The organism is Limosilactobacillus urinaemulieris (assembly GCF_014838745.1).
In the GTDB taxonomy this organism is placed as follows: Bacteria; Bacillota; Bacilli; order Lactobacillales; family Lactobacillaceae; genus Limosilactobacillus; species Limosilactobacillus urinaemulieris.
Map to the genome: position 1 here is coordinate 1 of NZ_JABUXR010000001.1, position 115343 is coordinate 115343.

At 39.2% G+C, this 115343-nt stretch carries 106 protein-coding genes, 2 tRNA genes, 9 pseudogenes, 2 riboswitches and 1 other annotated feature (1 of these 120 running past the window's edge); of the genes and pseudogenes, 56 read left to right on the forward strand and 61 right to left on the reverse strand.

The window, feature by feature from the left end; translation table 11 throughout:
- Positions 1-237: 237 nt before the first annotated feature.
- Positions 238-1003: pseudogene (locus HUK45_RS00005) on the reverse strand (2-keto-4-pentenoate hydratase).
- A gap of 194 nt (positions 1004-1197) precedes the next feature.
- Positions 1198-1424, reverse strand: a binding site (T-box leader).
- A 217-nt stretch (positions 1425-1641) separates the two neighbouring features.
- Here HUK45_RS00005 and HUK45_RS00010 point away from each other — a divergent pair.
- A complete protein-coding gene (locus HUK45_RS00010; RefSeq protein WP_102168852.1) occupies positions 1642-2829 on the forward strand; it encodes an aminotransferase-like domain-containing protein in 1188 nt (395 codons plus the stop codon).
- Between the two features lie 148 nt (positions 2830-2977).
- A complete protein-coding gene (gene tpiA / locus HUK45_RS00015) occupies positions 2978-3751 on the forward strand; it encodes a triose-phosphate isomerase (protein WP_191910529.1) in 774 nt (257 codons plus the stop codon).
- A gap of 59 nt (positions 3752-3810) precedes the next feature.
- Here tpiA and HUK45_RS00020 read toward each other — a convergent pair whose 3' ends face one another.
- Genes HUK45_RS00020 through amaP form a run of 3 tightly spaced genes read right to left on the reverse strand, consistent with a single transcriptional unit; the run spans position 3811 to position 4991 of the window.
- Positions 3811-4218: an Asp23/Gls24 family envelope stress response protein gene (locus tag HUK45_RS00020; RefSeq protein WP_191910530.1), complete on the reverse strand. Its 408-nt coding sequence runs from the start codon at positions 4216-4218 to the stop codon at positions 3811-3813.
- Between the two features lie 20 nt (positions 4219-4238).
- A complete protein-coding gene (locus HUK45_RS00025) occupies positions 4239-4430 on the reverse strand; it encodes a hypothetical protein (RefSeq protein WP_191910531.1) in 192 nt (63 codons plus the stop codon).
- Between the two features lie 15 nt (positions 4431-4445).
- Positions 4446-4991, reverse strand: a complete 546-nt coding sequence (amaP, locus tag HUK45_RS00030) for an alkaline shock response membrane anchor protein AmaP (RefSeq protein ID WP_102168855.1) — start codon at positions 4989-4991, stop codon at positions 4446-4448.
- Between the two features lie 230 nt (positions 4992-5221).
- On the opposite strand from amaP, the gene HUK45_RS00035 reads away from it, so the two are divergent.
- Positions 5222-5761 (forward strand): GNAT family N-acetyltransferase, encoded by a 540-nt coding sequence (locus HUK45_RS00035; protein WP_191910532.1) that lies wholly within the window; start codon positions 5222-5224, stop codon positions 5759-5761.
- A gap of 50 nt (positions 5762-5811) precedes the next feature.
- Here HUK45_RS00035 and HUK45_RS00040 read toward each other — a convergent pair whose 3' ends face one another.
- Positions 5812-6120 (reverse strand): hypothetical protein, encoded by a 309-nt coding sequence (locus HUK45_RS00040; protein ID WP_102168857.1) that lies wholly within the window; start codon positions 6118-6120, stop codon positions 5812-5814.
- A gap of 71 nt (positions 6121-6191) precedes the next feature.
- A complete protein-coding gene (locus HUK45_RS00045) occupies positions 6192-7448 on the reverse strand; it encodes a chloride channel protein (RefSeq protein WP_191910533.1) in 1257 nt (418 codons plus the stop codon).
- Between the two features lie 232 nt (positions 7449-7680).
- Here HUK45_RS00045 and HUK45_RS00050 point away from each other — a divergent pair, with 232 nt between their 5' ends.
- Both HUK45_RS00050 and HUK45_RS00055 read left to right on the forward strand, forming a co-directional pair.
- Complete coding sequence (locus tag HUK45_RS00050) at positions 7681-8493, forward strand: alpha/beta hydrolase family protein (protein WP_191910534.1); 813 nt, start codon at positions 7681-7683, stop codon at positions 8491-8493.
- A 3-nt stretch (positions 8494-8496) separates the two neighbouring features.
- The gene (locus HUK45_RS00055; protein ID WP_191910535.1) at positions 8497-8982 is read left to right on the forward strand and encodes a PAS domain-containing protein; all 486 of its coding nucleotides are present in this window, start codon (positions 8497-8499) and stop codon (positions 8980-8982) included.
- Between the two features lie 59 nt (positions 8983-9041).
- Here HUK45_RS00055 and thiE read toward each other — a convergent pair whose 3' ends face one another.
- The 5 genes from thiE to HUK45_RS00080 form a co-directional block, all read right to left on the reverse strand.
- Positions 9042-9686, reverse strand: coding sequence for a thiamine phosphate synthase (gene thiE / locus HUK45_RS00060; RefSeq protein WP_191910536.1), 645 nt, complete (start codon positions 9684-9686; stop codon positions 9042-9044).
- A complete protein-coding gene (thiD, locus tag HUK45_RS00065; protein ID WP_191910537.1) occupies positions 9676-10497 on the reverse strand; it encodes a bifunctional hydroxymethylpyrimidine kinase/phosphomethylpyrimidine kinase in 822 nt (273 codons plus the stop codon). Before thiD ends, thiE begins: the two co-directional genes overlap by 11 nt.
- Before the next feature lie 21 nt (positions 10498-10518).
- Positions 10519-11298, reverse strand: coding sequence for a hydroxyethylthiazole kinase (gene thiM, locus HUK45_RS00070; RefSeq protein WP_206683737.1), 780 nt, complete (start codon positions 11296-11298; stop codon positions 10519-10521).
- A gap of 60 nt (positions 11299-11358) precedes the next feature.
- A riboswitch (TPP riboswitch) is annotated at positions 11359-11464 on the reverse strand.
- Positions 11465-11499: 35 nt separating this feature from the next.
- Positions 11500-12354 carry a patatin-like phospholipase family protein gene (locus HUK45_RS00075; RefSeq protein WP_191910538.1) on the reverse strand — a complete coding sequence of 285 codons (855 nt, stop codon included), beginning with the start codon at positions 12352-12354 and terminating at the stop codon, positions 11500-11502.
- A 64-nt stretch (positions 12355-12418) separates the two neighbouring features.
- A complete protein-coding gene (locus HUK45_RS00080) occupies positions 12419-13303 on the reverse strand; it encodes a LysR family transcriptional regulator (RefSeq protein WP_191910539.1) in 885 nt (294 codons plus the stop codon).
- A 96-nt stretch (positions 13304-13399) separates the two neighbouring features.
- Here HUK45_RS00080 and HUK45_RS00085 point away from each other — a divergent pair, with 96 nt between their 5' ends.
- Complete coding sequence (locus tag HUK45_RS00085) at positions 13400-13876, forward strand: flavodoxin family protein (protein ID WP_191910540.1); 477 nt, start codon at positions 13400-13402, stop codon at positions 13874-13876.
- Between the two features lie 110 nt (positions 13877-13986).
- Positions 13987-14390 (forward strand): annotated as a pseudogene (locus HUK45_RS00090) (cupin domain-containing protein).
- A 136-nt stretch (positions 14391-14526) separates the two neighbouring features.
- Here HUK45_RS00090 and manA read toward each other — a convergent pair.
- Positions 14527-15492, reverse strand: a complete 966-nt coding sequence (manA, locus tag HUK45_RS00095) for a mannose-6-phosphate isomerase, class I (RefSeq protein ID WP_191910541.1) — start codon at positions 15490-15492, stop codon at positions 14527-14529.
- 219 nt (positions 15493-15711) lie between these two features.
- Between manA and HUK45_RS00100 the strand changes: the two genes are divergently transcribed.
- On the forward strand, positions 15712-16206 hold the full coding sequence (locus HUK45_RS00100; RefSeq protein WP_191910542.1) for a prolyl-tRNA synthetase associated domain-containing protein: 495 nt from the start codon (positions 15712-15714) through the stop codon (positions 16204-16206).
- Between the two features lie 95 nt (positions 16207-16301).
- Here the strand turns inward: HUK45_RS00100 and HUK45_RS09655 are convergent, their stop codons facing one another.
- Positions 16302-16988 (reverse strand): iron-containing alcohol dehydrogenase, encoded by a 687-nt coding sequence (locus tag HUK45_RS09655; RefSeq protein ID WP_268889982.1) that lies wholly within the window; start codon positions 16986-16988, stop codon positions 16302-16304.
- 44 nt (positions 16989-17032) lie between these two features.
- Positions 17033-17497: an iron-containing alcohol dehydrogenase gene (locus tag HUK45_RS09660; protein ID WP_268889983.1), complete on the reverse strand. Its 465-nt coding sequence runs from the start codon at positions 17495-17497 to the stop codon at positions 17033-17035.
- Positions 17498-17639: 142 nt separating this feature from the next.
- Between HUK45_RS09660 and HUK45_RS00110 the strand changes: the two genes are divergently transcribed.
- From HUK45_RS00110 to HUK45_RS00135, 6 genes and pseudogenes are all read left to right on the forward strand, one after another.
- Positions 17640-18536, forward strand: a complete 897-nt coding sequence (locus HUK45_RS00110; RefSeq protein ID WP_191910543.1) for an AraC family transcriptional regulator — start codon at positions 17640-17642, stop codon at positions 18534-18536.
- Positions 18537-18658: 122 nt separating this feature from the next.
- The gene (locus HUK45_RS00115) at positions 18659-18979 is read left to right on the forward strand and encodes an ArsR/SmtB family transcription factor (protein ID WP_191910544.1); all 321 of its coding nucleotides are present in this window, start codon (positions 18659-18661) and stop codon (positions 18977-18979) included.
- Between the two features lie 265 nt (positions 18980-19244).
- On the forward strand, positions 19245-19784 hold the full coding sequence (locus HUK45_RS00120; protein WP_191910545.1) for a flavodoxin family protein: 540 nt from the start codon (positions 19245-19247) through the stop codon (positions 19782-19784).
- A 30-nt stretch (positions 19785-19814) separates the two neighbouring features.
- Positions 19815-20819: pseudogene (locus HUK45_RS00125) on the forward strand (aldo/keto reductase).
- A gap of 45 nt (positions 20820-20864) precedes the next feature.
- Positions 20865-21131 (forward strand): toxin-antitoxin system, encoded by a 267-nt coding sequence (locus tag HUK45_RS00130; RefSeq protein ID WP_191910546.1) that lies wholly within the window; start codon positions 20865-20867, stop codon positions 21129-21131.
- On the forward strand, positions 21121-21429 hold the full coding sequence (locus tag HUK45_RS00135) for a type II toxin-antitoxin system RelE/ParE family toxin (RefSeq protein WP_191910547.1): 309 nt from the start codon (positions 21121-21123) through the stop codon (positions 21427-21429). The genes HUK45_RS00130 and HUK45_RS00135 overlap by 11 nt, the downstream gene beginning before the upstream one ends.
- Before the next feature lie 207 nt (positions 21430-21636).
- Here the strand turns inward: HUK45_RS00135 and HUK45_RS00140 are convergent, their stop codons facing one another.
- Complete coding sequence (locus HUK45_RS00140) at positions 21637-22512, reverse strand: LysR family transcriptional regulator (protein ID WP_191910548.1); 876 nt, start codon at positions 22510-22512, stop codon at positions 21637-21639.
- Between the two features lie 105 nt (positions 22513-22617).
- On the opposite strand from HUK45_RS00140, the gene HUK45_RS09665 reads away from it, so the two are divergent.
- Positions 22618-23094 carry an LbetaH domain-containing protein gene (locus tag HUK45_RS09665; RefSeq protein ID WP_191910549.1) on the forward strand — a complete coding sequence of 159 codons (477 nt, stop codon included), beginning with the start codon at positions 22618-22620 and terminating at the stop codon, positions 23092-23094.
- 2 nt (positions 23095-23096) lie between these two features.
- Positions 23097-24071: an alpha/beta hydrolase gene (locus HUK45_RS00150; RefSeq protein WP_191910550.1), complete on the forward strand. Its 975-nt coding sequence runs from the start codon at positions 23097-23099 to the stop codon at positions 24069-24071.
- Between the two features lie 81 nt (positions 24072-24152).
- On the opposite strand, the gene thrC is transcribed toward HUK45_RS00150, so the two are convergent.
- A complete protein-coding gene (gene thrC, locus HUK45_RS00155; RefSeq protein ID WP_191910551.1) occupies positions 24153-25649 on the reverse strand; it encodes a threonine synthase in 1497 nt (498 codons plus the stop codon).
- A gap of 113 nt (positions 25650-25762) precedes the next feature.
- Between thrC and HUK45_RS00160 the strand changes: the two genes are divergently transcribed.
- The gene (locus HUK45_RS00160) at positions 25763-27037 is read left to right on the forward strand and encodes a homoserine dehydrogenase (protein ID WP_191910552.1); all 1275 of its coding nucleotides are present in this window, start codon (positions 25763-25765) and stop codon (positions 27035-27037) included.
- 14 nt (positions 27038-27051) lie between these two features.
- Positions 27052-27915, forward strand: coding sequence for a homoserine kinase (thrB, locus tag HUK45_RS00165; protein ID WP_191910553.1), 864 nt, complete (start codon positions 27052-27054; stop codon positions 27913-27915).
- A 112-nt stretch (positions 27916-28027) separates the two neighbouring features.
- On the opposite strand, the gene hpt is transcribed toward thrB, so the two are convergent.
- On the reverse strand, positions 28028-28567 hold the full coding sequence (gene hpt, locus HUK45_RS00170; protein ID WP_191910554.1) for a hypoxanthine phosphoribosyltransferase: 540 nt from the start codon (positions 28565-28567) through the stop codon (positions 28028-28030).
- A gap of 238 nt (positions 28568-28805) precedes the next feature.
- Here hpt and HUK45_RS00175 point away from each other — a divergent pair, with 238 nt between their 5' ends.
- A complete protein-coding gene (locus HUK45_RS00175; RefSeq protein WP_235971894.1) occupies positions 28806-29894 on the forward strand; it encodes a low temperature requirement protein A in 1089 nt (362 codons plus the stop codon).
- A gap of 127 nt (positions 29895-30021) precedes the next feature.
- Here HUK45_RS00175 and HUK45_RS00180 read toward each other — a convergent pair whose 3' ends face one another.
- On the reverse strand, positions 30022-31212 hold the full coding sequence (locus HUK45_RS00180) for a diaminopropionate ammonia-lyase (RefSeq protein WP_191910555.1): 1191 nt from the start codon (positions 31210-31212) through the stop codon (positions 30022-30024).
- Between the two features lie 731 nt (positions 31213-31943).
- Here HUK45_RS00180 and brnQ point away from each other — a divergent pair.
- The 3 genes and pseudogenes from brnQ (at position 31944) to HUK45_RS00195 (ending at position 34562) form a co-directional block, all read left to right on the forward strand.
- Complete coding sequence (gene brnQ, locus HUK45_RS00185; protein WP_191910556.1) at positions 31944-33311, forward strand: branched-chain amino acid transport system II carrier protein; 1368 nt, start codon at positions 31944-31946, stop codon at positions 33309-33311.
- Positions 33312-33480: 169 nt separating this feature from the next.
- Positions 33481-33684: pseudogene (locus HUK45_RS00190) on the forward strand (aldo/keto reductase); the annotation flags it as partial.
- Positions 33685-33698: 14 nt separating this feature from the next.
- Positions 33699-34562 carry an aldo/keto reductase gene (locus tag HUK45_RS00195; protein WP_191910557.1) on the forward strand — a complete coding sequence of 288 codons (864 nt, stop codon included), beginning with the start codon at positions 33699-33701 and terminating at the stop codon, positions 34560-34562.
- A gap of 48 nt (positions 34563-34610) precedes the next feature.
- Here the strand turns inward: HUK45_RS00195 and HUK45_RS00200 are convergent, their stop codons facing one another.
- Positions 34611-34994: a winged helix-turn-helix transcriptional regulator gene (locus HUK45_RS00200; RefSeq protein WP_191910558.1), complete on the reverse strand. Its 384-nt coding sequence runs from the start codon at positions 34992-34994 to the stop codon at positions 34611-34613.
- 116 nt (positions 34995-35110) lie between these two features.
- Between HUK45_RS00200 and HUK45_RS00205 the strand changes: the two genes are divergently transcribed.
- A complete protein-coding gene (locus HUK45_RS00205; protein WP_191910559.1) occupies positions 35111-35401 on the forward strand; it encodes a hypothetical protein in 291 nt (96 codons plus the stop codon).
- A gap of 56 nt (positions 35402-35457) precedes the next feature.
- Here the strand turns inward: HUK45_RS00205 and HUK45_RS00210 are convergent, their stop codons facing one another.
- A complete protein-coding gene (locus HUK45_RS00210; protein ID WP_191910560.1) occupies positions 35458-36249 on the reverse strand; it encodes a Cof-type HAD-IIB family hydrolase in 792 nt (263 codons plus the stop codon).
- 233 nt (positions 36250-36482) lie between these two features.
- On the opposite strand from HUK45_RS00210, the gene HUK45_RS00215 reads away from it, so the two are divergent.
- The 4 genes from HUK45_RS00215 to HUK45_RS00230 all read left to right on the forward strand — a co-directional run bounded on the left by HUK45_RS00215 (position 36483) and on the right by HUK45_RS00230 (position 39203).
- Positions 36483-37019: a DapH/DapD/GlmU-related protein gene (locus tag HUK45_RS00215; protein WP_413230810.1), complete on the forward strand. Its 537-nt coding sequence runs from the start codon at positions 36483-36485 to the stop codon at positions 37017-37019.
- Complete coding sequence (locus HUK45_RS00220; RefSeq protein WP_191910562.1) at positions 37020-37877, forward strand: alpha/beta hydrolase; 858 nt, start codon at positions 37020-37022, stop codon at positions 37875-37877. It abuts the gene before it with no gap.
- Positions 37878-38061: 184 nt separating this feature from the next.
- Positions 38062-38346 (forward strand): hypothetical protein, encoded by a 285-nt coding sequence (locus HUK45_RS00225; protein ID WP_191910563.1) that lies wholly within the window; start codon positions 38062-38064, stop codon positions 38344-38346.
- Positions 38343-39203 (forward strand): alpha/beta hydrolase, encoded by an 861-nt coding sequence (locus HUK45_RS00230; RefSeq protein WP_191910564.1) that lies wholly within the window; start codon positions 38343-38345, stop codon positions 39201-39203. The genes HUK45_RS00225 and HUK45_RS00230 overlap by 4 nt, the downstream gene beginning before the upstream one ends.
- Before the next feature lie 275 nt (positions 39204-39478).
- Here the strand turns inward: HUK45_RS00230 and HUK45_RS00235 are convergent, their stop codons facing one another.
- On the reverse strand, positions 39479-39808 hold the full coding sequence (locus HUK45_RS00235; RefSeq protein WP_191910565.1) for a helix-turn-helix domain-containing protein: 330 nt from the start codon (positions 39806-39808) through the stop codon (positions 39479-39481).
- Between the two features lie 170 nt (positions 39809-39978).
- Between HUK45_RS00235 and HUK45_RS09670 the strand changes: the two genes are divergently transcribed.
- On the forward strand, positions 39979-40101 hold the full coding sequence (locus HUK45_RS09670) for a hypothetical protein (RefSeq protein ID WP_268889985.1): 123 nt from the start codon (positions 39979-39981) through the stop codon (positions 40099-40101).
- Positions 40049-42241, forward strand: coding sequence for a coiled-coil domain-containing protein (locus tag HUK45_RS00240; RefSeq protein ID WP_191910566.1), 2193 nt, complete (start codon positions 40049-40051; stop codon positions 42239-42241). The genes HUK45_RS09670 and HUK45_RS00240 overlap by 53 nt, the downstream gene beginning before the upstream one ends.
- Positions 42242-42296: 55 nt before the next feature.
- Here HUK45_RS00240 and HUK45_RS00245 read toward each other — a convergent pair whose 3' ends face one another.
- The 3 genes from HUK45_RS00245 to HUK45_RS00255 all read right to left on the reverse strand — a co-directional run bounded on the left by HUK45_RS00245 (position 42297) and on the right by HUK45_RS00255 (position 44952).
- Positions 42297-43643 carry a hemolysin family protein gene (locus tag HUK45_RS00245; protein ID WP_191910567.1) on the reverse strand — a complete coding sequence of 449 codons (1347 nt, stop codon included), beginning with the start codon at positions 43641-43643 and terminating at the stop codon, positions 42297-42299.
- A gap of 79 nt (positions 43644-43722) precedes the next feature.
- A complete protein-coding gene (gene xerS / locus HUK45_RS00250; protein WP_191910568.1) occupies positions 43723-44793 on the reverse strand; it encodes a tyrosine recombinase XerS in 1071 nt (356 codons plus the stop codon).
- A gap of 85 nt (positions 44794-44878) precedes the next feature.
- Positions 44879-44952 (reverse strand) — tRNA-Pro (locus tag HUK45_RS00255).
- A 130-nt stretch (positions 44953-45082) separates the two neighbouring features.
- Here HUK45_RS00255 and HUK45_RS00260 point away from each other — a divergent pair.
- The 3 genes from HUK45_RS00260 to HUK45_RS00270 all read left to right on the forward strand — a co-directional run bounded on the left by HUK45_RS00260 (position 45083) and on the right by HUK45_RS00270 (position 50131).
- Positions 45083-47293 (forward strand): phospholipase D family protein, encoded by a 2211-nt coding sequence (locus HUK45_RS00260; RefSeq protein WP_191910569.1) that lies wholly within the window; start codon positions 45083-45085, stop codon positions 47291-47293.
- A gap of 88 nt (positions 47294-47381) precedes the next feature.
- Positions 47382-48515 carry a hypothetical protein gene (locus HUK45_RS00265; RefSeq protein WP_191910570.1) on the forward strand — a complete coding sequence of 378 codons (1134 nt, stop codon included), beginning with the start codon at positions 47382-47384 and terminating at the stop codon, positions 48513-48515.
- Positions 48516-49198: 683 nt separating this feature from the next.
- Complete coding sequence (locus HUK45_RS00270) at positions 49199-50131, forward strand: DNA/RNA non-specific endonuclease (RefSeq protein WP_191910571.1); 933 nt, start codon at positions 49199-49201, stop codon at positions 50129-50131.
- A gap of 81 nt (positions 50132-50212) precedes the next feature.
- Here HUK45_RS00270 and HUK45_RS00275 read toward each other — a convergent pair whose 3' ends face one another.
- The 5 genes from HUK45_RS00275 to HUK45_RS00290 all read right to left on the reverse strand — a co-directional run bounded on the left by HUK45_RS00275 (position 50213) and on the right by HUK45_RS00290 (position 52716).
- A complete protein-coding gene (locus HUK45_RS00275; protein WP_148444626.1) occupies positions 50213-50806 on the reverse strand; it encodes a site-specific integrase in 594 nt (197 codons plus the stop codon).
- Between the two features lie 272 nt (positions 50807-51078).
- Complete coding sequence (locus HUK45_RS09470; RefSeq protein WP_328797106.1) at positions 51079-51411, reverse strand: 3-hydroxyacyl-CoA dehydrogenase family protein; 333 nt, start codon at positions 51409-51411, stop codon at positions 51079-51081.
- Positions 51392-52027: a 3-hydroxyacyl-CoA dehydrogenase family protein gene (locus HUK45_RS00280; RefSeq protein ID WP_235971896.1), complete on the reverse strand. Its 636-nt coding sequence runs from the start codon at positions 52025-52027 to the stop codon at positions 51392-51394. Before HUK45_RS00280 ends, HUK45_RS09470 begins: the two co-directional genes overlap by 20 nt.
- A 44-nt stretch (positions 52028-52071) precedes the next feature.
- The gene (gene msrB, locus HUK45_RS00285) at positions 52072-52509 is read right to left on the reverse strand and encodes a peptide-methionine (R)-S-oxide reductase MsrB (RefSeq protein WP_191910572.1); all 438 of its coding nucleotides are present in this window, start codon (positions 52507-52509) and stop codon (positions 52072-52074) included.
- A gap of 135 nt (positions 52510-52644) precedes the next feature.
- Positions 52645-52716: transfer RNA gene (locus tag HUK45_RS00290), tRNA-Arg, on the reverse strand.
- Between the two features lie 92 nt (positions 52717-52808).
- Between HUK45_RS00290 and HUK45_RS00295 the strand changes: the two genes are divergently transcribed.
- The gene (locus tag HUK45_RS00295) at positions 52809-53621 is read left to right on the forward strand and encodes an HAD-IIB family hydrolase (protein WP_191910573.1); all 813 of its coding nucleotides are present in this window, start codon (positions 52809-52811) and stop codon (positions 53619-53621) included.
- Between the two features lie 99 nt (positions 53622-53720).
- Here HUK45_RS00295 and HUK45_RS00300 read toward each other — a convergent pair whose 3' ends face one another.
- On the reverse strand, positions 53721-54245 hold the full coding sequence (locus HUK45_RS00300) for a nucleoside 2-deoxyribosyltransferase (protein ID WP_191910574.1): 525 nt from the start codon (positions 54243-54245) through the stop codon (positions 53721-53723).
- 80 nt (positions 54246-54325) lie between these two features.
- Between HUK45_RS00300 and HUK45_RS00305 the strand changes: the two genes are divergently transcribed.
- Positions 54326-55747: a DHA2 family efflux MFS transporter permease subunit gene (locus tag HUK45_RS00305; RefSeq protein ID WP_191910575.1), complete on the forward strand. Its 1422-nt coding sequence runs from the start codon at positions 54326-54328 to the stop codon at positions 55745-55747.
- Positions 55748-56018: 271 nt separating this feature from the next.
- Here the strand turns inward: HUK45_RS00305 and HUK45_RS00310 are convergent, their stop codons facing one another.
- The 4 genes and pseudogenes from HUK45_RS00310 to HUK45_RS00325 form a co-directional block, all read right to left on the reverse strand.
- Positions 56019-56183, reverse strand: coding sequence for a hypothetical protein (locus HUK45_RS00310; RefSeq protein WP_191910576.1), 165 nt, complete (start codon positions 56181-56183; stop codon positions 56019-56021).
- 18 nt (positions 56184-56201) lie between these two features.
- A complete protein-coding gene (locus HUK45_RS00315) occupies positions 56202-57047 on the reverse strand; it encodes an alpha/beta hydrolase (protein WP_191910577.1) in 846 nt (281 codons plus the stop codon).
- Between the two features lie 21 nt (positions 57048-57068).
- Positions 57069-59372 carry an ATP-binding protein gene (locus HUK45_RS00320; RefSeq protein ID WP_413230811.1) on the reverse strand — a complete coding sequence of 768 codons (2304 nt, stop codon included), beginning with the start codon at positions 59370-59372 and terminating at the stop codon, positions 57069-57071.
- A 120-nt stretch (positions 59373-59492) separates the two neighbouring features.
- Positions 59493-61269, reverse strand: a pseudogene (locus HUK45_RS00325) (oleate hydratase).
- A 181-nt stretch (positions 61270-61450) separates the two neighbouring features.
- On the opposite strand from HUK45_RS00325, the gene HUK45_RS00330 reads away from it, so the two are divergent.
- Positions 61451-62281, forward strand: a complete 831-nt coding sequence (locus HUK45_RS00330; RefSeq protein ID WP_191910579.1) for a DNA/RNA non-specific endonuclease — start codon at positions 61451-61453, stop codon at positions 62279-62281.
- A 58-nt stretch (positions 62282-62339) separates the two neighbouring features.
- Here the strand turns inward: HUK45_RS00330 and HUK45_RS00335 are convergent, their stop codons facing one another.
- From HUK45_RS00335 to HUK45_RS00345, 3 genes and pseudogenes are all read right to left on the reverse strand, one after another.
- Positions 62340-63719 carry an amino acid permease gene (locus HUK45_RS00335; protein WP_191910580.1) on the reverse strand — a complete coding sequence of 460 codons (1380 nt, stop codon included), beginning with the start codon at positions 63717-63719 and terminating at the stop codon, positions 62340-62342.
- Between the two features lie 290 nt (positions 63720-64009).
- The gene (locus tag HUK45_RS00340; protein ID WP_191910581.1) at positions 64010-65512 is read right to left on the reverse strand and encodes an LPXTG cell wall anchor domain-containing protein; all 1503 of its coding nucleotides are present in this window, start codon (positions 65510-65512) and stop codon (positions 64010-64012) included.
- 76 nt (positions 65513-65588) lie between these two features.
- Positions 65589-67231, reverse strand: a pseudogene (locus tag HUK45_RS00345) (1-deoxy-D-xylulose-5-phosphate synthase).
- Positions 67232-67411: 180 nt separating this feature from the next.
- Here HUK45_RS00345 and HUK45_RS00350 point away from each other — a divergent pair.
- Positions 67412-68659, forward strand: a complete 1248-nt coding sequence (locus tag HUK45_RS00350; RefSeq protein ID WP_413230812.1) for a DUF2075 domain-containing protein — start codon at positions 67412-67414, stop codon at positions 68657-68659.
- A 16-nt stretch (positions 68660-68675) separates the two neighbouring features.
- The gene (locus HUK45_RS00355) at positions 68676-69368 is read left to right on the forward strand and encodes a TVP38/TMEM64 family protein (RefSeq protein ID WP_191910582.1); all 693 of its coding nucleotides are present in this window, start codon (positions 68676-68678) and stop codon (positions 69366-69368) included.
- A 179-nt stretch (positions 69369-69547) separates the two neighbouring features.
- Here the strand turns inward: HUK45_RS00355 and HUK45_RS00360 are convergent, their stop codons facing one another.
- Genes HUK45_RS00360 through HUK45_RS00370 form a run of 3 tightly spaced genes read right to left on the reverse strand, consistent with a single transcriptional unit; the run spans position 69548 to position 72804 of the window.
- Positions 69548-72073, reverse strand: coding sequence for an excinuclease ABC subunit UvrA (locus HUK45_RS00360; protein WP_191910583.1), 2526 nt, complete (start codon positions 72071-72073; stop codon positions 69548-69550).
- An 18-nt stretch (positions 72074-72091) separates the two neighbouring features.
- Positions 72092-72430, reverse strand: coding sequence for a FluC/FEX family fluoride channel (locus HUK45_RS00365; RefSeq protein WP_191910584.1), 339 nt, complete (start codon positions 72428-72430; stop codon positions 72092-72094).
- A complete protein-coding gene (locus HUK45_RS00370; protein WP_191910585.1) occupies positions 72427-72804 on the reverse strand; it encodes a fluoride efflux transporter FluC in 378 nt (125 codons plus the stop codon). The genes HUK45_RS00365 and HUK45_RS00370 overlap by 4 nt, the downstream gene beginning before the upstream one ends.
- 103 nt (positions 72805-72907) lie before the next feature.
- Here HUK45_RS00370 and HUK45_RS00375 point away from each other — a divergent pair, with 103 nt between their 5' ends.
- Entirely contained in the window at positions 72908-73300 is a 393-nt protein-coding gene (locus HUK45_RS00375) for a VOC family protein (protein ID WP_102169310.1), read from the forward strand.
- Between the two features lie 98 nt (positions 73301-73398).
- Here HUK45_RS00375 and HUK45_RS00380 read toward each other — a convergent pair whose 3' ends face one another.
- From HUK45_RS00380 to HUK45_RS00390, 3 genes are read right to left on the reverse strand one after another with little or no spacing between them, the layout of a single operon-like run.
- Positions 73399-74349 carry a YdcF family protein gene (locus tag HUK45_RS00380; protein ID WP_191910586.1) on the reverse strand — a complete coding sequence of 317 codons (951 nt, stop codon included), beginning with the start codon at positions 74347-74349 and terminating at the stop codon, positions 73399-73401.
- Complete coding sequence (locus HUK45_RS00385) at positions 74346-76112, reverse strand: ABC1 kinase family protein (RefSeq protein WP_191910587.1); 1767 nt, start codon at positions 76110-76112, stop codon at positions 74346-74348. The genes HUK45_RS00380 and HUK45_RS00385 overlap by 4 nt, the downstream gene beginning before the upstream one ends.
- A gap of 14 nt (positions 76113-76126) precedes the next feature.
- Positions 76127-76558 (reverse strand): CopY/TcrY family copper transport repressor, encoded by a 432-nt coding sequence (locus tag HUK45_RS00390; protein ID WP_191910588.1) that lies wholly within the window; start codon positions 76556-76558, stop codon positions 76127-76129.
- Between the two features lie 147 nt (positions 76559-76705).
- On the opposite strand from HUK45_RS00390, the gene HUK45_RS00395 reads away from it, so the two are divergent.
- Positions 76706-78073: a DHA2 family efflux MFS transporter permease subunit gene (locus HUK45_RS00395; protein WP_191910589.1), complete on the forward strand. Its 1368-nt coding sequence runs from the start codon at positions 76706-76708 to the stop codon at positions 78071-78073.
- Between the two features lie 161 nt (positions 78074-78234).
- On the opposite strand, the gene HUK45_RS00400 is transcribed toward HUK45_RS00395, so the two are convergent.
- The 3 genes from HUK45_RS00400 to HUK45_RS00410 form a co-directional block, all read right to left on the reverse strand.
- Positions 78235-78573, reverse strand: a complete 339-nt coding sequence (locus HUK45_RS00400; RefSeq protein WP_191910590.1) for a branched-chain amino acid transporter permease — start codon at positions 78571-78573, stop codon at positions 78235-78237.
- Between the two features lie 3 nt (positions 78574-78576).
- Entirely contained in the window at positions 78577-79272 is a 696-nt protein-coding gene (locus tag HUK45_RS00405) for an AzlC family ABC transporter permease (protein ID WP_191910591.1), read from the reverse strand.
- Between the two features lie 176 nt (positions 79273-79448).
- Entirely contained in the window at positions 79449-79976 is a 528-nt protein-coding gene (locus tag HUK45_RS00410) for a GNAT family N-acetyltransferase (protein WP_191910592.1), read from the reverse strand.
- Positions 79977-80151: 175 nt separating this feature from the next.
- On the opposite strand from HUK45_RS00410, the gene HUK45_RS00415 reads away from it, so the two are divergent.
- Entirely contained in the window at positions 80152-80793 is a 642-nt protein-coding gene (locus HUK45_RS00415) for an endonuclease III domain-containing protein (protein WP_191910593.1), read from the forward strand.
- Here the strand turns inward: HUK45_RS00415 and HUK45_RS00420 are convergent.
- Positions 80782-81609 carry a glycosyltransferase family 8 protein gene (locus tag HUK45_RS00420; RefSeq protein WP_191910594.1) on the reverse strand — a complete coding sequence of 276 codons (828 nt, stop codon included), beginning with the start codon at positions 81607-81609 and terminating at the stop codon, positions 80782-80784. The two genes, HUK45_RS00415 and HUK45_RS00420, sit on opposite strands and share 12 nt — an antisense overlap.
- 71 nt (positions 81610-81680) lie before the next feature.
- Here HUK45_RS00420 and HUK45_RS00425 point away from each other — a divergent pair, with 71 nt between their 5' ends.
- A complete protein-coding gene (locus HUK45_RS00425; RefSeq protein ID WP_102169346.1) occupies positions 81681-82337 on the forward strand; it encodes an HD domain-containing protein in 657 nt (218 codons plus the stop codon).
- Between the two features lie 45 nt (positions 82338-82382).
- On the opposite strand, the gene HUK45_RS00430 is transcribed toward HUK45_RS00425, so the two are convergent.
- On the reverse strand, positions 82383-83045 hold the full coding sequence (locus tag HUK45_RS00430; protein ID WP_191910595.1) for a hypothetical protein: 663 nt from the start codon (positions 83043-83045) through the stop codon (positions 82383-82385).
- Positions 83009-83887, reverse strand: a complete 879-nt coding sequence (locus HUK45_RS00435; protein WP_191910596.1) for a DegV family protein — start codon at positions 83885-83887, stop codon at positions 83009-83011. The genes HUK45_RS00430 and HUK45_RS00435 overlap by 37 nt, the downstream gene beginning before the upstream one ends.
- Positions 83888-84100: 213 nt before the next feature.
- Between HUK45_RS00435 and HUK45_RS00440 the strand changes: the two genes are divergently transcribed.
- Entirely contained in the window at positions 84101-85789 is a 1689-nt protein-coding gene (locus tag HUK45_RS00440) for an Rqc2 family fibronectin-binding protein (protein WP_191910597.1), read from the forward strand.
- A gap of 82 nt (positions 85790-85871) precedes the next feature.
- Here the strand turns inward: HUK45_RS00440 and HUK45_RS00445 are convergent, their stop codons facing one another.
- The 5 genes from HUK45_RS00445 to HUK45_RS00465 all read right to left on the reverse strand — a co-directional run bounded on the left by HUK45_RS00445 (position 85872) and on the right by HUK45_RS00465 (position 91339).
- Positions 85872-88361, reverse strand: coding sequence for an ATP-binding protein (locus tag HUK45_RS00445; RefSeq protein ID WP_191910598.1), 2490 nt, complete (start codon positions 88359-88361; stop codon positions 85872-85874).
- A complete protein-coding gene (locus HUK45_RS00450; RefSeq protein ID WP_102169341.1) occupies positions 88361-89443 on the reverse strand; it encodes a carbamoyl phosphate synthase small subunit in 1083 nt (360 codons plus the stop codon). Before HUK45_RS00450 ends, HUK45_RS00445 begins: the two co-directional genes overlap by 1 nt.
- A gap of 128 nt (positions 89444-89571) precedes the next feature.
- The gene (locus HUK45_RS00455; RefSeq protein ID WP_191910599.1) at positions 89572-90492 is read right to left on the reverse strand and encodes an RluA family pseudouridine synthase; all 921 of its coding nucleotides are present in this window, start codon (positions 90490-90492) and stop codon (positions 89572-89574) included.
- Positions 90489-90941, reverse strand: coding sequence for a signal peptidase II (lspA, locus tag HUK45_RS00460; RefSeq protein ID WP_191910600.1), 453 nt, complete (start codon positions 90939-90941; stop codon positions 90489-90491). The genes HUK45_RS00455 and lspA overlap by 4 nt, the downstream gene beginning before the upstream one ends.
- A gap of 2 nt (positions 90942-90943) precedes the next feature.
- Positions 90944-91339, reverse strand: coding sequence for an EbsA family protein (locus HUK45_RS00465; RefSeq protein WP_102169338.1), 396 nt, complete (start codon positions 91337-91339; stop codon positions 90944-90946).
- 39 nt (positions 91340-91378) lie between these two features.
- Between HUK45_RS00465 and HUK45_RS00470 the strand changes: the two genes are divergently transcribed.
- Together HUK45_RS00470 and HUK45_RS00475 are read left to right on the forward strand one after the other, a co-directional pair.
- A complete protein-coding gene (locus tag HUK45_RS00470; RefSeq protein WP_191910601.1) occupies positions 91379-91768 on the forward strand; it encodes a ribonuclease HI family protein in 390 nt (129 codons plus the stop codon).
- A gap of 120 nt (positions 91769-91888) precedes the next feature.
- The gene (locus HUK45_RS00475) at positions 91889-94423 is read left to right on the forward strand and encodes a M1 family metallopeptidase (RefSeq protein ID WP_191910602.1); all 2535 of its coding nucleotides are present in this window, start codon (positions 91889-91891) and stop codon (positions 94421-94423) included.
- 70 nt (positions 94424-94493) lie between these two features.
- Here HUK45_RS00475 and asd read toward each other — a convergent pair whose 3' ends face one another.
- Genes asd through lysA form a run of 7 tightly spaced genes read right to left on the reverse strand, consistent with a single transcriptional unit; the run spans position 94494 to position 101751 of the window.
- Entirely contained in the window at positions 94494-95591 is a 1098-nt protein-coding gene (asd, locus tag HUK45_RS00480) for an aspartate-semialdehyde dehydrogenase (protein ID WP_191910668.1), read from the reverse strand.
- An 18-nt stretch (positions 95592-95609) separates the two neighbouring features.
- The gene (locus tag HUK45_RS00485) at positions 95610-96794 is read right to left on the reverse strand and encodes an aminotransferase class I/II-fold pyridoxal phosphate-dependent enzyme (RefSeq protein ID WP_191910603.1); all 1185 of its coding nucleotides are present in this window, start codon (positions 96792-96794) and stop codon (positions 95610-95612) included.
- Positions 96795-96806: 12 nt separating this feature from the next.
- Entirely contained in the window at positions 96807-97586 is a 780-nt protein-coding gene (gene dapB / locus HUK45_RS00490) for a 4-hydroxy-tetrahydrodipicolinate reductase (RefSeq protein ID WP_191910604.1), read from the reverse strand.
- 19 nt (positions 97587-97605) lie between these two features.
- Entirely contained in the window at positions 97606-98523 is a 918-nt protein-coding gene (gene dapA, locus HUK45_RS00495) for a 4-hydroxy-tetrahydrodipicolinate synthase (protein WP_191910605.1), read from the reverse strand.
- Between the two features lie 15 nt (positions 98524-98538).
- The gene (locus HUK45_RS00500) at positions 98539-99684 is read right to left on the reverse strand and encodes an N-acetyldiaminopimelate deacetylase (protein ID WP_191910606.1); all 1146 of its coding nucleotides are present in this window, start codon (positions 99682-99684) and stop codon (positions 98539-98541) included.
- A gap of 9 nt (positions 99685-99693) precedes the next feature.
- A complete protein-coding gene (gene dapD, locus HUK45_RS00505; RefSeq protein ID WP_191910607.1) occupies positions 99694-100404 on the reverse strand; it encodes a 2,3,4,5-tetrahydropyridine-2,6-dicarboxylate N-acetyltransferase in 711 nt (236 codons plus the stop codon).
- Positions 100405-100440: 36 nt separating this feature from the next.
- Positions 100441-101751, reverse strand: coding sequence for a diaminopimelate decarboxylase (lysA, locus tag HUK45_RS00510; RefSeq protein WP_191910608.1), 1311 nt, complete (start codon positions 101749-101751; stop codon positions 100441-100443).
- A gap of 91 nt (positions 101752-101842) precedes the next feature.
- A riboswitch (Lysine riboswitch) is annotated at positions 101843-102022 on the reverse strand.
- 199 nt (positions 102023-102221) lie between these two features.
- Between lysA and HUK45_RS00515 the strand changes: the two are divergent.
- The 12 genes and pseudogenes from HUK45_RS00515 to HUK45_RS00570 all read left to right on the forward strand — a co-directional run.
- Positions 102222-103530, forward strand: a pseudogene (locus HUK45_RS00515) (NCS2 family permease).
- A 510-nt stretch (positions 103531-104040) separates the two neighbouring features.
- The gene (locus tag HUK45_RS00520) at positions 104041-105402 is read left to right on the forward strand and encodes an aspartate kinase (protein ID WP_191910609.1); all 1362 of its coding nucleotides are present in this window, start codon (positions 104041-104043) and stop codon (positions 105400-105402) included.
- 14 nt (positions 105403-105416) lie between these two features.
- The gene (dapF, locus tag HUK45_RS00525) at positions 105417-106406 is read left to right on the forward strand and encodes a diaminopimelate epimerase (RefSeq protein WP_191910610.1); all 990 of its coding nucleotides are present in this window, start codon (positions 105417-105419) and stop codon (positions 106404-106406) included.
- A gap of 198 nt (positions 106407-106604) precedes the next feature.
- Entirely contained in the window at positions 106605-107720 is a 1116-nt protein-coding gene (locus tag HUK45_RS00530; protein ID WP_191910611.1) for a tyrosine-type recombinase/integrase, read from the forward strand.
- Between the two features lie 99 nt (positions 107721-107819).
- Entirely contained in the window at positions 107820-109922 is a 2103-nt protein-coding gene (locus tag HUK45_RS00535) for an LPXTG cell wall anchor domain-containing protein (protein WP_191910669.1), read from the forward strand.
- A gap of 130 nt (positions 109923-110052) precedes the next feature.
- Positions 110053-110718 (forward strand): annotated as a pseudogene (locus HUK45_RS00540) (DUF4422 domain-containing protein); the annotation flags it as partial.
- A gap of 113 nt (positions 110719-110831) precedes the next feature.
- Positions 110832-111728 (forward strand): capsular polysaccharide synthesis protein, encoded by an 897-nt coding sequence (locus HUK45_RS00545; RefSeq protein ID WP_191910612.1) that lies wholly within the window; start codon positions 110832-110834, stop codon positions 111726-111728.
- A gap of 10 nt (positions 111729-111738) precedes the next feature.
- Positions 111739-112416 (forward strand): YveK family protein, encoded by a 678-nt coding sequence (locus tag HUK45_RS00550; protein ID WP_191910613.1) that lies wholly within the window; start codon positions 111739-111741, stop codon positions 112414-112416.
- A 15-nt stretch (positions 112417-112431) separates the two neighbouring features.
- A pseudogene (locus HUK45_RS09475) lies at positions 112432-113052 on the forward strand (sugar transferase).
- A gap of 15 nt (positions 113053-113067) precedes the next feature.
- Positions 113068-114222, forward strand: a complete 1155-nt coding sequence (locus HUK45_RS00560) for a glycosyltransferase (RefSeq protein ID WP_191910614.1) — start codon at positions 113068-113070, stop codon at positions 114220-114222.
- 9 nt (positions 114223-114231) lie between these two features.
- Positions 114232-114729 carry a serine acetyltransferase gene (locus HUK45_RS00565; protein ID WP_191910615.1) on the forward strand — a complete coding sequence of 166 codons (498 nt, stop codon included), beginning with the start codon at positions 114232-114234 and terminating at the stop codon, positions 114727-114729.
- Positions 114730-115343, forward strand: the 5' portion of a protein-coding gene (locus tag HUK45_RS00570; RefSeq protein ID WP_191910616.1) for a hypothetical protein. Its footprint extends 619 nt past the window's final position; only the first 614 of its 1233 coding nucleotides appear in the window; its start codon is at positions 114730-114732; the stop codon falls past the right edge of the window. It begins immediately after the preceding gene.

Consider the following 115343-nt stretch of genomic DNA (forward strand, 5'->3'; position numbering starts at 1 on the left):
GATCGCCGGGAGGCTGTCCATATTTAGTATTAATTTTAAGAAAAGGAAGAACCGCTCAGAATTTCAAATGAAATTCCGAACGGTTCTCTTAATTTAAAGGACTTATGTCACAGCCCCTTTTGTTATCTAGCTGGATAGATAAATTTAACAAGATTATGAGGCTTATTAGTTTTGTTGATTATCACTTAATTTCATTTAGTCATCCTCCTAGTTGACATTTAAATCGACATTACCAAGTTAGTGATCAAAATTGACAGCCCAATGTCCTTCTTTGAGATGAGGCGGTAAAACGAATGTTCCAGAAGAAACCAGTTGGCCTTCTTTAAATTGCTTGCCTTGTTCTTCAAGCTTCTTGACAAGCCATTGAAGAGATTTGAGTGGGTTACCAAGAACCTCTTTTGAATCCCCCTCATCGAGTTTTTGATCATCAAGGAAGAGTTCAGCATGGACCGTTGCAACATCAGCTACATCCTTGAAAACTTTTGTTGAAGGAGCCTCTTTTCCATAAACAACTAATCCGCCAACAGCACAATCTGACATGACATTGTATTTACCGAGACTCGGGAACCAATCCTTAAATCGAGAATCCGGTACTTCTAGTGCACCCGCAACTGTTGTCTTGTTTAAGAGATCTTCTAATGAATCATTACTCGTTAAGTCAGTAGTTGCACGAAAGGCTAATTCAACTTCGACTAATGGCTCCATCAGGTCATTTAAGTTGACGTTTGCTGGAGCAGGGAGAAAACGACGATTAACCTGTTGACCATATAAGGGTGAATCCGCGTCAAACATATCTTGGGTTTGTTTACTTGTAAGTGACACTTTATATCCACCAACGGGGACGCCCTTAAGCCGAACGAATTACCTCATCTTGAACAGCGTATGCAGTATCGTCATCTTCCACAACACCTTTCCAGTCTTTTTCTTCTAATGGCTTGCCAGTTAGGGTTGCATCGTAAAGAGCCATTGCAAATTCTTTTTGGTTAGCGTTTAATGTTGTCATAATTGATTCCTCCAATTTTTAGTTATTTATGATTCTCATCACCATCAAAAATGCCAACACTGATGAGAATCATTATTTTTAATTATTTCTCGAATGTTGCTAATGTCGCTAATGTCACTATCTTTCATGATCCTCACCTCACTTAAAATAAATTTCAAAGTAAACAAAAGCCCTCCAAGCACAATTGAATATGCTTGAAGGGCGACGTTGCCGCGGTACCACCTTCATTTATGGAAAGAGTCCACATCTTGAACCAGACAAATTTATCTAGAGCCAGGATAATGGTCGGCAGCCAGGCAACCTTACTTAGTTCAGGAGCCAATTCACAGGGGATTTAACATTGATTAACGTTGCTTAGTTCACACCAGCCACTAAGTCTCTGAACCAGTTAACCAGGTTACTTCCTGTTCGGTATCTTTAACGTGTTTACATTTGATGCTTCGTATTCTACTCATTAATTTCTAATCTGTCAACCGTAAAATTTAATTTTTTATTATTTTGGGAATTCCTTATATGAAGAAATTAAATTTATAAATCATTTAGAAACGTATGGGGCACAATTAGGGGGTTCACAAGTCGAAGTTTGTATTGTAAACTACTCAACAATTACAAAATGATGAGAAAGAGGAGTGGTAACGATGTTTAAATTTTCAAAAAGAGTTCCTGCTGACGGGACAGATGCTGTTGGTGCAATCTTAAAAGCGGCGGCTGATCCCAAAATTATTTCATTTGCGGGTGGATTACCGGCTCCTGAACTATTTCCAGTTGAAGGGATGAAGAAGGCCACCGATAAGGTTTATGCAGAGCATGGTCAGCAAGCACTCCAGTATGGAGCTGCCAAGGGAGTAACCGAGCTGCGTGAACTGATCCTTAAGCGAGTAAAGGAAAAGGAGAATGTTGATGCCAAATTAGAAAATGTTATGGTAACAACAGGCTCTGAACAAGCAATTGATCTGGTCGGAAAAGCATTTGTAAATCCTGGTGATACAGTTCTTGTAGAGGAACCGACTTACCTTTGTGCTCTCGATGTTTTTCGTTCATATGGCGCTAATTTTGTTAGTGTGCCGATGGATGAGGACGGAATGAAGATGGACGCTCTGGAAGAAGCACTTAAGGCTCATCCAGAAACAGCGCTGGTTTACACAGTACCAAACTTCCAAAACCCAACTGGACGGACCATGCCGGCAGAACGACGCAAGAAGTTTGCGGAATTGGCAGCAAAATACGATGTTCCAGTTCTTGAGGATAACCCGTATGGTGATATTCGCTTTGCAGGAGAGCACGTACCTTCTGTTAAGTCATTTGATCATGCAGGGAAAGTCTTTTACATGAGTACGTTCTCAAAGATTCTCGCTCCGGGATTCCGTCTTGGCTGGTTAGTAGCGGATCCGAAGGTCATTGAAAAGTTAACTGTGCTAAAGCAATCTGCTGATCTTCATACGGATAACCTCGTTCAGTATGTAGTTACTGAATTCTTTAAGGAAAATGATGTTGACGCCCACGTTAAGGAAATTAGTGATCTTTACGGGAAGCGGAAGCAACTGATGATTGATGGAATTAAGAAGTACTTCCCGAAGGATGTTAAGTATACTGATCCAGAAGGTGGAATGTTCCTTTGGGTTGAAGTACCTGGTGTCACTGATACTGTTGAACTCTTTAAACAGTGTCTTGAACACAATGTTGCCTTTGTTCCTGGTGATCCATTCTTTGCTGGCAAGCCACAACCAGGAACATTCCGGTTGAATTACTCTAATATGCAGGAAGACCAAATTGAGGTCGGATTAAAGCGGCTTGGTGAAGCACTTTCACAGGCTCTCGAAGCATAATTATCAAATAGTTCTTAAAGGACGCACGATGATGGTGTTCTTTAAGAACTATTTGCGTTTAAAAACACTATCTTTCTTTGTTTGGTAGATAATTGTAAAATATAAGGTGATTAGCCAAACGGAAGAAATGTTAGAAAGGGTTAAAATTATGCGTAAACCATTTATCGTTGCAAATTGGAAGATGCACAAAAACGTCAAGGAGTCAGTTGATTTTGTTAACCAGATCAAATCAAAGCTTCCTGATCCTAATAAGATGGAGGTTGGCATTGCAGCACAAGCATTTGCCTTGCCAAGCATGGTTGAAGCAGCAGGAAATTCAGGCCTGAGAATTATCGCCCAAAACGCTGCTGCGGAATACTCTGGTCCATATACGGGCGAAGTAAGTCTTCGTGGTTTAGCAGATGCTGGAGTCTCGTATGTCATGTTGGGTCATATCGAGCGACGGCGATTATTTGGTGAAACAAATGCTAGCGTACACAAGAAGGTTCAAGCAGCCCTTCAACGTGGTGTTACCCCAATTATCTGTACAGATGAAACAATGGTGCAGCAGGTGGTCAATGATGAAATTCACTATGTCTTCCACCAACTGATGACCGTTTTGCATGGTGTTTCGTTAGATCAGATCAAGCAGGTTGTCATCTCCTACGAACCTAGTTGGGCAGTTGGTGCAGGGCAACACGCTAATCCGACCTTGGCCGAAGAAGGGTGTCGACTAATCCGCCAGACAATTGCTGAATATTATAGCTATGAGATTGCGGATAAGATTCGAATCCTTTATGGGGGAAGTGTTAATCCTAATAATATTAAGGATATTATTGATAAACCCGATATTGATGGTGCGTTAATTGGCCGGGCAAGTTTGGACCTGGATAATTTCTTAAAAATGATTTCCAATGCTCAGTTAACACTAAAAGAAGAATAATAAAAAGTTCCTAGTACTCAATTTACGAATACTAGGAACTTTTAAGCTAGGGTAAGCTATTAGTTTACTTGCTTATCGTCATCCTTCTTTAATTCTTCACGAGTCTTCACGTCATTAACGTGTAATTCGAACTTAACTAATTTCAAGCCGGTCATCTTATCTAGGGCGCTGTCAATCTCTTTACAGACTGCTTCAAAAATTTCTGGTGCGCTTTTACCATATTCAATTGTGGCATCCATTTTAATTGCAACTTGTTTTTCACCTACGTCAGCATCAATTCCCTTGGTCATATTATTACCGGAGGAAACTTTATCCGCAAATTCAGAGAACATGTTGCCGTCAAGGGAGATGATTCCTGGAACTCGAGTAGCTGTGATCCCAGCAATCTTCTCAATTACACTGTCATCAAAAGTTAGGTGTTGGTCAACATTAGTTTTAGTGGTTTGGTTTGTGTTTGTAGTTGTCATAATTAATTCCTCCTTAGAAATTATTCGGCAAGTTTAGCACTTAATTTATTAACGATTCCCTTAAAAGAGAATCCAATGAGGTCTAAGACGAGACCGATTATGGCGAAGATAGCGGTAGTTAGAAGAATACCAATTGCTGTCCAAAATCCCCAAACGGTCCAACTAATGCTGAGAACTAATCCCGTAATCGCACCAATGAGAGCAAGTTTCATTGTTATCCCTCCTTGTTAGACGACTGTGACTGATTTTTTGTGACTATAAGGTTCGAGGCGAACTCGTAATTTACGAAGTCCGATAGCAAAGTTTGTTTGTAAATTATTTTCAATTGCGTCAGTTAAAGAGTTCTTCAGTAGCTCTGGATCAGATTGTCCAGAAAGCATTCCAGTAACGGTAACGTCTGCTTCTTGACGGTTCTTGAGCATTTTAACCGTCGTTGTGGGGTTGTAGAGACCAAAACTTGATAAGTTAAGTCGAATACTATTTTCCACTGCTGTTTTATCAACTGAGATATGACGAGCACCATCACGAGCAATTATCAATTGTTTACTCGTTGTTGGTCGGAAGATAGAACTTCCGATTACGATTATCGCCATTAGAATGATATAGCTTGCTAAACCAATAATTGTGTATTGTCCGGGGCGGGTTAATAGCCATTGGCTGATTTCTAGTGTCCAGGGCTCATGACGGAAGATCCAGAGAAGGATTACAATCCCACCGATTAATCCCTGAATTAGCATTGCTAATGTGATCCACCATTTTTTCCAATTAGCCATTAAAGAATCACTCCTTTCTATGTCTGCAGGCTGCTGTTTTAATGTCTTAACTTTAACATGGATGAAAAGGCTTTACAGTAGATTACTAATAGACATAAGGCTTTCTTATACGGGTGATCATTAATTCTTCACAGGTGTTTACAAATGGGGTATAAATTGGCAAAAAAGACCATTTTTGATTAATAATCTGCTATGATTATAGTGATTTAATTCTAATTGGGGATGATAAAATGCAAATTAGGAAAGCGACACAAAAGGACTTAGACACAATTTTGGAAATTCTTCGCGATGGACGTAATCAATTGGCTGAACGGGGGGTTGATCAATGGCAGGGCGACTATCCAAATGCTCAGCATATTCAGGAAGATATTGATAATGGCTATTCATATCTCGTTAAATCTGATGATGGAATGACTGTTGGAGCAGTCGCAATTGTCAATTCACCAGATCATGTTTATGATCATATTAATGGTGAATGGCTAATTAATACGACAAACTATGTTACTATTCACCGGGTAGCCATTCACTCAAGTCATGCAGGAAAAGGCTACGCATCAAAGCTATTCATTAGTGTGATTGATTACTTAGAAAAGCATCGGCCTGATGTAGAGTCGATTCGCCTTAGTACGAACGAAAATAATTTGGTAATGCAACACATTGCCGAAAAGAATGGCTTCCAAAAGGTTGGAACGATGCCAGGAGCATACCGTCCTGAAGAACTCTCTTACGTGTATGAGTTATTAACAAACACTCACGCTTTAGCGAGCTAAAATTAAGGAGACTAGTGCGAAATCTTATTTTCGTACTAGTCTCCTTAATTTTATTTATTAATTTGTTGAGCGTAATTTCGAGCGTTGTACAGTTCGTAAACAATAATGGTTTCGATTAAAGTGATAATGCAGATTAAGAGAAATGTATATACCTCAGGAAGAATGAAAAGGAGGATCAGCAGGATCCACGAAAACCAACTCCACTGGGTTTCGATTTTGACTACTCGCTGAACCCGTTTGGTTGGGGTAATCCTTCCTGAACGTTGAAAAATATCACGAATTTGGGCAAACCATTTAACTTCAAAGAAACTCTCAATCATAAAAATGATGATCAAAGTCATTAGGTAAATATGTGCCATGTTTTTAAACTCCTTTAAGCATGATGCAAGGTTAAGTTTAGCCGTTTCATAGTTAATAAGCAAACATCATACTATTTGGCAAGTTTTGTATTAACCCACCGAGAAACGGCAATCGATAATGCGACCCCTAAGGCGAGGGGAATAAAGGCTGTGAAGTTCAAATGGCAGACTTCAAACAACATGAACATTGCCATAAGAGGTGCCTGTTGAGAAGCGGTTAAAAAATAAGCAGCGCCGAGTACAGCACACTGGGTAATTGTTACTCCTGGCATAATTTGGACATAGATCATCCCCAAGAAGACACCAATAACAGCGCCAAGCGAAATTGAAGGCGTCAGGATTCCTCCATAAGCCCCGCTCTTGATACTAAGAAGGGTTACAACTGCTTTAGCAATGAAACCAAAAAGAAGGGCTAAAATAACATTTTTATTGATGGTGGTGGTGCCCATCGCTAATTGAGCCAATCCGCGACCATTTCCCATGATTTGCGGGTAGAAAGCAGCAACAATCCCAGTAATAATTCCCATTAATGGTAGCTGGTAGAGCACGTTTTTGGTAATGGCCCGGTGAGAACTTGCTTTTTTTACTCCCAACTTGAAGTAAGCACCCATGATTCCAAGAAGGGGTGCCAAGACGATCACAATTGGAAGGATCCGTAATGAAGGAAAATTTTTGGAGCCGACCAAGTAGTAGGGCTTATACCCTTTAACAATTGATCCGATTAAAGTCGCAATTACCGACATTGTTAAACTAACAGCGACTACTCGGGCGTTAACTTTCTTGTAAAGTAACTCAATCGCAAAGACAGCACCTGTGATCGGAGCAATATATACTCCTGAGAAACCAGCACCAGCAGCGCACGCAATTAGCATTTTTTGGTCTTCTGGATCGAGCTTCAGGTAACGGTTGTTAGCAAAGTGTCGTTCCCATTTCTGAGCGATTGCAGCACCGGCTTCCCGTGGCGCTAATTCACGACCAATGGAATTCCCTGTTCCTACATAAAAGATCTGTGTAACAACATGAATTAGTGTTTTAACTAGCGGCATTGTCTTACCAGTAATTGCTTTACTGATACCGACTGGGCGGTAGTTCTTTTGAAGAAAATACCAGATGATTGCAGCAATCGCAGAACCAACAAAAACAGAAATAAATCGGTGCCCTGGACCAACAAAAATATCAACTGGGATCCGATTGCTTTCTTCAAAGTTAAGAAAGTATTTTTCTGATAAATCAAGAAGAATACTTAATAGTAAAGAACTAATCCCCACGATCACCCCAAGTACAACCGTAGCAATGACTAAAGGAAAATTTTTTGAAATCGACTTCATTCTTCTCTCTCCCATGAATAATTATACCTCGTTAGTTTATACCACCAGAAAGCAGAAATAAAGTCTCTCAGAAGAATCAAGTAATTTGGGTGTATGATAAAAGAAAAAGATCTAGGTGAGTTGAAATGGACAAACAACCGACTAAAAAAGATGTAATTATGTTAATTATTGTTGCTCTCGCTGTGGTAACCATTCAGGGAATTTGTGCCCAGTTAGGTAAGTAGGTGGCAGGATGACGCATTTGGTTTGGGGAAAGCAGTCATTAACTGATTGGCAGCGAGTCCAATTAGCTCAGCTTGAATATCATAACTGGCAATTAGGAGAAGATGTCTTGCTGCCAGACGGCCAGTTAATTGGTGAAGTGGTCAAGGTGATTTGGACGACTGATGGATTTCGAGCGACAGTAATTCGTTCAGCTGCTGATTCCCAAATAATAGTTCTTTTTCGTGGATCGTCTGGTGTTCGGAAGGGCGATCCAACAACGTGGACTAATGAATGGCTTCGGGTCAACCTGCCAATTGGTAACGCAATTATTAATCAGGTTCCTGACGTCCCTCAAGAGCTATGGACGGCAAGCAAGGAATTTAATCATTTATTAGCTGCTTACCCGCAAATGACCTTTTTCCTTTATGGACACTCGTTAGGTTCAATTAATGCCCAATTTGCATTAGCTAACTGTCATTACCCTGACCGGATTGGTGGGGCATATCTTTATGAAGGACCTAATCTTTACTGGTTACTAGATGAACGGCAACGGCAAACAACGACTCTTCTTCGCTGTCAGGTATTTAACTATATCGATCCGCTTGATGTGGTTGCGTTGGGATATATTGATATGGAGCATACAATTGGGTTACTCCGGGTGGTTGATTCTATGATGACCAGCCCAATTAATCAGCATATGTGGGGTGGGTATCAATTTGATAAACAGCAGAACTTACTACTAGAGAATAATTTTTGGCAAAACAGACGGGCGCAAATTGATCAACAGCTGATTAATGCAGTTCAAAAATTAAACCAAAATAATGATGAATGGGAGCGTTAAAAAATGAATTTACCATTTATGGATGATGCCACGATTAATTTTTTCAGTGGTAAATTAACTTTAGCTGAGGTTGATGCCTTATTTCGAACGATGCCATATGAATTAGATTATATTAATGCAGATGATGAATATGTTTGGTATTCACCAAATAGCTGGCGTGATGAACAACGTCTTCAGCAGCGCCTTAGCCATAATGTTCTTGGCTGCCATCCCCGACGAGTTGTACCAATGGTTAAGCAGGTTTTAAAAATGCTGAAGACTGAGGAAAAGGATATGGTTGAGTCACCGCAGATAATGAACGGTCAACGAACCTTAATTCGGTATTATGCGATTCGTAAGCCTAATGGTCATTATTTAGGAGCATTACAAGTAACAGAAAATGTTGAACATATTTGTCAGCTTTGCGAGCAACATGTTTTCGAACATGGGATTGTAGAGGGACAAGTCGTTGATGGTGTTTCATCGGCGTCAATTAATGAAAATAAATAAAGCATTTGTAAATTTCAGTTAGCGTAATAAAACCTGATGAAATTTACAAATGCTTTTTCTTAGTAAAGACTCTTAATTTTTGTCACCGTTTCTGTAATATCTTCACTATTTAAAACCAGTGAAATCATTGATAATCCGCTAACTCCCGTCTTTAAAACGGCAGGGATATTTTCCAGTGAAAGGCCACCGATTGCGACTAGGGGATGAGTGCTCAGACTATTTAGTTTTTTAAGTTTATCAAGCCCTAAGACAGGATCAGCATCAATTTTTGATGTGGTTTCAAAGACGGGACCACAGCCAATATAATCAATAGCTGTTAGTTGGTTAGCGGCCTTAATTTCAGTAGCGGTATTGCATGAGTAGCCAATAATTAACTTACCAGCTGCTTCTTTAATTACCCGCTCAATCTGTTCATCATCCTGACCAACATGAACTCCATCAGCACCAACACGAAGAGCCATTTGAATATCGTCGTCAATGATAATTGGAACAGAATAGTGTTGACCTAACTCAACCAATCGTCTTGCCATAATTAATCGTGCATCGGCAGTCATAGTTGAGCTGTCTTTTTCTCGGTATTGAAAGGCGGTAATTCCAGCTTGCATTGCTTCTTCTACCTTAGCGAGGAATTCGTAGGAATCGTGATGGGTATCTTGGGTTCCACCGACAAGGTATATTTGTAACATTTTTGGATTAAAGTTCATTATTATCGCTCCTTATTTTTGCCCAATGATTTAGTGGACCATGACCGTGACCAACGTTAATGCCTTGCTTAATCGTTGCTTCAACATAGACCTTTCCAATTTTGAGGGCGTCTTCCATTGATTTGCCCTTAGCGAGTTCAGCAGTGATACAGGAAGAAATAGTATCACCGGTACCATGAGTATTCTGAGTTTGCTTTCGCTTGGCAGTCATCCAAAACGAGTGCCCATTCTCTAATAATACAAAGTCATTTGCTTCATCATCATTTGAAAAATGACCTCCCTTAACCAGGACGTTCTTCGCTCCCATTGATTGAAGACGATGTCCAGAAGCTTCCATTTCAGCTTCTGTTGTGATCTTCATTTGAGCTAATTCTTCAGCTTCTGGAAGGTTAGGGGTAATCAAATCGGCGAGTGGCAATAGTTGTTCACGAACCACACTAATCGCATCCTTACTTAAAAGTTTAGCACCACCTTTAGCAATCATCACGGGATCTACCGTTAGTGGACCGAAATCATATTGCTTGAGGTTGTTGACAACGGTTTTGACACGAAGGGAATCCGCCAGCATTCCAGTTTTGCAGGCACGAATTTTAAAATCCGCGGCTAGAGAAGCAAACTGTTCATCAATTAATTTTGGTGGCATTGCTAAGGCATCTTGAACACCGAGAGTATTTTGTGCCGTGACCGCAACAACGACCATTGTGGCAAAGACACCGCGCATTTGCATTGTCTTAAAGTCGGCAGAAATTCCGGCACCACCGCCAGAATCAGTACCGGCAATTGTTAGAGCTTGGGGGAAGTCATTTGTCATTATTAGGAACTCCTTTATTTTTTATAATACTGAGAGAACTTCGCTGGATTTAATTGATGCTAGCTCATCCCGGAATTTGACTTGCCATTGGCCAAACCCGCTTGACTCTCTAGCAGCTTTGACTCCCGTGGCAGTAAAAACCGTAGTTGCGGTGCAGGCAGCTGTATAATAATCCTTGCTTACACCGAGATAAGCAGCAATGACACTAGAAAGAACATCGCCACTACCCACGTTAGTCACGAAATAACTAGTAGAAAGTTGATTAATAAAAGTATTATTGCCATCCGTTATGATATCAGTTTGACCAGTAAGAACGACAATACAATGGTATTCTCGAGCGACCGTGTTAGCGATCTTGTGAAGATCAGCTTGGCCATTTCCGCTGTCAATTCCACGTGAATGCCAGTTAATATTCGCTAAAGCAGCAATTTCGCCAGCGTTACCGCGAATAACAGTAAATTGATAATTATGTAATAGTTGTTTCGCAAAAGCTAACCGGTAATGACTAGCACCAATTGCAACCGGATCAAGAACTATTGGCTTCTGATTATGATTAGCTTTTAAAACGGCAATAACCTCATCTTTTTGCTTGTCGTCGATCGTTCCCAAATTAATCGTAATAGCGTTGGCTAATTCTACCATTTCTAAAGATTCTTGAGGTGCGATAGACATAATTGGCGAAGCACCAATCGCACTCAACCCATCGGCAACCTTATCTGGCGTTACCATATTGGCGATTGTCAATACTACCGGATTTTGTTGACGAACTTGTTCTACTAGTTTTAGTTGTAATTTAGTCAAAATCTCACGTCCTAAAAAAGGAGCTACTAGTTAATCGTTAACTAACAGCTCCATTATTTATATATTGAGTTAGCATTTTCCTTCGCAAGTACTAGCTTAACAGGTTCAAGGGTCCGTATATCTTAATACATCTCAGTCTGGCAAACAGACACCCCTAATGCTGTTTATTAACATACCATTATAATAACATAGAAACCGCTTTTAAGCATTAAGGTAGTCAATTAAACTTGGTAACAGTTGTTCTGCTTCTTGACGCCCAGTTTCGTATAGCTTCCGGATCTTTTTAACGTTACTTTCAACCCGGCTAACCTTGACTGGGTGCTGAGGAGCGATATTAAAGACTTGGCCTGTTCTTCTGAGATGTTCGATCTGAGCGACTTGTTGATTATAGACCTCTGGACGAAGGATTCCAGCTTCAGCAAACTGGGGATAGTCTTTGAAATAACGGCGGTACAATTGGCAAACTGGTCGACTTGATGGCTTCTTTCGGTAACTAATATCACATGTCCGGACAACGACAATTTTGTCATAGCCTTGTTCTTGAGCAACATCAAAGGGAATTGAATCCGCAATTCCACCATCCAGACAAAGTCCATCTGGAGTGGGTGCCGGATCCATCATAAATGGCATTGAGCAAGAAGCAATTAATACTTGGGTCAGTTTCTCACCTGTTAAGTCTGTAAAAAGTGCTTTTTTTCCATCCTGAAGCCTAGTAGCAACAGCCGTGAAGTGTGAAGCTGACCTGATATAGGCTCGTTCATCAAAGTTATGCCATGAAAGGCCATGATCTTCGAATAGGTAGTTCATGTTGATCACTTGACGTTTGAAAAGGCGCGTCATTGAAATATAGTCGTGATCATGACGGTGATCAATATTAATATTTGCTGCCCGACCATATTGCTTTGCTACGAAGTTGACGCCGTTCAACGAGCCGGCGGAAACGCCAATTACACTACTAAATTCAATGTGATTAGCGAGGAACGTGTCACAGACGCCAGCGGTATACTGTCCTCTAAAAGCGCCACCTTCAAGAACTAGCGCTGCGTTATATAGCATTGATTTCACTCCTTAGAATGTTGATAATTTATTGTAAGTCGTTTATTCCATCAATTTCAATCTTTCAAGAATTTTCAGCTTGATCAGCAAATTCTTGAAGGAATTTTTCCATTACGGGAGTAACGACGGTATTTTTGCGCCATGCAAGAACGTGACCAGTGTCTTTATGTGGCGAAAAGGGGATAAATGTTAGTTCGGGATCGTGGAATGAATTAACGATCCCTTGAATTCCCAGCATATAATAATTTCCGGCTTTTAGCAGTTCATAGGCGTTACTTGGTAAGTTATTTGTCGCCATGATATTTAACTTTGTTTGGTCTAATTTTAAAACATCACTAATTTCATCACGAACAATATTCCGGGTCGGAATAATTAGTGGTAGTTTATAAAGATCACTTTTGGTAATCGAATGTTTTTTTGCTAGTTGATCAGATCTTTTGGTAATTAATCCCCACTGCTCATGAACTGGTAAAACAATAAAGTTATACTTAGCAGCCTCGACTGGTTCAATCAACACAGCAAAATCTTCTAAACCGGAATCCAAGCGCTGACGAAGCAGATCACCGTTACCATCGTAAAGGTTAAAGCTTACCTTTGGATATTTTTTCTGAAAGTTACTAATAATTTTCATTACGAATTTTGAAACCTTTGAAACAACACAACCGATATTAAGAACACCAGTCAATTCTTCCTTGGCGTTTTGAAGTTCCTGTTTTGTTTGGGTAAGTAAAGAAAGGATCGTAGACGCACGCTGTTGGAAAAGAATTCCTTCGCTAGTAAGTTCAATTCGGCGCTGCTTACGATCAAATAAAGTTACGCCGAGTTCTTTTTCAAGATCGATCATTTGTCGGGAAAGCGTTGGCTGAGTAACGTGAAGTTGTTGTGCGGCATGGGTAATATTATTCGTTTGTGCTACAGTTAAGAAGTATTTAATTACTCTCGTATCCATAATGGGAGTTCCTCGATTCAAATAGTGAATAGATAACACTATTTTAAGCTAAAATTTAAATAACACAAATTAATTCTCCTGAAAGGAAGGATAAAGATGGCACGAAATGTCTTAATTCTTTACTATTCACAGTTTGATAACACTGTTAAATTAGCTAGCGCAATTCATCGGCAAACTGGAGCTGATATTCTCCGTCTCCAAGTCCCTCAAGGATACTTTCCTGATGATATGGAAGAAACGGATCAAATTTTTAAAGCCGATAATCGGAATGGTCGACTTCCACAAATTATCACCGAATTACCGGAACTAGACTACTACGATACCATTCTGGTTGGCGGACCAGTTTGGGATGGTAAGGTTTCTTCACCGATTGTTAGCCTTTTGAGAAGGATGAATGATTATCAGGGAAAGGTAGTTCCGTTTAGTACTGGTTGGAGTGATCCGGGTAATTATCAAGCTGATTTTGTTGCCCACGCTGGTAAGCTGAAAATTGCTGATGGCTATCACGTTTTAACTCATGCAACCCCTAAATACAGTCCAAGTTCGTTAGCGTCATGGCTTCGAAAATTATAATTCAATTTTTAAATGATTCATCACTAATAATAAGTATTATACATATCAATTCTTTCCTTGTAAGCTAAAAGTAACCAAAATGAGTTTCAATCTTTAAGGAGGAAAATCTTATGGCAAAAAATGAAGAAGCTGTAAAGAATGATATGTTCGGGTTTGGCGACAAGAACGTTGCCTTTGCAAAATACTTTATCGGGACAAGTTACCTTAATGGCTTAGTTTCGCCTGATGATAATATCGATATTAATATTTCCAACGTTAACTTTGAACCCGGCTGCCGGAACGACTGGCACATCCACCACGACGGTTTCCAAATTCTTCTGGTAACTGCTACCAAGAAGAGAGCAAGCCCGCTCAACTGCTTAAGCCTGGTGACCTGGTTACGATCCACGAAGGCGTTAAGCACTGGCATGGCGCTACTAAGGATTCCTGGTTCTCCCACATTGCGATTACCAAAGGGACTAGTGAATGGCTGGAAAAGGTTGATGACGACTACTATGATCAACTGGCGGATTAGGGAGTATTAGTATAAATTCTGAGTTTGAAATCACGATTCAATAATCTATTACAATAAAAAACATGGACTAACAGAACTGGAGGTTAACTTTCTCGATTCGTGCTAGTTCATGTTTTTTATTAAATATTGGGTAATGCTATTCTACTGATTCCGAAGCGATGATCAGCATCTTACCATCTAATTCCCATTCATCAATCGTGGCGGGCATTAGAAGGTGAACACCTTTCTTTAATGGGTATGTCTTACCATCAGCGGTTAGGGTTCCTTCACCATCAATGACTGACATTAAGGTGTACGGCCCATGTTCATGCTTTCTTGTTAATTTACCATTTACATCCCACTTATAAACACTAAAGAATGGCGAATCAGGTTGGGTAATTAAGGTCGTTACTTTAGAATCACCAATTTTTTCAGAGCTAATATGCAGCTCGGGTTCTTTGAACGGAACAGTAGTAACATCGATTGATTGCTTCAAGTGTAAGTCGCGTTTTTTACCAGTTTTTTTGTCAACCCGATCGTAGTCATAAATCCGATAAGTAGTGTCGGAACTTTGTTGAGTTTCAAGGACAACAATTCCCTTATTAAGAGCATGGATAGTGCCTGACGGAACATAGACAAAGTCATCGGTCTTGACAGGCTTTTTATCAAAGAGCTTTTGCCATTCATGGTTGTTAATCATTTCTTTAAGTTCTTCACGAGTCTTAGCCGTATGACCATAAGTTAGGTAAGCTCCCTTGTCAGCATGAATAACGTACCAACATTCAGTTTTTCCTAGTTCGTGTTCGTGTTCTTCAGCATATGCATTATCTGGGTGAACCTGAACTGATAGGCTGGCTTCGGTATCGAGGATCTTAGTTAGTAGTGGGAAAACCTTTGATTTTGGATTACCAAATACTTCTGGATGCTGTGCGTAGACATCAGGAAGCAGTTGTCCCTTAAATTCACCGTTTTCAATTACATTAGGGCCGTGGGGGTGTCCAGAAATTGCCCAGCACTCACCAATGGTACCGTCTGGAATGTTGTAATTAAAATCTTCCGCTAACCGACGACCGCCCCAAATTTTTTCATGAAAAACTGGTTTTAAAAATAATGGCTCTGTCATAACTATCACTATCCTTATTATTTAACTTAAAACGTTTCGGTAAAGCGCTTTCTAAAAATAATTTTAGCAGTTTTACTAGATGAAAGCCATCTAAATTATAGATTTTAATTAAGGACAAATATATTTTGTGTTTTATTATTGTTGTCGACTATTTGCTAAGGAAAGCGCTTTAAACTGTTTATGATATAATATAATTACTATAAATTGGTGGTGAAAAAGATGACAGAAGGCACATATGAACAAGTAATTACCGAACTTGATCGATTAGGAATTAAGTACGGAATGGTTGATCATCCGGCTGCTGAAACAACTGAGCAGGCAGATAAGTATATTGAAGGTCATGAAGGCGTTCGGACAAAGACAATGTTTCTGAAGGGAAAAAAGAAGCATTTTTACCTGGTAATTATGGATGATCAGAAACCAATGGATTTTAAGGAGTTTCAAGAACTGACCGGCGCTAAGCGAGTATCAATGGCGCGTCCGGATGATTTGCAAGAACAGCTTGGCTCCCATGCTGGGGTGGTTTCACCGTTTGGTTTAATGAATAATGAAGAGCACAATATTAAAGTATATTTTGATCAGGATATGTTGGCAGAAGATCCAATTTTGACATTCCATCCTAATGTAAATACTCATACCATTTTTATTAAAACTACTGATTTGATGAAATTTATCAAAGAACAAGGGTATGACCCAGAAATTATTGATCTATAAATTCTTGCTTACATAAACTAAAAAGCAGGCGTCATGATTCGAATTTACCGAATTACGGTGCCTGTTTTCTGATAAGTAAGTCTTGATAATTTAAGCTAAATCTCCTGGTTAGCCATTTTGAAGATTTGTACCATATCGTCATAATAGAGAACTTTGGCTGATCCCTTATGACCGCCAGTAGTATTAGAGCATGATTGTGCCATTTCCCTAATCTGTGTTTCGCTAGGGTGGATTCCTAACTCGGCAAAATTAGTTGGCATCCCAATTGAATGGTAGAATTCAACCATTTTATCAATTCCCGCTAAAGCAATTTCTTCATCAGTGCCTTGTTCTTGAACCTTCATTACGTTCTTCGCGAATTTAACAAAACGGGTTAAGTCATCCTTATAAACATACCGCGCCCAACTTGGCCAAATTGCGGCAAGCCCGGCACCGTGAGTTACGTTAAACATTCCGCTGACTTCGTGTTCAAGCATATGAGTTGCAAAGTCGCCACCGTCATTTCCACAACCAGTTAAATTGTTATGGGAAAGCGAACCAGCCCACATTACTTCTGCACGGGCATCGTAATTTTGCGGATCGTGATGTAATAAAAGCGCGTTCTCTTTAACGGTTCTTAGAAGCCCTTCCGCAATCGCATCTGTTAATTCCATATTTCCGCCATTAGTGAAATAACGTTCCATTGTGTGCATCATGATGTCGGTTGCCCCGCATTCTGTTTGGAAATCGGGGAGGTTAAGCGTTAATTCTGGGTTCATAATCGCAAATTTTGGTCGCGCCAAGTCGTCATCATAGGCCCGTTTTTCTTCATTCTTTTCGTTTGTAATTACTGCCCCCCCATACTTGTTTCACTACCAGCCGCTGCAATTGTTAATACTGATGCAACTGGTAAACAAGCTTTCGCCTTGCGCTGATGTTCAAAGAGTTCCCAAACGTCATTTTCTGGTTCGGCTAGGCCATAAGCAATTGCTTTAGCGGTATCAATAACAGACCCGCCACCGATAGCGAGAAGAAAATCAATCTTTTCCCGTTTGCCAAGGTCGATTCCTTCGTAAACTTTGCCTAGCTGTGGGTTAGGGACGATGCCGTTTAATAAGTGATAGGTAATGTTTTCATTTTTTAATGAACTGGTAATTTCTTCTAATAACCCGTTCTTAACAATCCGGTCGCTTCCGTAAACAATTAAGATGTTATGGCCGTTGTATTTTTTAACGTATTTTCCAGTCTCTTTTTGAGTTTCCTTGCCAAAAAGAACTTCAGTAGGTGAATAAAAGTCAAAATTGTGAATCATATTATTACCTTCCTTGTATTTAAGAGTATGACTAAAGTTTACAAGGAAAGGTGGGTTGTTCATATAAAAATCTTGCCCTATATTATAAATATAAGGACAGAATTGGCAATTTTCTTATAGTATAGGGAAGAAACATAATAAGATGCAAAAAATACCATTTATTCAAGATACAAATGATGTTGAACATATTGATGGCATTACGAGTGCTTTTCCATATACAATGCACCGTCGTGATTTAACCACTGATGTTATCCCGTGGCACTGGCACGAAGAAGTAGAGTTTAACTATGCCTATCAAGGGTCAATAGAAATTCAAACTTTTGATCATACCTACATAATTAAGCAGGGGGAAGCCTATTTCATTAATACCAATGTGATGGATAAAAAGCAAAAAGCTGCCGGTTCTTCAAAGACAGTTGAACATGCCCACCTTTTCCATCTGATTCTGCTTGGCGGGTATTTCAATAGTGCCTTTTACACCAAATACCTAAACCCTGTTTTAAAAAATCGTTCAGTTGAAGTTTTAGTGATTCGAGAATCTAACCCGACAGGCAAAAAATTCATTACCTTACTCCACCAACTAACAGAATTAGCGGATCGGTCCGATAAGGAATTTGAAATTCGTAATCTCCTTTCACAAGCCTGGTTGACACTGATTGCTGAAATTAAGCTTCAAGAACAACATCAGCAATTGACGGTTAGCCCACGTGAACGCAGCAAAAATATTTTAGCGTATTTACACAAACACTATGCGGAAAAGGTAACAATCAATGATATTGCGACTGCGGTTAATGTTAGTCCCAAAGAATGTATTCGGTCATTTAAGAAAAACATTCACCAAACGCCAATTGAATATTTATTAAATTACCGGATTGAGCAGGCAAAGAAATTATTGCGTCAGTCGGAACCTTCGATCACAGATGTTGCTTTGCAGGCGGGATTCAGTACGAGTGCCTATTTTAGTAAAATATTTAAGGAACGAGTAGGACTGACACCGCGAGAATATCGGCAACAGCAGGATAAGACTATCAATAGTTAGTTTGCTTGACTAGTGATTAAGTAGTAATTAAGGATATGAAGCTAAGGCTTTAATGAAGAGATTAGTTCTGAAGGTTAAAATGATATTATTGACATATCGAAAAATGACGATATAATGAAATCATGAAATTAAATGAAAAACTATTTAAAGCGTTAGCAAATAAAACGCGTCTTGAGATCCTACAGTGGTTGAAAGATCCTGAGAATGAGATTTGTGTACCAACCTGTCTACCAATCAGAGAAGAAATCAAGAACTATGGTGGTGTTTGTGTTGGTGACCTAGTTAATCAGTCTGGGTTAGCTCAATCGACAATTTCATCTTACCTGACTATGCTGGAGGAGGCGGAACTTGTTATTTCTGAGCGTCATGGTAAGTGGACATACTATCGTCGAAATGAGCAAGCAATCCAGAAACTTAGCGATTTGATAAAGGAAGAATTATAGTGGTTCTTCTTTTATTTTTAGAATAATATATCGTTAAATAGCAATATGTAAATCAGAAGTGGAATATTGGAGGAAGAAAAAATGTTAATCAATCAATTAATTGCAATTGGTGTACTATCACTAATTATTTTTACCCTTGCTGGTGGGAGTACTCCAAAGAGAAAATAATTTAAGATAGTTTCTTTGCATAGTCAATCATTCAATTTAAGTCTTTTATTTTTTCTTGGTAACTAATTACAATGAAAATAGAAAAGGAGCGATTCAAATGAAAAAGATTGTCGTTTTAACTGGTAGTCCGCACCATCCAGGAACATCAGAAAGACTAGCAGATGCCTTTGTTAAAGGAGCAACTGAAGCAGGTAACGAAGTATATCGGTTTGATGCTGGACGGCGAATTAATGAATTTTCAATGATTCAGCTGGAAGATAATCACCCAGGACAAGAAATCGAAGTAGAACCGGACGACATCATTAAGCAAGAAGTGATGCCCAAGTTATTAGATGCCGATATTGTGGTCCTTGTGAGTTCGCTTTATTATTACGGTGTTAATGCTGCTCTTAAAGCAGTAATCGATCGCTTTTATAATTACAATCACGAATTGCATGGCGATAAGAAGGCAATTACGCTGGTTTCTGGTTATGGTCAGGAAGATGCCTTTGCTTCACTAAAGCTATACTTTAAGCAATTACTTAATTACATGCGTTGGGAGCAGGTTGGAAGTGTCCTGGCTGCGGATTCTTGGAATGAAAAGAAGTTAGCAAAGCACGTTCAAGAAGCATACGAATTAGGTGAAACAATCAAATAATTGTGAATCAGCTGAAGAGGGGTGCCTTAAATGAAGTACAGTCATATTCCGGGAACAGATATTAAGATTTCAAAGTTAGCAATTGGTGGGATGAGTTTTGGGATTCCAGCGGTTAAAACTTATCGGTGGATTTTAGATGAAGACCAGACCGATAAGATGGTACAATATGCCCTCGATTTAGGGATCAACTTTTTTGATACAGCAAATGTCTATGGTACAGGGACTAGTGAAGAATTTATTGGAAAATCACTAAAGAAGCACCAAATCCCGCGAGATCAAGTAGCAATTGCCAGCAAGGTGTATTTTAATGATGGACGATTGTCAAAGGAAGCAATCAATCGTGAAATTGATGGAACTTTGAAGCGTTTAGGCACTGACTATCTTGACCTATATATCATTCACCGATTTGATTATGATCACCCAATTGAAGAAACAATGGCAGCACTTAATAACCTTATTGAAGAAGGAAAAGTTCGTGCGATTGGGGCGTCCGCAATGTATGGCTACCAGTTCCAGAACATGCAGCACATTGCGGAGAAAAACGGCTGGCACCAATTTGTGGCAATGGAGAACCACTATAACTTACTTTACCGCGAAGATAAACGTGAGCTAATTCCGATTTGTAAACAAGATGGGGTAATGTTAATGCCATATAGTCCACTGGCTGGTGGTCACCTTGCCCGACCAACTTGAGATAGTTCATCAAAACGGAGTCAAGTGGACACTTCTGCCCGTTCTAAATACGATCATGCTAAGCAACAGGATTTACCGATTATCAGACGGGTGGCAGAATTAGCGGAAAAGTATAACGCCAAGATGTCACAAATCGCCCTTGTCTGGCAATGGGCAAAGGGTGTTACCGCACCTATTATTGGTGCAACTAAGGAGCAGAACCTTGACGATGCTGCCCAGGCAGTTAACATCGAATTAACGCCAGAAGAAGTAGCATATTTGGAAGAGCCATACACGGCTCATGAAATCGTCGGTGCTCTTGATCAAAATCCAGCTGGTCTGTTGCCAAAGGATGTAAAGTAAAGTCTCACATATAATTATGCTATAATTATATGTGAGGTGAATGTAATGAAATATAAAACTGTTAAGGCACGAAGGCAGGGGACTTCACTAACTTTAACTGTTCCCGCTCAGTTTAAGGTATGTGAAAATGCATTATTTGAACCACAACTATTAGACGACGGGACAATTCAGTATAGTCCTGTTGCAAGTTCGGCTGATATAGAACATGATCGAAAAATGATTGAACGATCATTTGAGTCTGATAAGCTACTTACTGAAGAAGATATGAAGCAGCGCTTTGGAAAATATGGTTGGGGAAAAGATGAAGATTAAATATACCAGTCACTTTGCAGCTTCATTAGATCAAATTATTTCATATTGGCAAACCCAGCTAAAATTATCACCAGAAAAGATCGATCAATTTACGTTTCATATTGATAAAAAGATTAGATTGTTGAAAAATTTTCCAAAACTTGGTCAAGATGTTACTAATTTGTATGGCTTTACTGAACAGACATATCGCCTTTTAATTGGCAGCAGTTATGGAATCTTTTATCGAATTAATTCAAAGAAAAATATAATTATCGTTGGTGCTATTTTTGGCACATCAGAAATGAAAGTCAAATTTTAATTATTTTCTATATCGAGCAAATAAGGTTCGTAGCAGTTAATGCTACGAACCCTATTTTGTTAGCTTGTTAATAATTTGCTGTTGAACTATCTCAAGATCATTATCAACTGCAAGGATATTAAAGAGCTTTGTCTGGAAAATATAAGCTATCACAGGACCAACAATCGACCTCAGTAGCTGGACCGGAGTATTTATATTGTTATTCTTCTAGTCTAATGATGCCAATAAACGTTGGGTAAATAACTTAGCCACTTTAGACTGGGTGACATTCTTTTTCCAAATAATGTTTGTTGATTCAGAAATAGATGGTGAAAGCGGCCGGAAGGTGAGTTCGCTGTTGTTTGAAGTGTTGAGGAGGTTATCGAAAGTAAGAATGTAGGCACTCCCTTGTTTAACCATTAACTCCGCATTAAAAACTAACGTGTAAGTACCGATAATGTTAATTTCTTTTCCTACGTTACCCCACCAATCCTGGAAGCGGTGTTCATCAAGAGCTTGCTCGGATACCAGAAGCGGAAGACCAATAAGATCAGCGGGTCCAATAACATTTTTTTGAGCAAGGGGATCGTCTTTTTGCATGGCTAATCCCCACCGATCAGTTTCCGGTAATTGAAGATGATGGTAGCTGTCAAGACTACGGTGAGCCATTAAGACCGCAAAATCAATGGTACCGTGTTTTAATGCAGTTTCCATTTCATCAGCATTTCCGCTAACTAGCCGAATTTTAACATCAGGATAGTCCTGAATAATCCCGCTTAGTACTTCCATGATTCGCTGCATTCCAATACTTTCGCCAGCACCAATTGAGAGCGTCCCAGTAACAACTTGTTCCTTTTGGATATTAGTGGCTGTTTGATCCGCAAGTTGAATAATTTCTTTTGCACGAGCTTGGAGATACTCGCCTTCGTCTGTTAAAGTAATTTGCCGATGCCCACGGATAAATAATTTGACACCAAGTTCACTTTCTAAATCTGCTAGTTGCTTTGATAATGTCGGTTGAGATACTAGTAGTTCTCGAGCAGCTTTGGTGATATTTCGTTGTTGGGCAACAGCGAGAAAGTAACGTAAAACCCGAAGTTCCATATGATCCTCTCCCATAACTAAAAGCTATTTTTAATCATATTATATAAGCATTTCACATCATAGCAAAGGGAAAATATAATAAAGACAGTTAATTAAAAGAGGTGAGTGATAATTACAAAGCAGTTAAAAGTGGATCAACGATTATTAAAGCAGAATCAACGGCTGTTACGTCATCTGAATACCTCTTGCTTGAATGACCGCCAAATCAAGCAGTTATTAAATGAGATTTTTGGTTATCAGATAGAAGATAGTAATCAGTTTTTATTACCGTTTTACAGTGACTATGGTCGAAATATTAAGCTTGGCAAAAATATTTCAGTCAGTTGTAATGTCACGATAGCAGATAAGGCCGGAATTAGGATTGGTGATAACGTTGAGATTGGCTCTTCGACCTCATTATTAACCGTTGATGGTAATCAAAGCGGACCGATTGTCATCGATTCAGGTGTGAAAATTGGTGGAAACGTAATTATTTTGCCGAATGTTCATATTGGAACTGATGCAGTAATTAGTGCTGGGTCAATTATTACTCACGATATTCCAGCAAGAGAAAATATTTCATACGTATACGAGGAGAGATAACAATGCAAGAATTACATTTAACTCAAGAATGGGATAAGGTATTTCCTAAAAGCGATAAAGTTGATCACAAAAAAGTAACTTTTACTAACCACTTTGGTATTACTTTAGCAGCAGACCAATACACACCGAAGAACTACGAAGGCAAGTTACCGGCATTGGCAGTGGCTGGACCTTTCGGGGCAGTGAAGGAACAGTCTAGTGGCTTGTATGCTCAAACGATGGCGGAACGGGGCTACTTGACAATTGCCTTTGATCCATCCTTTACTGGCGAAAGTGGTGGCGATGTCCGCGATGTTTTTTCATTGGATATTAATACTGAAGATTACCAAGCTGCAGTGGACTATTTAAGTAACCTAGATAATGTTGAGCCAGAGGAAATCGGCATTATCGGTATCTGTGGTTGGGGCGGAATTTCTCTCAATGCTGCCGCAATTGATCCGCGGATTAAGGCCACCGCTGCTGTAACAATGTACGATATGCCACGGATTGGTGCGAATGGCTATTTTGATCAAGGAACCGCTGATGACCGTTATGAAAGTAAAAAACAAATTGCTGAGCAGCGAACTAAAGAATATGGTCAAAAGAATTTAGCTAAAGCTGGTGGCTGCTACGATTACCCCGCTCCTGATGATCAACCAGACTTTGTCAAGCAGTACAGTGCTTATTACAAGACCAAGCGTGGTTACCACAAGCGTTCAGTTAACTCCAATGAAGGTTGGGTATTGCAGAGTCAGCCAGCTTGGATGAACACTAAGATTTTGGTTCACCCCGAAGACCTTAAGAATGCAGTTTTGATTGTTCATGGTGAGAAGGCCCACTCACGTTATATGGGTGAAGATACCTTTAAGAAATTAAAGGGTGATAATAAGGAATTAGTAATTGTCCCTGGTGCAACGCATACTGACTTGTACGATGGTGGCGACCATGATTATATTCCGTTTGACAAGATTGATAGTTTCTTTAAGAAGAACCTGTAGTAATAATTAGCAAAAACCGAGGCATCCTAGAATTGCGAATATTTCTAGTGTACTTCGGTTAATTTAAAATGATCAAAATTATTAATACGTTGAAGTAAGTAACTTACTAATCGTTTCTTCCATTTTGGTTGGCTGGATTACTTGCTCAGCTCGGATTGACTGATTGAATAAGGCTTGAACATTATTACTGAAAGGCTGCTGGATAATATTTTGCAAATCTTGAACGGCTGCTAAGCCTGAACTTGATACTGATTTTCCGGTAATAGCCTTGTAAACTGTTTCAGGGAACTTATACGGACTAGCCGTTGATACAATAACCGTTGGTGTCTTGTCATTATGGCTGGCTTGGTATTGCTTAGTAACAAATGAAGCAACAGCCGTATGGGGATCAATCAGGTAACCATCTGCTTCATAAATCCGCTGGATCTCTTGGATGACCTGATCCTGAGTAGCAAATCCGGCAGCAAACTGATGATCTAACTGTTCTTTAATGGCAGAATTGATTTGGTAATGACCCTCTTGTGCTAATTGGTTCATATACCTACTAATTAGTTCAGCATTATTACCAGCTAAATCAAATAATAGTCGCTCTAAATTGCTGGATACTAAGATATCCATTGCGGGAGAATTAGTTAAGTAAAACTGACGCTGACGGTTGTATTCTCCGGTTTTGAAAAAGTCAGTCAGAACATTATTTTCATCAGAAGCACAAATCAATTTATTAACTGGCAATCCTAACTTCTTAGCGTAATAGCCAGCTAGGATATCACCAAAATTACCAGTAGGGACGGCAAAGTTCAGGGCATCGCCAACCTTAATTTTACCCTTATCTACCAGTTGAACATAGGCACTAAAGTAGTAAGCAATCTGTAGAATTAAGCGCCCGATATTCATTGAATTAGCTGAGGAGAATTGATAGCCGTTTTGTTGGAGTTGATGATTAAATGTGATATCGTTAAAAATTCGTTTGACTTCAGTCTGGGCATCGTCAAAGTTACCTTCGATTGCAATAGCAGTAAGGTTATTCCCCCGTTGGCCCAACATTTGTTTCAATTGAACGGGACTAACTCCTCCATGGGGATAAAAGACAATTACTTGTGTACCGGACTGATTACTAAATCCCCGCATAGCAGCTGTTCCCGTATCGCCGGAAGTAGCAGTTAAAATAATAATTTTATTACTGATTTGTTCAATAGTAACTGCTGAGGTCATTAGATAGGGAAGAATTTGCAGTGCAACATCTTTAAAGGCTAAAGTCGGTCCATGAAAAAGTTCTAGGTAGTAATTATTTGAATGACTATTAGAAATAGGGGTAATTTGTTGACTATCCCATTGGTCGCCATAAGCCTGCTCGATACTTTTTTGTAGCTGATCAGGGGTAAAATCGTCGAAAAACAGGGTTAGGATCAGGTGTACAATTTGCTGATAAGTCATCTTAGGTAAGTTTTCGATCGGTAAAGATGAAGAAGGAAATTTGGTGGGGACTAGCAAACCACCGTCATCTGCTAGCCCCTTAATAATGGCTTGGGGTGCGTTTAAGTTTTTATCTAGTGGACCGCGTGTACTACGGTATTGCATATCATTACCTCCAATTATGACTAAAATCGTAACTCTTTGTTTGATATTGTACCTGTCTTAACGGTATGTTACAATCGGAAAATGAAAAAATAATGAGAAAATGAGGTGGCATTATGGAAACCGTTCAGATAGGAATGCTAGGTCTTGGAACAGTTGGATCTGGCGTACTACAAATGATTCAGAATAATGAAGATAAGGTGGCTAATGTCACCGGACGACAACTTAATGTTAAAAAAGTATTAGTAAAACATCCCGAGCGTCATCAGAAAGTCCAGGGAGGAATCGAGTTAACGACTGATATTCAGGAAATTATCAATGATCAAGAAATTCAAATTGTGGTAGAGCTGATTGGTGGAATCCACCCTGCAAAAGAATATATTGAAATGGCATTACGCTCCCGAAAAAACGTTGTGACAGCAAATAAGGACTTGATTGCAACATATGGACCAGAATTAAGCCGACTAGCCCATGATAATGATTGCGATCTAATGTATGAAGCAAGTGTCGCTGGGGGAATTCCAATTTTACGGACAATTAATAATAGTTTCTCTGCTGACAAAATAACGGAGGTCAAGGGAATTGTTAACGGAACCACTAACTACATTTTGACACAGATGAGTCAGCAAGGGTGGTCGTACGAAAAAGCATTACGCGAAGCACAAAAATTAGGTTTTGCTGAGGCAGATCCAACGAATGACGTTACTGGAAAAGATGCTGCATTTAAAATGGTAATCCTTAGTCAGTTTGCATTCGGTATTCAATTAACGATTAATGATTTTAACGTAACTGGAATTGACCGATTGAGTGCCTTCGATGTTCAACAAGCGGGGAAATTTGGTTATGTAATTAAACTAGTAGGGATTTCGCGGGTAATTAATGATGGCGTCTTTGTCGAAGTAGCTCCGGTTTTGGTCCCAGTAGATCATCCGTTAGCTACCATCAATAATGAATACAATGCAGTAATGGTCACTGGTCAAGCAGTAGGAGACACCCTGTTTTATGGGCGTGGTGCAGGTGGATTGCCAACCGCAAATAGTGTTTTAAGTGATATCACTTCAGTTACTAAGAATCTTGTGTTAAAAACTAACGGTAACTTCTTTAATAATTATCAGCAGCGTTATATCCCAGCTACTACTGATCAAGTTGCATATCCATACTTTTTATCCATTACGATGCCGGATATAACTGGTCAAATGCTTAAGTTAACGCAAATTATGACAGAGATTAATGCCAGTTTTAGCCAAATTACCCAAACAGAAGCAAATGGAATAGCTCGGATAGTAATTATTACTCATGCAATGAGCGGGTCGCAGTTACATGAATTTAAGGCACAGATTGCTAGTGAGCCAACCATTAATCTTGATGCTGCTTATAAGGTTTTAAAATAATGGGGGATGAGTAAATGAAAATTAAGGTTCCTGCTTCCAGTGCCAATCTTGGCCCGGGTTTTGATTCAATTGGACTTGCGGTTTCACTATATTTAAATGTAACGGTTAAGGGATCCGCTAAAAAATGGCAAGTTGATCACCAGTTAGGAGATTTACCGCATGATGAGGATAATATGATCGTTCAAATCGCTTTCCAAGTTGCGCCTCAACTCTCACCCCAACATCTTGAAGTTAGCAGTGATATTCCGGTTACTCATGGGTTAGGAAGCAGTTCCAGCGCAATTGTTGCTGGGATTGAATTAGCAAACCAACTAGCAAATCTCAAATTAACCAAGGCAGCCAAGGTAGAAATTGCCAGTCAAATAGAGGGCCATCCTGATAATGTTGCTCCAGCGATCCTTGGTGGCTTAGTGGTGGGGACTAACGTTGCTCAACATTTCGATGCAGTGGAAGCTCCTTTACCACCATATGATTTTGTGGCTTATATTCCGACATATTGCTTAGCAACCAAGAAGGCTCGTGCAGTTCTACCACGTCAGTTAGACTATCATGCTGCTACCCATGCCAGTGCGGTTGCTAACACATTAGTAGCAGCATTATTTAAACAGAATTACTCATTAGTAAAAGAGCTTATGGAGGCTGATGACTTTCATGAACAATATCGAGCACAACTGGTACCAGAATTAATGACTATTCGACAATTAGGTCATATTTATGATGCAGCAACCTACTTAAGTGGCGCCGGTCCCACGATTATGACAATGATTACCCCAGAAAAAACGGCAGCATTTATTGAGGCACTTCGTAAAAATGGATTATCTGATCGCATTGAAGTTTTACATCCAGATCGGAATGGTGTGGTCGTCGATGATCAGTAAATTATGGATTCTAAAGCCGTAAAGTGAATGATAAGTGATAAAAAAAGAGCGGACAGTAATTTACCTCAAGGGCATACACCATGAGCTAATTGTTACTGTCTGCTCTCTTTTATTATTTTTCATAAACTGATCGTTTTAACACACCAACATAGGGAAGGTTACGATAGAGTCCATTATAATCAAGACCATAGCCAACGATAAATTCATTAGGTACTGTAAAACCAAGATAATCAATTTTTACGGGTGTTTCGCGGCGTTCAGGTTTATCCAAAAGTGAACAAATTTCAACGCTTTTTGCGCCGCGACTAGCAAATAATTTATTCAAAAATTCTAAAGTATGTCCGGTATCAATGATATCTTCAACCATTAAAACGGGTCTGCCACTAACGTCATGGGAAAGGTCACGTAATAAACGGACTTTACCTGATGATTTAGAACTATCTTCATAGCTGGAAACATCGACATAATCAATGTTTAATTTGAAGTCAAGTCTCTTCATTAATTCGGATGCAAACATCATTGCTCCTGTCATCACTGGGACAACAACTGGAAGTTCATCATGATATTTTGCGGAAAGAATAGTCGCTAGTTCATCGACTCGTTGACTAATTTGTTCCTGAGTGTATAAAACCTTTTCAATGTCGTTATTCATTTTCATTCTCCCTCATAATGTTCGATATTTACGAACAATATAACTGGTTAGTATTTATTAACGTTAGAATTCTATCATAAGTTGTGATGATTTAAAGACTTTTTAAAAGAAAATTATGATAATCTAACCGGGAAACATTTAAATTTCATGATTAGCTCTTGATCGCTTAAATTATTAACTAAAATCTTTTATAATGGCTAAATGAAAACTTACCAAATTATAAAAGGAGGGGAGCGTTTTGCAAAAAATTATCGCTAAACGGGTTTCAATGTTGGAACTATTTTATGACCTGATTTTTGTCTATGCAATTTCTAAAATCACCGCAATGATTCATCATCCCGTTGCCGGTGGGATTCCGCTATTTAATTACATTGAATTTGTTTTTGTTGTTATTATGGTAATGCAGATATGGCTTTATCAGGCATTATATATTAATCGCTTCGGTAAAAGTCGCATCATTGATACAATTGGTTTGCTAATCAGTATGTATGCAATGACGTATCTTGCTAATAACATCAACACTGAATGGTCGGTCACATTTAGAACTTTTAATTCGGCAGTGGTACTAATAGTTGCTGGTTTAATTTGGCAGTACCTCTGTGGTTCAGGAAAACACCCGATGCGCGATCATGATGTCCGGGCCTTTGTAGTAACACTAATATTAGAATTGATTGCTATATTAAGTGGCTTACTAATCGGGTACCACTATGGCATTTTCCTGTGTGTATTAGGTGGTTTAATTGGCTTTTTAATGCCATTAGCTGTATATCAACAATTTGTTCCAAAGAACGTGAACTTTCCGCATTTATTGGAACGACTCGGTTTGATTATTATCATTACTTTTGGTGAATCGTTAGTTAATATTACGCGTTACTTCAATGGTTCGATAATTCAGCCGTTTCCTGCATTAATTTTTATACTACTGGTGACAATGTTTGGTGCATATATTATCCAAGACGAACTGCTTATTAATCACCACCAGCGTTCACGCGGATTCGTCTTAATGTATTCGCACGTATTTATGGTAATTGCCCTTCTCTCGATGACGGTAGGGCTTGATTATCTTGCTGAATCAGGGGTATCACGGATGAATTTATGGCTATTATTGTCGATCAGCATTTTGGGATACTATCTATGTCTTGTGGCAAATGGCGTTTATAACCATCGTGATGTTAAATTACAGTTAAAAGATTATTGTGTGATGTTGATGATCTTCCTAATTGGTACGGGAATTTCATTTTATGGGATGCAAAGTAACTTTGGCTTAATTACCGGTTTTGCTCTTTGTGGCATTAGTGAATTTCTATGGTTATTAAAGATAAGCTGAGTAAGGAAATAGTTAAAGATTGAAGAACGGGATAGAGAATTTGGTAGAAGCAAATTCTCTATCCCGTTTTCGGTAAAAAAGATCTACTTATTTCAAGACATAAATATGAAATTGAAATAACTACTTTTTAGCTAATTGTTTTAATTATTTCTTGATATACCTGCTTGTCTGTATCGCCTTCGGTATTAATGACTAGTACTCGCGCTTTGGCGTCTAATCCTATTTTTTTACGGAGGTGTTGATCCTGGAGAACGGCATTAACATAGGCAAAGGCTGCAACTCCAGATTCACCGGAAATAATTTTTGAATCAGTTCCAACGGGGGTTGATAGGGTGCGCATTCCAATTCGTGCAATGTTATCTGTCAGTGTTCCATAAAAACTGGCAGTATCACGAATTACTGGAAATGAAATTAAACTACTTGGTGTCTGACAATTTAGCCCAGCCATAATCGTGCGAGGTGATCCAGGAACGGTGTGCAAGTTATTATCCGCTACCTGTGCGGATAGATAGTAACAGGCAACAGTTGCTGGTTCAACAATTGTAATTACTGGGCATTTATCTTTTGGCAATAAACTATATAAGACATCGATAATTTCAGATGATAATTGACCAACTCCTGCTTGTAAGAAGATATGTGTAGGATAATTGTCGGTGTCTATTTGTTTAAGAATTTCGGTGACGATAATAGAATATCCTGCAGAAATCGCTTGTGGAATTTCTGTATAGCCTTCCCAAGCCATATCTTGAATTAAAATCCCATTTGGATCTTTGTCAGCAAGCTGTTTAACAAGCTGAACAGTATCGTCGTAGTTTTTATCTGTTATTTCTACATTCACATTATTAAACGCAGCAATATGTTCTGCACGTATCTTAGTTGAACCTGCAGGCATCTTAACTATTGCGTGAGTGCTTAATTTTTCGGCCGCCCAAGCCACACCGCGACCATGATTACCATCAGTAGCAGTATAAAAAGTGATTTGGTCAGCGACTTTTCTTATCAACGGTGTCATTAATTGAGAATATTTCAAATTCTTTGTTGATAATCCGGCTTGTTTAGCAATACAATATGCCATTGCGTATAAACCACCGGTAGCTTTAAAGGCTTTTAGGGCTTTGCTGAATCGTTGAGATTCATCTTTTACATAAAGACTACCGATATTATTCTTTTTAGCATACTGCTTCAAATTAATTAATGGTGTTGGTTGATAAAATGGTACTGATTGATAAAAGTTTGCAACTTGTTTCACAATTTTAGCATCGTTAAAAGGATGATTGCAAATTTTAAATGGTGATTTAATAATTTGGATTTCTGTCATAATTAGTTTCTTCCTTAATATTCAAGCTAACAAAGTCTGATGATCTATGTCAAATACGCTTAAGATACGTAATTGCGTAGTAGCTAAACAAGTGGAATATAATTTCAATATTATGGTTAATTAGTTGCTTGAAGAAAAAATATGCTTACTTAGAAAGTAGTAGCACTACTAATCTTGCTTTTTTACCGAAAGGAATCAAAAAGTAGCTAGTCTAGTTAGACTATCAGCTTTAAATAACAAAGAATAAGGTTCCGTCTACACAAACAGTGTAAATGGAACCTTATTTTTAGCGATCACAATAGTTTAATATCATATTTGACTTAATGAGCACTCAATGAAATATTAAAAATATATTAGAAAAATATTGACATTTTATAATTAATCATGTAAAGTATTTAGCAAATAAACGGTATGAATAACCACTGAGAATAGGAAATTAGCTTTTCTTTAACTAGTCAGCGAACCCAAATTAGTGAGAGTGGGAATAGTAAAGGATAGTGAAAGTAGCCTAGGAGTGGCTCAGGTGAGAGCAATCGTAGCCTTAGCCGGGTGCGCCCGTTATAGCGTCAACGTATCTAGTTTCTTTACTATGTACGGGGTAAGGGAGTAGTAGTGATATTACTCTGAAGATAAGGTGGTAACACGCGTGATAGCGTCCTTGTAAGCAGTTAGCTTATGAGGACGTTTTTTTATACCAGTTTAATTAATTTTTACTGAGAGGGATGTTTAAAATGAAAACAACCAAAGCGAGTATTAGACAGTCGATAATTATTGCATCATTGATTTTTGGAATGTTATTTGGAGCAGGGAATCTAATTTTCCCAGTCCACTTGGGCCAGTTAGCTGGTAGTCACTGGTTAATAGCGAGTAGTGGCTTTCTTATTTCTGGAGTATTAATTCCCTTGATGGCGTTGTTAGCAATTAGCATTACCAAGTCAAACGGAATTTATGACCTTGCACTGCCGAACGGTCGGACTTATGCACTAATCTTTTTAATTCTCGTTCATGCAACACTGGGACCATTATTTGCAACGCCCCGGACGGCCACCGTTCCTTATGAAATCGGGATTGCTCCTTATTTATCTAAGGCAGCTAATTCTTGGGGGTTATTAATCTACTCAGCAATTTTCTTTGGTTTGGTTTACCTTTTTTCAAATCATGAGGGAAAGATCACTACTTTAATCGGGAAGATCCTAAACCCCTTATTCCTAGGATTACTATTTCTGATTTTCTTACTAGCATTCATTAATCCCTTAGGCGCTGGAAGTACTGCTAATATAACCGCAGCCTATACAAATCATGCTTTTTCTAACGGCTTTTTGCAAGGATATAATACTATGGATGGGTTAGCCGCATTAGCCTTTGGAATTACAATTATTACTGCAATTAAAGAATTGGGAATTAAAAAATCGCGACAAATTTCGCTTGCAACGGCTAAAAGTGGCTTCTTGGGAATCAGTGGAGTTGCAATTATCTACTTAGCTTTAATTTGGTTAGGGGCAACTAGTTTACACCAATTTAAACCTGCACTAAATGGTGGGATTACGCTTGCCCAAATTTCTCATTATTACCTAGGAACGGCTGGAGATGCAATCTTAGCAACATTAGCTACCGTTACCTGCATGACTTCTGCAATGGGGCTCGTAATTGCCTTCTCACAAGACTTCCACCGTCGCTTTCCGCAAATTTCATACCGAACATTTTTACGGTTTAACTGTGGGTTGTCATTCTTATTCGCTAATCTAGGTCTTAATCAAATTATCGCATGGTCAACACCAATCCTAATGTTCCTTTACCCGTTAGCAATTACTTTAATTATTTTAGGTTTGCTTTCGCCACTCTTTAAAAAGGATCCGTTAGTTTACCGAATTACAACTGGATTAACTCTGATTCCAGCATTCTTTGATATGTTAAATGCGTTACCTGCTAATTTGCATGAAAGTCAATTATTGCAAACCCTACTTGGATTTGCTCAACGATTCTTCCCATTCTTCGGTTTGGGCTTTGGCTGGCTGAGTTTTGGAATTGTGGGACTAATTTTAGGCCTTGCTAGTTATGCATTAAAAGAAAGGAAGAAAACAGCATTAGCAAATGATTAATTGTTAATTTTAGGTCACAAAAAGGTGAAGGCGTAAATTAGTTGACGCTTTCACCTTACTTTATGATTAATTTTTGTTTGCTCCTGGCTGACCACCGTTGACAATCGTTTTTATTGCTTCAGGATCGTGAGGATCAAAGAACTCACTGTGATTTTGATTAAGTTGCTGAATCATGGTCATTCCTAAGTCTGTTCACCAGAACCAGATGGCTGAAAATATTGATGTCTTTGACTTTGAACTTTCTGATGATGATATGAAGAAGATGGCTAGCCTTGATAAGAACGAAAGTCAATTCTTTGATCGCCGTGATCCAGTGACGATTGAACAAATTTTTGGTTCCAGTTTGAAGCAAGTGCAAGATAGTGAAAAATAAGGAGGAGCTTAATTATGGCTAATATTCCAACATTTAAACTCAATGACGGTAATGAAATCCCTTCATTCGATTTCGGAACTTTTCAAATCCCTGCTGATGGCACAACCTACCAAGCAGTTAAGAATGCTTTAGCTGCTGGCTACCGGCATATTGATACTGCGACAGCCTACTTTAACGAACAGGAAGTCGGTAAGGCGATTAAGGATAGTGTCATTCCTCGTAATCAAATCTGGGTAACTTCTAAGCTGTGGCTCCAAGATTACGCTTACGAAGATGCTAAGAAGGCTATTTATCTTTCATTGCAGAAGCTTGGCTTGGACCACATGGATATGTACTTGATTCACCAACCATACGGCAAGGTCGATGAAGCTTGGAAAGCACTGGAAGAAGCACAAAAGGCTGGTAAGATTCGTTCAATTGGTGTTTCTAACATGACACCAAAATTATGGAAGAAGTTTGTTCCAAACTTTGATGTAATGCCTGCAGTTAACCAAGTTGAATTTAACCCATACTTCCAACAAAAAGAATTACGGCAAATCATGGCTAAAAATGGGGTTGCTCTTGAAGCTTGGGCACCACTAGGTCAAGGTAACGCTGACCTCTTTAAGGAACCAGTCATTACTAAAATGGCGGAAAAGTATGGTAAGGACGCCGGTCAAATTATCCTCCGCTTTGAACATCAAGAAGGGGTAACGGTCTTTCCAAAGTCAGTTCATGAAGCACGGATCAAGAGCAACATGGAAATCTTTGACTTTGAATTGAACTCCGCCGAAATGGATCAAATGCGGGCTTTAGATAAAGGTAAAGGGATGCACGATCCAGATGCACCGGGCGTTGAAGAAATGCTCAGTCAATACGATGTGCACGCTAATGATTAATTGAAATTGCAAAAGATGACGATCCAGCATTAAACTGTACCGTCATTTTTAATTCTCAAATTTTGCTCGATGCACTTTCTCAAAATGTTTTCCTGTATATATTTCCGCATCACTATGTTTGATCGCCCAATTAGAAATTGTATTGAGTACCGGAATTAAACTTTTGCCTTCAGCCGTCAATGAGTATTCAACCCGAATCGGCATTTCATTATATTGTTGACGATCGATAATTCCTGTCTCCTGTAATTCATGGAGACTATCAGCTAAAGCAGCGTCTGAGATATTTTCCATTTGCGCTTTTAGTTCACCGTAGCGCATTGAGTTAACGTGGCTAAGAATACATAGAATTCGCGGCTTCCACTTGCCACCAAAGATATCTAATCCATAGTCTACGGTACAATAATATTCTTTTGGTATTTTACGTTGATACATAACTAACCTTCCTCAAAAATTATTTAGTAGCTCAATCGCCTTTGAATTCGTATTAATTTCGATTGTAAACGACTACTATCAAAATTGTAAATTAATTGATTTGAGGAGGAAATAAAATGGCAGTTAAAGCATATTTACAAGTAACAATGGTAATTCCGGAGAAGAATCGGGCCGCGGCAGCAAAGGTTTATACAGACTACCGTGAACCGTTCCTCAAGACCATCCCCGGTGCAGAAACCAAGGATCTCTTGATTCGGGACGAAGATGTGCAAGTACTTCATGGCTTCGATAGCGTTGAACATGCCAAGGCATACCTCGACAGTGAAATGTTTACCCAACATGTTTTCCCAGGTTTGAAGCCAACATGGTCATCAGACCCCGAAGTACGGATCTATAGTGTAAATTAAATTGAATAGAGTTTCTTAGTGGCATCACATAAATAGTGGTGCCATTTTTTTGTAAGCTAATTAAGCAATCTATTTATCTCGTGTAACACTGCTTGCTCATCATTAGTTCCAATCGTATGAGTAGCTGCTTCCTTAACATTTGTCGGTGCGTTTCCCATGGCATAGCTCGTACCGGCAAGGTCAAACATCTCAAGATCATTTTCACCATCACCAAAAGCTACTAAGTCGGTTGGTGAAATTTGCCAACGATTGAGTAACTTTTTTAGCCCGTATGATTTGTCCATTTCTGGAATGATTAAGTCAATTGCGCCATTACCACTAGCAGTTGCACGGATAATTCCTGCAAATCTAGTGTTAATATTATGTGCGATTGTCCGCATGTTTGCTGGCGGGACGACTAGGGCAAATTTAAAAATCTTATCATTGAGGTTCGTAAAATCTTTAACAACTTTGGTACGCGTATAGAAACGGTGAAGGCCCTGCTTGAATTTTACAGGCATAGTATCTTTAACATAGGCAAATTGGCGACCGCAAACAACGTAGTAAGTATCAGGAATCGCATCAACATAGGCAATAATGTCTTCAACATCATTCATTTTTAACTGACCACAGGCAATTTCTTCTCCTTGATCAACCGTTAAAACACCATTTTCAGCGACAAAGGCAATCTGATTAGCAATGTCTGGGAAAAGTGACCGGAGAAAGTAATATTGGTCACCGCTAGCAACAATAAACTTAACGTTTCGTTGCTGCATTAGCTGAAAGGCAGTATTGAATAGCTGGTGGTCATACGTCCGGTTAGTTGTCAGAAATGTGCCGTCAATATCGGTAGCGATTGCACGAATCATAAAGTATCCTCCATATAAGTATTTTGAGTTTATTTTAAAATTAGCCCTGTAAAAAAAGTAAGGCGGTAAATAGTTGAAACCCGGAATTAGCGCGATAAAAAATCAAAGTTAATTAAGGTGTCATATTTATGGTCTTGCCATTCTTTTTGATTATAGTTAGTTATAAAATATAAGTATTTAACATTCTTACCGCAAGTAGTTATGATGAATATAACAAATCAATAAGGTGAGGGATGTTAATGCAACGCGCAAATCTTAAAGAGATAAAGGAAATTACTAAAACCGCTTTAAAAGACCAAGACCTTCTTCAACAATTGAATAGCAGAGCGGCAAGTCAAAGAGAAATTCGCCAAGTGATCGGTGATATTACTGGTCAACAAATTGATGATTCGGTTGAAATCCGATTACCAATCCGAAGTGACTATGGTGCTAATTTAAGAATTGGAAAAGGCGTCTTTATCAATAGCGGTGTAATGTTTACTGATCTTGGCGGGATTACATTAGCTGATAATGTTTTAGTTGGCCCGAATGCAACGATTATTTCAGTAAATCACCCGCTAGATCCGCAGAGAAGGCATGAGGTTGAGATGAAGCCGGTGCTGATTGATGAAAATGCCTGGTTAGGTGCTAATTCAACGATCTTACCTGGTGTAACAGTTGGCAAGAATGCTGTTGTCGCAGCAGGTGCGGTTGTGACGAAAGATGTTCCAGCTAATACAGTTGTGGCTGGCGTACCAGCAAAAATAATTAAGGAAATTAGAGAGAAATAAATGCAAAAAAGTTTGAAATTACTTTTTACTTTAGTAGTAGCACTGTTAGGGGTAGGAGGATTCACCGCTAGTGTCCATGCAGTCACCCACTATGTTCAATCATCAACCCCAACAATCTTTGTCCATGGCTGGGGTAGTAGTTCCCACGCGGAAGAAAAGATGGCGAATGCTGCTCGTGACGCAGGAGTTACTAAAACAATTGTTCGAGCAAATGTTGACAAGAAAGGAAATGTTACCTTTAATCGCCAAATTCCAGCTAATGCAGTCAACCCGATTGTCGAAGTGAATTTAGAAGACAATAAATTGGCTGGTTACCAGGATGATTATACTCAAGGTTATCATCATGGGGGAACTTATGTAAAAAATGTAGTAGTTGCTTTGCAAAAACAACGTCATTATAAGCAGATTAACTTAGTTGGTCATTCAATGGGAAACTTAGAGATCATTAACTACATTAATGATAATGTGAATAATAAAAAGTTGCCTAAGGTCGCTCACTTAGTCGCAATTGCCGGTCATTATAATGGGTTAGCTGGTGAACATGGTGCTGATGCTAAAGTAGATACGCAAACCGGTGAACCGGAGCACCAAGATTCTGCATATCGTGAATTATTAGGATTGCGCCAAACTTTTCCGAAGAATACTGCGATTCTAAATATTTATGGTGATGTTGGTGATGGCAGTCATTCTGATGAAGATGTGCCAGTCAATTCTGCTAAATCATTGAAATACCTTGTTGCTGGCCGGGCTAAATCTTATCAGGAGATTGAAATCCATGGTAAGAATGCTCAACATAGCAAGCTTCATAATAATAGTCAAGTTAATCGTTTATTAATTAATTTTCTCTGGAAAAAATAGTATTTTTGATTATCAATTAGATTGTCCCGTAGTTAAATACTAGCGGGACAATTTTTAAATTATTGAGAAGTGAAAAATATTTAGTTTACATAATTATCATTCAGTGTTAACGGATCATTTTCTTGTCGCTCTTTGAAACTAAGCATATAATTAAAACGAGAAATAATTGGAGGAGGGGTGCCTAATGAATAAAATCTTCATGAATGGTTATTACCAAGGCGTTATTGAAGTTGCTCCAGCGTCACTTTCAGCAGCTAAGGTAGAAGAACTAGCAATTGCGATGACTATTCAGCATCTTCGTCATGCAGGGATTAAAGTTTCAACAATTCATGATTTCCTAATATTTGATATTCAAGCTAATGAGCGACTTGTTAATAATTACATTAATGATGGTGCGGCCGAACTTGAAGAGGTTCAAGCCAAAATTTTAAGCTTAGCATTTACAAAGAAAGGTAGTATTGACCAATGAAGAAAAGTACAATTGGTACTACAATTGCAATTCTTATCGTTTTAGCGGCAATTATTGGTGGTGCAGTATACCATACCCAGAAGAATAATCGATTTGTTCATTCAACAACGGCAACGCTCTTTTTCCATGGTGGTGGGAGTAGTTATCGTGCAGAAACAGGGATGGTTAATGCAGCGAAAAAAGCTGGAGTAACTAATACAGTTATTAGGGCCGATGTTACCAATAACGGAAAAGTCACCCTCCATGGGAATATGCATCGTGGTGCAATTAATCCAATTGTTGAAGTTAACTACGAAAACAATCGCCAGCTTGACTTTAATAAGCACGGTGAATATGCGACTAATGTGGTTAAGATGATCAAGAAGCGATATGGAATTAATAAAATCAATATGGTTGGTCACTCTCTTGGGAATATTTCGATTATCTACTACATGCTTCGTAACGGCCAAAACAAAGATATGCCAAAATTAGAGAAGCAGGTAGATATTGCAGGGCACTTTGGTGGTTTAACGTTTGATGGTATTCCAGATGACCTTAAGCAACCCGCTGGTATGAAACTATATTCTAACGGGAAGCCTAATTACATGAACGCTACTTATAAGCAAATGACGGCAGCGCGTAAGGCTTATCCTAAGGGTCAGGTAGCTGTCTTAAATATTTATGGTGATATTGGTAACCATACTGACGGACGGGTCGATAATATTTCATCACGTTCACTTCAGTATTTAGTTGCATCACGGGCAAAATCTTATACTGAATTAAAGGTAACCGGAAAGAATGCTCAACACTCAAAACTTCATGATAATAAACAAGTTGATCAAGCATTAATTAAGTTCCTCTGGCAAAGAAAAAAGTAAAAGACGTTTTATAATTTTAATAGCGATTTAAATTGCTGAACTTAGTTACCTATTTGTTAATGATTTTCCTTTTAAATATCTGAAAAATCCGAACTATAATTGCTAAAAGCAAAAATTTGTAGTTCGGATTTTTTGATATTTTAACCTAGAAAATTAATATTTAATTCTCAGTTTCAAGGAAGTCTTTGTCCAGGGATACACAGGGTAATTTAACGATTGTCTTAATCAACAAGAGATCAAGGCCATTACGTATTAGTGCTTAAAATACTAGAGTATTATTTCAATAGTTTTATAAGATGTGTTATCAGCCTACTAACTTTTTCACTTTTCTGCTCATCCATTTCATCTAGGAGATGAATGAGTTCTTTTTGGTTTGGTTTAAACTCTTTAGATTTTACTTCTTTTGTCATGTTATCAGTTAGTTCATTTATTGGAACTCCTAATGTATTTGCAATCCTTACAAGATTTTTAGCACTAAAGTTTTTAGCTAAATCACGTTCGATTTTACTTAGGTAATTCGTTGTTAAACCGCTTTGATCAGCTAATTGTTCTTGCGTCATGCCCCTTGCTCTTCTTAATTTTGATATATTTTGTCCCATACTCATATTAAATGATCTTCCTTTTTAATCTTTTATCAAGCATAGAAAAAAACATCTATCGATATAAGCGTCTAATAGAATTCTTTTAAAACTAATTCAATTGAATTGGAAAATGGTAAAATATATGTATACGGATATATTTGTATAAGCACTATATCGATAGGGAGGATTCTAATATGTTAAACAATAAACAAAAGATTACTAAGATATCATTAGCAACTACTGTAGCGGTTGCCACGGGAGCAATTGCTACTAACGCATTTGCGGGATGCACCTGTACAGTCAACAACGCCAGTTAATCAAGCTATACAACCCTTATCCAATATTGCCACTACTAACTCATTGACTGATCAAATTAACAAGAAACAGTCCCAAGTAAATGTATCGATCCAAAATTTACATCAGGCCCAAACAAATCTTAAAAATGATTCACAAATTGCTACTACTCAACAGCTAAAGTTGAATCAGATACAAAATCAATTTGACCAAGTTAACCGATCTGATCAGGCTATTCAAGCTCAGCTTAGTTTAAATTCGCAAACTCCCGAGCAGATAAAGGAAAAAATTGAGCAAGATAAGGCTAATGTCGAGCAACTTTCTTCTCAAGTAGCTTCAGAAAATTCTTTAGCTGGTGATGCTGGCTCATCATATAGTGAGAGTGTTTGGCAAGTTGAACAAGCAGAAAGAACTAGAAATCAAGCTTCAGCTGCAGTAGCCAAGTCTCAAGACGAACTGAATAAGGCAACCAGTGAGACTGCTCAAACTAACAGTCAACTTAGTAAAGCAAATAGTGATCTTTCTGCGGCCCAAATAACTGCTACAAATGCTCAAAATGAATATACATCAGCACAAGCTGCAGTTGAGGTTCACGATCAAAAACTACATATATTACATCAAAAATTCCTAGATGCACAACAAGCAAATGATATCCAACAAGCAAATCTTGATCAGGCCGTTAAACAGTTAACAGAAGCAACTGTTGCAGGCGATCAGGCAGAGCAAAATTTGCAACATTTATTAGAATGTCGTAATAGATTATCAGCTGATCAAGCCATTTTTAATCAAATACAGCAACAAGTAGTAGAACTTCAAGATCAACTTAATGCAGAACAAAGTAATGAGAATGTCGATCAATCGTTGCAAAATTCTAATAAAACAAACAAAGCCAAAAAATTACAACTTCAACTAGATATAGCAAGAAAGCGGTTGGATGCAATCCAATCACAACTTAATGATGATAACCAGGAAGTTGAAAAATTAACCGAGCATGAAAATGATTCTTATAACACTCAGGAAGCAATTACAAAAGCTAAAGCTCAAATAGAATTTGAACAACAAATTTTGGCGAAGACTAATAATGCATTGTCTCAAGCTCAAAATGACTATAACCAAGCTATTAATAAAAATACAGTTCTAGCTCCTCTGGCAAAGAAAGTAGAAGATGCTGAGGAAACTGTTTCTGAACTTCAAAATAAAATCAATTACTTAGAATCTAAGCAGGTTAATCCAGATACTATTCCATATCTGAATAAAAATTTGAATCACCAGCTAGAAATGTTACAGACTGCCGAAGCAAAGCTTAAACAAATTAAAACCGATTCTCAAAAAGCTCAAGATAAATTCAATGAAGTTTGTAAGAAAAGAGATAATTTAGAAAAAGATCTTAATACTGCTAAAAATCGGTTAAATAATGATCAGGCCTTATTACAAGATCTGAATAATAGACAATCCAATATTTCTGAATTACTGAAAGTTCATCAAGAATATCAGAACCAGCTTACTAACCTGACTAATGTGATCAATAAATTAAAGACTGATCAAGATAATATTCAGAAAAAAGTTACTAATGATCAGTTAGCTCTGAATTCAGCTCAAATAAATCTAGATGAATTGCAGGGTGAGCTAGCAGATTTAAAGCGACAACAATTAGAAATGAAGCCTGATATCCCAGCCTTATCAGATAATCCAGAACATCTTGTTACCCGGAATAGTGAACAATCAACTTCGAACGTCAATGCACATAATAATATAGTCGATACCACTATTAAATCTGATCCAATAAATTCAATTAGCAAATCAAATAGTGATTCAGTGGTATCTAGCGCTAGTCCTGCTACTCATCAATCATCAACAAATAATTTCCTTACCAATCAAAATACATCTTCAAATATAATTAATAACGAATATTTAACTAGTAACGATAAAGTAGTAACTGAACACAATCAGGTATATCATAATGTAAAATTTCCTGAGATCTTATATACAACTACACGTAATTCACATAGTTATGATTTAGAAAATGAGGAACCAATCCGTGCACATTCTAAGTCTTTACCACAAACGGGTAATTATAATCGGCTTACTAGTGCTATCAGCCTTGGCTTAGCCGCAATTGCTATTAGCATGGGAGTATATCCTCATAGTAAACGCCAAATTTGAGAAATAAAAAAATAGTAGAAAGTAATTGATTAGTCAATTGCTTTCTACTATTTTTTTATTTATCTTCTTGTTTAGGTTTATTTTTCTTTGGTTTAATGTAGATTACCTTAAACTTATTTACGTAAGCATTCTGTAAGTCGAGGGGGATGAATGAGAAGCTGTCGACTCTAATTGGCTGACCAACCTTTAAGTCATATTGCCGTTCAAGGAAGAATCCTGTAAGAGTTGTTACTTCAGAGTTTTCGAACTGGTCAATCTTAGTATTAAAGTACCGTTCAAAATCATCGAGCGGCATTTTACCAGAAACTTCGTAAGTAGGGTTCCCCTTGCTATCCGGTTCCTTCTTTTCAATCATATCGGATGTTGCGTGATCAATTTCCTCGCCGACAGTTCCAAAGAGTTCTTCGTAAATATCCTTATCGGTAATAATCCCTGATGTTCCACCATATTCGTCTTGAACAACAACAATTGGGACCTGCTTCTTAATCATTTCTTGGAGAACCTTAGTAATTGGCTCATTTTCATAAACGATTGGAATCTTTCGCATAATTGTCCGAATTGATTGTTGAGGATTAATTTGGTTTTGCCGCATAATATCGTAGGCAAAGATATAACCAAGGATATGATCCTTATCGTTATTAGCAACAACCGGGAATCGGGTGAACTTCTTCTCAAAGTATAACTGTGCTGCATCAGCAATTGAGGCAGTAATATCGATTACCGCTAACTGGGTCCGATCAATCATGATATCTTCAGCGACTTTATCGTTCATTTCGAATGCGCGTTGCATAAAGATAACGTCTTCTTTATCCATTTCACCAGCTTTTTCAGACTGTTGGGAAAGGGTCATAATTTCATTTTGCGAGTAAGTATCTTCTTCAGGTTGGACATTATAACCCAGAAGCTTAGTTACCCATGCAGCAACGACAGCGAATAACCATACAAATGGGTAGAAGATTGTATGGAAGAACTGAATCGGGTGGACAATTGCCAGAAGGATTGGAACTGGTTTATCGATTGCCATATTCTTTGCTACTAAATCAGTAAAGACAGCGTGAAAGAACGTGAAGATTAGAACACCACAGATAGGGGAAATAACTTCTCGCACGTCAGCTGGAACAACCGTGATCTTTAACAGTAAGTTGGTAATAAATTGATCACCAATCCACCCTAAAATCAAGGAAGTCATCGTAACCCCGACCTGTGCTGTCGATAGGTACTCATTAAGGTTATTAACCATGTGTTCGGCACGTTGAACTTTCTTGGTTTGACGCAATTCCTTTAACTCACTTGGTCGAACCTTAACAACAGAATATTCAAGCAAAGTAAACAGTGCTGCTAGCAGCAAAATCAAAATGATAACAATCAGTTGAAACCAATATGAATCCATTAATCCATTCATCTTTTAAATCTCACCTAAGCCTTTAGTTTATTATATTCAAATTCTATTTTAACAGTCTTTTCAAGGAGCGCCAATAACTTCATTCTTTTTCTGGATGATTACTGATCTCATCAAGCGCCTCACGCTGTTTTCGCTGATCAACGTGAGTATAGAGATCGGTTGCGGAAGTTCCTTTCTGGCCTAACTGCTGGGCAACTAACACCTGATCTTTGGTAATGTTATACATTTCAGAAGCAAGGGTGTGACGAAGCTTGTGTGGGGTAAGCGGATGACCAAAGGCAGTTGAATATTTTTTAACCATTTTTTCAATTGCATTAGCTGTCATTCGCCTGGTTTCACCATGATAGACGGTAAGGAATAGGGCAGTATCCTTTTTTAAGGCGTGATATCGTTTAGCGCGAATTTCCAAATATGCTTTGATGTACTGCATCGCCCATGGTGCAATTGGCACAGAATCCTTCTGCCCACCTTTCCGTACAACATCAAGTAAGTTCTGCTTCAAATTTAGGTCAGCCAAGTTAACGTTAGCAGCTTCTGAGACACGAACTCCAGTACCAAGGATCAGCGTGATAATTGCAATATCGCGTTCTTTATTAATTTTATATGCCGGTAACGCGCGCTTATCACACATTTGCGGATACTGGTTACTGATAAAATCAATAAAGTCGAATTTCATTTCTCCACGATACATGTGAGACGCTAAAGTATGTGCACGGTAGTTTAATGTCTTTGTATCATTTAATGAATCGATCTTAAGCATCACATTTCGGTAAAAATATGGTTCACCATCATTAACATCAGCTGTCACCGTTAAATATTTAAACAATGAACGTAAGGCGTTAATTGACCGATTAATAGAAGTAGGAGAGTTTAAATGACCTTGTGCATTAGTGGTGTGACTAAGATGATCAATGTATAGCATAATGTCATTTCGTCGTAGCTTGGCAAGTTCATCAGTTTGGATTCTAGTATTATTATCTGCCCCAGATAGGCCACTAGCTCGAAGCCAGTTAAAGAAACGCCGGATTTCCGTTAAATACTGGTAAGTAGTGGTAACTGCGTGATTAGTCCCCAAATAGTACTCATTTACATAATCAGGAAGCTGTGCAAGCTCCTGTTGAATTAAACTTAGGTATTTATCTGATTCCATTATTTCATTATTCCACCTAATATATACTTTTATCTATTATTATAATAAAAAAAGCCATCCCGGAAAGGAATGACTCTTAGATTAATCGGGAAAACAGGATTCGAACCTGCGACCTCCTGGTCCCAAACCAGGTGCTCTACCAAGCTGAGCTATTTCCCGTTGACGGGTTGTATCGCACAACATGAATTATATTACCAGAAGCATAACTATTTGGCAAGAAAATTAAGAAAGAAAATCAAGAATAAAGATGATAACCTATACTTAAAGACTAGTAGGGAGGGACCAAACTATGCTAACGGTATATGATCTTAAAAATCAACGAATGCTAACTCAGCCGAATTTTTGGAAATTAGTATCAGGCTATGAACGATTTTCTGGAGTTACGTTTGTCGGGAGTTTTCAGATCATTGAAAAGCATCTTCTTCCACAATTTAAGCAGGTTAATTTAATCTTGGGGATGGAAGATCAGCGAACAGGGCAAAATTTGAATCAGTTTTTTTATCTTACGCGTCGGGTAAGAGAAATTACATCGGCTAATGAACAATTCATTTCCCGAGTTGCTGACGAAAGCTTAAAATTACGGTTCACTAAGGAGCAGCTTTTTCATAGCAAGTATTATATTGTTGAAAATGATAATCAATTTAAGATTTTTAACGGATCGATGAATTTAACTCAAAAAGCACTAACCAACAATTTTGAAATGCTGTGGATGTATGCAGGATCAAAGGATAATCCAGCTGATCTAGCTTTTTATCGGACACATCAACAACTTTTCAAGAAGAACTTTACTGAGGATAGTACTAACTATCTTGATCGGAAAGTAATCGATCAGATTAAAGGCAAATCGGCAAAAGAAATTACCGAAATTCTAACAAGCCAAACGGTCGAACAAATCAATGATAATACTGTTCTCTTTCCAGTAGAAGATATTACAAAAATAACTAATTCGCAAAAAGATCAGCGATATGCACTGGTTCCAAAGGATGTTAAACAGGTAATTAACTCGATTTATACCCCTAAAGGAAATAAACGACGGAAAACTGAAGAAATTAAGAATCAGGTTAAAGAAATTGTCTATAATAACCTGGAAGAACCGGCTAATAATGTCGTGGAAGCTAATACACTCTACCCGCAGCCTCTATGGTCATATGCTGACGATAATGTATTAGTTCAGCAACCCAACTCTCATGAATTCATTCCCCTAGAAAATCATGTTAAAAATGTTACTCGGGACGATGTCGAAAACTTTGTTAAAGTAATCAAAAGTTTTAAATATAACAAGGTTCGTGATGAAAGTCAGCAGGCATTATCTGCATTTATGTATCTTATGACGGCTCCACTAATCTGGAAGATCCGGCAAATCTATCGTAAGTCCAATTATGCTAAAAGTGCTGATCAAGTACCACTATCAATGGTCCTAATTGGTAGGGGGACTACAGGGAAGACCCTTTTAGTTCGGGATTACTTTAAACCGTTTATTGGTGATCGGGGGATGAACCTTCAATATTCAGAAATTAATCAGGGAACTGGTGCTCATACAAATAAAGCAGTTAATTTCCTTGGTAATTACCTTAATTCAAAGCGGTTCATTTCACCAATGATCGTGGACGAATTAAACGAGAATTTTCTTCATAGTAAGGTCGCCACGAACGCAATTAAACAATGGTCCAATACCATTACGGATATTCATAACGTTAATATTTTTGCGATGAACCATAATATTGGTGGTCGTGATATTAATAATTTGGAAGAAATTACTAAGCGGGTTTATTATTTATCATTTGAAGCCGGATGGTTACCACCAGAAAAGCAAAAATATAATTACGGTATCCTCCAAAATAATATTAACGATCATATCTATAAAGCAGTTGTTTATGAATTAAATCAACGATTGGTTAACCTGTCAGGATTAGATGAACAGGACTTAGTTGATGATTACTTAAGTCTCACCCGAAAAATCGTCAAAGAATTACTTGCTAAGTTTGGCCTTCAAGACGAATTAAAGGGAATTATTGACCATAACTATGATTATAAGGTTGATCGAAACCGTCTTACCTGGAAAATGTTAATTAAAGACGATGACTTTAAGCATGTGTCATTTAACAGTGAGGGTAAGCAACATTTTACGGTATCAAAAGCAATTTTCAATAATCTTAAGGGGAGTACCTACGAGAATATTAACCAGACTTTGGATAACTATTTCAATATGTTTCCTCGTGAATTGGGAGTTGCAATTGAGCAATACAATAATGGGATGATTCTTGATATTAATAAATTTGACGAGTTCATCGGAGAGCCGTTAATTAGGCAGCATTATAATAGCCTTCATCAAAAAGATAAGCAAACTGATGCAATGCAAGAATATTTAAAAGCTCAGAAGCAACGCGATGAGCAGCAAAACAAGATGATGACAGAAATGATGAAGACGATTGCTAAGCAGCAGGAACAAAACCAACAGTCTAAACCAGGGCTATTGTCACGGTTATTTAAACGGAAATAATTAGTATTTTCCCGAATATTTGTTCGAAAAATGCAGTGATATTTGATAAAATATTGTTATCGAACTAACGTTCAAGGAGGGGAAGCTAATGACTTACGAATTAGTATACCGTTCGAGTAAGGGAAATAATAACTATTGGTCAGTTAATGAACGATTCACCAGGAAAGAAACGGGGCATTTTCAATGGAACTCAGCTATTGAGATCAACCAAATTTTCCCACAATTGAAGGCCAAATATCCGACATTATTTGCAAAAAAGAAGACAGAACGTTTTTATTATTTAGATGTTAAGTCGAGTAAATTAATTAAACTGTCACCTGATCAAGAAGAGATTAAGGCTGCTTTGACTCCTGATAGAATTCCCCAAGACAACTATACTTGTCCGCTAAAAATAACCGATAATAAGTACTACGCAATCGCAATTGATGCACCAGATAGACGATATTACTTTAATACGAGTAAGGGAGTCTTTCTTAAAACCGTTAATAGTGAGGTTCGACGGTGGCGTGAATTCGATAAGGCCGCTGCTACTGCAAATACGATCCGAGTTAATAAGAAAATTTGGAATAAGTATCCAGATTGGAACCCATTGAGTAATTATGTAATTAATCTTAAAACCGGTGCGATTGTGTGGCCTAATAAAGAGTTGAATAGTTCTTTTCCTGCCTCATTTGAAAGTAACTATGGAACCACAAATTCAGCATTTCTTTTAATGATGTTAGAACAATTAGACACCCAACTGCAGGAACATTTCAGTTCAATTAACCAACAACCCATAAATACAATTGAGGATCCAATTGAAATTCCCCAAATTGACTTTGAAAGATATAATGCTAAAGAAACGTTTATAGCACTTAGTTATATAGTAAGAGTGATGGCGCAAAAGCCTCTGATTGACAAAGCATTAAAATGCTACGATAAGGAATTACTTCAAGATTATTTGCATACAATAGAACTAGCAGATCTTAGTCGGTTAAATGCAAATGAATTTGCCAATCAGCTTCAGCAAATGCGATTGAAGCGACGAAAAGTCAAGAATTTAGCTTTGTTCTTAAATATTATTGCCGAAAATATGAATATAGAAAAAATTCTTAAACAATTATGGCAAGAACCGTCACTACGTAATTGCTACCACTATCGTCACCCTGAAACCGGCCAACGAATGTTAGACATCATGAACGATAATCAATCAGGTGAGGGGAGAGCAGGGGAGAATTATTAGTTTAACTTAATTTAAGAGAACCGCTAATTAGTATGGCCCTTTTATGATCTAAGAGGATTTCCAACATAAACATCTGCTAGAATTTCTCTCCTCTGACCCAAATTTTAGGAATAAAAGTGAAGATAAGAGTCTTTAGAAAGTACAAATAGAGCTCCAGATTACTGGTAAAGCAACTCTGGAGTTCGTTTATTCGTGTACTGTGAAAGTAATCGGATTTATGTCACAATTTCCGTTAAAGAATTAGTTTTTTTAACTGAAAACCATTAATTCCATCAAAGGTCACATTAAGCATCTGGCTGGCAGAAATATCCAGAACTAATCATCAAATCCTTGTATTTACTGGAATTGTCAAAAATTATTTAACGTTTAATTGGAATTAAGCGACTCAGACCAGTTAAAACTAAGTTAAATAAGAACATGGGTAAAAAGTGGACAGATTAAGACTAGTTAATTTAAAGAGGGTTAAAGCATTTTGCTTTAGAAACCTGTCATTAAAATTATAGTTTTAATGCTAGAGATACTTAAAAAGTACCCCCAGCACTCATTTCTTGCTTAATTAGCTTTCTATATATAGACTCAACTTTAGTAATTAAATAATTGGTAAATTCGTTTTTAATAACTTGACTCCTCACTATCGACTAACTAAAATACAAATACTTTGAATTACTAAGGAGAAACTTCTTTTGCGGCTAATTAAAGCAATTAAAATTGGCTTATTATTTATCATTGGATTTGGCGTTGGGATTGGCGTTTCATATGGCTATCCATATTATCAGGAACTCCAATCACGACACCATTTTCAACAAAATTACGATCACCGATCATCAAATACTGTTGGCGGAATCACTAGTCAGCAAAAACAGATATTGGCACAATTAAATTATCATTCTGGTCAATATCCTATTATCTATTTAAACAACGGCAAATCAACCTTAAACCCTAAGTCATGGAAAACAAACCATGTTAACTATCAACAACTTGATGCTCAGCAGCGGACATCGGCTAGTAATACCGCATTCCTTCAGCAACGGAATCATGCTAATATTAGTTTACGAGTTCAGCAAACTGTTGAGCCCGCTGGTTGGCATCCTAATCGTAATGGCCTGTTAATTTATAATCGTGGTCACTTAATCGCTTATTCATTAACAGCAGGTCTTAACAAAACAACTGGTAAGTATCAACCAAGTGCTGTTGGTGATCAAGATAATCCACGAAACCTCTTTACAGAAACCGATTTTACTAATCAGATGCTTCAAACAATCTATGAAACGGAAGTTCGTCATGCGATTGAACATGGTAAACATGTTATTTTCCAAGCAACACCAATTTTTCGTAATAACGAAACAATTGCTCGTGGAATTAATCTTCAAGCGCTTTCAACAGATGGAACACTTAATTTCAATGTTTATCTATTTAATGTTGAGCCCGGAATAAGGATTAACTATCAGGACGGGACAACAACGGTTGATAATTCACAAAAAATTCCAGTTCCATTTGCTGCTGACGATGATTATGAGATCGACAAAAGCAATGAAGCAGATGGTCCAATTAAAGCAACTGGCAAATATTCACGACCGATCGCTGATCGACCACGACAATATTATCGTTCGTATTGATAATAGAATATTGAAAAACGGTTCTCGTTGGTTTTTGCTAACGAGAACCGCTATTTTTTAATAGATAAAATATTATGTAAACTAACCAAAATCAATTTTATTTAGCATTTGCTCTCGACTGGTTTGATCAAGGCCTAGATACTTTAGTGTCATGGCTTCACTGGAATGGTTTAGCAGACTCATCACCAAACCAATATTATAGTTACTCTGAACGTAAACTCGGTAAGCCCCCGTTTTACGCATCGTATGTGTTCCAAGATAATTAATATCTAACAACTCGCCAACTTCGTGCATGACATTGTAAAATTGGCGTTCATCAATATGTTTAGTAGGTCGCGTGATTGAAGGAAATAACCATTCGGTAGTTCCCTCAAAATGCATCTTTTTAAGCCATTGCTGATACATTAATAGATCTTGGTTAACCGGTCGTAAATACAAGGTATTTTGTTTACCGGTTTTCTTATCTTTAATAAAGGCATGTTCACGCAATAAGCCATTTTCTTCAAAGACATCTGATTGCTTTAAGCGTAAAACATCACTCACTCGCAATAATGTCGCTTTACCAACTTGAAAGATGGTGTAGTTTCGTCGCCCAGCCTTAAAATTATGAAGGAGTGTGTCTTGAACTTCGGAAAGAATGTTTGAATCCTTAATTGGTAGTACTAATTGTTTCATTTTCCCCACCTAATACTGGTAATGTTATTATTTTGCTATTCACAATAATAACACATCTATTATTTTATTTAAAACGTGATCCTATTATATCACGATTTATGAAGTGTTATTATATACAAATAACACTTTCTTGCTGAGAATAATTTAAATCTAAGTCAAAATTTAGGGGTAATTTCGTTTAAAAACAAAATTAGCTCTCAGACGCAATGAAAATCAGTTAGACATGTAGTTGTCCATTTGATTTATTCTGAGAGCTAATTTTATTTCAATAATTATTTTTGATCGTCCTTAAGCTGATCAAGGAGTGCCTGATCCCGTTGTTTAACGATTTTCTTACCAGCATCCCCTTGCCAATCAAAGAAGCCCTTTCCCGTCTTTAATCCTAATTCATTTTGGGAAACTTTTTTAGCGAGCGCTGGATCAGTTCCGGTTTCGTTAGCTAAATCTGCATATAAGTATGAACTAATATTCTTAAAAACATCCAGCCCGCCTAGATCTGCACTGGCGACTGGCCCAACTAAATTCCAACGACGACCGAGACTATATTTAACAATATCATCAACTGCCTCTGGACTAGCAATGCCTTTATCGATAATAGATAATATGGAAGGCTTCCCGCAAGACTGCTAGCTGAATTCGGTTACCGACAAAACCGAGTGCCTCCTTCTTAAGCGGTACAGCATGTTTACCGATCTTATTCATGAGCTTAACGGTAACATCAACCGTTTCTTGATTCGTCTTTTTACCAGGAACAACTTCAACTAACGGCATTAACTGTGCAGGATTCCAAAAATGGGCAACGACAAACCGTTCTGAATGCTGAAGGACACTTTGTAAAGCTGTTGGGCTTAATCCCGAAGTGTTAGTTGCCAAAATTGCTGACTCTTTAACAATCTTCTCAATTTCCGTCCAAACTGACTTCTTAATTTCCTCATTCTCAATAATTGATTCAATTACAAAATCTGCATTTTGACAAGCAGCAGTAAGATCAGTTGTATAGGTTAGCCGGTTTAAAATTTCTTCTGGCTTTTCAGTGATCATTCCAGCATCCACAAAAGTTTTCAGATCATGACGAATCAGCTCTTCACCACGCTGAAGTCCCGTTTGCTGACGATCATAAACTTTAACATTATAACCATTCATTGCAAATTGGAGGGCGATCGCGTGACCCATTGTTCCAGCACCAATATTAGCAATCTCTTTAATTCCGGTTAATTCCATCGTCATCACACTCCTTAATATTACTATTATAATTATAATAGATATTATTGGAAAAGTGATTGATATTCATCATATCCTTGAGCAGCTAATTGGTCAACCGGGATAAACCGTAACGCGGCAGAATTGATGCAATATCGTAAGCCTCCGCGATCTTGTGGACCATCAGCGAAGACATGTCCTAAATGAGAATCACCATCCTTGCTACGGACTTCAATTCTTTCCATTCCAAATGACTGATCACGTTTTTCTTTAACTGCCCGACTCTTAATTGGCTGTGTGAAAGATGGCCAGCCACATCCTGCATCATATTTATCTAAGGAAGAAAACAAGGGTTCACCGCTGACAACATCTACGTAAATTCCGGGTTGGTCAAAATGATCATACTTTCCCGTAAAAGGCCGTTCCGTTGCCGCTTCTTGAGTAACCGCATATTGTGTTGGCGTTAATTTTGCCAATGCTTCTTTTTTCTGTTCTTGATTCATGAGATTACACCCCCATAAAGCCATGGTTGTCTTATACTTATAAGATAAACATACTTAATAGATTAATGTCGAGAAAAATGCTTATAATAAAAAACACCTGACTGAAAGCCAAGTGTAAATTACCGTAATTAATAATGCGCCCCCCGAGAGTCGAACTCGGATCATGAGGACCGAAATCTCATGTGCTATCCATTACACTAAGGGCGCCTTACATAGTTTATTTTAATCCTTTTCTAGTAAAATAGTAAGTAGTAATTAATAAATTAGAGAATTTAATTTCTAATAAAAGGGAGAACGCCATGCTACCACAAAAATTTATCGCGATTGATATTGATGGAACATTATATGACGACAATGATTATTTTGATCGTCAACGCTTTAACCGTGATTATCAAGAACTCTTCAATAAGGGGATTCTTCTAATTGTTGCGACAGGAAATAGCTATGATGCGGTTCAAGCAATTTTCCAGAGATGCCCAGTAAATACATTCATTGCCGAAAATGGTGGTCGAATAGTTATTAATAATCAAGATGTAATTAGTCATGTTCATCCACAACCACTATTAAAAGATTTAATTAAGTTTCTTATTCAGCAAGATTATCATCCAGATCTCTTTTCGCTTTCAGGAGCTTCAAATACCTTTATTGGCAACAAATTCAAGGATGTTTCCGTCCCATTCTACCCTCATCATCAATATTTCTCGTCACTTGAACAGGTTAACGAACCGATATATAACGTCAACTTAAATTGGTTTAAAAGTCGACCACAATTATCAATAATTGAAAAGGTGATCCAATCCATTAACAACGCTTTTCCTAAGATGGTTCAGGCTACTTATAGCGGTGCTTACGGGATCGATATTTTACCATATGGGGTGAACAAGGCAGCTGGACTAAAGGAACTAATTAGTCACTTTCCTGGTAGAAGTCTTGCTGACGTAACTGCATTTGGTGATACTAGTAATGATCTTGAAATGATCCAAGAAAGTGGTATCGGTTTTGCAATGAAAAACGCTACCCCTGATTTAAAACGAGTTGCTGACCAGATTACCCAACGAGATAATAATCATGATGGTTTACTTTATGAAATTGAAAATCAATTTTTAAGTTAACGATTGAAAATATATTATGTAAACTTAAGTAAAAAAGAACCAATGCCTTACCAATCTTAAACGGTAGACACCGGTTCTTTTTGTCTTTACTCAATTAAATTAGTAAACAGCTCCATCATAGAAGTTAAAGGATGGTTTGTTGAAATCAAAAGACGCTAATTCAGACATCTTAATAAATTGGTCGGCAATTCCCCAACTCATTAAATTAATTGGTTTTCCCCAATCTTCATCCGGAATAACAACCAGAATATGCTTGCCAAGTGCAGAGGCCATCCCTAGTTCGACCCCCATCCCAACATCTTCTTCCTTAGGGATATAAACGGCTAATAATAAGTCACTGGTTGAAACCCCAACGCGATCACCATTATAGGTGGCTGTTGCCCATTCACGATCTTCTAGCAGCTCAGGGTGTTCATCAACCCTTAATCCCTTATATTGATGCTCTAATGGAACGTATGAATTTTCTACATCAACCGTTGGATTTTCCTTAATTGCTTCCATTGCATCCTTGTAAGCCTTGTTTTGATTATCTGTAAACCAACCGGCACAGAAGTAAACAGTCTTTGTCTTTTGACCCACGAAATTTCCTCCTCTAATTAATACAATCAGATCATATTTTAGCATACGAATGAAAAAAGTGCTTACGAAAAAAATTTAAATCTGATAGACTAATCAATCGTTGAGTAAAGGAGTGAAGAAATATAATGGATAATACTCAAAATAGTACTGCAAGAAAGCAGCTTGCGCATCCTAAACTAGCAATGGTAGCAATGTTATTAGGAGCCTTTGTGGGAATGTTAAGTGAAACCTCACTTAACATTGCTCTTCCCAAGCTAATGTTGTCCTTACGTGTCAATATGGCAACTATTCAGTGGCTAGTTACCGGATACATGCTTGTTATTGGAATTATTCTTCCTTTATCGAGCCTAATTTCAAAATGGTTTACTACTCGTCAGATCATTATCTTTGGTTTACTAAGCTTTATTATTGGGGCGGTTATCTCTGCTTGTGCAAGCAGTTTTCCAGGAGTGTTAATCGGTCGAATGGTGCAAGGGATTGGAACCGGGTTGATTCTGCCACTAATGTTCGCCGTCGCAATGCAAATCTTTCCACCCCAAAAACTTGGTGCTGTATTGGGAATCTGTGCACTAGTAATTATGTTTGCACCAGCGATTGGGCCAACACTTACCGGACTAATTCTTGCTAAACTTTCTTGGCGCTGGATCTTCTGGCTATTTATCCCGTTCTTAGTCTTAGCGCTAATTTTTGCAATAACTTCATTAGATAACGTTAATAACGTTAGTAAACCACATGTCGACTGGCTTTCAATTATTGAATCCGCAGTTGGTTTTTCTGGGCTAGTCATTAGTGCTAGTCTCTCTAGTCGTGATGGCTGGCTATCAGTTCCCGTTCTCTCGGCATTAGTGGTTGGAGTAATTGTTTTAGGATTTTATATTCACCGCCAACTCCACTTAACAGAACCAATTCTTAATCTAAGGTTATTTAAAATTCCGGCCTTTAGGACAGGAGCTCTGTTAGTGATGCTCGATTTTGGGATCATCCTTTCCGCAATGTACTTATTACCAAACTACCTACAAAATGGTTTGTTGATTCCGGTTGCTCTTACTGGTATGATTATGCTTCCCGGAGGAGTGATCAATACTATTACATCTGCACTAGCCGGTCGACTTTACGATAATATTGGCGCTAGAAAACCAGTAATGATTGGCTTAGTTATTGCACTAATCGGAACCATTATGTTTGCATGTACTTCAAATCATTCATCGGTTGGTTATATCATTATGGCTCATGTGATCTTAATGATTGGTTGTCCGTTAGCAATGTCCCCCGCGCAGACTAGTTCGCTAAACTCCCTCAATGGTCTTGAATCAGCAGATGGGAGTACAATTCTTAATACTCTCCAGCAAATTGTTGGTGCATTGGCAACTGCATTGGCAACTAGTTTCCTCGAACTTGGGCAAAAGAATGTTACTGGTACTGCAGCTCTTAAATTTACTAATGGGTTCCACTATGGAATTTACTTTACCCTTGTCTTAGTTGTGATTGCCTTAATTCTTTCCTTTAGGCTTCAAGACCGCGCTAAGAAAACGCAAGATATTAATTAGCTATCGGTTGCAATTTCTTGGCAAAATGCTGATAATAAGACCAACCGCCTATTAACTATAAGGAGTTGGTTTTATTGCTACCTTCATTACCTGTTGGTATTGGTGAAGTCCATGCAATGCATGAGCTGTTTAAATTAAACCCGCGTTTGGCGATTATTGTTTTGCTACTATTAATATGCCTAGCATTTTACCTAAAAAATAAGTAGAAATAAAAACAGAGCTTTGTCACTCTGCCCTCTAACTAAGAGGAACGAAGTAGCAATGCTCTGTTTTATTTTGTCATTATATCTTTAAGACCGATTTTTACTAATTCTTTAGCTGCTGCAGAAACGGTTAATGATTGTTTTTCTGCATATTGCTTAACTAGTTGATAAACCGCTAGCTCTTCTGGGCCACGCCAAATAATACCAGTTACCTGCCCATGTTCTTTTTCCATTAAACCACTTCCTTAAATCTAATCCTTATCCCAAAGTATCTTAGCGACTCGCTGTATAATTGCCATTCGATCATGGAGTTGAAAATGATTGGTCTTGGGAACCACTACTTGCCTGTATTGAATCTCTGGATGAATTCTCACAAGTGTTTGAAGCATTTCTGACTGTACACGTGGAACTGATTCATCCCTGCCACCCATGATATTAAAAAATTTGATAGAAGAGTTAGGGTGCCAGCTCCTCATCTGTTGCTCCAACTGGTGAAAATTACGATCCTTTGATTTACGGTTTAAATTAGGAACAAACTTTACTTTAACGCCAAAACTCTCTTCAACCGGGACACCAAGAAAAACTACTTTATGAAGTTGAATGTTTTTTTGTAGTTTTTCAGAACTCATATAAGCATGAATGAACTCGGTTCCCCCATAAGAATGGGCAATAACATTCATTCGTTTAATATGGTAACGATCATGAAGTAATTGAAGCGCTTTGGTTAATTGGTAAACCTGGGGATGATAAGAGGCATTATAGTTCCAATTGTAGAGTATTTGAATAAGCGCATTTTTCTCCTGATGATAACTTCCACTAGTTTTAACCGTTCCTGTTGGTGATATCCATACTGTCATTACCTTTTGCGCATAATGATGACTTTCAAAGTAATGCGTCATTCGATAATAAGTAGTTGTGTTACCGCCCCAGCCAGGAATCATTATAGTTGGCGTTTCATCGTAATGAATATTTGAACGATAGTCACTTGTTTTTAACGAATGGTTAGGCAATGGTAATAGGATAGTAAATTGAATGATTAACATCAGTATTAATAGAATACTAATAGTCGCGGTGAACCCTTTTAATAATCGTCTCATTACTTATCATCTCGGTTCGTCTTAACCAAATAACCGGGCCCAGAAGCCTTTCTTCTTTGGCTTTTCTTCTTCAACTGGAGAAGTTGATTGTTCATCAGTACTCGTAACTGAATTCTCTTCCTCATAAGGATTATGCTCACCAATCCACCGGAAGAATTCTGGAGCCTTAATTTCAACAAACTTCCCTCGTTTACCGTTAATCCCATCTACACAAAGTTCAATTGGCAAAGCATTTCGGTACTTTTCGATACTATCAGCTGTAAAGCCGTTAAAGGTGTTCAACTTTGAAATATCGAATAGTAAACTGTCATCCCCCTGACGATATTGAAAATCATCTTGCTGGGTCAGGTAAAGTTTAGCCCACCGATTTCGCGAGCTTTCCTTAAAGTCATCGCAGATTGTCTCGGAGAAGTAATCAGGCAATGGGAGATTAGCCATTTCATAATAGTTCTTAAATAACTGCCTGGTCATTGCAAGAAAGTCAAGTCGTCCCGTATCAGAATTGAAGTCCCGCCATGGGGTCTCATCGTCTTCAAGAAGGTTCGCCATCCGCATTACAAAGTCCTTAAACAGAGTATTATTCAGTGTCTTTCGAACGTTAAAGATATACTGGTTAGTTGCTCCTTTCTGCGACTCATCAATGACCTTGTCAATTTGTAAGTAGTAAGTCCGCCGAGCGGTTTCCCGAAGCATAGTAAAACCTGAATCATAATTAGTTGTTCCGATTAATGGAGCAATTGGGTGCGGATGGTTTACAAGCTCATTCATAATATCGACGATCAGATGTCGACTGTATTGATCTTGCTGGAAGAAGTACGGTTCAATTTCATCTAACAAAACCGGGTATGAACTACCAAGTTTCATATAATGTTCCATCGCCTCAACAGTCTTTGCTTTCTTTTGGGGAGTTTGCGATGGGTAGATCGTTCCAAAGTCAATCAACGAGCGATCAGTATTCCATGTGAGCTGATTAATAATCCGGAGAAGAGTTGACTTTCCAGAACCAGCCGTTGCCCCTAAGATTAGGAAATTAGGAACGTCATTCCCATCTTCAGGGTTCAGGCTAGCTTTAGAACGAATTTCCCATAAAAACGGTGCAGTAAAACTATACAAAATTGCTTCAAAGAACCGCTTCCCGTAGTCAGCATCATAATCAACGACAAACTGCTGATAGCCTTTCATAACAGCATCAATGCTTTTTAAACCGTCACGAATTTCAGAAATAGTTGCAATTTTGCCAAATGGGATTGGGTGAGTTCCCGTATCATTAGGAACGTATAGGCCACTATTGTTATTCGCAATGTTTCGTTCCATTGGCCGATCGTACAGAAAAGTCGTGTACTTTTTCTCAGCATCCCGTTGCTGTGGTGACATTCCACTGATCAAAGCATCCTGAACCTGCTTGGTAATTTTTTCTCGAGTCTTTAGTTTTGGCTTAGCTGCCCGAGGAGAGACCGCTTCTTTTTGCAAAGTATAAATCGTATCATGTTGCTTAACCTGCTTGGCAATTTTCTCCTTTGCTTGAGAACGATTTATAGTAATATCACGCATTGACTTTGTGATCATTTCAGGAACGAGATTATGGTCAATATCATGCTGAAGGTCATGCTTCAACAGATCCACCATGTCTGTTTCAGCGATCTTATCTGTTGTTTCATTGTCAAGGATAACCGGTCCCTTACCGCTATCCTGATCTTTCTTTCCTTCCTCAACTTGCTTTTGAGCTGCCTTTACTAGGTTTGTAGTAAAGAAAGGCTTCAATACCGGCTTAAAATCCTTTTTAAAGTGGTCAGCAAGGTTTTGGTATAAGCGGACATCATTGTCAAATACCAATACTTCTTCAAATTGATTTCGGTGAGCATCAAATGAAGCTTCGTCTAAATCTACACTTCCAAGAATTACACGGGTATCATGGGTAGTTGAACTGCTTAACAAGTAAAACTTAGAATGAATAACTTGAGTTGGTGCGATTGATACGCGAAAAAGATTATTTAAGACGTTCGTTTGGTTGTCACTGGTTAACGCAGAGAAGAGCTTAGCAGCTTCTTTATTTGCTGAACTAAGGAGAGCATTGGTAAGTGCAACCTTTGTCACCATCTCATCAGCACTTAATTCACTAGTTGATTGGGAGCTTAACGCCACATTAATACTGATAAAATTACTAAGGTATTTATTAATAAAGTCAGCAGTAATCTTCCCAGTTACTGCGATTAACTGATCGTATTTTTGCGAATCAAATAATTGATGAATCTTTAATGGTGGTGTTTCTTGACCATCAAAAACAATATGAATTTTTCTTATATCAGCAGTTTCTGTCATGACCATAATCCTTTACTATCAATAAATATATTAGTTTTATTTTCGACTATTTAATCCCTTTTTGCAAGTGGTTCCCCGATAAGCTATATAAAAAAGGAGCCGGAAATTTTCCAGCTTCTTTCATCTTTATAGTAAGTGCTGTTGTTCCATTAATTCACCAATCCAGGTTCCTTGGAGCTTCTTTAATAACGGCTTTTCAACAATCTTCGGAATTGGTAGATCCATGTCTTTTAACGGTTTCTTATCATTCATGTAATACATTGCCCGCATTAACTCTCGAAGATCATAAATAGAGTTAAAGACTTCTGGAACTCCCCGATCAACATCTAATAGAGTGTAGACGGCTTCCATTGCGGTCCGTACTGAATATTCCGTGGTAAATACGGTATCACGACTTGGAGATTCAGCAAAGTTACCAATAAATGCCAAGTTAGCGGATCCTTCTGGAACAACGTCTGGACGGTCGCCCTTAACTCGTGGCATAAAGTAGCTAGTGATGAATGGCATATATACTGGAACAGTATTAATTGAACTCTCCTTAGCCAAATCGTCAATTAACGCTTCTGGAACTCCCAGATGGTATAGCCATTCCTTGGTAATCTCTTCACCAGTACAATCAACGATCCGTTTCTTAATATAGTTTCCCTTTGTATTAGAGTACAGACCGTAAATCCAAACAATGGTTTCATTTTTCTTTTGCTTCTTGAAGTGTGGTTGACGGTGAATTGTCCAGGAAAGCATCCAATTAGAGTCAGTGACCGTAATGATTCCACCAGTATTAACTTTGCCATCATGGAGATCCCGTTTGGTTAAGCGTTCGATGTATGGTTCAACTTGCGGGTTCTTAACGGTTGCAGTAGCGGAAATGAACCAGCTTCTCCCCGGAAGGTTCTTGCAAAAGACATCAGGATGACCAAAATCAGCTGACTGCCGAGCAAGGTTTTCCCACAGTTTCCAACTACCACCAAGTGCTTGCGTTGGTCGAGCTGCTTGATGGTGACTGCCGTAAGTAGAACTTTCTGTAATTGAACCGTTTGTGACAAAGACAAGGTCATTGTCCGTTAACTCAACAACTTTATCTTTACCGGCTTGAGTTAATAAGATTCGCTTAGCGTGCTTTTGCCGCCCCTGAGTATCAACAATAACATTCTTTACCTGGGTATCGTACTCAATCTTGACATGATGATCTTTCAAGTAGGCCAATAGCGGCTTGGTCATTGATTCATATTGGTTATACTTATTAAACTTCAGTGCAGTGAAATCCGGTAAACCATCAATATGGTGAATAAACCGCATCATATAACGACGCATTTCAGCTAGAGAGTGCCACCGTTCAAACGCAAACATTGTTGACCAATAAATCCAGAAATTGCTTTCAAAGAAATCATCAGAGAAGTATTCACCAATAGTCTCCCTTCCCAACTTTTCTTCAGGGGTCATAATTAGCTTAGTCAGCTCTTTGATTGCCTTTTTACTTAAACCATATTTACCGTCCGATGGAACTTCATTTCCCCGCTTATAGGTTAAACGACAATTAGAACTGTTTGGATCTTCCTTATCTAACCAGTAGTATTCATCAAGGTAGGAAGCACCTGGAATTTCAAGTGATGGAATTGAACGATACATGTCCCACATACACTCGAAATGGTTCTCCATTTCCCGGCCTCCACGAGTAACAAAACCAATTCCCAGGACGATCTTCACCATCAAGAGAACCACCGGCAACCGGTAATTCCTCTAAAATATGGATATTCTCACCCGGCATTTGAGCATCACGAATTAAAAACACGGCGGCCGATAAACCAGCTAAACCACCACCGATGATGTAGGCGTGTTTCTTGTCAACGCCAGCGGGCTTCTTTGGTCGAGCAAAGGCTTCATAATTCCCGTTTGAATAATACATTTTGACGACTCCCTTCTCAGTAAACAAGTGCATCATAACTACCTTAATTTTAGTGAAAGCGGTTGAAAGTGTCAATTTTATTAAACACAATGAACTTATAAATTAATTCTAAATAATTATTCCAAACGTATGTTCAAACTAGTAAAATAGACTTTGGAATTATTAGAAATGGAGTGAATTTATGAAACTTAAGAAACGCCTCTATCACCTTTTATTTGCTCTTGCTGGTTTATTAGTAGTTACTGGAGTTATCCAGCAACCTCAGCTAACAAATGCTTCGTTAAACCATATTAGTAAAATTGCTTATTGGAAGAAAAACAGTCATAACGCTCAAAAAACATTACCGCCAACTCAGGAACAGGCTAATTCAGTCTTAACTCCGGCTGTTCGCCAACAACTTGGCACTTCAATTACCTGGAACAAAGCCGGTGCGTTTATTATCAATAATAACCAAACAAATCTTAACGCTAAGATTGCAAGTACCCCCTATGCTGTAAATCATCTTGACCGTCAAGGAAGGGCGTGGCAAGGTGATGCCTGGTTAAACAGGACAACTCGTCAATATAAAAGCCGAATTGCCACAGGGAATGGTGCTACGGATTGGCGACCAGCTGGCTTCCTTCAGGCGCATAATCTTAAAGGCAGGTACAATCATGCATACGATCGCGGACACCTTCTTGCCTATGCACTAGTTGGTGGTATTCATGGATTTGATGCATCCGAATCAAATCCATCTAATATTGCCACGCAAACTGCCTGGGCAAATGAAGCACGAAGTAAGAACTCAACAGGACAAAATTACTACGAAGGTCTGGTGAGAAAAGCATTAGATCAGAATAAGCAGGTTCGCTACCGAGTTACCAATATTTATGACGGTAATAATATCGTTCCGGCAGGTGCTCATATCGAAGCTAAATCTAGTGATGGTTCTTTAGAGTATAATGTCTTTGTTCCGAATGTCCAAAGAAACATTACCATCAATTATTCAACCGGTGCAGTAAAGCAAAACTAAAAAAGCAGCTTTGTGAGTCCCCTCAAACAGGATTTACAAAGCTGCTTTAGCTATATATTTACTTTTCTTTTCCTTCATGAACACGGATACGGTAAATAATACTCATAATAATCAGAAAGATAACACCAACTGATACTGAAACCCGAGTATCTGGGTTAAAGAACATGAAGAGCAAGATCACAGTCAAAGCGATCAAACTAAAGTAGTTATAGGCCGGGTAAAGCGGCATCTTGAATGGATGATCTTTAAGCTGTTCAGGGTGTTCTTTCCTGAAGTGAAGTTCTGACAAGAGAATGATAAACCATGGTACCATCCCTGGAAGAACACTGGAACTATATACAATGACGAAAATGTTTTGAGCAGCAGAACTAAAAATCGACATTAATTCATTAATTACAAAACCAAGGAAAATCCAGAAGGAAATCGTGAGGATTGCAACATTAGGAACAACGCGCTTGGAAAGCTTACTAAAGAACTTTGGTACTTCCCCATCAACAGAAAGCTTGAACAGCATCCGACTAGCACTGTAAATTCCAGAGTTAGCTCCAGAAAGAGCTGCCGTCAAAACAACAAAGTTAATGATTCCGGCTGCTCCAGTAATTCCAACCTTCGTGAAGGTTTCAACGAATGGTGAGCCAACGGACTTCAATTCGTTCCATGGGTAAATAGAAACAATGACGAAAATTGCACCAATATAGAAGATTAAGATCCGCCAGATAACGGACTTAACTGATTTCACAATCGCATGACGTGGTGATTCAGCTTCACCAGCAGTGATTCCCAATAACTCAATTCCCTGATAAGAACCAGCAATCACAGATAGCGAGAACATAAAGCCCATAAAGCCACCGGTAAAGAATCCGCCATGAGACCACAAATTAGAAATCCCAACTGGATGCCAGTTATTACCTAACCCAAGAACAATAACCAGTAACCCAAGAATAATCATCGCAATAATCGTGACAACCTTAATCATGGCAAACCAGAACTCCAGTCGGCCATATGCTTTTGCTGATGCTAGGTTCGCTAAGGTTAAAATAACGATCATTATTAACCCAGAAATCCAATCCGGAAGGTTCGGCCACCAGTAATTTAGATATTGACTCATTGCGATAATATCAGAAATCCCAACAATGATAAATTGGAAGACGTTACTCCACTTCGTTAAATACCCAGCAACTGGATGAATATACTTCGAACCATAATCCGCAAAGGAACCAGTTCCCGGACTAATATAAATTAACTCTCCAAGAGCTCGCATAACACCATAGAGAACTAAGCCGACAAAGGCATATGCCAGCAGAACGGAAGGACCAGTCCACTTAATAGTGGAAGTAGCCCCCATAAAAAGACCACTACCGATTGTTCCACCGATCGCAATCATTTCCATCTGTCCAGGCGTCATCGTCCGATTTAGTTTTGCTTTATTTTCATTCATGTCTAACTCCTCATTTCCTTCAACTAAAAAAGCTACCCAAAAAGTCCCTCTCAACCAGGTTCAAATCATTTGATAGGCGTTTGAGTAACTTCTGGATAGCTGTTAACTTACAGAATTTATTAAATATTAAAGGTACTCAACCACGGTAGTTGTTGTTGTGGTTGAGGTGGAGGTTAGACGTTGAATAATTGCTTTTCGACTTGACATGATTAATTCCTCCAATTCATTTCTTTCAATGTCATTAGAATACTATTAGAAAATTAAAAATGCAAGTCTTTTTTTATATTTTCTTATTCTTTCTTTCGTCGCTTCCAGAAAAACATTGTAATAATGGTAACTAATCCAGTGATTACTAATCCAACAAATGTTGTTCGATTATCTGTCTGATTTCCGGTTTGCGGCAGCTTTACTCTATGTCGCTGATCTTTATTCTTGTTACTACTTAATTCTTTTAACGAAGCTAAATCTCGATCAAGAATTTTTTGAACATCCGCATTTCCTATTGATGTTTCTTTATTGTCAGATCGCTGGTCTTGAGCTGCCTGAGAATTATTTTGCCGCGATTCTACCACTTGCTGGTTATCATTATTCGTTTCAATTTCTGCTGTTTGAGCTTCTTGCTCTTTCTGTGATACTGAATTAGGACGTAAAACTATTTCTGTTTGGGTTCCTTTAGTTGCCTCATTACTTTCATGGTTATCGTGATTAGGACACTGATCACTCCCCGTCAAAGCATCATGTGGTGCCGGATCGGTTTTCTCCTTAATTCTGTTTTGGCTAGGCTGTTCCTCGTCCAATGAATCTGTCTGAGTATCATGGTCATTCTTTGGCGACTCGTCAGTTTGACTTTCTTCCTGCTTAACAGTAGTTTTTTCAGTTTGAGTATCATTGGTCCTCGTTTCATGATTATCAGTTTGAATTTCAGCGTCTTTTCCCAATTGCTTACTTTGGCTCTCCTCATCCTTACTACTTGGAGGTGGTGTTTGTTGTCCTTGATCTTGCCGTTGGATTTCGGTTGTTTGCGTTTCATTATCATTACTAGGCACTAATTCTGTTTGACTTCCAGTGGCTACCAGCTCTTTTTCTTCTGGCTGGTTAATTAGTTGTTCATTGTTTGCCGATTTCTGTTCTGCTTTCTCTTCTGCTGGATGTTCATTAAGCTTTTGCAACGGCCGAATTAACACTATAAATGGATCCTGTCTGCTCTGATATAACTTAAGCCTTTTTGGTAATGATTCTGGACAACAATATTCAAATCCTTTTGGCGCAGAAGGAACATCATACCATTGACCAACATTAAGTGTTGTACTATTCAAAGCCTTCCCCGTAAATTTAAGATTTTCATCGTAGCAATAAAATGACGGTCGTGCTTCAACTAGCCGTTCTCGATCTGCAATCTTATATTGATGGTATGTTACTGAAATGGTTTGATCAGAATCATTTGCTGACACTAGCTGTGCTCGCACTTGCAAGACATTCGGTTCAAAGTCATCATAGTTTGGTATAAAGAATGATGACCAAATACTTGGTGTTTGCGGTTGCCAGCTATTAGCAATTTTTTTAAAAGTGACTGTCTGCTTAACTGTTTGCATCCCCTTGTATGGATCATCAATTTTTATAGTCCGTGTAATTTGACGAACCTCATCCCGGTTGTCTAATTGCTGGTTAATAGCTGTTGGGTCCAGCTTCTGGGTTGCACTGTGACCAGTACCGACTGAAACAGCCATTGTCATTAGAACAGTCGCGGAAGTAATCCCAACACATTGTTTAATAATTGATTTCTTATTACTCATAAAAAAATTCCTCCCAAATTGGCTTACATAATACCAATACGGAAGGAATCTCTTTTTTCACGAAGAAAATTTAATTTTAAAGGGCGTGAATCACTTCTTCAATGTCATCAACAATCTGTTCCGGTTTTAAATGATACCAATCATAAAGGACTTCTAGCGGAACATTATCAGCAAATTCACGAGGAGCACCAAAGTTCAAAACTTTCATTGCTTTAGGCCCATAATAACGAGAAATGGTTTCACCAAAGCCACCGCTAACGTTGCCATCTTCCAAGGTAACAACAACATCATGGTTTTCAGAAAGATGGTGCAGGTAATTTTGATCAATTCCGGTTAAGGACTTTGGGTTAATTAACGTTGCATTAATGTTTAACTTTTTTTGCAGTTGATCACAAACATCAAGTCCTAATTGCCAAAAATCACCAACAGCCATAATAGCGACTTCACTACCTTCATGGGCCACGTCATAATGAATAACACTGTAATCATCTTGACTAACCTCTCCGTGAAGCAACTTCTTTTCAGGCTCCCGAATTATCACTGGCTGTTCAGTTTGACTAAGAGCCCACTTCAACATTGAAATCAGTTCTTCAACGTTTGTTGGAGCAAGGTATTCAATGTTTGGCAAGTTAGAGATCATTGAAATATCAAATGTTCCTTGGTGAGTAGCAGAATTAGTGGCAATTGTTCCACCCCTAACAATCATTACTACCGGTGCATCATTAAGGGCCATATCATGGATCAATTGATCATATGCTCGCTGAAGGAACGTACTGTTTTGAAAGACAACCGGACGTGCACCAGCAGTTGCCATAGCGACTGCTGTAGTAATGGAGTCTTGTTCAGCAATTCCCACATCAAAATAGTGATCAGGATACTTAGCTTGGAATTTCTTAAGGTTAAAGACACCGGGAATAGCAGCATTTAGAGCAACTACCGGTACACCGTCATCAATTTGGTGGCCTAACTCAGTTAAGATTGCATCACTATAGCTTTCGGTATTTTTATGTTCTTTAAGCTCACCAGTCTTAATGTCAAATGGCGGCTGCCAATGCCAATCCATCTTATCCTCAACGGCCGGTTGATATCCCTTCCCTTTTAAGGTATTAACATGGAGGACAATCGGATGATCAATATTTTTAACTTCCTTAAAGGCATCGATCATTGTTTGAAGGTCATTGCCGTCAGCAACATACTTATAGTCTAAGCCCATGAATTTGAAAATATTATTCTCTGCCTTACCATTAGTATCACGTAATTCTTTCAGTCCTTGATAAAGGCCACCTTGATCCTTATCGATCGCCATTTGGTTATCGTTAACAACAATAATCAAATTAGAATGGAGCTTAGCAGCATTGTTCAATTCTTCAAAGGCTAGACCACCGCTTAGTGAACCATCACCAATTACAGCAACAATATTATCAAATGATCTGGATCCAGAAAACCAATCTTTCTACCGGTTAACATTTTATGCGGATAACATTGGTGGGAAACATCCCAAACAACCTTGTCATGAGGAGAGTTAAAAACGTAATGATATGCAATCGTTGTTTCCATAATTTCAAGGTTTGGGCCAACATGACCCCCAATTGCTGCATCTCGTTCAAGAACTAGCTGACGCATTTCGGTTGCTAACTGCTTTAGTTGTTCAAGAGACATTGATTTAATATCAGCCGGTTCATTAACCCGGTTTAGAAGATAATCTGGATGTCGATTCATCTGTGCCACCCTTTCTAATCATTTATTGCTTATTTAGATTATTTTATATTCTTTTGTAAAGATAATTTAAAACATTTATTTTATTTTAACACTTTAAAGTCCACTACAGAAATTCATCGTTACTAAAATTGACGAATACCGTTTCCTCATTTAAAATTAGGCATGATTATCAAAAGAGGGATGAGTGTGTTGAACCAGCTTACCAATAAAGCTACCGAAAAATTATCGCCATTTAAAACTTTAACGACCGAGCAGGAAAACTTGGTTAATTCCATTACTGAATTTGCGGCAAAGCATTTAAAAAACAACTTTCCTGCAATTTACACAATTTATGGTGACGCTGGAACGGGAAAAAGTGTTGTTTTATCAAACCTCTTCGAACGATTCCAACAATCAGCTCGTCAGAATCCAACCTCACCATTTTTTAAAACTAAAAACTACTTTCTGGTTAACCATCCAGAAATTTTAAAAGTTTATCGCGAGATTGCTGGTCCAATTAAGGGCCTTTATAAAAAAGATTTCACCCGTCCTACTTCACTAATTAACCAGTTAGATAAGAACCAGCAAAACATTGATATTGCTGTAATTGATGAGGCCCACCTTCTATTATCAAAAGCTGATCATTACAATAATTTTTATCACGATAATCAGTTAGTTGAGATTATCAAACGGTCGAAAGTCGTTGTTCTAGTTTTTGATCAATACCAGGTTCTAAGAATGAAGAGTTTGTGGACTCCTAAGCGACTGGAAAAGATTACTCACCGATACCCTCATCAAGAGTACCACCTTCGTCACCAATTCAGGATGACCGCTAGCGATCAATTGATTGATTGGTTTAATCACTTTACAGATCAATACGAACTTGCAGCAATTCCAAAAAATAGTCGCCAGAACTATGACTTTCGGATTTATGATGATGCGGAAAAAATGCGTCAGGCAATTGTTAAACGAAATGATGAAGTTGGTCTTTCACGAATTTTATCGACTTCTGGATATCCATCAACTCTTGATGGCGGTAAGCACTACATTAAAGAAGGACAATTCAAGTTACCCTGGGATCAATATAACTATACTGTCACTCCCTGGGCTGAATTACCTCAAACAATCAATGAAGTTGGCTCAATTTATACTTGTCAGGGATTTGATTTGAACTATACGGGGATTATCATTGGTCCACCAATTAGCCAAGTTCCCGGAACTAAGAAACTACAAATTAACCTCGATAAATATACAGATTCAGAGGCATTTAAGAAACGTGATGATCTAACGGATCCTCAAGAAATCAAAGCTCTTGAAGAACGAATGATTATGAATTCTCTCAATGTTCTTTTTAAGCGGGGTGTGTATGGCACATATATTTACGCCCATGACCCGCTCTTGCGTAATTCACTCGTTCAGCTCTTCAAAAACGCTGGTCTTAGTTATTAAGAAAGTAGAGTATATAATGAAAAAAAAGACCCTTAACAAACAATTGCTAATTGCTCTAGGAATTTTCTTAGCAATTGTTATTGTTATTTTTATTTATCAAAACTATAAACCTGAAATTGATCTTTTGATCCACCCCGTACCACACGAAAAAGAAATTCTCCTGCACATGATTAGGGCCCATGGAATCGCTAATTCTCTACTTCTTCTTGGCTTAATTGCGATCTTAAATTCTATTCCCGGACTTTCAAATTCAGTTATTTGTATCCTCTCGGGACTTTGTTACGGCCCCTTCTTTGGCTTTATTATTAACTGGATGGGAAATGTTCTTGGAAACTGTATTGTAATGAGCTTGATCAGAAAAATTAAGTTTTCAAAAAAGGTTAAGCAGCACAAACTAATTAAATCATTAATGCACCAAAAACATCCCCTTATTGGTCTGACGATCGGTTTTATGATCCCAGTTATTCCTAGCATTCTTGTTAATTACGCTGGGGCTCAGTTAAATGTCAATCGACGACAATATATGGCAATGGTTCTGGTAGGGATGGCGCCAACATCATTCCTCTATGCCTTTGGTGGGGATGCAATTTTCCGCGGTAATCTCAAACGAATCATTAGCGTTATTATCTGCATTTTGGTTCTTATCGGGATCTACCTTGTTGTGAAAAAGATTGATGAAATACACAAAAAACGCTTAGAAACTGAATAACTAAAGGGCTGTGACATAAGTTATATTACCTAGATAAAATACAAACGACACAATACACAAATGGGATTCAGTGCTTGGAAAATCCGAACACTGAATCCCTATTTGTGCTTTCTAAAGACTAGCTACGCATCGACGGGGGTTCAAAAACGAACTAGCGAGCTAGTCCTGTTTCACTCCATTTAATTTTGGAAACGACCAACAAATTCTGCAAGATACTGAGTGGTTAAGCTCTTCGGGTTGCGAATTAAGTCAGCTGGATGGCCTTGAGCAACAATCTGTCCGCCATTCTTACCCCCACGTGGTCCTAAATCAATTAGATAATCAGCATTTACCATTAAATTGACATCATGGGTAATGATAATAATTGTTGCTCCCCGATCAATTAAGCGTTGCATTACCTGAAGCAAGACTTGAACATCAAGGGGATGTAACCCAACTGATGGCTCATCGAAGACAAATAGGGTCGTTTTTTGCTGACGATTCAAATGCTTAACAAGCTTCAACCGTTGAGCTTCCCCACCAGAAAGCGTTGGCGTACTTTCACCAAGATGAAGATAACCAAGACCGACTTCATCAAGAAGTTTTAATTCACGTTGAATTTTCGGCACATCCTTAAAAATCGGAATTGCATGACGAACGTCGAGGTTTAACAAATCAACGATTGAATAATCATGCCACTTAATTTGTTGAATCTCCTTATTATACCGGTCACCGTTACAAACGGGACAAACCTGTTGCATATCTGGTAAGTACTGTATATCAAGGGTTACGATCCCTGTCCCGCCACAGTTTGAACAAGCACCCTGCTTATTATTATAAGAGAAGTAACTCGCAGTCCAGTGTTTTTCCTTTGCTGCTGGTTGAGCTGCAAACAGCCGCCGAAGATTGTCCATAATACTTGTGTACGTTGCGACCGTTGAACGGGTACTCTTCCCCACCGGAACAGCATCAACGCTGACAACGCTTTTGATTGGGGTATTTAATTTATCGATCTGTTTTGGAAGTGATTCACCCTTCTCTTGAGCCTTTAAGGCCGGCACTAGGCTATCAAGGATCAAACTAGTTTTCCCCGCACCCGAAAACCCGGTAACTGCGGTAATCTGGTTTGTTGGGATCATGGCAGTAACGTTTTTAAGGTTAAAGTAGTTACTGACCGTAAAACTGGTCTCAGAAGCTGCCTTTTCGCTTGTCGTTTGGCGAACCTTAATCTGGGCTTTACCGTTCAAAAATGGTCCAATTAAGGAAGCAGTTTTCTTTTTTAATTCTGCAGGAGTTCCCTGGTCAATCACCCTTTCTCCCTCGGCACCAGAGCCAGGACCAATCTCAACCACCCAATCTGCAGCACTAATAATATCAATATTGTGATCAACCACCACTAGTGAATTGCCTTGTTCAACCAATTCATGAAATACATGCAGAAGACCGTTAATATTATCAGGGTGAAGGCCAATTGACGGTTCATCCAGAACATACAAAACTCCTGTTGTCTGCGTCCGTAACGTCCGCGATAATTGAATTCGCTGTAATTCACCGGTTGATAAGGTATTACCGTTCCGTGAAAGGGAGAGGTAATTTAACCCAAGTTCTAATAATGGGCGAAGATTGTCATCAAATTGCTTAAAAATCGCGGTTGCCATTTTATCCATGTTCGCTGGCAATTCGCTTAAAACGCTTTGCTTCCATTGATCAAGTTCACCAAGAGTTAAATCAGTAACCTCTGCAATATTTTTACCACCAGCTAGTTGGGTTAGGAGTTCCGGGCGCAACCGAGTTCCATGACAAACGGGACAAACTGATGAATGAAAGAATTCGTTAATTCGTTGCTGTGCCCGAGCACTTTTACTTGTCTTTGCCGACTCAAGAACTGCCTCATGAGCATTTTCATACAAAGCATTAAAATCGTGGAAGACCCGGCCAGTACCCGAAACAAAATCCATTTTGTACTTCTTACTTGGACCATTTAAGACAAAATTCTTTTCCTTAAGTGAGAGATCCTTATAGGGAACGTTAATCCGGACACCGGCTTGTTCTGCAACTTGAGGCATAAAGTTTCGACCAGGAAGGTGCCATGACGCAACCGCTCCTTCATCCAGCGTCAAATTCTCATCGCCAATTAATTTTTCTTCGTCTAGCTCCCGAACGCGACCAGTCCCCTGGCATCGCTTGCAGGCGCCATCAGAATTAAAGGCAAAGTCTTCAGCAGAAAAGGCATTAAACTTTACTCCACATTCAGGGCAAGTCAAAACACCCATTTCATCTCCAGACTTGCTCATTGCCTGGGCAATTTTAAGATTTGGCTTTAACCTGTGACCGTTTGGGCAAACAGGTGAACCTAAGCGAGAAAAGATTAACCGAATCACATTAAAAATCTCGCTCATTGTTCCAACAGTTGCTCGCTCGGACGGAACTGCTGGACGTTGGTGAAATGCTAACGCTGACGGAATGTGTTTAACGCTATCAACCTGTGCTTGGGCCCCCAACTTGATCCGCCGTCGCGTGTACGTCGATAAAGCCTCCAAGTACCGTCGAGAACCTTCCTCATACAGAATTCCCATTGCTAACGAGCTTTTCCCAGAACCGGATAAGCCCGAAATTGCAACGAATTTATGTAGCGGAATATTAACGTTAATATTTTTTAGATTATGAACACGACCACCCCGCACTTCAATTTCTGCGGGAATTGTTGATTGTACTGCTTTATTCAAAAGATCTTCCTCTTTTCCTTAAAGTTGCATTCCCAGCCAAGCAAGACCAAGTCCACCAAGATAGGATAGAGTGCCATAAATTATTAAATTAAACCACTGATGATCATTATACATTGCAATTAATTCAGTGTTTAAGGTTGAGAAAGTTGTGTACCCACCTAAGAATCCTGTTTCCCAAAAAAGAATCGTAAACTGATTAGCAGGAAAGTGGTGAGTTAATATTCCTAAACAGAATGCACTAGTAAGATTAATCAATAACGTTGCTCCTGGCCAATCAACTCGCAACTGCTTCCATAAATAGGTGAATAGGTAACGAAGAAGGGCACCGCATGATGCGCCAAAGCCAACCAAAATCATTTGTTTTCCTCCATTTTTACCAATAATTGGGCCAAAATAAACCCAATAAGGGCCGCAAAAAAGCCACCTAAAAGGCTAACAAGAAAGTAGCCACCGCCAACCCAAAAATTGCTTTTACTAAGGTTTAAGACACTAGTAGTAAATGACGAAAACGTTGTAAAGGCGCCAATCAGTCCCGTTCCTAATCCTAAGTTCAACCAACCAGCTAAGAGGTCCCGTTCAATTACATAATAGGTAAGAAATGATAACAGGAAGCAACCAACAAGGTTAGCGATCATGATCCCCCATTCACCTAAATTAGAACTGAATAAATAGCGAAAAATACCGCCAAAGAAGGCAAAAGTAGCAACAGCAACTAAGTTTTTTATTTTCATTTTTATCCTCCATTCCCATCAACCGATTTTACGCTTCGATTTCCTGTTTGCCAATCTAAAACGGAACATCGTATAATAATAGCCGAGAAAAGAGGAATCAATTATGAAAATGCGAAGAATCGATCATATTGTATTGACCGTTAGTAATCTTGAAGAGTCCATGCGCTTCTACCATGAAGTCTTTGATATGCCAGTAATTGATCAGCAAAGTAATGATGATGTAATTACCCTTCGATGTGGTCACCAGCTTATTCGGCTTCAAAAGACTGACCGACCATCTAAATTAGTGGCTAGCCACCCAACTATCGGGGCAGCCGATCTTTGTTTAGTTGCTGGAGATAAGGTCGACGATATTCTCCACCACTTTAATAGTTATTACGTCGATGTTGTCGAAGGACCAGTCGAAAAGCAAGGTTCTGAAGGAGCAATGACTTCAATCTACGTCCATGATCCCGACAAGAACCTGATTGAAGTTTCGGTTTATGCAAATAAATAAGAATTAACTTGATTTAGCCAATTAGATGCGATAAATTCGGAAACGTTAACAAATAAGTAGAGACCTGGAAAATTTTGTCTTTCCAGGTCTCTTACTATTTATCTTTCAAGCAACTCAGCAATAGCTAGGAAAACAAACAGAATGGCTAACCAACTACGATAATGATCCCGTATAATTCCTAGATAGTCTCGAACAACGGTTAAGGGTTGCAGCTTCCATGGAGTCTTACTAGGAACAATCGACCAGGATAACTTCAACCTGCGTAAATAATTATAGGTCCTAAAGATGTGGAATGAGCTAGTTATAACGATAATTTTCTGTTTAGATTCGGCCCGCTTTTGCAATAACTTTTGGCAGTTTCGTAAATTATCCCAAGTATTCATCGCCTGCTCTTCCAGGATGATCCGATCTTGAGGAATTCCATGAGTCGTCAGGTATTTTGCCATTGCCCGAGCCTCAGATAATTTCTCGCCATGTAAAATCCCACCAGTAACTATAATTATAGCGTTACGATTTAACTTCCAACAGGTAGCAGCTCGTTGCAACCGTGCTGCCAAAACAGGTGGAACTTTTCCATGTCGCAAGCCAGCACCGAGGACAATCAAACAATCAGCTTTAACAGGTTTTGAGAGCAATTGCAAAGTAACAATTGCTCCCCAGAAAATTACTAATCCAAGAGTGGTTATCCCATTAACTATTAGTGCGGTCAAAATCACCTGGTGGTTAAGCCAGGGAAAATGTTCTTGATATTTAAATAGTAGTGGTAAGCAAACAAACAGGTTTAAAAGCATTAAAGTAAATGTCTTCTGATTGTATTTAACCAGCTGGGCGTCCGTCGAAAAGTGCCGAACCAGAATTGCCTTAATTGATTCCAACCAGATCAAGAGGCTTGCGACCCCTAGACTAAATGCAGTGAATGTCATTGAATAGCCAATTTGTCCGCCAATCAAAATTAACAGCAAGCCGGTCCAGCACAACGCCCACTCATTCTTCTTGGGTAAAGGCCACCATAGGAGAACAATTAGTAAAGAAAGGGTTAAAATAATCATTTCTTCCCGTACTCCTTTTTCTGCCGACGATACTTCCGGTAGCGACGGATCAATTCACTAACCGCCATTGTGATAATTATAATGATTGCTAACGAATAACCAAAGACACCAAGATGGTAAATGTGGGGATGACCAGTACTGCCCTCCACTAGCAACGATGAACCAACAATAATTGCCGCCAAAATAATTGCAATAATTATCCGGTTAACAATTCGGCTAAGCCACTTCATTAGATGTTCCTGGTCAGCATAATGAAAATTAATTTGGGCATTTCCATCACTAATTGCATCAAAAAAGGTGTTCAGCTTCCCTGGCATTTGTGTAATATTCTTCACAGCACGATAGCTTCCCCATAAGCTATTATCTAACTGGGTACGAAAATCAAAATGCCGCTTCAAGTACTGCTTGCCAAATGGTCGAGCAACCTCCAGCATTGAAAGTGAAGGATCAAGCTTAGCAATAATTATCTCTAAGATTCCAAATGCCCGTACTAGCATTGTTACTTGGGAATGAATCTGAAGGTTATTATTTTGACATAGCTGAACAATCTGATAAAGCATTTTAGTAAAATTAATTTCAGCAAGGCCTGCATTTAAGTACGGCCGAAGGAATTTGCCAAGTTCCCGATAAAATTTCTGCTCATCAAACGGTCCCACCTGTTCGCACATTGGAATAATTGATTGACCAATTTCATGAATGTCCTGTGAATTAACGGCTAATACAATTTTGGCAATTCCATCCGCAGTTGCTGGCGAAATTCTTCCCATCATTCCAAAGTCAATCCAGATAACCCGATATGGTGGAAGAACCTTCTCTTGTTGATAGCTGATTTTAGTAGAACCGATCTGCTTTTCTAATTTCTTTTCTAACTCAACCTGGTCCATTTGAGCTTCGTCCTGAGTCAGGTGACGAATTAAGATATTCCCTGGGTGCGGATCAGCCTGGAAAAAGTGATCAACAAAGACTTGCTTAAGGAAGTTCTTAACTAATACTTGAGCAATCTCATGCCGAATCTGTCGTTGAGTTTTTGCTTGTTCAGGTTCCTTACTCAATGGAGCGTTAGCCAGGTACTTAATACTCTTCCCGGACATGTACTCATTAACTAAAATTTTAGGAGCACAGTATTTAAAGTAGACCTTTGGAACCCGGATAATTGACTGACCATTGTTAAGCCGGTAAAACTCAATCCCATTCTTGGCCTCTTGAATTGTGTCAATTTCACTCCTTAGTGAATTACTTAAAGCGTTAAAAATTTTTACGGGATCAACAACGCTAATCCCAGTTGGAACATATTTTAGCAGTTCAACTGCCCGTTTTAACAGCGCCAAATCTGTATCTACTAATTTAGTAACATCAGGATGCTGAATTTTAACAACTACTGGTGTTCCATCTTTCAACTCAGCATGGTGAACCTGCCCAATTGAGGCTGAAGCGAACGGATCTCGATCAAATGTCTTAAAAACTTCACTAATCTTTTTCCCGGTTTCCGTCTCAAAAGTCTTCTTAACACTTGCAAAACTATCAGCCGGAACATCATCCTGAAGCTTTCGTAAGGCCTTTATATATTCTGGGCTTACCAAGTCTGCACGAGTAGAAAGGATTTGCCCCATCTTAATAAAAGTTGGGCCGAGCTCTTCTAGCGCCTGACAAACCTCTTCCGGATTTTTTTGATGATAAAAGTTGCTTAGGAAGTGATACTGGCGCATTACCTGCATAATCCGCCGAAGACGCTTTCTTGGGGATGGTATTGTCTCTTCAGCCATTAATAAGCTCCTCCTTACTTACAATCCATTGCCATTCCCGGAACACAGTTACATTCGACGTTCTCCGGGGCGTTTTTCTTTTTTTCGACTAATAAACTTTGGAGTTGTTCAATATCTTTTCGACTAAGAACGGCACCATCTATCACGTGGCTAAGCGTCGCACCAACATGCATCTCGCAAATACTGTTAAACAACTGATCCGCAGCTTCATTCATGGTAATCTGCTCCCTGATTAATGGGGAGTAGATAAAACCACGGCCTTGACGAGTTGTCTTTAGAGCCCCCTTTTCCACCAAACGCCGGAGCAATGTTTTAATTGTCGCGGGTTTCCACTCAACCTTTTGCTGGAGAATTTCAATTACTTGGGTGCTAGTTGCTTTACTGAGGGTCCAGATGATCCGCATTACTTGCCATTCTGCTGGTGTAATATCTGTTTTTTCTTCCATGTCCTCACCTCAATTTAAAATCTACACCTGTCGATAAAAAGCGTCAAACAATTTCTGGTTTAATCCAAATACTTATTGTGACCTAGATTAAGATCTGCTAAACTACTGCATTAGTTATGCTAATTTTCATAAAAGGAGTCGATGTTCTTGAGCGACCAGCGAATTAGGCGTGCCCTAATTATAATGGTTTTTGGAACTTTCTTTGGAATCCTTTGTTCGACCTTAATGAACATTGCGTTGCCAACATTTATGGACGTTTTTCATATTAGTGAAGCCCACGTTCAATGGGTAACGAACGGCTATATGCTAGTTAACGCGTTAATGATTCCGGTCAGTTCCTACCTAATTAAACGTTTTTCATTTAAATGGCTATTTATCTTCTTTACGGGGATTTTTCTTTGCGGAACCGTAATTGGCGGGTTAGCGAATTCCTTTAACCTCTTAGTAATTGCGCGAATGATCCAAGCAATCGGTGCTGGAATGATGATGCCCCTTGTTAACGTCCTTGCAATCCGCTATGCTCTTCCAGGAAAAAAGGGCCGGATAATGGGAATCATTGGACTGGCATTTAACTGTGCACCAATCCTTGGTCCTGCGGTATCAGGTTTTATGCTTGACTACCTCTCATGGCGATACCTATTTATTTTGATTATCCTCTTTGCAGTAATTACATTACTTTTGTCGCTTTGGATGCTCCCTTATATTCCCCATAACGAGTTTCCCCAATTTAACAGCTTCGGTTTCACGGTAATTACCCTTGGTTTATGGTCATTATTAATGGGGCTTTCGAACGTCTCTAATTATCCGCTATTATCGCTTAATGTTGGTGGGATGGCAATCATTGGGCTAGTATTTATTATTATCTTTTATCTTAACCAGCGACGAAGTACCCACCCATTGATTAACCTCAGTGTGTTTGAACACCGCCAATTTTTTCTAGCAACTGTTATTAATATGCTAATTACCGCAACAATGTACGGCAACGCAATCTTAATTCCATTACTTGTTCAGATTGTTCTTGGCGAAAGTACCGTGATCTCCGCAATTGCTGTTCTTCCAGGGGCAATTCTTACAGGGCTACTATCAACAACTAGTGGCCGGTTCTATGATCGCTACCCAATTCAATGGCTCGTTGGTGCTGGACTCCTAATTGATATTATTGGAACAACCGGACAGGCAATGATTGGTGCCCGAAGCTCAGTGATTATTATCACGGTTTTCCAAACAGTACGGCAATTTGGACTAGTAACTATGTTGATCCCGCTTCAGACACAGGCACTTTCTCTTTTGCCCAACGAAATCGTTCCCGATGCAGTAGCTTGCTTTAATACCCTGCGACAGATTGCAGCAGCATTTGGGACTGCACTGATTGTCTCCGTTGTTGGGATCGTAAACCACCTTGTCCACAGCTCAACCTCCCATTTAGGAATCCAATCAGGATTTGCCTTTTGCTTGGTCCTCCTCTTAATTTCTCTCATTCTCAGCAGAAAACTTTATCACCAAATAAAAAGTTAGAATATCAAAGTAACGCCAGACAATGGATCAAGAATTGATTCATTGTCTGGCGTTTTAACTAGATCAAGAAAGCTGTTGATTGCTTCATCGTCTTGGCTCAATTTACCCACAAGAGTATTAAAATAATTATTCGCTAATCTCCAAATTTTTGCTTGGAATTATTAGAAAACAAAATTCACTAAAATAATGTAGCTAACTGTCCCCACCAATAATGATAAGCACATACTTCGCCTTCGTAAGTGAACGAGAATTGTAATGATACTAGCAATAATTTCTGGTAAGCCAAAATTACCACTAAGGAAGTGAACATTTCTAAAACAATAAACCACAAGCATTCCCATAATTGCGGGCGGAAGAAAATTCCCTAGGCCTTCAATAAAGGGACTCACTTCTTCTTTACCATTTCGCTGTCGGCCAAAAACAAGAAATGGCATGACACGGGTAAAGAAGTTAGCAATTGCAGCGATCGCTATTGAAATTACCTGCTGAACAACTGTCATTTCTTAATCATCCTCCTTTGCTCGCCGTTTTGTTAAATAGTAGTATTCCGCAACCAGTAAAAGCAGGGTAACAACCAAAAAGTACGTCTTGCCAACGGTCAATAAACTAATAATGGTAATTACAACCCCACTAACTGAGCTGACGTGGCTTTCTTCTTGTAAGAACTGATCCAATGCCAGGACGATAAATAAGGCTGTCATAACGAAATCAAGTCCCTTTACCTGAAGTTGTAAGGCACTTCCCAAAAAGCCGCCTAAGAAAGCACCGAGAACCCAGTAACCCCAATCTAAGATCGTGATCCAAGTATTAACCTTCACTTGACTCATTTCTTGAGGAACCTTGGTATAGTGGTTAATAACAAAGGTTTCATCAGTTAGGCCGAAAATTAACAGCCACTTTCGCCACCCAGCATGTTGATACTGCTTAAGCATGGATAAAGCATAAAACGATTGACGAAAGCCGACCACTAAGGTAATTAAAAGGACATTCAAGGGGTTAAAATGTTGGACTAGCATATTGGCAATCACAAATTCAACTGATCCCCCATAAATTGTTAATGCCATCAATGTTGGATACCAAAAAGAAAACCCCAGGTTATGCATGTAAAGGCCATATCCTAAACCAAGAGTCACATAGCCAAACAGGACTGGCATTGACTTCTCCAGCGCAAAGCGGAATTCACCATCCAGCTTTCTCATTACTTACTCCTCCTCAGAATAAAAATCAATTGACTTTTATTTTAGCGAACGACCAGGATGCATACAAGAACTAAATTGTATGTATTACAATGTGACCAAATAATGATTATTCAATTTTCACAATTAAAAAACATGGCACCAATTGACTATCGGTACCATGTCTCAAATTATAATGTTTAATCCTTTTGGGTTACTAGTTCGTAAACGTAGGATTCTTCTTCAGGACGGTATACACCGTGAAGTTCACCAACTTTAGTGAAGCCATTCTTAGTGATCAAGTGTTGCATAATTTCGTTATCTTCATGAGTATCAATCCGAAGGGACTTAATGTCCTTCCGGTTTTCTTTGATATAATCAATCACGCTTTCAAAAAGTCGTGAGGCATAACCGTGACCGGCATGCTTTGAATGAATCGCAACCCGGTGAATAACCTGGTACTTATCAGTATCTAACAACCACTTGCCATCTAATGCATCGTATGAGTGGTCTGGAGCATCCACAATTGCTAAGGCACCTACAGTTTGATCATCGTCTGACTCAACTAAGTATGCCCAACCATGCTGAATATCTTCCTTAATATGTTCTTCGTTCAGGTAATCACCCTGCCATTGATCAATTCCCCGTTCTGCTAATTGATTACGACCATCACGAAGAATATCCATCACTGTATCCAAGTCTTCCATGGTAGCTTTGCGTAATTGCATTCGTATTACCTTCCCTTCTGATCAATTGAAATTTAATTTTCACAAATTAACAACCATACTAACTTACCATATTAATAATGATATGTGCAAGCCAAAAGTTCCTCTTCTCTTAATCCTACCGCAAAGTTCGGTTTAATGATAAATTAAGGGTATCATCGTGAAGAGGAGAAGGAGTATGAAGCTTACCATTACGGAATTATATGAAAAGATGCACCAAAATATGGGAGATTCTGGTTGGTGGCCCGCTGAATCAAAAGCCGAGATCATTGTTGGTGCAATCATGATTCAAAATACCAATTGGCGCAACGCTGATAAGGCTGTTGCCGGTTTTCGAGAGCGAACTAATTTTGATCCTAACCAAATCCGTCAGTTAACTACTGCAGAATTATACGATCTCGTTCGGCCAGCAGGTTTCTACAAGAATAAAAGCCGAGCAGTTGCGGCTGTTTTTACCTGGCTATCGCAATATAATGACGATTACCAACAGGCTAGCCAATCTTTGGGGCCAACATTGCGGAAAGAATTGCTTAAACTTCACGGAATTGGTGATGAAACCGCTGATGTCCTACTCACCTATATCTTTGAACAACCAACATTCATCAGCGATAAATATGCCCGAGTATTATTTACCCAACTTGGTATCCCTAACCTTACTAACTACCAAAGTCTCGCCAGGCAAGTCAAACTGCCTGCTAACTTCACTAGTGCAGCTGCCCAAGATTTTCATGGTTTAATTGATGAGTTCGGTAAGGTCTACTTTCACCCGCTTACAAAGTTTCAAGAAAGTTTTCTCACTGATGATCGGCTAATTCTGTAAACTTGACTGGAGTTTTGCTGTCATGTGGAAATACTGTTTATATAAGGCCGTCAGTCTTCCTGAGTTTTTCGTTGGTAACCATGGCTTTTCACGGCCACAATAATGTAAAATCACTGTATTTTTGATCACCCAATCAAGATCCCATTCACCAAGCGATATTGTTTCATAAATTTTTCCGTTACGGGTATCAAAGTTATATAATTGGTCAGGAATTGTTTTAATCCGTTCACTATAGAGTGCATTTAGGACATCCTGATCGGGTAATAGCAAAATGTGGCGGCGAATGTAATCAAAGATTTGATTCGCGTCAACCTCCTGACGCATCAAATCAAGATTCATTAAGAGCACCCCCGAGTTATAATAACCATCTGCCCCAAAGTTCTGTAAACGAATCTTATTAATTACGTCAGTAGTATTGGTTAAGCTGGCATGGATTGCTGACGCAAAGAGGTTATTGCCCAATGCGGTATTATATAAAGGTGAAAGGTCATTAATACAAAGTATGTCAGCATCCAGATACAGGATTTTATGGAGATCCTGAGGAAGCATTTGGTGAGCTAACAATCGGTAATAAATTGTGGTTGGATAACGATCGGTTACCGGGGCATTTTCAAATAATGATTGTTTGACCATTACTGGATGGTACGTCAGCTTTAACTGCTTACAAAAAGCTGCTAATTCTGCTTCCTTCGCTAGCCGCTTTTTCTGTAAAACATAAATGTTGAATTCTTGAGACTTGGTGTTTAAATGAATCGACAGTAAGACGGTTTCTAATTGTTGAACAAAATTGTCATCAATCGCAAATAATAAGTTCATTATGAATTTCCTCCAAACACTCCTGATTATATCAATTATACTAAATTAAAATACTGGAAAGGATTGATTTGATGAATCAAGAACAACAACTAGCGGCAGTTAAGCAATTTACGGTTAATAAACTCGCCAATGATCGGACTGGTCACGGGATGGACCATATTAATCGAGTTGTAAAAAACGCTGCCCGAATTGCTGCCGGTGAGGATTACGATCCCTTCCTCCCCCAAGTAGCAGCTTATCTTCACGATACTGTAGACGAAAAGATTGTTGATAGTGTTACCGCTGCTCAAAATGAGGTTAAGGAATTTCTTCAAAAAATCGAAATGACAACCGAGTACGTGGATACCGTGATGGAAACAATTGATAACATCTCGTTTGCTCATACACTGGAGGGACATCAGATTCAGCTTAGCAAAACAGCCCAAATTGTCCGGGATGCTGACTGGTTAGATGCAATCGGGGCAATTGGAATCACCCGTGCAATCTATTATGGCGGTGCTCATGGCGAGACTATTTATGACCCGAAAATCAAGCCACGGGAAAAGATGAGTAAACAAGAATATCGCAATCTTGACGACGAGACAATTATTAATCATTTTGATGAAAAGCTTCTTGGATTAAAAGACAAACTTTTTACGCCGACTGCACGCACCATTGCCGAACACCGACAACAAGTAATGCTTGATTTTCTTCATGAATTTCATCAAGAATGGGACGCTAAAGCATAAAAAACATCCCTGTAGTTAACACAATTGTTAATTACAGGGATGTTTTTATTTTTGATTATCCTGATCTTTTTTCTTCTGTTTTTTACCCATGTCAATAATTACCGAATCGTTTGAAGACTCATGGTTTGTTGAACTAGGCAACCATTTCTTCCCGAGACGTAATAATAGAATACTAATTGGTGGAACCAAGAATGCGTAGCAAAGCCCCGTTAGCAAAGAAGTGGGTAATGCTAATCGAGCAATTTCAATCATTCCATTGCTACTGCCAGTTAATCGCCAACCGACAATTAAGTAGGCAAGTTCTAGCAACACCAGAATGATCAATCCACTGCTAATCCCAATAGTAATCATTTGTTGATGACGTAATTCTTGCGAAGTCGCCTGTTGCCACCTAACTACCCAGCCACTAAAAAGAGTAGCTAAAGCAGTGACCACTACAGTTTCCCAATCACTTTGGTTGAATCCTAACAAAATTAATTGGGAAACGACCATTAACAAAGCGGAATTCAACATTCCTAACAATGGGATCGCTGCAATTGCTAGCAAAGAGGTCACCGGAGCAATAATTGTTCCGCTCGGCAATACGCCATGAAGGTTTAGCGGTGACAACAGACAAATCGCTAGTAGGATAACTAGCCAAACGATAACGTGAAATAAACGAACTCTCTTCATCATGGTAAAGGCTTCTTTTCTGTATCTTGTAGCCATGCCAGAGCCAGTGCTCCCTGTCCTAAGTGAACACCAACCACCGGGCCAAAGTAAGATAATTCAAATTTAATATCAGGATGATCTGCCTGCAGCTTAGTAAGCCACTTTTCCCCTGCTTCTTTATCGTTAGCATGGAGAACAATTGCCCGTACAGGATAATCCAGCTTTTCAATCGACTCATTAAAAAGCTGTTCACACCGCGCCTTTGCTTTCTTCATTGACCGAACTTTTTCAAAGGCTTCAATATCATGGTTAGAATTATCAAAAGAAAGCAACGGTTTAATCCTTAAAATCGATCCAACAAAGGCGGATGCGTTTGATAATCGTCCCCCACGCACTAAGTTTTGCAGGTCATCAACAACAAAGACATCATGGAACGTATCCCGTAACTCGGTTAGTTTCTTTATAATTTCGTCAACGTCCGCTCCTTGCTTAGCCAATCGTGAAGCTTCAATCGCAAGGTATCCCATTAGCTTAACCGTGATTCCAGAATCAAAGGGAACAATCTTAATTGTATCTTTCATTTGTTCTGCAAGCTGAGTAATATTGTTGAGAAATCCTGAAATAGTCTTTGTAAGGTGAATACTAATCACAGCATCATAGCCATCGTCAGCAAGTTTCTGGTAAAGTTCCATCATCTCACCAATTGAGGGCTGAGAAGTACTGGGGAAAGTACTAGGCGTCTTTAATTGATCATAAAATTCCTCGGTGGTGATATCAACACCTTCACGGTAAGTCTTACCATTGAGGATGAACGGGATTGGTACCACATGAATATTATTGGCTGCGATCTCTTCTTCAGAAAGATAGCAGGTACTGTCAGTTACAACAGCTATTTTCATTAATACTACCTCCATTGGAATGTTGTTATTAATGATTAAAGAATAATTGCATAATATAGGTATTTTAACAACATCGTAATAGATATAGAATACCACATCACTGTACAGAAACCAATAATCCTAATCCTTTGAATTGTCCATTTAGTAAAACAAACGGTATAATAGTGATTGCTATGAAAAATCGTTTAATTAAAACAAAGGAGGAACTAACTAATGGCATTTGATGGTTTCTTTACCCATGCAGTCGTCCACGAATTAAATCAGACCCTAGCGACTGGACGAGTAGCTAAGGTTAACCAACCTTACCCTGCAGAATTAATTATGACTATCCGCGCACATCGGCATAATTACTCTCTGCTTCTTTCAGCCAACCCGACATATCCACGAATGCAAATTACACAAATTGCCTACCAGAATCCCGCAGTTCCCAGTAATTTTGCAATGACTATGCGTAAATACCTTGAGGGGGCAATTTTAGAATCGATTGAGCAAGTCGATAATGATCGAATTATTAAAATGAATTTTAAAACCCGGGATGAATTGGGAGATCAACAACGACTTATCCTGGTGACCGAAATAATGGCCCGGCACAGTAATGTTTCATTGGTTAACGAAAAGACCAATAAAATCATCGATACAATTAAGCATGTTGGTTCCGATCAAAACCGTGTCCGCCTGCTTCTCCCTGGAGCAACCTTTGTGATGCCACCGAAACAAGATAAGGTCAATCCATACCTTCCTAATCAAATCTATACGGATCTAATTCGTGAAGACCTCGATGAAAGCGAATTGGCTAAGCAACTTCAAGCACGTTACCAAGGATTAGGTCGCCAGTCTGCTCAAGAACTAGCTCGCGAACTTAAGGCAAGTTCCGATTTGCCAACGACTTATCACACTTTTTTGAAGCGGTTTGAAAATCCGGATCCCGTGATTTATGACGACAATAATGGAAAACGGCAATTTGCGGCATTCCCACCTAGTAATATTAAGGAAGAGCAGCTCACCCATTATGATACCCTTTCTGTAATGCTTGATGCTTTCTATGCACAAAAAGCAGAACGGGACCGGTCTAAAGAATTAGCTGGTCAGGTTCTTAAAGTGCTTCATAATGAACTAAAGAAGGACCGCCGTAAAATTAAGAAGCTCAACCAGCAACTTGAGGATGCGGCAAAAGCGGATTACTACCGGATTCGTGGTGAAATTTTGACGACTTATTTAGGAAAACTGACTGCGGGAATGACAGAAATTACCCTGCCGAACTTTTATGATGATAATAAACCACTCAAGATCAAACTTGATCCAGAACTTTCCCCTTCACGAAACGCCCAAAAATACTTCACTAAGTATGACAAGTTAAAGACCTCAGTTGATTACGTTAAGGAACAGCTGAAACTTGCCAATGACGAAATTCGCTACCTTGCAAATATCGAGAGTCAAATTGACCTTGCTTCACCAGCTGATATTCAGGAAATTCGTTTAGAACTTCAGCAACAAGGTTACATTAAACAAAAACGACAGAAAAGTAAGAAACGGCGAAAAGTTAGGGTAAGTAAGCCGGAAGAATTTCATACTAGCAACGGGACAACCGTTCTTGTCGGGAAAAATAACCTGCAAAACGATCGCCTTAGCTTTAAGATTGCCAACAAAAACGATATTTGGCTTCACGTTAAGGATATTCCTGGTTCGCACGTCATTATTCGTGATAGTGATCCGGATGACCAAACACTGCTTGAAGCTGCCCAACTTGCTGCTTACTTCTCAAAGGGACGCGATTCTGATAACGTTCCTGTTGATTATCTGCCCGCTAAACGTCTCCACAAACCAAATGGTGCTAAGCCGGGTTTTGTAACTTTTACCGGCCAGAAAACATTGTATGTTACACCACATAAACTAAAAAATTAATCTAATGTTAGATTGAAAATGAGGATTCAAAGCTCGTTAACCCCGGTCTTTGAATCCTCACTTTTTATAATTATGTAATTTCTTAATCCATAAATTGGATCTCAGCACCGATAATCTTATTCGGACCAAGAATTCCCTGCGGCTTCATCTGGAGCGACTCAACTGGAAAAGTGGCGCGATAGGTCACGGTTCCTGTTGGTTGCGTGATTTCAGTATCAGCAAGATTAAAGCTCTGATCACTAACAACTCTTCCCAGAAGCGCTGGAAGGTTAATCCCTAGTGATTTTGAAAGGAACGCTACTTCCGGAAGGCTAATTGATTGAACTGTTAATGCTTTATATTCCAGTCCATCTTGCTCAAAAATTACCTGATAAAAGCCTGGCTTTGACTGCTGCTCAACTACCTCACAAGCAGTAGCCTGCATTTTCTTTAACTCCTCATCTTTGATTGCAGCCGGTAACTGTAAATTAACCATCTCGTAATCAAAATTAGTGGCAGATTGTAAAGCTGCGGTTGAAGCGAGAAACTTTTCATTTTTCCCGTCCCAGAGGTAATCAAGTGCTACTAACTGGTTAGAGCGTGGTTGCAAATTGCCTAAACGGTCATCTGGCAAGGTAATAACTTTGCTTTGCAAATCATATTGCTTTAACGTCTCTAAGAGATTGGTGTAACTAGTGGGAATGAAAATTAACTGTGGCTGATCGATCTCAACAACCGAAAGAACATTCTCAGCTGATGCGGGTTCAATATACCGCTTGTCGGCAATTAATGTGTTAAGAGTCACAGAACTTGGATTACAATTCATAATAATTGTGTGGAAATTCTGTCGGTGAAGCTGCATCATCATAGAAGCAACAAAAAAGTCCCCAGCATTACTAAGTCCCAATCGTAAGCCACCCGTGCCGATAAATAAAGCACTTGGTTGTGGCAATGTTAATGCTTCATTTTCATCCTCATAGGCCGAATAAAACGTCTGGGTATGTTGATCAAATTCACCAGCAGACGGTTCAACTTCCTTATACTTCACTGTAAGATTATGATCCTGCATCATTTGGTAAATTTGTTTAGGAGTCGTTTCCCAGAGCTTAGCAATTAACTGGTTGCTTAATCCGTTGTGCTTAGCCTTAGCTAAAACCGGCTCTTTTCCTGGATGTTCAATCAATTCGGTTATAAGTTCCTTCATCTTTGCTAGTTGATCAAAATAAAAGGGATCGATCTTAGTCATTTCAACTAGTTCGTAGGCGGTATAGCCACGTTGCATCGCTTCCAAAAGAGAAAATAGTCGTTCAGCATGCGGATGGACTAATCGATCAACTAATTCATCATCAGATAACTTTGCCTGCGATTGGAGGTGAAAGTCAGTTGGCTCATGATACCGCGACTCAATCGCTTTAAATAACGCTTCAGCTGGACTTCGACCAATACCGAAAACCGTCCCGACGGATTTCTTTTCAGTCCCCAATAATTGTTTTTGCGCTTGTTCCGGACTAAATCCCCAAACGGGTACCCGTGCCGCAATATGATCCATTGCTGGTTCAATTAAGGCCGCATGTTTAGCAAATCCCGGACCTAAATCAATCTCCCGCAATGTTTTGCCTAAATATAACTGGGCGCTCACCATCGCTACTGGATAGCCAGTTGACTGAGCGACAAAGGACACCATCCGGTCAAAGTATGGACTACTCTTAATGACATAAAAATTATCATTAACTGGATCTAGGGCAAATTGAACGTGATTAACCCCAACAATCCGTAATTTTCGGGTAATCGCAAATGCAGTATCCCGCATATCCTGGATTTGGCGGTCAAGGAGCGTCTGCACGGGATTAAAGGCAATCGAATCACCAGCATGAATCCCAATCGGATCCATATCCTCAACCATCCCGAGCATCATCATTGTTCCGGATCGATCACGCTGAACAACCACTTCAATTTCCTTATAGCCAGCAAGACTTTGCTGAACGTAAACCTGTTCTGCTCGCGATTGATTTAGACACTTACTGACAGCAGCGGCTAATTCACTTTGGTCGTGAACGATCTGCCGGGTACTTGTAATTTTAGGTAACACGGAGCGAATAATTACCGGATAACCAAGTCGCTGAGCTTCTTCTAATGCATCGGGATAATTATTAACCGTAACGATCTTCTTCATCGGCGCACCCATTTGACGGAGAGTTCGCTCAAGTAACACTGGGTTATTAACTTGACGCACGGTTGCTTCCGGTACTCCAAGAAGTTCAATCTCCTTTTTTCGCAAAATTCCCTTTTCAAGCAACTCCTGCGTAAGAAGAAAAGCTTGCCGATTACCTAATGTCGGCAGGATTGCCCGTGGTTGGTATTTTTCGATCAATTCAATCAAATGGTTAACGGTCAATGGTCCAATTGATGAATGATCGATAACGGAAGAATCATTCAGGCTATAAGAAAATGGGTTATTGTCCGCTAAGATAGTGGTAACACCAGCTCGACGAAGGTAGGTTGCTAGCTGATAAGTTGCGGAATCAACTTCATCCCCATGCTGAATATTGTTCGGACCAGCACCGATAATCAAAATTGATTTTTTATTTGTCACTACCGTCGTTCCTCCTTCCGCTTCATCGTGTCAATAAATTCATCAAATAAGCCATCTGTTTCATCTGGTCCTGGTGCACCATCCGGGAAGAATTGGACGGAGAAAGCTGGAAACTGCCGATGACGCAATCCTTGGACGCTACTGTCAATCATATCAGTATACGTAACGAATAATTTTGACCGATCGACTGTACTCCAATCAACTGTATAACCCTCTGATTGGTTCGCATAAACGATGTGATCAGTAATGATTTCCTTAATTGGGTGATTCATCCCGTGATGCTCAACACCAAGCGGCATTACCTGAGCGCCATTAGCCAACGCAAATAGTTCATGACCAAGGCCAATTCCGAAGAGCGGTACTTGTTCCTGAACTTTTCGGATCATTTCCAGGACCGCTGACTTCACATAATGCGGATCGCCAGGACCACTTGAAAGGACTACCCCGTCAGGATCAAGCCGTAAAATTTCGTCGGCAGTCGCGTTATATGGCAGAACAGTGACATTGCACTTTCGCCGACTCAGCTCCCGAAGGATCCCGTTCTTTAAGCCAAAATCAACCACAACTACACTCATTCCAACTCCAGGATTAGGGTATGGTTTAGGCGTCGAAACCTGAGCGACCTGCTGGTTTGTCAAAACGGTCGCGTGAAGCTGATCAAAGGCATGATCATCGGGGACCGGAACGATACTTCCCTTTAATGGTTTACCAGCATCACGAAGTTTATGGGTGATTGCCCGAGTATCAATATTAGTAATTCCCGGAATATTCATTTGATTTAAATATTGATCCAGAGTTAATCGACGGATATTATCGGTTGCTACATTCGATAACGAGCGAACAATTACCCCCTTAATAGTCGGGACAATTGATTCATAAATATTCCGTTGGATCCCATAACCGCCAATATTCGGTTGGGTAAAGGTTACAATTTGATTATCGTAAATCTGGTTAGTAATAATTTCCTGGTAACCCGTCATGCTTGTATTAAAAACTACTTCACCAAAGGTTACTGCTGGTGAGCCAAATCCATCACCTTTAAAGATGGTTCCGTCTTCAAAAATTAGGTAGCGTGCTGCCACAGTGCTCACTCCTTTTTCACCGCATTTGTTTCCTTAACTATTATATAAATGATCGGAAATGTTTCAAAGAGCTATTAAATAAAAAAGCCTAGCAAATTTTAAAAATGATCTGCTAAGCGTTTAACAATTCACTGTGAAGGTCGATCCGTTTTTTCTAAGTGATCGATCATTTTTTGAAAATACTCTGGTAGTGGTGACGTAAAGGTCATCTGCTTACCCGTCCGAGGGTGTTTAAACCCTAATAACCGTGCATGAAGGTACTGACCGTTACCAGAAAGTGTTTTCCGTGGTCCATATAGTGGATCGCCTGCTAGTGGGTGCCCAATATACTTCATGTGAACACGAATCTGGTGTGTCCGTCCCGTTTCTAATCGGCAGCTGACCAACGTATAGTGCTGAAAACGTTCTAAAACTTTAAAATGAGTTACCGCATGGCGACCATCTTCAACCACTACCTGCTTTTTCCGATCCTTCTTTGATCGACCAAGCGGCGCATCAATCGTTCCACGCTCTTCCTTAATCACACCATGAACTAGGGCGACGTATTCCCGTTCATTAGTCTTTGCTTTTAGCTGAGCAGCTAATGAACGGTGGGCGAGATCATTTTTAGCAATCATTAATAACCCAGAAGTGTCCTTATCAATACGGTGAACAATTCCTGGACGAAACTCGCCGTTAATTGTCGACAATGGCGAATGGTAAAGAAGAGCGTTAACTAGGGTATGGTTGGGATGCCCGGGAGCCGGGTGAACTACCATCCCCTGTGGCTTATTAACGACAATCACATCATCATCCTCATACACAATGTCTAAGGGGATGTTTTCTGGCTCTAAGTCAATTTTCTGTAGCTTTTCGGGTTGAACAACAACTTTATCACCAACCGCGAGCTTATACTTAGGCTTAACTGTCTCACCGTTCACGGTAACGTTACCGTCTTCAATCCACTTTTGTAATTGCGACCGGGAAACAGTCGTTAAATGGTGGGCAAGTTCCTTATCAATTCGTCCAGTCATCGCTGAGTCAATCGTTAGTTTCAACTCATCTGTCACTTTTCATCATCCTCACGAAGCACAATAATAATCAGCATAATTACCCCAATCGTTAGGCACATATCCGCAATATTAAACACCGGGAAATTAACTGGTAAAAATTCAAACATATCAACGACATAGCCTTGAAGCAAGCGGTCAATAAAGTTGCCAATTGCCCCTGCCAAAATTAAACTCAGGCACAGTAAAATCGGGTGACGGTGACGAAACCGCCAAAAGCAATAGCCAATTCCCGCAATCACAACAACCGTTACAATGCTGAAGAATAATTGCTGACCCTGAAACATACTCCAAGCAGCCCCATAGTTATGGAGGTTAGTTAAATCCATAATCCCAGGAATAAAGTGTTGACTGTGATTCAACGCAATATTAGTGCTGACCCAAATCTTCAGCCATTGATCAAGACAGATTAAAGCAAGGATCAATAAGAGGTAACTAAAAAAGATCATCCCTACTGTTCCTCCTTTAAGTTGCTCAACGCCAGTTTCAGTCGCCGAATTGCCTTATTTGAAAAAGCAAAGTTAAATACTTCCCCATTAACAGTAAAACTAACCGTATGTTTAGTGAACCGTGGCTGACGAATATCAGCTAATGGAATTACTAAATAGTCTTTTTGCAAAACTCTGCTAAAGACCATTTTACTTGGAGTGATTAGTACGGTTCGCCGAAAAATTCCCAAAAGCGTTACAATAATAAAAAGCAAAAAAAGAAGGGCTGTTAACCACTGGAAGTGAGTAATCTCAAGCCAGACAACTAGACCAGCGATAAAAATCAAGAATGTCCAGCACCAGCTAATGATTGTTGTAGTAAGGTTAGGTTGATAAAAATAACGAGTTTCTTCTTCCATAAAGTAAAGTTTTCCTTTCAATTGGGGTGAATTAATTTTATGCTAAAAATATATACAGATGCTGCAACTAAGGGTAATCCCGGACCAACAGGACTTGGAATCCTAATTATTAATCAGCACCAACAGCAACAACTCTCACAAACTCTTGAGTCCGCAACAAACCACGAGGGTGAATTTGCGGCAGCGATTGCTGGTTTTCAGTACCTAGTTGACCATTATGACCATCAGGAAACAGTTTTATTCTATACCGATAGTCGATTATTAAGCGATGCGATTGGTAAAAATTATACTAAACATTACCAACAGCAATTAAAACAGTTAAATCAGCTTCTTAGCCAATTTACAACGGTAGTTACCCAGTGGATTAGTGAGCGCGAAAATCACGGTGCCCATCATCTAGCCAATCAAGCTCTCCAAAAACTTGAATGAAATCGCCCACTATTATAGCAAATTTTAGGCTAAAATGCTGTCTTATTCAGCTAAGAACCAAGTTACGGTATAATGGTAAAAGAATTTGTTAAAGCAGTTAAGTAAAGGACTGGTGAATTTATGTCAACAATTAAACGTCTTTATGAAAAGTTTCAACCTTCCCACTACGATGTCTTTATTAATATCGATCGGGAAAAGAAAACCATCACTGGTAACACAACCATTACGGGAAATGCAAGTGAGCCCCAAATCAGTGTTAACCAAAAATTCCTCACAATCTCATCCGTCCAAATTGCTGGTGAAGATGTTCCCTTCACAGTAAATAACGATGATGAAACGGTAAATATTACCGTACCGGAAACCGGAGAAGTTACCTTAACAATTAATTACTCTGCCCCATTAACAGATACAATGATGGGGATCTACCCTTCATACTACAAGGTTAACGGTGAAAAGAAGCAAATCATTGGAACCCAATTTGAGACTATCTTTGCTCGTCAAGCGTTTCCCTGTGTTGATGAACCCGAAGCCAAGGCTACTTTTAGTTTAGCAATTAAATTCGATGAACATCCGGGAGAAACGATCATCGCTAACATGCCAGAAGATCACGTTTCAGCTGGCGTACACTACTTCCAGCAAACCGTTCGAATGTCAACCTACCTAGTTGCCTTTGCTTTTGGTGAACTTCAATCCAAGAAGACAACTACTGAAAGCGGTGTTGAGGTCGGTGTTTTTGCTACTAAGGCTCACCAACCAAAAGAATTGGACTTTGCTCTTGAAATTGCGAAAAAAGCAATTGAATTCTACGAAAAGTTCTACCAAACTCCGTACCCGCTTCCCCACTCATGGCAATTAGCGCTCCCTGACTTTTCTGCCGGGGCAATGGAAAACTGGGGATTGGTAACATACCGGGAAGCATACCTCCTTCTCGATCCAGACAATACTTCATTAGATATGAAGCGCCTTGTTGCTACTGTTATTACTCATGAATTGGCTCACCAATGGTTTGGTGATCTGGTCACAATGAAGTGGTGGGATGATCTCTGGCTTAACGAAAGTTTCGCTAACATGATGGAATACGTTGCGGTAGACGCAATTCATCCTGAATGGAAGATTTGGGAATTGTTCCAAACTTCTGAAGCACCAATGGCTTTACAACGGGATGCCACTGATGGTGTCCAATCAGTCCACGTTCAAGTTAACAATCCAGCTGAAATTGATGCCCTGTTTGATGGCGCAATTGTCTATGCGAAGGGTGCACGGATGCTGGTAATGGTTCGCGCATTAATTGGCGATGATGCTTTACGTGAAGGGCTGAAGAACTACTTTGAAGCTCATCAGTACCATAATGCAACTGGAGCGGATCTCTGGGACGCTCTTGGTAAAGCCGCTAACCTTGATATCGGTGCCATCATGAAGTCATGGCTTGAACAACCTGGTTACCCAGTTGTTGAGGCAAAAGTGTTTGATGGGCAGCTTCAATTAAGTCAACAACAGTTCTTTATTGGTGATGGTCATGATACTGGTCGGTTATGGCAAATTCCATTAAATGCTAACTATAAGGAAGCACCGCAAATTATGAAGGAACAGACCATTAACCTTGGTGACTATCAAGAATTACGCCAGCAAGAAGGGAAGCCATTCAGGCTCAATATTGGCAACAATTCACACTTTATTGTTAAGTACGACCAAACTTTGATGAATGACATCCTTGATCATCTCGATAAGTTAACCGCGATTGATCAACGACAACTACTTCAAGATTTCCGGCTCTTAGCCGATGGTCAACAATTATCCTACGCGGACATCATTCCGCTCCTGCCACGCTTTGCCGATAGTCATTCCGAAATCGTTAATACCGCACTTTATGCAATTGTGAATAAGTTAAAGCAATTCGTAACTCCCGGTAGCGCAGAGGAAAGTGCATTAAAGAAATTTGTGAACCAATTAAGTGCTAAGCAGGTTAGTCGACTTGGCTGGAAACCACAAAGTAATGAATCAAATGATGATCAATTAACTCGGCCAATCGTCTTGGGCGCTGCTCTCTATGCAGAAAATCCAGAAGCAATTAAGGCTGCTCATGAAATCTTTACTAACAACTATCATCGGTTAGAAAAGCTCCCTGCTGATATTCGACCACTAGTATTGCGGAATGAAGTTAAGCATTACGGAAGCAAGGAACTCTTCAACGAATTGCTTGAAGATTACCGGGAGACAATCGATGCTAGTTATAAAGGTGACTTAAACGGTGCAATTACTAGCACTCCAGATAATTCATTAATCACCGAACTAATTAATGAATTTGAAAACGCTGATACAATTAAGCCCCAAGACCTTCGTGGCTGGTACCGCAACGTTCTTGCAAACAATGCCGGTCAACAAGCTGCCTGGGATTGGATTCGTAATGATTGGGACTGGCTTGAAAAGACCGTCGGTGGTGATATGGAATTTGCAACCTACATCACCGTAACCGCGAACGTATTCCATACTCCAGCCCGACTAGCTGAATTCAAGCTGTTCTTTGAACCAAAGATTGACACTCCAGGATTAACTCGTGAAATCACCATGGATATTAGCGTAATCGAAAGTAAGGTTAAACTGGTTCAAGCTGAAAAGGATGCTGTTGTTAAGACTCTTCAGTCAGTTACTCGTTAGTAACTAAAACCATTTAAAAAATAAAAGCGGTTCAGAAATTTTCTGAATCGCTTTTCATTTTTAAATATTACTAATCACGAGGTTCAAGGTAACCCTTAGCTGCCAAAAGTTCGGCTAGTTCAATTGCGCCACCAGCAGCTCCCCGGGCAGTGTTATGGGATAAGCCAACAAACTTCCAATCAAAAATCTTGTCAGGACGAAGCCGACCGATTGAAATTCCCATGCCGTGTTCAAAGTTGACGTCATAGCGGACTTGCGGACGATCATCATCGTTTAAGTATTGAATAAATTGATGTGGTGCACTTGGTAATTTTAATTCTTGTGGAACACCACTGTATTCTTCCAAGGCTTCAATCAATTCTTCCTTGCTTGGATTTTGTTTGAGGTTAATAAAGGTGGCAACAGTATGCCCATAGAGTACAGGAACCCGTAAGCATTGACTCGTAATTACTGGAGACTGTGCCTTTACGATTTCCTTCTTTTCTGGATCGAGATGGCCAAAGATTTTTAGTGGTTCATCTTCAGACTTAGCTTCTTCACCTGGAATGTATGGGATAACGTTATTTTGAATTTCAGGAGCAGTCTGAAGAGTTTTTCCAGCACCGGAAATTGCTTGATAGGTACATGCCAGTACTTGGGTTGGTTCAAACTTTTGCCAAGCAGCAATTGCAGGGGTGTAACTTTGAATGGAGCAGTTTGGCTTAACGGCGACAAAACCTCGCTGCGTCCCTAACCGTTCCCGTTGTGCTTTAATGATTTCAATGTGATCGGGATTAATTTCCGGAACCACCATCGGAACATCAGGAGTCCACCGATGTGCACTATTATTTGAAACTACTGGAGTTTCATGCTTAGCATACTCATCTTCCAGCTTCCGGGTATCTGCCTTATCCAAGTTAATTGCTGAAAAAATAAAGTCAACTTGTGAAGCAACCGCATCAACATCTTCGGCATCAAGCACTGGCAAATTCTTAACCGCATCCGGAATTGGCGTTTCTCCCATTTTCCAGCGACCGCTAACGGCTTCACCATACGTCTTTCCAGCACTGTGCTTACTAGCAGCAACTGTCGTCACTTCGAACCAGGGATGGTTGGCAAGCAGGGTAACATAACGCTGACCAACCATTCCCGTTGCCCCGATAATTCCCACTTTTAATTTTTCACTCATCATAAATTCCTTCTTACTTTAATTTAACTGTTCCATAAAGGAGCCTAACCGGCGAATTACTGTTTCAATATTGTCGTCCGAAGCGGCGTAGGAAAGACGAATGTGTCCTTCACCACCAGGGCCAAATGCTTGACCAGGAATTACCCCGACCTTAGCTTCATGGGCTAACTGACGAGCAAACTTGAAATCATCATTACCAAACGCTTTCGGAATCTTCGCAAAGATATAGAAAGCACCATCTGGTACCGCAATCTTAAAGCCCAGCTTCTTCATTGCCGCTGCCAAACGATCCCGCCGTTTTTGGTAATGCTGCTTAAATTCAACTGGATCAGCAGCACCGTTAGTCAGAGCTTCAAGTGCTGCCGCCTGGGCAGTATCATTCGGTGCCGTTACCATAAACGAATGCATCTTTGAGATTTGGTTAATTGCGTCTTGCGGAGCTGCTACATAGCCTAATCGCCAGCCCGTCATTGCATGTGACTTTGACAAGCCGCTAATGAGAATCGTCTGTTCAGGAAGAAGCGTTGCTAACGAGGTAAACGGCTGATCGTAAATTAACTCACTATAAATCTCGTCGACAATCGCTAGCAGGTGATGTTCCTTGATTACCTTTGCCAGCGAAACTAGCTCATCACGGGAATAGCATCGTCCGGTCGGATTATTCGGGTAATTAAGAATAATTGCTTTGACCCTACTTTCCTCACGCTGCAATATTTTTTCAAGCCGTTCTGCGGTTAATAGAAAACCATCATTTGAAGTATCAACCTTGATTGGCGTTGCTCCCGTAAGTGAAACACTCGGGAAATAAAGGGAAAAGATTGGTGTCGGAATAATCACTTCGTCCCCAGGATTTAATAGGGCAAAGGTTGTTGCCGTAATCGCTTCGGTTGCCCCAACAGTTACGATAATCTCTCTTTCTGGATCATAATGAACCGACCGGGTTTCCATTAGATAATCACTAATTGCTTTACGCAACGGTAACGTTCCCCGACTTGCCGAATAGTGAGAATCATTGTCCTTAATACTATTTATGGCTGCTTGCTTAACGTGGTCGGGAACATCAAAGTCAGGTTCGCCTAAAGTTAACTTAACAATTCCTGGAACCGCGGAAATTTCATCATCGAATGCCCGAATCTGTGCAGGCGGTAACTCAGCAACCCGCTGATTGACAACCTGTTCTAGTTGTTGATCTAACTTTGGCATTTCAAATCCCTCCTACAAGATCTTTTCGAGACCAACGACGAGGTGATCTAAGTCACCTACCTTCTCTAAAGCAACTTTAACTCCACTCATAAAGGATTGCCGGTCAAATGAGTCCTGACGAATTGTCAAGGCTTCCCCAGCACCACCAAAGAGAACCTGCTCATGGGCGATGTAACCGGGAAGACGGACAGAATGAATCTTAATTCCGTGGTAGTCACCACCACGGACACCAGCCAAGGACTCGGTTTCATCAGGATTACTTTCATGTGGTTCACGAACCTGATCAATTAACTTTGCCGTGCTTAAAGCAGTCCCAGATGGCGCATCCTTTTTATCTGCATGGTGCATTTCAATCACTTCTACATCCGGGAAGTACTTTGCTGCTTCTTGGGCAAACTTCATTAAAAGAACCGCTGACATCCCGAAGTTTGGTGCAATTAAGCCACCAAGGTGCTTGCTTTCACTCAGTTCAATCAACTCTTGTTCTTGCTCATCAGTCAATCCGGTGGTCCCAACAACTGGCAATAAACCATTATTCAACGCATACTTAACGTTCTCGTAAACGGCGCTTGGCACTGTAAAGTCAAGCCAGATATCCGCTACTGTTGGATCAATATCCGTTAACAAGTTAAACACCTTGACGCCCTCGCCCAAATGGTATTGCTCACGGTCAGCTGCATCCAGGTGCGGTGCTAAAACAGCGGTAATTTCCATGTCCGGCATTGAGTTAACCAGGTCAACCGCTTTTTGACCCATTGCACCGGTTGCTCCTGCGATTAATACGTTTGCCATTAGCTATCTCTCCTCCATTTTATAAGTCTAACGGAAGTGTCTTATTTTCTAAGGAATCTGCTGGTAAGTCGAGTGCTTGTTCAAGCTGGGTTTGTTCTTCCTTATTAAGGGAAAGAATTGGCAGACGACAGTCACCAGCATTAAAGCCTTGGGCATTCAGAACGGCCTTGACTGGAGATGGGGATGGGAACATGAAGCATGCCGCCATCCGTGGAGTTAACCACCGCTGAAGCTTTCCGGCAAGCTTGTAATCGCCACGGTAAAGGGCATCGAACATTTGCCGCATTTCCTTAACATAAATATGCGAAGCGACTGAAACAACCCCATTAGCGCCTAATACTCGTGAAGTCAATGCTTGGGCATCTTCACCGGTAAAGACAAGGAAATCATCCGCCTTATGTTCAATGATGTATTCCATATCTTCTAGTGGTGCACACTGCTTAATTCCAGCGATATTTGGGTGTTGGGAAAGTTCAACGACAGTTTCTGGAGCCATCTTTGAGCCGGTCCGTCCTGGAATATTGTAGATAATAATTGGCAAGTTCACGTTGTCTGCTACCGTCTTAAAGTGGGCAAGCATCCCCCGTTGGTTTGGCTTGTTGTAAGGTGGTACTACTACTAAAGCGTAGTCAATCCCGTTAATTTGGCCAACTTCATTAGTGAGGGCAATTGTTTCTTGAGGATTATTACTTCCTGTACCAGCGATTACAGGAACCCGACCATCAACGATTTCCCCAAACCGGGTATATAAAGCAATCTTCTCATCATGGGTTAGTTCCGGAGTTTCACCAGTAGTTCCACCGATGACAAAGCCGTTACAACCACGGTCAATCAATGAGTTGGTTAACTTTTCTAATGCGTTAAAGTCGATCTCGTTATCACTATTAAAGGGCGTTACAATCGCTGTTAATAAATCTGCATTTGCTAATGTTGTCATATTCTCTTCCTCCAATTATTCTGTCATCCGATATTCCAAGAAACCTGTAATTGCGTCAACACCGCGCTGGATTGCTTCTTCCTTTGGCTTTAAGGTTGCTGAATGCAATTGTGAATCATCATCGACTCCCAACCAAAACATTGTTCCCGGAAACTTTGCCAAAAGAAAGCCAAAATCTTCTCCGGTCATTGCCGGTGCGGTTTCAATAAAGTTTACATTAGGCGTTGACTTCATGTATGAGATAAAACGCTTGGTCAATTCAGGGTTATTCTCAACTGGCCAATAGCCACCCTGGTTTAATTCCAGACTAACCGTCATGTTATAACTTCGGCCAATTCCTTCACAAACATCTTTTAACCGCTGATCAATTGTTTCAATCATCTTTTGGGTTAGCCCGCGGATCGTCCCTTCGATTCGGGTATGACCAGCAATCACATTTCTGATCGTTCCGCCATCAATCTTTCCTAAAGTAATTACCCCGCTTTGAATCGGGTCAATACTCCGTGAGATTACCGTTTGCACCTGACTAATCAGCATTGCGGCTGCAACAATCGTATCGTTGGCGTCTTGCGGGTAAGCGGCATGACCACCCTTTCCGGTTAAATCAATGTTCACTTCAGTTGTTCCCGCAAATAAAGTTCCCATTCGACAACCAATCGCCCCAGCAGGTAAATCAGGATTATCGTGTAAGCCATAAAATTCGTCAGGACGCCAACGACCATGAAATAACCCTAGTTCATATGATTGCTTACCACCGCTCTCGCTTTCTTCTGCTGGTTGGAAGAAAAAGAGAAGGTTGTCCTTGGGCTGGTGTTCACTAAAGTAGGAAAGGACTCCTAATGCCACAGTCATGTGAATATCATGACCACAAGCGTGCATCACGCCCGGGTGCTGAGAAGAATACGGCAAACCAGTCTGCTCTTCTACCGGCAAAGCGTCAATATCAGTGCGATAGCCAATTGTTCGTTGCGGATCAAAGCCGTGAACTAGCACCATCATTGAAGTTGGCAATTCATCTGGATTACGAATTTCTAAGAATTCCTGGTTCATCGCCTTCACCGTTTCTAAAAGGAACTGGTGAGTTTCAGATTCCTGAAGTGCTAATTCCGGAATCTGATGAAGATGACGCCGAATCTTAATTAAATCACTTTCGCTTAACATTTTGCGCTCCTATAACTTCCGCAAGTCGTCTTCTAAGCCGGTCTTACTTTCAGTCTTAGCATCAACCTTTTTGACAAACTTAGCTGGCACTCCGGCAACCATTGTATGTGGCTCAACGTCATGGGTAACAATTGCTCCCGCAGCCACAACGGCGCCTTCACCAACATGAACTCCTTCAATAACCACGGCATTAGCACCGATTAATACGTTATCGTCAATCCGCACTGGTTGGGCTGAAGCAGGTTCGACAACTCCGGCAAGGACGGTTCCAGCACCGATATGACAATGCTTACCGACAATTGCTCGGCCACCAAGGATTGCGCCCATATCAATCATCGTGTCGTCACCAATTTCAGCACCGATATTAATCGTTGCTCCCATCATGACAACAGCATTATTTCCGATCAGGACCTTATCACGAATGATTGCTCCCGGTTCAATTCGGGCGTTAATTCCCTTTAAGTCAAGCAAAGGAACCGCAGAATTGCGACAATCATTTTCAATATGGTAATCAGCAATCAAATCAGCATTTTCTTTCAATAATGGTTCAACCACCGACCAATCACCAAAGATTACACCAGTATGATTGTCAACAAATGATTGAACTTCTTCTGGAAAGTTAATTTCGCTTAAGTTTCCTTTTAAATAAACCTTTACGGGCGTCTTCTTGGGAGCATTGCCAATGTAGTTAATAATCGCTTGTGCATCTAATTCAGCCATTGTTGTTACCTCTTTCTTCCTATTATTTATTAGTTATTATTGTTGATATTTACGATCCAAGTGAACCAAATCAGCTAAGGACTCCCGCTCAATCACAAGCTGGGCCTTACCGTCTTCAGCAAAGACAACTGCCGGTCGGGGATTACGGTTATAATTTGAAGCCATTGAATAACCATAAGCACCAGTATCAAGCATGGCAAGAACGTCACCTGGTTGAGTTTCCGGTAGGCCTTGATCCTGGGCTAAAATATCACCAGACTCACAGTACTTTCCGGCAAGACGGACATGTTCCTTGAGCGGTGCTTGCGGATTACTTGCCAAAACAGTTTCGTATTCGGCTTGATAGAGCGCTGGCCGAATATTGTCACCCATCCCCCCGTCAACCGTGACGTATGGTTTCAAACCCGGTACATCCTTACGGGAACCAACCGTATAGAGGTTATATCCTGCTGGTCCAACAATTGACCGTCCTGGTTCAATCCAAATTGCCGGCATCGAGAGTTCTTTTGCAACAGTTTCCTTTTTAATTGCCTTAATGATGGCATCAACGAATTCTTCGGGTTTGAGAGGGTGGTCAGCAGCGACATAACGAATCCCAAAACCACCACCAACGTTAATTACCTGTGCTTCATAGCCAAACTCATCTCGCCAATGAGCAGCAACTTCAACTAACTTCTTTGCCACGCCTTCAAAGCCTGCTAGTTCAAAGATTTGCGAACCAATATGAGCATGAAGACCACGCATCTTCATTCGCGGATTAGCCAGAACCTTTTGCAATGCTTCATCTGCTTGACCAGATTGAAGATCGAAGCCAAATTTGCTATCAACTTGCCCGGTTTGGATGTATTTATTTGTATGAGCTGAAATCCCGGGAGTGATTCTTAGCATTACATCAACGGATGCATTTCGTTCTTCAAGTACCGCGGCTAATAATTCAATCTCATGGAAGTTATCAATCATGATTGTCCCAACATGGTGGTCGATTGCCATTTCCAGTTCTTCACGCGACTTATTATTACCATGGAAACTTACTCGTTCCATCGGGAAGTCAGCCTTAATTGCTGTATAAAGTTCCCCAGCGGAAACAACATCAACGTGGGCTCCTTCGGCTGCTGCAACCTGATACATTGCAATTGCGGCAAAGGCCTTACTTGCATAACTGACTGCATAGTCAACGTGATTAGCATCAAATACTCGCCGAAAGCTACGAATTTGCTGCCGGATTTGGGAAACGTCATAAACAACCAGTGGCGTTCCGTATTCCTGAGCTAGTTCAATTGAATCACAACCACCAATCATCAGATGTCCCGCGTCATTCAATTGGTTAGCAGTAATTTGTTGGTTCATACTTATTCCTCCATTACTCATTCGGGGAAAACAAAGTGATAAAATGCATCCACTGTCTGCGCGAAGACAAACAGTGGATGCATTTTATCCGTTTTGTCGATAGCGCAACGTGGGCTGATATTGTCCCACGACAGTCCGTAACTTATTCAGCCACGCCCCAGTGCCTTAACCGTGCCAAGTTAAGTACTTCGGCGACCGCCCTGTTCATCAATTCTCATTGCTTGGCAGGCTAAAATTGATTACTGGTGTTGGCCGCGCCTCTTCGATTTATAAATATAATAAAGTTATTAGATTAGAATGTCAACGGAAACATTAAATTTTCTCATATTTATTTAATTAAGTTTCGTTTTCAATTGAATATTCCTTTCATATTTAGTCAATCTTCAAGTTCGGCAATCATTAGGCAGGATTCTGTGATATTCTAGTAGGAATAAGTTTTTAAATTTGTTTAAAGAAGAGGAGAATTGATCGTGTTAGAACGGATCTTTCATTTAAGTGACGCTCATACCACCGTCAAGGGCGAATTAATCGCTGCCCTGACGACTTTCGTGAGTTTGTCATATATTCTATTTGTTAACCCGAACATCCTGCATGCTGCGGGAATTAATAAGGGGGCTGCCTTTACGGTTACCGCAGTCGCAACCGCAATTGGCTGTTTCTTAATGGGACTAATTGCCAACTACCCAATTGCCTTAGCGCCAACGCTAGGAAGTGCCGCTTTCTTTACTTACAATGTTGTTATTGGGATGCACATTAACTGGCAGACAGCTTTAGCCAGTGTCCTCGTGGCCTCATTCCTGTTTATCTTAATTACAATCTTGAAATTGCGGGAAAAAGTGGTTGATGCAATTCCAAAAGACATCAAATACGCGATCTCTGCCGGGATTGGGCTATTTATTGCCTTCATTGGTTTACAGAACGGGAAATTAATTGTTAACAACTCGTCATCACTAGTAGGTCTTGGTTCATTTGGTAACCCAGATGTTTGGTTAACCCTTTTTGGTTTAATCCTAACCGTCATTTTAATGGCTACCCGAGTACCGGGGTCAATTTTTATTGGAATGATCATTACCGCTATTTTTGGGATGTGCATCGGTCAAATCCCACTACCTCATGGAATCATCTCAACAGCACCAAGTATGGCCCCGACATTTGGTCACGCCATCTTCCACTTAAAGGACATTAATACACCACAACTATTTATGGTTGTCCTCACCTTCCTGTTAGTTACCTTCTTTGATACCGCAGGAACACTGATTGGAATGACTCAACAAGCTGGCATGGTTGACAAAAACGGGAAGATTCCTCGGATCGGTAAAGCCTTCCTTTCTGATTCTCTTGCCATGGTTGAAGGGGCAATTTATGGTACCGCACCACTAGGAACTTCCGTTGAATCCAGTGCCGGAATTGCTATGGGTGGTCGAACTGGTTTAACCGCCGTCTTTGTCGGTATTCTATTCTTGATCTCCATGATCTTTAGCCCCCCTACTAGCAGTAATCCCAACAACGGTCACCGCACCAGCATTAATTATTGTCGGAGTCCTAATGGCAAATAACCTGAAGTACATTAACTGGGATCGCTTTGAAGTGGCCTTTCCTTCCTTCCTTGTTGTGGTCGGAATGCCATTAACCTACTCCATTTCCGATGGTTTAGCCCTTGGAATGATCGCTTACCCAATCACCATGATTGCTTCTAAGCACCATAAGGACGTCTCCCCAATGATGTACGCCCTCTTCGTTATCTTTATTCTGTTCTTTGCAATAACGAATATGAAGTAGAGGGAAGTGCGAGCTGGGTAATGCCTTACGGAAGGCTAGCAATTTCTCCTGACGAAGGCGACTTGCGCCTCGGAAGGAGTTTGCTAGTCCTAGTAAGGCACTAGCGAGCACATTATGACTCTGCCGCCTAGAATCGTTAGTTCTAGCAAGTCCCTGGGGAACATGTTTTAGCTATGTTGCCTTAGACACGTTATGACTAGGTTGATTTCAGCCTAGTCTTTTTTGATCTCTTTATGGGGACTTAAGTTGTGCCTCACACTCTAATCCGAAACGTATTTGCCCAAGTTTTTTAGCTGTTACATGGTTAAGATCTGCTCGCCGTGACCGCAATCTCCGTCTGACTATCCCGTCCTTGATTGCGAACTAATCATCGTCCGGGATTCCTTAGTACTCGATTGCTAGTCCGTCACGGCTCGCACTCTAAATTTTTCTCTTGCATATTTATCAATCAATGTTAAAATTCGATTAAAAAGTTTGCGTGGGGTTCTCATGCAAGAAGGAGAATTGAGAATGAAAGTAGTTAAGTTTGGCGGTAGTTCATTAGCCGATGGGGCCAGCTATGAACACGCAATTAAGATTATTACGAGTGATCCTGAACGTCGAATAGTGGTTACTTCAGCCCCTGGGAAGAGAACCACTGATGATATTAAAGTAACTGATCTCCTGATTAAATATGCGCACGCGATTATTAGGAATGACGAACAAGAAGCAATGGTCGTTCGGAAGAATATTCTTAGTCGCTACCAAGCAATTGCGGACTACTTTGATTTACCTAGTGGTCAAATGCAACCGCTGGCTGATCGCCTTGCTAATTTACCTAATGGGGACTACCCGAATAATAATTACCTACTGGCCGCGTTTAAGGCTCACGGTGAACGATTAAACGCCGAATTAATGTCATTGGTTCTTAACCGTCTTGGATACCCCTCCCGCTTCGTCACTCCTGAAGAAGTTGGCTTAAAGGTTGCTGGGACACCAAATAATGCAACTGTGATTCCGGAAACTTATGCACGGTTAGCCAACTTCTCATTCAGCAAGCACGACATTATTGTTTTCCCTGGTTTTTACGGAATCACGCTTGCCGGTCACATTGCAACCTTCTCTCGAGGTGGTTCTGATATTACCGGAGCGATTCTTGCACGGGGACTACATGCTGAAATGTATGAGAACTTTACTGATGTTGACGCGATCTACTCTGCTAACCCAAATGTTGTTAAGGATCCGCAACCAATCACGAAAATGACCTACCGTGAAATGCGAGAGCTTTCCTATGCGGGCTTCTCTGTCTTCCATGATGAAGCGTTAATTCCAGCAATCCAAGGAAATGTTCCAATTAACGTTAAAAATACTAATAATCCTGAAAAGCCGGGGACCCTGATTGTTCCTGATCATTCGTTCCAACCAACTGATATTATTACGGGGGTTGTTAGTGGAAAGCACTTTGCGGCTTTATACTTACATAAATATCTGCTAAACAAGGAATCTGGGTTTACCTTACGCATTCTGGAAATTCTCGCTCGTCATGACGTTTCATATGAACACATGCCATCCGGGATTGATGATATTACAATCATTTTCGATAAAAAGGAACTTGATGATGAACTAGTTGATATTATCTGTAACGAAATTCAGGAAGAAATTAATCCTGATCGTTTGGAATGGATTGATAATTACGCGATTACGATGGTTGTCGGCGAAGGAATGCGTAACCGGACTGGCGTTATTAATGATATTTTGAATCCCATCGCTGAAAAACATATTGCAGTACCAATGATTAATATGGGGGCTTCCCGAATCGCAATTATGATTGGGACATATAACCAAGATGCTGATGCTGCAGTTCGCGCAATTTACCACCGCTTTTTTTGTTAACTAGGAGGAAAGTTATGACTGAATTATTAAAAGTTCATGGTTCTCAAAATCGTTTCTTTATTCTGGACCAAACAAAACTCCACCAGGAATTAACCGATAATGAATTAGTCACCCTTGCTCGACAAATTACCAGTAAAAAGAATGGCCTCCTGGATGGTGCTGACGGTGTGTTAGTAGTCAACCGCCCTGTCCGTGAGGGTGCTACGGCACAAATGCGGGTAATTAACGCTGACGGTAGTGAAGCATCGATGTGCGGTAATGGATTGCGAACCGTTGCCCGGTATGTCGCCGAACGTGACGGCCTAGATGATTTTAAGGTTGATACGATGGATGCCAGTCTAAGAGTCAGAAAGCAACCCGCATTAGCTCCTGGCGTACCAGCATTTGCCGTTGAGATTTCACCTGTTCGCTTTAATAAGGAAGCTTTACCCTACGATCACTTAGGTCACGAACGCTTGCTAAATACTCGTGTTCCGGAACTTCTTCCTGGGTTCCGTTTTTCGGGAATTGCCGTCCCTAACCCACACTTAATCTCATTTGTCGATGAAAATGGCTTCAAGGAATTGGGGCCATTAGGCGAGTGGCTTAATGGTGAAAATCCCTACTTCTCAGACGGGGTGAACGTTAACTTTGGTCATATTCTTGGGTCAAACAAGATTTTTGTAAAAACTTATGAACGTGGTGTGGGCTTTACGAATGCTTGTGGTACGGGGATGTCTGCTACTTCGCTAGCCTTTGCCCTGATTCATCCTGAATTAGCTAGTTTTGATGAACCAATTACCGTTTTTAATCCAGGAGGAATGGTCCGGACAATTCTTCACCATGAAAACCATTGTTACTGGATTGAACTAATCGGGAATGCCACTTTTACTCACCGAATTGAAGTCCCTGAAGACTCATTGCACAATGCAACAGTTACGGATCAAAATTCTCAAGTAGTTCCTACTGGCGAACAAGAAGGCTATCTTAAATTCATTAACGACTTGGATAAACCAGAATTTTAAATAATTATCCATTTAGGGCTTGCGATACTATCAGATAGGCACTATAATGTAGATGTTATAAAAAGTTCTGGGATCCAGTAATTTTACAGTTCTAGAAAAAAGAGACGTGATGTTTGGTCACGTCTCTTTTTTTATTTTACAAATTGTTTACATCCTATTCACAATAGGAAGTAATCTTAAAATGAAAGGAACTTAACTATGTGGATAGAAAAGCGTTCAGCCAAAAGTTTTAAATTTGTCGAACAATATAAGGATCCCCTTACAAACAAATTTCACCGAGTTAGTGTCACATTCTCACGTAATACCACTCATACCCGAAAAGAAGCCAATCGTGTTTTGACAAAGAAAATTCATTCTCGGTTACGCCACTATGGTATTGTAAGCATTAAATCAAACATAACATTAGGCGAGCTTACCATTGAATGGCTACAGCAATTAAAAAGAAAAGTTAAATTTAACACATTCCAGAATAATAAAAGTCGAACTAAGGGGATTATTTCATTCTTAGGAAACGATGCCCTAATTCAGAAGATTTCACCATCGCTTCTTTCAAATTACATTGACTTTCTCATTCAAGTTAAGAATTATCATAATTCAACTATTAGGAAGTTTAAGGGAACGCTGAATTCACTATTCAAATACGCTATTAAACGCCAATATCTAGCACAAAATCCCTTGAATTACGTTGATATCGACTATCAAAGTCCTGAATATAAAGAACGACCGGAAGAAAAATTTTTAGACGATTATGAGTTAGAAGAAGTTCTTAACTATATGTATAAACGCTCCCCGCATTATGGACATTTTTGTGAATTCCTATATTTAACCGGTCTTCGCTATGGAGAAGCTGCTGCACTAATCCCTGCAAATATTCAAAAGGATAGTTCAGGAAAACCATTTGCAATAATCAGCGGGACAATTGTCAATGGGAAAAGGCAATCTTCCCCTAAAACAGCTAACAGTTGGCGAAATGTTTCTCTTACCGAAAGAGCATTGAGAATCTGTGAAGAAGAAAGTAACTATCGTTCAAAAAAAGTTGACTTTATTTTTTCATCAGAACAGGGAAATTACCTTGGAAATACTGTACTAAATCTTTGGTTAAGACAAGCAAAAAAAGATTTAAATATCCATAAGCAGCTTACACTTCATACCTTTCGTCATACCCATATTTCTAAACTGGCAGAATTAGGCGTTCCACTATACCTTATTCAAGCCCGCGTTGGTCATAAAAATGCTGAAACTACTAATAATATCTACCTTCATGTGACACGAAAGGCTGAACACTTGTTAGACCAGAAATTAAAGTATCTTTAACTCCCCTTTTATCCCCCTATCATTATCCTAATCTTAATTACCCCTAGAACTATTAGGATTCTACCCTCTCTTTGTTTATTCAAAGGGAGGATTATTATTATGGAAAACCGTAATAATGCTTTACATTACAAGATGTACAAGTCTGGTAAGAGCATCGTTTATGCTGGACTTGCTACTACTGCCGCTTTGGCAGGTTTAGTATTAGCTAACACTAATGCTACTGCTGTTCACGCTGATGCTACACCAGCTACTGAACAAACTGCTACTCCAGCAGCTTCTACTGCAACTTCAGCACAAATTTCAGCTGCTCAAAAGGCCGTTTCAGATGCTAGCGACCAAGTAACTTCTGCTTCTGCAGCTGTTAACTCTGCTGAACAACTCAATTCAGGTGTTACTGCTGTTAACTCAGCTAACCAAGTATACAAAGATGCATTGGCTAACCAATCTAATGCAACCAGTGATTGGGTTGACGCTGTAAACAGTTTCCAAAATGCTAATAGTGCTGCTCAAGAAAACATTGATTTTGCAGCTCAACACGCTGGCTTTGATGCTAGTTCTAAGAATGCTGCTTCACAAGCAACCGCATTTTACAATGGTGTAGTTTCTGACAACACTGCTGTTGCATCACAATCACAATCTGACTATGATGCTGCATCTGCTTCAGCTAAGAGTCTTCAAACTCAATACAACGTTTCATCAGCTAATGCACAAGATCTTAGTGATAAGGTTGGTGCTATCCAAGCACAAATGGATGCTGCAGCAGTTGCTGGTGACAAAGATTCACTTGCTGTTTTAGGTGGTACTAAGCAACAACTGCTTAACCAATTAGCTACTGCTAATGCTTTAACTACTTCTAAGCTTCAAGACGAATTGAAGAAGCAACAAGATATCATGGCTTACCACAAGCAACACATCGCTGACGCTAACGGTGCAATTGCTAATGCTAAGAAGGCCATCGCTAATATTGCTGCTGCTAAGTCAGCTGCTTCTGAATTAAATGCTGCTGTTGCAAAGAAGGACGCTGCTAACAAGGCTGTTGTTGCTGCTGAAAATGCTTATGTTAAGGTAATGAACAACTACAACCTTCCTAATAGTCAACAACTTCAAAAGTTAGAAGATAATGTTGCTAGCGACGCTACTTTGGTAGCTGCTGATAACAACACTATTAGTGCTGCTCCAGAATACGCTGCTTATAGTGCAGCTACTTCAGACGTTAACAGCCTTTCAGCTAAGGTTTCTAACCAAACTGCTGCTGTTTCAGATGCTCAAGCCGCTGTAACTTTAGACACTGCTGCTGTTTCAGATGCTCAAGCCGCTGTAACTTTAGACACTGCTGCTGTTTCAGATTCTAATACTGCATATAACAGTGCAGTTGCTGCTCAAAAGGCTCTTCCTTCTGATGCTACTGAAGAACAACAAATTGCTGCTCAAAAGGCTGTTAACAATGCATATGAAGCACAACAAAAGGCCTTACAACAATTACAAGTTGATTCAGCAAAGCTTGGTACCGCTAAGAAGACTCTTCGTGATTACAACAAGCTATTAGATGCTGCTAAGAAGGCTCAATCTGCTGCTAATGCTAAGTTTACTGATGCCAATGGTAACCAAAACAGCATTGCTAATGTCCTTGCTGCTAAGGCACAACACCAAGCTGCTCTTGATGCTGCACAAGCTAAGTTAGATGCTGCTAAGAAGAACCTTGCTTCAGCTAGTGATGCACAAGCTGCTCTTGATGATGCAAATGCTCAATTAACAGTTGCTCAACAAGCATTGAAGGATGCGCAGACTAATTACCAAAACGCTTTAGATGCTTTGAAGGCACTTCAAGGTAACACTAACCCTGATCAACCAGACCAACCAGTTACTCCTGATACACCATCAGACAAGCCTGGTCAAAACACAGGTGATAACACCAATAACACTAACAAGGATGATGTAGCTCCTAACTTTACTGGTGAAAAGAACGGTAACTACTACGTAAATGGTAAGCAAGTAACTAAGGCTGCTTATGATGCCCATGTTGCTAACCAATCACTTGCTACTGTTAAGGCACCAACTAAGAGTGCTAGTGCTGCTGCTACTGCTAACGATTCCAAGGCATTGCCACAAACTGGTAACGAAAATGCTTCAGCTGTTGTTGCACTAGGCGCTGTTTCTGCAATGTTTGGTCTTGGCCTTGCTGCTAAGAAGCGTGAATTCTAATTACCTCCCGAGATAACTAGAATTATATTTGTTCGTACTAATAAGGAAAGGTCTCAAGCAATAACTTGAGACCTTTTTTTCGGGATACATATTTAAGATTGATGGTGATGAAATAATGGTTGTTTACGTAATGACCCATAAAGAGTTAGCAATTAATTTCCCACAAGATTATCAGCCAATTATGTTGGGATCAACTAATAAAGTTGTTCCCAAGCAGTACTTACGCGATGATTTCGACCAAAACATTTCTTTAAAAAATGATAGTTATTGTGAACTCACAGGCCTTTACGAGATGTGGAAAAATTCTGATGAAAAATATATAGGACTGGTTCATTATCGTAGATTTTTCCTTGATCGGGATTATCATTCCCGCTTTTTCTTATACTGTCATTTATTTATAAACAGTAATTTGAAATTAGAGCCGATTCCAGAAAAACAACTAAAGAAGTATATGCAAGATTATGATTGGATTGTTTCAACACCTGAAATCGAATTTGGAAAAAGCTTATGGAAACATTGGGGTAAATATCACCATATGAAAGATATAGAAGTCACTGAAAAAGTAATAGCACAACTATATCCAGAATATCTGGATTCTTTTAACCACATTCTTAAACATAATAATAAAATGTCTCCATTCAATATGTTTTACACAAGTAAGGATCAATTAGATGAATATGCCAGGTGGTTATTTTCTATTTTGGAAGCAGTGGAAGAAAAAGTTGATATTTCCAACTATGATACGTACCATCGACGGCTTTTTGGTTTCTTAGGTGAGGAATTATTTAATGTTTGGCTTTATCACCATAGTAAATTAAACATTAAATATCTGACCGTGTACAATACACATCTCTCAAACAGAAAAGAGATCCTCAAACGTTTCCAAGATCGGGGGGGCGTATTAAGTAGATGGAAAATTTGTCATTTCTTCTTGCAAAAGTTCTATATAGACTTCCATTCTTTGATGAGGAAAGCAGAAAATTTAATAATTATCGTCATAACAAAATTAATAAAGAGCTGTTGCCAATATTTGAAGAAGCATATCAACAGACTAAAATTCAATCTTCTAAGAGAACTGATAGTAAAAAATCAGAAATTATTTGGTTCTTTTGGTGGCAAGGAAGGGAATCGATGCCTGAATTAGTTTCAAAGTGTTACCAATCAATTTTAAGTAATTCAGGAAGATATCGAGTTCAGTTAATTACTAAAAGTAATATCAATAATTACATTAAAATTTCAGATCAAATAAAAAGGAAGCTAAGTGAAGGAGCAATTTCATTAACCCATTTCTCTGATATTGTCCGATTTAAGCTTCTTGAAGAATATGGTGGCCTTTGGCTTGACGCAACAGTTTATGTTACTAAATCACTTGAGACCACTGATATAAGTAACTTATTCACTTGTAGTGGCTACCCAAAGAATAAAAACTTTAACATCGCTAAAGGAAGATGGACTGGATTTTGTATTGGCGGTCCTAGCCGAAACCTATTGTTTGTTTTTATGAATAAATTCTTTGAAGCGTATTGGAATAAGTATAGTTACCAGTTAGATTTCTTTCTAATTGATTATGCTCTTAATTATGCATGGGAAAAAGACCTAAGTGACTTTCAGACTATAACCAGAAAGTATCAAAATTTTGATCCCCAAATGTTTAACCTTCTTCCGATTTTAAATAAACAATTTAATGATGAAATAGCAAGCCAATTAGTAAAAGACAGTTTTATTTTTAAACTTTCTAATCGCAAAAAGATAACCAAAAATAATAAAAACTTTTTTACAAATCTTTCTAAATTACAAAATAAGTGAGGAAATTACTGTGGATACAAGACGTCAATATGATCATCGTAAGAATACCGGTATGAGTTTTCAACAGTTTATTGATATATGTTTCAAGAAATTCTGGATTTTTATTCTTTGGGCAGCGTTAATTGGAGGATTGGGATTTACACTTGCAAAGTATGCTGTGACTCCTCAATACTTAGCAACCACTGAGATATTAGTTAATCAACAAAGTAATAAAAGTTCATCACAAACTTTTGATAATCAACAAGCTGATATACAAATGATCAATACCTACAAAGATTTAATAACTAGTCAAAGTCTCTTAAGAAAAGTTAAGAGTCAACTTGCTAATCCAGATTTAATGGCAACCAAATATAAATCTAATGAAACTTTCAATGTTTCAATTAAAAAACTAAAAAAATCGGTTGATGTCACAAATACACAAAATTCTCAAATGTTTACGATTAATGTTAAGGCACCCCATGCAAAAGAATCCGCAATTATGGCGGATGTGATTACTAATGTTTTTAAAAATGAAATAAAAAAATATATGCGTGTTAATAACATTACTGTAGTTTCACACGCCTATGTTCCTCTTCAACCATCATTCCCCAATATTAAGTTATTTACCATAGTTGGTGCCATTGTAGGTTTTATTTTGAGTTTTGTAGTTGTTTTAATTCGCGAGTTAGTTAAATCTGGTGAAGATTGAGGTAGAAACAAAAAAATGATAACTCAACAGAACAAAGTGGATTTAGGAATATATCCGAAATATATAAAAAGAATTTTGGACATTATTTTAAGTTTTCTTTTGCTTATCATATTTTTGCCATTGTTTATTGTTAGTTCACTAATTATAAAGCTCACATCACCTGGCCCAATCTTTTTTACTCAAATTCGAATTGGACAAAATTCTGCAAAGTTTAAAATTTATAAATTTCGTACGATGTCAATTAATGCACCGCATGAAAAGTCTACCGCTGAACTATCAAACGCAAAAGATTACATTACAGTACCGGGAAAGTGGTTAAGAAAGACAAGTATTGATGAACTCCCTCAACTAATTAATGTTTTCTTAGGTCAAATGAGTCTTATTGGTCCATGACCACTTATTGACTCGGAGAATCATGTAAATAACTTAAGACACGAAATTGGAATCGATCATTTAAAACCAGGAATTACGGGACTTGCTCAAATAAACGGAAGAGATTTGCTTAGTGATGATGCAAAGGTTAAATATGATGAACAATATTTTAACAATATTAGTTTCATGATTGATCTAAAAATATTTTTCAAAACTTTTAGTAAAGTTTTGAAACGAAAAGATATAAAGGACGAGACAAGATAAAAGGTGGTGAATTTTATGGGTTCAAATAATGTATTAATGGTCGCAAATACTGCATCAATGATTAAACTTTTTAATATAAGGAATATTAAAATACTCCAGTCTCTAGGATATAAAGTTTATGTTGCTGCTAATTTTTCACAACCTGGAACAATTTCCTCTGAGGAAGCCAATAAGTTCAAAGAAGAGCTTCAAAAGTTAGATGTTAAATACTTTAATGTGCTATTTCCAAGAGGTATTGGTAATCCAATTAAAAATTATCAGTTAAAAAAACAGCTTTGTCACATTATAAAAGAATATAAAATTAAAGCAGTTCATACCCATGCTCCGTTAAGCAGTATTATTACACGACGTGCAGCTCACAAAATGAGAATTAAATGTATGTATACTTCTCATGGATTTCAATTTTTTCATGGTGGTCGTTTAAAAGACTGGCTTTTGTTCTATCCAATTGAATGGTTCTATGCCTACTGGACTGATGCATTAATCGTAATAAATTCTGATGACTATAAAGTTGCAAAACATCTTCCAGTAAAGAATATTTATCATATTCCTGGCATTGGCGCAGATATTAAAAAGTCAATTAATCTGCCGACTAAAGAAAGAGAACATATTCGTAATGATAAAAGAACAAAATTACGTATAGCTAAAGATGATTTTTTAATTTTATCAGTTGGAGAACTTACTAAAAGGAAAAATCACTCAACTGTAATTAAAGCAATTGCAAAACTAAAGAATCCCAAAATCAAATATATCATTGCCGGAATTGGACCTGAAAAGCATAATTTACTAGATATGATAAAGTCACTAAAACTTGATAACCAAGTTCGATTATTAGGATTTAGGAAAGATATTCGTGATTTGTATTTAGCAGCTGATTTAAATGCCTTTATTTCAAGACGTGAAGGACTAGGGATGGGAGGATTGGATGGAGTAGCATTAGGTCTTTATACAATCGGCACGGCAAATACCGGTATTAAGGACTATGTTTCTGAACCTAATAATGGAATCCTAATTAAAAATCCGTTAGATACCGATGAGGTCTCTAATGCTATAAAGCAGGTTATAAAAAATAGACCTATTACAAATGCCAGTGAAGGAAGCTTAATGAAATTTGATAAGAGTAATGTTGATCGTTTGATGAAAGAAATATATATTCGCGAATTAAGGTAGGAAAAATTAATGACTTTTTTGAATGAAATCAAGAAGAATCCAGGATTACTGCCTAAATTAGTAATTTTTATATATCGTTTTGGTAATTTTACGTACTTTCATGTGCACATTCCGATAATCAGACAAATCCTTTATTTAATTTACAGATTATTTGATTTGATTTTTTTAAAATTATTTCTGAATTGTGATATTCCTGGATCAACGAAAATTGGACCTGGGTTTAGAATATTTCATCCCTATGGAATTGTAATTAACACCGCGTCAGTAATTGGTAAAGATTTTTTAATTCGTGGGGAAACTACCATTGGTAATAAAGGGACTTCTGATGATTGTCCAATTATCGGTGATAACGTTGAAGTAGGAATGGGCGCAAGAATTATTGGCGGGATAACAATTGCCAGTAAGACTAAAATTGGTGCTAATGCAGTAGTTACTAAGTCATGTCAACCTAATAGTGTACTAGTCGGTATTCCTGCACATAATATTCAAAGAAAGAGAGAAAAGTAAATGTTCGCGGTCGGTTATTTACTAACTATTTTAATATCTTTAGCTATCTTTCTTTGTGTTAGATCAAGTCTAAGTGTGAAAGTGTTTATCGTAGCCATGCTATTCATGGTGTTTTCTTTTCTTATTATTCCCAAACTTGATAGTAAAGTAGATGCTTTACAGTATTTTTCATCATTAGATGCTATTAGAACGGCACGGATTAACCATGGATTGACTGAAGCGTGGCGAGTTATCAACACTAATCCTACTGATACTAGTAATTCTATTAATAGTGTAATGTCTTTTAGTGCAACCCCAGTTATGGCACTGGTTATGCTGGGGATGTCTTATTTTCCAGACATAGTTCTATTATCAGTGGTTTGTTTTATTGACTACTTCTTTGCATTAAAGATTATCCAATTAGTAGTTGATAAAAATAAATTGTCAATATCGTATTATTGCTTTGGATTTATTATCTTTTGCTGTATTTTCGCATACAGCATTGCGGTGAGCGGAATTAGAAATAATATGGTTGGAACAGTGTTTGCTTATTTTGCTCTTAAATATTTAGAGAATGAACGAGTCTTTTTTTCGTGGTCAACCATTTCTCTCCTGCTGATTATAATACTTCTGAG

What these genes read in the sequence shown, in the direction of transcription:
- HUK45_RS00010 (WP_102168852.1), top strand. Translation starts at nt 1,642, where the DNA reads ATGTTTAAATTTTCAAAAAGAGTTCCTGCTGACGGGACAGATGCTGTT.
- tpiA (WP_191910529.1), top strand. Translation starts at nt 2,978, where the DNA reads ATGCGTAAACCATTTATCGTTGCAAATTGGAAGATGCACAAAAACGTC.
- HUK45_RS00020 (WP_191910530.1), bottom strand. Translation starts at nt 4,218, where the DNA reads ATGACAACTACAAACACAAACCAAACCACTAAAACTAATGTTGACCAA.
- HUK45_RS00025 (WP_191910531.1), bottom strand. Translation starts at nt 4,430, where the DNA reads ATGAAACTTGCTCTCATTGGTGCGATTACGGGATTAGTTCTCAGCATT.
- amaP (WP_102168855.1), bottom strand. Translation starts at nt 4,991, where the DNA reads ATGGCTAATTGGAAAAAATGGTGGATCACATTAGCAATGCTAATTCAG.
- HUK45_RS00035 (WP_191910532.1), top strand. Translation starts at nt 5,222, where the DNA reads ATGCAAATTAGGAAAGCGACACAAAAGGACTTAGACACAATTTTGGAA.
- HUK45_RS00040 (WP_102168857.1), bottom strand. Translation starts at nt 6,120, where the DNA reads ATGGCACATATTTACCTAATGACTTTGATCATCATTTTTATGATTGAG.
- HUK45_RS00045 (WP_191910533.1), bottom strand. Translation starts at nt 7,448, where the DNA reads ATGAAGTCGATTTCAAAAAATTTTCCTTTAGTCATTGCTACGGTTGTA.
- HUK45_RS00050 (WP_191910534.1), top strand. Translation starts at nt 7,681, where the DNA reads ATGACGCATTTGGTTTGGGGAAAGCAGTCATTAACTGATTGGCAGCGA.
- HUK45_RS00055 (WP_191910535.1), top strand. Translation starts at nt 8,497, where the DNA reads ATGAATTTACCATTTATGGATGATGCCACGATTAATTTTTTCAGTGGT.
- thiE (WP_191910536.1), bottom strand. Translation starts at nt 9,686, where the DNA reads ATGAACTTTAATCCAAAAATGTTACAAATATACCTTGTCGGTGGAACC.
- thiD (WP_191910537.1), bottom strand. Translation starts at nt 10,497, where the DNA reads ATGACAAATGACTTCCCCCAAGCTCTAACAATTGCCGGTACTGATTCT.
- HUK45_RS00075 (WP_191910538.1), bottom strand. Translation starts at nt 12,354, where the DNA reads ATGCTATATAACGCAGCGCTAGTTCTTGAAGGTGGCGCTTTTAGAGGA.
- HUK45_RS00080 (WP_191910539.1), bottom strand. Translation starts at nt 13,303, where the DNA reads ATGGATACGAGAGTAATTAAATACTTCTTAACTGTAGCACAAACGAAT.
- HUK45_RS00085 (WP_191910540.1), top strand. Translation starts at nt 13,400, where the DNA reads ATGGCACGAAATGTCTTAATTCTTTACTATTCACAGTTTGATAACACT.
- manA (WP_191910541.1), bottom strand. Translation starts at nt 15,492, where the DNA reads ATGACAGAGCCATTATTTTTAAAACCAGTTTTTCATGAAAAAATTTGG.
- HUK45_RS00100 (WP_191910542.1), top strand. Translation starts at nt 15,712, where the DNA reads ATGACAGAAGGCACATATGAACAAGTAATTACCGAACTTGATCGATTA.
- HUK45_RS09660 (WP_268889983.1), bottom strand. Translation starts at nt 17,497, where the DNA reads ATGATTCACAATTTTGACTTTTATTCACCTACTGAAGTTCTTTTTGGC.
- HUK45_RS00110 (WP_191910543.1), top strand. Translation starts at nt 17,640, where the DNA reads ATGCAAAAAATACCATTTATTCAAGATACAAATGATGTTGAACATATT.
- HUK45_RS00115 (WP_191910544.1), top strand. Translation starts at nt 18,659, where the DNA reads ATGAAATTAAATGAAAAACTATTTAAAGCGTTAGCAAATAAAACGCGT.
- HUK45_RS00120 (WP_191910545.1), top strand. Translation starts at nt 19,245, where the DNA reads ATGAAAAAGATTGTCGTTTTAACTGGTAGTCCGCACCATCCAGGAACA.
- HUK45_RS00130 (WP_191910546.1), top strand. Translation starts at nt 20,865, where the DNA reads ATGAAATATAAAACTGTTAAGGCACGAAGGCAGGGGACTTCACTAACT.
- HUK45_RS00135 (WP_191910547.1), top strand. Translation starts at nt 21,121, where the DNA reads ATGAAGATTAAATATACCAGTCACTTTGCAGCTTCATTAGATCAAATT.
- HUK45_RS00140 (WP_191910548.1), bottom strand. Translation starts at nt 22,512, where the DNA reads ATGGAACTTCGGGTTTTACGTTACTTTCTCGCTGTTGCCCAACAACGA.
- HUK45_RS00150 (WP_191910550.1), top strand. Translation starts at nt 23,097, where the DNA reads ATGCAAGAATTACATTTAACTCAAGAATGGGATAAGGTATTTCCTAAA.
- thrC (WP_191910551.1), bottom strand. Translation starts at nt 25,649, where the DNA reads ATGCAATACCGTAGTACACGCGGTCCACTAGATAAAAACTTAAACGCA.
- HUK45_RS00160 (WP_191910552.1), top strand. Translation starts at nt 25,763, where the DNA reads ATGGAAACCGTTCAGATAGGAATGCTAGGTCTTGGAACAGTTGGATCT.
- thrB (WP_191910553.1), top strand. Translation starts at nt 27,052, where the DNA reads ATGAAAATTAAGGTTCCTGCTTCCAGTGCCAATCTTGGCCCGGGTTTT.
- hpt (WP_191910554.1), bottom strand. Translation starts at nt 28,567, where the DNA reads ATGAATAACGACATTGAAAAGGTTTTATACACTCAGGAACAAATTAGT.
- HUK45_RS00180 (WP_191910555.1), bottom strand. Translation starts at nt 31,212, where the DNA reads ATGACAGAAATCCAAATTATTAAATCACCATTTAAAATTTGCAATCAT.
- brnQ (WP_191910556.1), top strand. Translation starts at nt 31,944, where the DNA reads ATGAAAACAACCAAAGCGAGTATTAGACAGTCGATAATTATTGCATCA.
- HUK45_RS00195 (WP_191910557.1), top strand. Translation starts at nt 33,699, where the DNA reads ATGGCTAATATTCCAACATTTAAACTCAATGACGGTAATGAAATCCCT.
- HUK45_RS00200 (WP_191910558.1), bottom strand. Translation starts at nt 34,994, where the DNA reads ATGTATCAACGTAAAATACCAAAAGAATATTATTGTACCGTAGACTAT.
- HUK45_RS00205 (WP_191910559.1), top strand. Translation starts at nt 35,111, where the DNA reads ATGGCAGTTAAAGCATATTTACAAGTAACAATGGTAATTCCGGAGAAG.
- HUK45_RS00210 (WP_191910560.1), bottom strand. Translation starts at nt 36,249, where the DNA reads ATGATTCGTGCAATCGCTACCGATATTGACGGCACATTTCTGACAACT.
- HUK45_RS00215 (WP_413230810.1), top strand. Translation starts at nt 36,483, where the DNA reads ATGTTAATGCAACGCGCAAATCTTAAAGAGATAAAGGAAATTACTAAA.
- HUK45_RS00220 (WP_191910562.1), top strand. Translation starts at nt 37,020, where the DNA reads ATGCAAAAAAGTTTGAAATTACTTTTTACTTTAGTAGTAGCACTGTTA.
- HUK45_RS00225 (WP_191910563.1), top strand. Translation starts at nt 38,062, where the DNA reads ATGAATAAAATCTTCATGAATGGTTATTACCAAGGCGTTATTGAAGTT.
- HUK45_RS00230 (WP_191910564.1), top strand. Translation starts at nt 38,343, where the DNA reads ATGAAGAAAAGTACAATTGGTACTACAATTGCAATTCTTATCGTTTTA.
- HUK45_RS00235 (WP_191910565.1), bottom strand. Translation starts at nt 39,808, where the DNA reads ATGAGTATGGGACAAAATATATCAAAATTAAGAAGAGCAAGGGGCATG.
- HUK45_RS09670 (WP_268889985.1), top strand. Translation starts at nt 39,979, where the DNA reads ATGTTAAACAATAAACAAAAGATTACTAAGATATCATTAGCAACTACT.
- HUK45_RS00245 (WP_191910567.1), bottom strand. Translation starts at nt 43,643, where the DNA reads ATGAATGGATTAATGGATTCATATTGGTTTCAACTGATTGTTATCATT.
- xerS (WP_191910568.1), bottom strand. Translation starts at nt 44,793, where the DNA reads ATGGAATCAGATAAATACCTAAGTTTAATTCAACAGGAGCTTGCACAG.
- HUK45_RS00260 (WP_191910569.1), top strand. Translation starts at nt 45,083, where the DNA reads ATGCTAACGGTATATGATCTTAAAAATCAACGAATGCTAACTCAGCCG.
- HUK45_RS00265 (WP_191910570.1), top strand. Translation starts at nt 47,382, where the DNA reads ATGACTTACGAATTAGTATACCGTTCGAGTAAGGGAAATAATAACTAT.
- HUK45_RS00275 (WP_148444626.1), bottom strand. Translation starts at nt 50,806, where the DNA reads ATGAAACAATTAGTACTACCAATTAAGGATTCAAACATTCTTTCCGAA.
- HUK45_RS00280 (WP_235971896.1), bottom strand. Translation starts at nt 52,027, where the DNA reads ATGGAATTAACCGGAATTAAAGAGATTGCTAATATTGGTGCTGGAACA.
- msrB (WP_191910572.1), bottom strand. Translation starts at nt 52,509, where the DNA reads ATGAATCAAGAACAGAAAAAAGAAGCATTGGCAAAATTAACGCCAACA.
- HUK45_RS00295 (WP_191910573.1), top strand. Translation starts at nt 52,809, where the DNA reads ATGCTACCACAAAAATTTATCGCGATTGATATTGATGGAACATTATAT.
- HUK45_RS00300 (WP_191910574.1), bottom strand. Translation starts at nt 54,245, where the DNA reads ATGCTAAAATATGATCTGATTGTATTAATTAGAGGAGGAAATTTCGTG.
- HUK45_RS00305 (WP_191910575.1), top strand. Translation starts at nt 54,326, where the DNA reads ATGGATAATACTCAAAATAGTACTGCAAGAAAGCAGCTTGCGCATCCT.
- HUK45_RS00310 (WP_191910576.1), bottom strand. Translation starts at nt 56,183, where the DNA reads ATGGAAAAAGAACATGGGCAGGTAACTGGTATTATTTGGCGTGGCCCA.
- HUK45_RS00315 (WP_191910577.1), bottom strand. Translation starts at nt 57,047, where the DNA reads ATGAGACGATTATTAAAAGGGTTCACCGCGACTATTAGTATTCTATTA.
- HUK45_RS00320 (WP_413230811.1), bottom strand. Translation starts at nt 59,372, where the DNA reads ATGGTCATGACAGAAACTGCTGATATAAGAAAAATTCATATTGTTTTT.
- HUK45_RS00330 (WP_191910579.1), top strand. Translation starts at nt 61,451, where the DNA reads ATGAAACTTAAGAAACGCCTCTATCACCTTTTATTTGCTCTTGCTGGT.
- HUK45_RS00335 (WP_191910580.1), bottom strand. Translation starts at nt 63,719, where the DNA reads ATGAATGAAAATAAAGCAAAACTAAATCGGACGATGACGCCTGGACAG.
- HUK45_RS00340 (WP_191910581.1), bottom strand. Translation starts at nt 65,512, where the DNA reads ATGAGTAATAAGAAATCAATTATTAAACAATGTGTTGGGATTACTTCC.
- HUK45_RS00350 (WP_413230812.1), top strand. Translation starts at nt 67,412, where the DNA reads ATGAGTGTGTTGAACCAGCTTACCAATAAAGCTACCGAAAAATTATCG.
- HUK45_RS00355 (WP_191910582.1), top strand. Translation starts at nt 68,676, where the DNA reads ATGAAAAAAAAGACCCTTAACAAACAATTGCTAATTGCTCTAGGAATT.
- HUK45_RS00365 (WP_191910584.1), bottom strand. Translation starts at nt 72,430, where the DNA reads ATGATTTTGGTTGGCTTTGGCGCATCATGCGGTGCCCTTCTTCGTTAC.
- HUK45_RS00370 (WP_191910585.1), bottom strand. Translation starts at nt 72,804, where the DNA reads ATGAAAATAAAAAACTTAGTTGCTGTTGCTACTTTTGCCTTCTTTGGC.
- HUK45_RS00375 (WP_102169310.1), top strand. Translation starts at nt 72,908, where the DNA reads ATGAAAATGCGAAGAATCGATCATATTGTATTGACCGTTAGTAATCTT.
- HUK45_RS00380 (WP_191910586.1), bottom strand. Translation starts at nt 74,349, where the DNA reads ATGATTATTTTAACCCTTTCTTTACTAATTGTTCTCCTATGGTGGCCT.
- HUK45_RS00385 (WP_191910587.1), bottom strand. Translation starts at nt 76,112, where the DNA reads ATGGCTGAAGAGACAATACCATCCCCAAGAAAGCGTCTTCGGCGGATT.
- HUK45_RS00390 (WP_191910588.1), bottom strand. Translation starts at nt 76,558, where the DNA reads ATGGAAGAAAAAACAGATATTACACCAGCAGAATGGCAAGTAATGCGG.
- HUK45_RS00400 (WP_191910590.1), bottom strand. Translation starts at nt 78,573, where the DNA reads ATGACAGTTGTTCAGCAGGTAATTTCAATAGCGATCGCTGCAATTGCT.
- HUK45_RS00405 (WP_191910591.1), bottom strand. Translation starts at nt 79,272, where the DNA reads ATGAGAAAGCTGGATGGTGAATTCCGCTTTGCGCTGGAGAAGTCAATG.
- HUK45_RS00410 (WP_191910592.1), bottom strand. Translation starts at nt 79,976, where the DNA reads ATGCAATTACGCAAAGCTACCATGGAAGACTTGGATACAGTGATGGAT.
- HUK45_RS00415 (WP_191910593.1), top strand. Translation starts at nt 80,152, where the DNA reads ATGAAGCTTACCATTACGGAATTATATGAAAAGATGCACCAAAATATG.
- HUK45_RS00420 (WP_191910594.1), bottom strand. Translation starts at nt 81,609, where the DNA reads ATGAACTTATTATTTGCGATTGATGACAATTTTGTTCAACAATTAGAA.
- HUK45_RS00425 (WP_102169346.1), top strand. Translation starts at nt 81,681, where the DNA reads ATGAATCAAGAACAACAACTAGCGGCAGTTAAGCAATTTACGGTTAAT.
- HUK45_RS00430 (WP_191910595.1), bottom strand. Translation starts at nt 83,045, where the DNA reads ATGGCTACAAGATACAGAAAAGAAGCCTTTACCATGATGAAGAGAGTT.
- HUK45_RS00435 (WP_191910596.1), bottom strand. Translation starts at nt 83,887, where the DNA reads ATGAAAATAGCTGTTGTAACTGACAGTACCTGCTATCTTTCTGAAGAA.
- HUK45_RS00440 (WP_191910597.1), top strand. Translation starts at nt 84,101, where the DNA reads ATGGCATTTGATGGTTTCTTTACCCATGCAGTCGTCCACGAATTAAAT.
- lspA (WP_191910600.1), bottom strand. Translation starts at nt 90,941, where the DNA reads ATGATCTTTTTTAGTTACCTCTTATTGATCCTTGCTTTAATCTGTCTT.
- HUK45_RS00465 (WP_102169338.1), bottom strand. Translation starts at nt 91,339, where the DNA reads ATGGAAGAAGAAACTCGTTATTTTTATCAACCTAACCTTACTACAACA.
- HUK45_RS00470 (WP_191910601.1), top strand. Translation starts at nt 91,379, where the DNA reads ATGCTAAAAATATATACAGATGCTGCAACTAAGGGTAATCCCGGACCA.
- HUK45_RS00475 (WP_191910602.1), top strand. Translation starts at nt 91,889, where the DNA reads ATGTCAACAATTAAACGTCTTTATGAAAAGTTTCAACCTTCCCACTAC.
- asd (WP_191910668.1), bottom strand. Translation starts at nt 95,591, where the DNA reads ATGAGTGAAAAATTAAAAGTGGGAATTATCGGGGCAACGGGAATGGTT.
- HUK45_RS00485 (WP_191910603.1), bottom strand. Translation starts at nt 96,794, where the DNA reads ATGCCAAAGTTAGATCAACAACTAGAACAGGTTGTCAATCAGCGGGTT.
- dapB (WP_191910604.1), bottom strand. Translation starts at nt 97,586, where the DNA reads ATGGCAAACGTATTAATCGCAGGAGCAACCGGTGCAATGGGTCAAAAA.
- dapA (WP_191910605.1), bottom strand. Translation starts at nt 98,523, where the DNA reads ATGACAACATTAGCAAATGCAGATTTATTAACAGCGATTGTAACGCCC.
- HUK45_RS00500 (WP_191910606.1), bottom strand. Translation starts at nt 99,684, where the DNA reads ATGTTAAGCGAAAGTGATTTAATTAAGATTCGGCGTCATCTTCATCAG.
- dapD (WP_191910607.1), bottom strand. Translation starts at nt 100,404, where the DNA reads ATGGCTGAATTAGATGCACAAGCGATTATTAACTACATTGGCAATGCT.
- lysA (WP_191910608.1), bottom strand. Translation starts at nt 101,751, where the DNA reads ATGAACCAACAAATTACTGCTAACCAATTGAATGACGCGGGACATCTG.
- HUK45_RS00520 (WP_191910609.1), top strand. Translation starts at nt 104,041, where the DNA reads ATGAAAGTAGTTAAGTTTGGCGGTAGTTCATTAGCCGATGGGGCCAGC.
- dapF (WP_191910610.1), top strand. Translation starts at nt 105,417, where the DNA reads ATGACTGAATTATTAAAAGTTCATGGTTCTCAAAATCGTTTCTTTATT.
- HUK45_RS00530 (WP_191910611.1), top strand. Translation starts at nt 106,605, where the DNA reads ATGTGGATAGAAAAGCGTTCAGCCAAAAGTTTTAAATTTGTCGAACAA.
- HUK45_RS00535 (WP_191910669.1), top strand. Translation starts at nt 107,820, where the DNA reads ATGGAAAACCGTAATAATGCTTTACATTACAAGATGTACAAGTCTGGT.
- HUK45_RS00545 (WP_191910612.1), top strand. Translation starts at nt 110,832, where the DNA reads ATGGAAAATTTGTCATTTCTTCTTGCAAAAGTTCTATATAGACTTCCA.
- HUK45_RS00560 (WP_191910614.1), top strand. Translation starts at nt 113,068, where the DNA reads ATGGGTTCAAATAATGTATTAATGGTCGCAAATACTGCATCAATGATT.
- HUK45_RS00565 (WP_191910615.1), top strand. Translation starts at nt 114,232, where the DNA reads ATGACTTTTTTGAATGAAATCAAGAAGAATCCAGGATTACTGCCTAAA.